132 protein-coding genes, 3 tRNA genes and 1 pseudogene (1 of these 136 only partly in view) are annotated in these 112,342 nt (G+C 51.9%); 45 read left to right on the top strand and 91 right to left on the bottom strand.

What is annotated here, in order from left to right; all coding sequences use genetic code 11:
• Positions 1-387 precede the first annotated feature (387 nt).
• From CVV30_02165 to CVV30_02145, 5 genes are all read left to right on the top strand, one after another.
• The gene (locus CVV30_02165; protein PKL70190.1) at positions 388-762 is read left to right on the top strand and encodes a hypothetical protein; all 375 of its coding nucleotides are present in this window, start codon (positions 388-390) and stop codon (positions 760-762) included.
• Positions 763-991: 229 nt separating this feature from the next.
• Positions 992-1,339: a hypothetical protein gene (locus tag CVV30_02160; GenBank protein PKL70189.1), complete on the top strand. Its 348-nt coding sequence runs from the start codon at positions 992-994 to the stop codon at positions 1,337-1,339.
• Between the two features lie 15 nt (positions 1,340-1,354).
• Positions 1,355-1,825, top strand: a complete 471-nt coding sequence (locus CVV30_02155) for a hypothetical protein (protein ID PKL70188.1) — start codon at positions 1,355-1,357, stop codon at positions 1,823-1,825.
• Positions 1,826-1,888: 63 nt separating this feature from the next.
• Entirely contained in the window at positions 1,889-2,851 is a 963-nt protein-coding gene (locus CVV30_02150) for an ABC transporter (GenBank protein ID PKL70939.1), read from the top strand.
• A gap of 4 nt (positions 2,852-2,855) precedes the next feature.
• Positions 2,856-3,641 carry an ABC transporter permease gene (locus tag CVV30_02145; GenBank protein ID PKL70187.1) on the top strand — a complete coding sequence of 262 codons (786 nt, stop codon included), beginning with the start codon at positions 2,856-2,858 and terminating at the stop codon, positions 3,639-3,641.
• A gap of 59 nt (positions 3,642-3,700) precedes the next feature.
• On the opposite strand, the gene CVV30_02140 is transcribed toward CVV30_02145, so the two are convergent.
• From CVV30_02140 to CVV30_02075, 14 genes are all read right to left on the bottom strand, one after another.
• The gene (locus CVV30_02140) at positions 3,701-4,267 is read right to left on the bottom strand and encodes a methylase (protein PKL70186.1); all 567 of its coding nucleotides are present in this window, start codon (positions 4,265-4,267) and stop codon (positions 3,701-3,703) included.
• 248 nt (positions 4,268-4,515) lie between these two features.
• On the bottom strand, positions 4,516-5,280 hold the full coding sequence (locus tag CVV30_02135; GenBank protein PKL70185.1) for a 16S rRNA (adenine(1518)-N(6)/adenine(1519)-N(6))-dimethyltransferase: 765 nt from the start codon (positions 5,278-5,280) through the stop codon (positions 4,516-4,518).
• Positions 5,277-5,840: a DUF655 domain-containing protein gene (locus CVV30_02130; GenBank protein ID PKL70184.1), complete on the bottom strand. Its 564-nt coding sequence runs from the start codon at positions 5,838-5,840 to the stop codon at positions 5,277-5,279. The genes CVV30_02135 and CVV30_02130 overlap by 4 nt, the downstream gene beginning before the upstream one ends.
• A gap of 12 nt (positions 5,841-5,852) precedes the next feature.
• Positions 5,853-6,203, bottom strand: coding sequence for a DNA-directed RNA polymerase subunit F (locus CVV30_02125; protein PKL70183.1), 351 nt, complete (start codon positions 6,201-6,203; stop codon positions 5,853-5,855).
• Between the two features lie 22 nt (positions 6,204-6,225).
• Entirely contained in the window at positions 6,226-6,516 is a 291-nt protein-coding gene (locus CVV30_02120) for a 50S ribosomal protein L21e (protein PKL70182.1), read from the bottom strand.
• A gap of 2 nt (positions 6,517-6,518) precedes the next feature.
• Complete coding sequence (locus CVV30_02115) at positions 6,519-7,751, bottom strand: tRNA pseudouridine(54/55) synthase Pus10 (GenBank protein PKL70181.1); 1,233 nt, start codon at positions 7,749-7,751, stop codon at positions 6,519-6,521.
• A complete protein-coding gene (locus CVV30_02110; GenBank protein ID PKL70938.1) occupies positions 7,742-8,320 on the bottom strand; it encodes a tRNA (pseudouridine(54)-N(1))-methyltransferase TrmY in 579 nt (192 codons plus the stop codon). The genes CVV30_02115 and CVV30_02110 overlap by 10 nt, the downstream gene beginning before the upstream one ends.
• An 8-nt stretch (positions 8,321-8,328) precedes the next feature.
• Positions 8,329-9,663 carry a signal recognition particle protein gene (locus CVV30_02105; GenBank protein PKL70180.1) on the bottom strand — a complete coding sequence of 445 codons (1,335 nt, stop codon included), beginning with the start codon at positions 9,661-9,663 and terminating at the stop codon, positions 8,329-8,331.
• Positions 9,663-10,706 (bottom strand): signal recognition particle-docking protein FtsY, encoded by a 1,044-nt coding sequence (locus tag CVV30_02100; GenBank protein ID PKL70179.1) that lies wholly within the window; start codon positions 10,704-10,706, stop codon positions 9,663-9,665. The genes CVV30_02105 and CVV30_02100 overlap by 1 nt, the downstream gene beginning before the upstream one ends.
• Before the next feature lie 14 nt (positions 10,707-10,720).
• Complete coding sequence (gene pfdA, locus CVV30_02095; GenBank protein ID PKL70178.1) at positions 10,721-11,251, bottom strand: prefoldin subunit alpha; 531 nt, start codon at positions 11,249-11,251, stop codon at positions 10,721-10,723.
• Between the two features lie 170 nt (positions 11,252-11,421).
• Positions 11,422-12,126, bottom strand: coding sequence for a hypothetical protein (locus CVV30_02090; protein PKL70177.1), 705 nt, complete (start codon positions 12,124-12,126; stop codon positions 11,422-11,424).
• Positions 12,127-12,302: 176 nt separating this feature from the next.
• Positions 12,303-13,052 carry a multidrug ABC transporter permease gene (locus tag CVV30_02085; protein PKL70176.1) on the bottom strand — a complete coding sequence of 250 codons (750 nt, stop codon included), beginning with the start codon at positions 13,050-13,052 and terminating at the stop codon, positions 12,303-12,305.
• 3 nt (positions 13,053-13,055) lie between these two features.
• Positions 13,056-14,045: an ABC transporter ATP-binding protein gene (locus tag CVV30_02080; GenBank protein ID PKL70175.1), complete on the bottom strand. Its 990-nt coding sequence runs from the start codon at positions 14,043-14,045 to the stop codon at positions 13,056-13,058.
• A 2-nt stretch (positions 14,046-14,047) separates the two neighbouring features.
• The gene (locus CVV30_02075; GenBank protein PKL70174.1) at positions 14,048-14,530 is read right to left on the bottom strand and encodes a hypothetical protein; all 483 of its coding nucleotides are present in this window, start codon (positions 14,528-14,530) and stop codon (positions 14,048-14,050) included.
• 924 nt (positions 14,531-15,454) lie between these two features.
• Here CVV30_02075 and CVV30_02070 point away from each other — a divergent pair.
• On the top strand, positions 15,455-17,545 hold the full coding sequence (locus CVV30_02070; protein PKL70173.1) for a hypothetical protein: 2,091 nt from the start codon (positions 15,455-15,457) through the stop codon (positions 17,543-17,545).
• Between the two features lie 239 nt (positions 17,546-17,784).
• Here the strand turns inward: CVV30_02070 and CVV30_02065 are convergent, their stop codons facing one another.
• From CVV30_02065 to CVV30_02000, 14 genes are all read right to left on the bottom strand, one after another.
• Positions 17,785-18,006: a hypothetical protein gene (locus tag CVV30_02065; protein PKL70172.1), complete on the bottom strand. Its 222-nt coding sequence runs from the start codon at positions 18,004-18,006 to the stop codon at positions 17,785-17,787.
• Positions 17,996-18,220, bottom strand: a complete 225-nt coding sequence (locus tag CVV30_02060) for a type II toxin-antitoxin system HicB family antitoxin (GenBank protein PKL70171.1) — start codon at positions 18,218-18,220, stop codon at positions 17,996-17,998. The genes CVV30_02065 and CVV30_02060 overlap by 11 nt, the downstream gene beginning before the upstream one ends.
• 249 nt (positions 18,221-18,469) lie before the next feature.
• On the bottom strand, positions 18,470-18,613 hold the full coding sequence (locus CVV30_02055; protein PKL70937.1) for a 50S ribosomal protein L18a: 144 nt from the start codon (positions 18,611-18,613) through the stop codon (positions 18,470-18,472).
• Between the two features lie 5 nt (positions 18,614-18,618).
• Positions 18,619-19,281 (bottom strand): translation initiation factor IF-6, encoded by a 663-nt coding sequence (locus CVV30_02050; GenBank protein PKL70170.1) that lies wholly within the window; start codon positions 19,279-19,281, stop codon positions 18,619-18,621.
• Positions 19,282-19,548, bottom strand: coding sequence for a 50S ribosomal protein L31e (locus tag CVV30_02045; GenBank protein ID PKL70169.1), 267 nt, complete (start codon positions 19,546-19,548; stop codon positions 19,282-19,284).
• A gap of 3 nt (positions 19,549-19,551) precedes the next feature.
• Positions 19,552-19,704: a 50S ribosomal protein L39e gene (locus CVV30_02040; GenBank protein PKL70168.1), complete on the bottom strand. Its 153-nt coding sequence runs from the start codon at positions 19,702-19,704 to the stop codon at positions 19,552-19,554.
• 15 nt (positions 19,705-19,719) lie between these two features.
• Positions 19,720-20,307: an alpha hydrolase gene (locus tag CVV30_02035; GenBank protein PKL70167.1), complete on the bottom strand. Its 588-nt coding sequence runs from the start codon at positions 20,305-20,307 to the stop codon at positions 19,720-19,722.
• Positions 20,304-20,633, bottom strand: coding sequence for a hypothetical protein (locus CVV30_02030; protein ID PKL70166.1), 330 nt, complete (start codon positions 20,631-20,633; stop codon positions 20,304-20,306). Before CVV30_02030 ends, CVV30_02035 begins: the two co-directional genes overlap by 4 nt.
• A gap of 9 nt (positions 20,634-20,642) precedes the next feature.
• The gene (locus tag CVV30_02025; protein PKL70165.1) at positions 20,643-21,212 is read right to left on the bottom strand and encodes a 30S ribosomal protein S19e; all 570 of its coding nucleotides are present in this window, start codon (positions 21,210-21,212) and stop codon (positions 20,643-20,645) included.
• Between the two features lie 110 nt (positions 21,213-21,322).
• A complete protein-coding gene (locus CVV30_02020; GenBank protein PKL70936.1) occupies positions 21,323-21,550 on the bottom strand; it encodes an RNA-binding protein in 228 nt (75 codons plus the stop codon).
• 4 nt (positions 21,551-21,554) lie between these two features.
• Entirely contained in the window at positions 21,555-21,884 is a 330-nt protein-coding gene (locus tag CVV30_02015) for a ribonuclease P (GenBank protein PKL70164.1), read from the bottom strand.
• A gap of 118 nt (positions 21,885-22,002) precedes the next feature.
• Entirely contained in the window at positions 22,003-22,605 is a 603-nt protein-coding gene (locus CVV30_02010) for a phosphoribosylglycinamide formyltransferase (protein ID PKL70163.1), read from the bottom strand.
• 36 nt (positions 22,606-22,641) lie between these two features.
• The gene (locus CVV30_02005) at positions 22,642-23,922 is read right to left on the bottom strand and encodes an HlyC/CorC family transporter (GenBank protein PKL70162.1); all 1,281 of its coding nucleotides are present in this window, start codon (positions 23,920-23,922) and stop codon (positions 22,642-22,644) included.
• A gap of 94 nt (positions 23,923-24,016) precedes the next feature.
• Complete coding sequence (locus CVV30_02000) at positions 24,017-24,838, bottom strand: sugar phosphate isomerase/epimerase (protein PKL70161.1); 822 nt, start codon at positions 24,836-24,838, stop codon at positions 24,017-24,019.
• 42 nt (positions 24,839-24,880) lie between these two features.
• Here CVV30_02000 and xseA point away from each other — a divergent pair, with 42 nt between their 5' ends.
• Entirely contained in the window at positions 24,881-26,131 is a 1,251-nt protein-coding gene (gene xseA / locus CVV30_01995; GenBank protein PKL70160.1) for an exodeoxyribonuclease VII large subunit, read from the top strand.
• On the top strand, positions 26,115-26,300 hold the full coding sequence (xseB, locus tag CVV30_01990) for an exodeoxyribonuclease VII small subunit (GenBank protein ID PKL70159.1): 186 nt from the start codon (positions 26,115-26,117) through the stop codon (positions 26,298-26,300). The genes xseA and xseB overlap by 17 nt, the downstream gene beginning before the upstream one ends.
• Here xseB and CVV30_01985 read toward each other — a convergent pair.
• On the bottom strand, positions 26,284-26,712 hold the full coding sequence (locus CVV30_01985) for a DUF371 domain-containing protein (GenBank protein ID PKL70158.1): 429 nt from the start codon (positions 26,710-26,712) through the stop codon (positions 26,284-26,286). The genes xseB and CVV30_01985 overlap by 17 nt on opposite strands.
• Before the next feature lie 33 nt (positions 26,713-26,745).
• Here CVV30_01985 and CVV30_01980 point away from each other — a divergent pair, with 33 nt between their 5' ends.
• Complete coding sequence (locus tag CVV30_01980; protein PKL70157.1) at positions 26,746-27,324, top strand: hypothetical protein; 579 nt, start codon at positions 26,746-26,748, stop codon at positions 27,322-27,324.
• Positions 27,325-27,339: 15 nt separating this feature from the next.
• Here CVV30_01980 and CVV30_01975 read toward each other — a convergent pair whose 3' ends face one another.
• Together CVV30_01975 and CVV30_01970 are read right to left on the bottom strand one after the other, a co-directional pair.
• Positions 27,340-27,600 carry a thioredoxin gene (locus CVV30_01975; protein PKL70156.1) on the bottom strand — a complete coding sequence of 87 codons (261 nt, stop codon included), beginning with the start codon at positions 27,598-27,600 and terminating at the stop codon, positions 27,340-27,342.
• 48 nt (positions 27,601-27,648) lie between these two features.
• Positions 27,649-28,338, bottom strand: a complete 690-nt coding sequence (locus CVV30_01970) for a hypothetical protein (protein ID PKL70155.1) — start codon at positions 28,336-28,338, stop codon at positions 27,649-27,651.
• A 186-nt stretch (positions 28,339-28,524) separates the two neighbouring features.
• Here CVV30_01970 and CVV30_01965 point away from each other — a divergent pair, with 186 nt between their 5' ends.
• Entirely contained in the window at positions 28,525-29,310 is a 786-nt protein-coding gene (locus CVV30_01965; protein ID PKL70154.1) for a hypothetical protein, read from the top strand.
• Between the two features lie 78 nt (positions 29,311-29,388).
• Here the strand turns inward: CVV30_01965 and CVV30_01960 are convergent, their stop codons facing one another.
• The gene (locus CVV30_01960) at positions 29,389-30,567 is read right to left on the bottom strand and encodes a mannose-1-phosphate guanyltransferase (GenBank protein ID PKL70153.1); all 1,179 of its coding nucleotides are present in this window, start codon (positions 30,565-30,567) and stop codon (positions 29,389-29,391) included.
• A 229-nt stretch (positions 30,568-30,796) separates the two neighbouring features.
• On the opposite strand from CVV30_01960, the gene CVV30_01955 reads away from it, so the two are divergent.
• A complete protein-coding gene (locus tag CVV30_01955) occupies positions 30,797-31,063 on the top strand; it encodes a hypothetical protein (protein ID PKL70152.1) in 267 nt (88 codons plus the stop codon).
• A gap of 78 nt (positions 31,064-31,141) precedes the next feature.
• Here CVV30_01955 and CVV30_01950 read toward each other — a convergent pair whose 3' ends face one another.
• Positions 31,142-32,584 (bottom strand): cobyric acid synthase CobQ, encoded by a 1,443-nt coding sequence (locus CVV30_01950; protein ID PKL70151.1) that lies wholly within the window; start codon positions 32,582-32,584, stop codon positions 31,142-31,144.
• 174 nt (positions 32,585-32,758) lie between these two features.
• On the opposite strand from CVV30_01950, the gene yciH reads away from it, so the two are divergent.
• A complete protein-coding gene (gene yciH / locus CVV30_01945; GenBank protein ID PKL70150.1) occupies positions 32,759-33,064 on the top strand; it encodes a stress response translation initiation inhibitor YciH in 306 nt (101 codons plus the stop codon).
• A gap of 137 nt (positions 33,065-33,201) precedes the next feature.
• On the opposite strand, the gene CVV30_01940 is transcribed toward yciH, so the two are convergent.
• From CVV30_01940 to CVV30_01920, 5 genes are all read right to left on the bottom strand, one after another.
• Entirely contained in the window at positions 33,202-34,323 is a 1,122-nt protein-coding gene (locus CVV30_01940; GenBank protein PKL70149.1) for a secretion system protein, read from the bottom strand.
• A 1-nt stretch (position 34,324) separates the two neighbouring features.
• The gene (locus CVV30_01935; GenBank protein PKL70148.1) at positions 34,325-35,248 is read right to left on the bottom strand and encodes a secretion system protein; all 924 of its coding nucleotides are present in this window, start codon (positions 35,246-35,248) and stop codon (positions 34,325-34,327) included.
• Entirely contained in the window at positions 35,241-37,604 is a 2,364-nt protein-coding gene (locus CVV30_01930; protein PKL70147.1) for a secretion system protein E, read from the bottom strand. The genes CVV30_01935 and CVV30_01930 overlap by 8 nt, the downstream gene beginning before the upstream one ends.
• 158 nt (positions 37,605-37,762) lie before the next feature.
• Positions 37,763-38,485, bottom strand: coding sequence for a dynein regulation protein LC7 (locus CVV30_01925; protein PKL70146.1), 723 nt, complete (start codon positions 38,483-38,485; stop codon positions 37,763-37,765).
• A 21-nt stretch (positions 38,486-38,506) separates the two neighbouring features.
• Entirely contained in the window at positions 38,507-38,854 is a 348-nt protein-coding gene (locus tag CVV30_01920) for a dynein regulation protein LC7 (protein PKL70145.1), read from the bottom strand.
• Positions 38,855-39,096: 242 nt separating this feature from the next.
• On the opposite strand from CVV30_01920, the gene CVV30_01915 reads away from it, so the two are divergent.
• From CVV30_01915 to CVV30_01905, 3 genes are all read left to right on the top strand, one after another.
• Entirely contained in the window at positions 39,097-39,837 is a 741-nt protein-coding gene (locus CVV30_01915; GenBank protein ID PKL70144.1) for a hypothetical protein, read from the top strand.
• Positions 39,838-39,859: 22 nt separating this feature from the next.
• Positions 39,860-40,435, top strand: a complete 576-nt coding sequence (locus CVV30_01910; GenBank protein PKL70143.1) for a hypothetical protein — start codon at positions 39,860-39,862, stop codon at positions 40,433-40,435.
• A 69-nt stretch (positions 40,436-40,504) separates the two neighbouring features.
• On the top strand, positions 40,505-41,299 hold the full coding sequence (locus CVV30_01905) for a septum site-determining protein MinD (GenBank protein PKL70142.1): 795 nt from the start codon (positions 40,505-40,507) through the stop codon (positions 41,297-41,299).
• A 45-nt stretch (positions 41,300-41,344) separates the two neighbouring features.
• On the opposite strand, the gene CVV30_01900 is transcribed toward CVV30_01905, so the two are convergent.
• The 3 genes and pseudogenes from CVV30_01900 to CVV30_01890 all read right to left on the bottom strand — a co-directional run bounded on the left by CVV30_01900 (position 41,345) and on the right by CVV30_01890 (position 43,633).
• Positions 41,345-41,662: a hypothetical protein gene (locus CVV30_01900; protein ID PKL70935.1), complete on the bottom strand. Its 318-nt coding sequence runs from the start codon at positions 41,660-41,662 to the stop codon at positions 41,345-41,347.
• A gap of 432 nt (positions 41,663-42,094) precedes the next feature.
• A pseudogene (locus CVV30_01895) lies at positions 42,095-42,910 on the bottom strand (4-vinyl reductase).
• Positions 42,911-43,021: 111 nt separating this feature from the next.
• Positions 43,022-43,633 (bottom strand): hypothetical protein, encoded by a 612-nt coding sequence (locus tag CVV30_01890; GenBank protein ID PKL70141.1) that lies wholly within the window; start codon positions 43,631-43,633, stop codon positions 43,022-43,024.
• A 168-nt stretch (positions 43,634-43,801) separates the two neighbouring features.
• Here CVV30_01890 and CVV30_01885 point away from each other — a divergent pair, with 168 nt between their 5' ends.
• Together CVV30_01885 and CVV30_01880 are read left to right on the top strand one after the other, a co-directional pair.
• Positions 43,802-44,956 (top strand): peptidase A24, encoded by a 1,155-nt coding sequence (locus tag CVV30_01885; protein PKL70140.1) that lies wholly within the window; start codon positions 43,802-43,804, stop codon positions 44,954-44,956.
• A 6-nt stretch (positions 44,957-44,962) separates the two neighbouring features.
• Positions 44,963-45,322 carry a phosphoribosyl-AMP cyclohydrolase gene (locus tag CVV30_01880; GenBank protein ID PKL70934.1) on the top strand — a complete coding sequence of 120 codons (360 nt, stop codon included), beginning with the start codon at positions 44,963-44,965 and terminating at the stop codon, positions 45,320-45,322.
• 358 nt (positions 45,323-45,680) lie between these two features.
• Here the strand turns inward: CVV30_01880 and CVV30_01875 are convergent, their stop codons facing one another.
• On the bottom strand, positions 45,681-46,334 hold the full coding sequence (locus tag CVV30_01875; protein PKL70139.1) for a hypothetical protein: 654 nt from the start codon (positions 46,332-46,334) through the stop codon (positions 45,681-45,683).
• Positions 46,335-46,509: 175 nt separating this feature from the next.
• Between CVV30_01875 and CVV30_01870 the strand changes: the two genes are divergently transcribed.
• Positions 46,510-46,848, top strand: a complete 339-nt coding sequence (locus CVV30_01870; protein PKL70138.1) for a hypothetical protein — start codon at positions 46,510-46,512, stop codon at positions 46,846-46,848.
• Positions 46,849-46,923: 75 nt separating this feature from the next.
• On the opposite strand, the gene CVV30_01865 is transcribed toward CVV30_01870, so the two are convergent.
• The 3 genes from CVV30_01865 to CVV30_01855 all read right to left on the bottom strand — a co-directional run bounded on the left by CVV30_01865 (position 46,924) and on the right by CVV30_01855 (position 48,120).
• Positions 46,924-47,118 (bottom strand): hypothetical protein, encoded by a 195-nt coding sequence (locus tag CVV30_01865; GenBank protein ID PKL70137.1) that lies wholly within the window; start codon positions 47,116-47,118, stop codon positions 46,924-46,926.
• 130 nt (positions 47,119-47,248) lie between these two features.
• The gene (locus tag CVV30_01860) at positions 47,249-47,842 is read right to left on the bottom strand and encodes a hypothetical protein (protein PKL70136.1); all 594 of its coding nucleotides are present in this window, start codon (positions 47,840-47,842) and stop codon (positions 47,249-47,251) included.
• A 71-nt stretch (positions 47,843-47,913) separates the two neighbouring features.
• Positions 47,914-48,120: a hypothetical protein gene (locus CVV30_01855; protein PKL70135.1), complete on the bottom strand. Its 207-nt coding sequence runs from the start codon at positions 48,118-48,120 to the stop codon at positions 47,914-47,916.
• A 178-nt stretch (positions 48,121-48,298) separates the two neighbouring features.
• Between CVV30_01855 and CVV30_01850 the strand changes: the two genes are divergently transcribed.
• Entirely contained in the window at positions 48,299-48,817 is a 519-nt protein-coding gene (locus CVV30_01850) for a hypothetical protein (protein ID PKL70134.1), read from the top strand.
• 197 nt (positions 48,818-49,014) lie between these two features.
• Here the strand turns inward: CVV30_01850 and CVV30_01845 are convergent, their stop codons facing one another.
• Positions 49,015-49,335: a hypothetical protein gene (locus CVV30_01845; protein ID PKL70133.1), complete on the bottom strand. Its 321-nt coding sequence runs from the start codon at positions 49,333-49,335 to the stop codon at positions 49,015-49,017.
• Between the two features lie 525 nt (positions 49,336-49,860).
• On the opposite strand from CVV30_01845, the gene CVV30_01840 reads away from it, so the two are divergent.
• The 5 genes from CVV30_01840 to CVV30_01820 all read left to right on the top strand — a co-directional run bounded on the left by CVV30_01840 (position 49,861) and on the right by CVV30_01820 (position 57,240).
• On the top strand, positions 49,861-50,055 hold the full coding sequence (locus CVV30_01840; protein ID PKL70132.1) for a hypothetical protein: 195 nt from the start codon (positions 49,861-49,863) through the stop codon (positions 50,053-50,055).
• Between the two features lie 63 nt (positions 50,056-50,118).
• Positions 50,119-50,841, top strand: a complete 723-nt coding sequence (locus CVV30_01835) for a hypothetical protein (GenBank protein ID PKL70131.1) — start codon at positions 50,119-50,121, stop codon at positions 50,839-50,841.
• A 256-nt stretch (positions 50,842-51,097) separates the two neighbouring features.
• A complete protein-coding gene (locus CVV30_01830) occupies positions 51,098-53,092 on the top strand; it encodes an ATPase (GenBank protein ID PKL70130.1) in 1,995 nt (664 codons plus the stop codon).
• Positions 53,093-53,113: 21 nt separating this feature from the next.
• Positions 53,114-55,894: a leucine--tRNA ligase gene (gene leuS, locus CVV30_01825; GenBank protein ID PKL70129.1), complete on the top strand. Its 2,781-nt coding sequence runs from the start codon at positions 53,114-53,116 to the stop codon at positions 55,892-55,894.
• A gap of 98 nt (positions 55,895-55,992) precedes the next feature.
• Positions 55,993-57,240 (top strand): hypothetical protein, encoded by a 1,248-nt coding sequence (locus CVV30_01820; GenBank protein ID PKL70128.1) that lies wholly within the window; start codon positions 55,993-55,995, stop codon positions 57,238-57,240.
• Positions 57,241-57,279: 39 nt separating this feature from the next.
• Here the strand turns inward: CVV30_01820 and CVV30_01815 are convergent, their stop codons facing one another.
• Entirely contained in the window at positions 57,280-58,641 is a 1,362-nt protein-coding gene (locus CVV30_01815) for a hypothetical protein (protein ID PKL70127.1), read from the bottom strand.
• 51 nt (positions 58,642-58,692) lie between these two features.
• Between CVV30_01815 and CVV30_01810 the strand changes: the two genes are divergently transcribed.
• The gene (locus CVV30_01810) at positions 58,693-58,983 is read left to right on the top strand and encodes a hypothetical protein (GenBank protein PKL70126.1); all 291 of its coding nucleotides are present in this window, start codon (positions 58,693-58,695) and stop codon (positions 58,981-58,983) included.
• A gap of 40 nt (positions 58,984-59,023) precedes the next feature.
• Here the strand turns inward: CVV30_01810 and CVV30_01805 are convergent, their stop codons facing one another.
• Positions 59,024-59,338, bottom strand: coding sequence for a hypothetical protein (locus CVV30_01805; GenBank protein PKL70125.1), 315 nt, complete (start codon positions 59,336-59,338; stop codon positions 59,024-59,026).
• A 34-nt stretch (positions 59,339-59,372) separates the two neighbouring features.
• On the opposite strand from CVV30_01805, the gene CVV30_01800 reads away from it, so the two are divergent.
• Both CVV30_01800 and CVV30_01795 read left to right on the top strand, forming a co-directional pair.
• Positions 59,373-60,170: a proteasome assembly chaperone family protein gene (locus tag CVV30_01800; protein PKL70124.1), complete on the top strand. Its 798-nt coding sequence runs from the start codon at positions 59,373-59,375 to the stop codon at positions 60,168-60,170.
• 5 nt (positions 60,171-60,175) lie between these two features.
• Positions 60,176-60,574, top strand: a complete 399-nt coding sequence (locus tag CVV30_01795; protein ID PKL70123.1) for a DUF473 domain-containing protein — start codon at positions 60,176-60,178, stop codon at positions 60,572-60,574.
• A 17-nt stretch (positions 60,575-60,591) separates the two neighbouring features.
• Here the strand turns inward: CVV30_01795 and CVV30_01790 are convergent, their stop codons facing one another.
• Positions 60,592-61,746 (bottom strand): hypothetical protein, encoded by a 1,155-nt coding sequence (locus tag CVV30_01790; GenBank protein ID PKL70122.1) that lies wholly within the window; start codon positions 61,744-61,746, stop codon positions 60,592-60,594.
• 1,010 nt (positions 61,747-62,756) lie between these two features.
• Between CVV30_01790 and CVV30_01785 the strand changes: the two genes are divergently transcribed.
• Positions 62,757-62,831 (top strand) — tRNA-Arg (locus CVV30_01785).
• Between the two features lie 76 nt (positions 62,832-62,907).
• Here CVV30_01785 and CVV30_01780 read toward each other — a convergent pair.
• From CVV30_01780 to CVV30_01730, 11 genes are all read right to left on the bottom strand, one after another.
• Positions 62,908-63,384, bottom strand: coding sequence for a NusA-like transcription termination signal-binding factor (locus CVV30_01780; protein ID PKL70121.1), 477 nt, complete (start codon positions 63,382-63,384; stop codon positions 62,908-62,910).
• 1 nt (position 63,385) lies between these two features.
• Positions 63,386-63,676, bottom strand: coding sequence for a 50S ribosomal protein L30e (locus CVV30_01775; protein PKL70120.1), 291 nt, complete (start codon positions 63,674-63,676; stop codon positions 63,386-63,388).
• Between the two features lie 25 nt (positions 63,677-63,701).
• A complete protein-coding gene (gene rpoA2 / locus CVV30_01770) occupies positions 63,702-64,877 on the bottom strand; it encodes a DNA-directed RNA polymerase subunit A'' (GenBank protein ID PKL70119.1) in 1,176 nt (391 codons plus the stop codon).
• Complete coding sequence (rpoA1, locus tag CVV30_01765) at positions 64,877-67,516, bottom strand: DNA-directed RNA polymerase subunit A' (protein PKL70118.1); 2,640 nt, start codon at positions 67,514-67,516, stop codon at positions 64,877-64,879. Before rpoA1 ends, rpoA2 begins: the two co-directional genes overlap by 1 nt.
• A 1-nt stretch (position 67,517) precedes the next feature.
• Entirely contained in the window at positions 67,518-69,332 is a 1,815-nt protein-coding gene (rpoB, locus tag CVV30_01760; GenBank protein PKL70117.1) for a DNA-directed RNA polymerase subunit B, read from the bottom strand.
• Positions 69,329-70,873, bottom strand: a complete 1,545-nt coding sequence (locus CVV30_01755; GenBank protein PKL70116.1) for a DNA-directed RNA polymerase subunit B'' — start codon at positions 70,871-70,873, stop codon at positions 69,329-69,331. The genes rpoB and CVV30_01755 overlap by 4 nt, the downstream gene beginning before the upstream one ends.
• A gap of 33 nt (positions 70,874-70,906) precedes the next feature.
• On the bottom strand, positions 70,907-71,158 hold the full coding sequence (locus CVV30_01750) for a DNA-directed RNA polymerase subunit H (GenBank protein ID PKL70115.1): 252 nt from the start codon (positions 71,156-71,158) through the stop codon (positions 70,907-70,909).
• A 76-nt stretch (positions 71,159-71,234) separates the two neighbouring features.
• Positions 71,235-71,308, bottom strand: a tRNA-Lys gene (locus CVV30_01745).
• A gap of 87 nt (positions 71,309-71,395) precedes the next feature.
• On the bottom strand, positions 71,396-72,025 hold the full coding sequence (locus CVV30_01740; GenBank protein PKL70114.1) for a two-component system response regulator: 630 nt from the start codon (positions 72,023-72,025) through the stop codon (positions 71,396-71,398).
• Positions 72,026-72,157: 132 nt separating this feature from the next.
• The gene (locus CVV30_01735; protein ID PKL70113.1) at positions 72,158-72,793 is read right to left on the bottom strand and encodes a two-component system response regulator; all 636 of its coding nucleotides are present in this window, start codon (positions 72,791-72,793) and stop codon (positions 72,158-72,160) included.
• Complete coding sequence (locus CVV30_01730; GenBank protein PKL70112.1) at positions 72,793-73,152, bottom strand: hypothetical protein; 360 nt, start codon at positions 73,150-73,152, stop codon at positions 72,793-72,795. Before CVV30_01730 ends, CVV30_01735 begins: the two co-directional genes overlap by 1 nt.
• A gap of 235 nt (positions 73,153-73,387) precedes the next feature.
• Here CVV30_01730 and CVV30_01725 point away from each other — a divergent pair, with 235 nt between their 5' ends.
• The 6 genes from CVV30_01725 to CVV30_01700 all read left to right on the top strand — a co-directional run bounded on the left by CVV30_01725 (position 73,388) and on the right by CVV30_01700 (position 77,200).
• Positions 73,388-74,167: a septum site-determining protein MinD gene (locus CVV30_01725; protein ID PKL70111.1), complete on the top strand. Its 780-nt coding sequence runs from the start codon at positions 73,388-73,390 to the stop codon at positions 74,165-74,167.
• A gap of 37 nt (positions 74,168-74,204) precedes the next feature.
• The gene (locus CVV30_01720) at positions 74,205-74,384 is read left to right on the top strand and encodes a hypothetical protein (protein PKL70933.1); all 180 of its coding nucleotides are present in this window, start codon (positions 74,205-74,207) and stop codon (positions 74,382-74,384) included.
• 75 nt (positions 74,385-74,459) lie between these two features.
• Positions 74,460-74,533 (top strand) — tRNA-Pro (locus CVV30_01715).
• Positions 74,534-74,559: 26 nt separating this feature from the next.
• Positions 74,560-75,423, top strand: a complete 864-nt coding sequence (locus CVV30_01710; protein ID PKL70110.1) for a hypothetical protein — start codon at positions 74,560-74,562, stop codon at positions 75,421-75,423.
• A 213-nt stretch (positions 75,424-75,636) separates the two neighbouring features.
• Complete coding sequence (locus tag CVV30_01705; protein PKL70109.1) at positions 75,637-76,098, top strand: Clp protease ClpP; 462 nt, start codon at positions 75,637-75,639, stop codon at positions 76,096-76,098.
• A 1-nt stretch (position 76,099) separates the two neighbouring features.
• Positions 76,100-77,200 (top strand): membrane protease subunit, stomatin/prohibitin, encoded by a 1,101-nt coding sequence (locus CVV30_01700; GenBank protein PKL70108.1) that lies wholly within the window; start codon positions 76,100-76,102, stop codon positions 77,198-77,200.
• 259 nt (positions 77,201-77,459) lie between these two features.
• Here the strand turns inward: CVV30_01700 and CVV30_01695 are convergent, their stop codons facing one another.
• From CVV30_01695 to CVV30_01680, 4 genes are all read right to left on the bottom strand, one after another.
• Positions 77,460-78,776, bottom strand: coding sequence for a peptidase M50 (locus CVV30_01695; protein PKL70107.1), 1,317 nt, complete (start codon positions 78,774-78,776; stop codon positions 77,460-77,462).
• 207 nt (positions 78,777-78,983) lie between these two features.
• A complete protein-coding gene (locus CVV30_01690; protein PKL70106.1) occupies positions 78,984-79,499 on the bottom strand; it encodes a hypothetical protein in 516 nt (171 codons plus the stop codon).
• Between the two features lie 61 nt (positions 79,500-79,560).
• The gene (locus CVV30_01685; GenBank protein PKL70105.1) at positions 79,561-79,935 is read right to left on the bottom strand and encodes a hypothetical protein; all 375 of its coding nucleotides are present in this window, start codon (positions 79,933-79,935) and stop codon (positions 79,561-79,563) included.
• Between the two features lie 128 nt (positions 79,936-80,063).
• Positions 80,064-80,702, bottom strand: coding sequence for a ribonuclease HII (locus CVV30_01680; protein PKL70932.1), 639 nt, complete (start codon positions 80,700-80,702; stop codon positions 80,064-80,066).
• Between the two features lie 55 nt (positions 80,703-80,757).
• Between CVV30_01680 and CVV30_01675 the strand changes: the two genes are divergently transcribed.
• Complete coding sequence (locus CVV30_01675; GenBank protein PKL70104.1) at positions 80,758-81,426, top strand: TrkA family potassium uptake protein; 669 nt, start codon at positions 80,758-80,760, stop codon at positions 81,424-81,426.
• Here the strand turns inward: CVV30_01675 and CVV30_01670 are convergent.
• The 8 genes from CVV30_01670 to CVV30_01635 form a co-directional block, all read right to left on the bottom strand.
• A complete protein-coding gene (locus CVV30_01670; protein ID PKL70103.1) occupies positions 81,415-82,611 on the bottom strand; it encodes a digeranylgeranylglycerophospholipid reductase in 1,197 nt (398 codons plus the stop codon). The two genes, CVV30_01675 and CVV30_01670, sit on opposite strands and share 12 nt — an antisense overlap.
• Positions 82,601-82,777, bottom strand: coding sequence for a ferredoxin (locus CVV30_01665; protein ID PKL70102.1), 177 nt, complete (start codon positions 82,775-82,777; stop codon positions 82,601-82,603). Before CVV30_01665 ends, CVV30_01670 begins: the two co-directional genes overlap by 11 nt.
• Before the next feature lie 117 nt (positions 82,778-82,894).
• Positions 82,895-84,079 carry a radical SAM/SPASM domain-containing protein gene (locus tag CVV30_01660; GenBank protein ID PKL70101.1) on the bottom strand — a complete coding sequence of 395 codons (1,185 nt, stop codon included), beginning with the start codon at positions 84,077-84,079 and terminating at the stop codon, positions 82,895-82,897.
• Entirely contained in the window at positions 84,076-84,564 is a 489-nt protein-coding gene (locus tag CVV30_01655; protein PKL70100.1) for an Lrp/AsnC family transcriptional regulator, read from the bottom strand. The genes CVV30_01660 and CVV30_01655 overlap by 4 nt, the downstream gene beginning before the upstream one ends.
• Before the next feature lie 2 nt (positions 84,565-84,566).
• A complete protein-coding gene (locus CVV30_01650; GenBank protein ID PKL70099.1) occupies positions 84,567-85,061 on the bottom strand; it encodes an Lrp/AsnC family transcriptional regulator in 495 nt (164 codons plus the stop codon).
• 11 nt (positions 85,062-85,072) lie between these two features.
• Positions 85,073-86,146: a radical SAM/SPASM domain-containing protein gene (locus CVV30_01645; GenBank protein PKL70098.1), complete on the bottom strand. Its 1,074-nt coding sequence runs from the start codon at positions 86,144-86,146 to the stop codon at positions 85,073-85,075.
• A gap of 74 nt (positions 86,147-86,220) precedes the next feature.
• On the bottom strand, positions 86,221-88,425 hold the full coding sequence (gene katG, locus CVV30_01640; GenBank protein ID PKL70097.1) for a catalase/peroxidase HPI: 2,205 nt from the start codon (positions 88,423-88,425) through the stop codon (positions 86,221-86,223).
• A gap of 235 nt (positions 88,426-88,660) precedes the next feature.
• Positions 88,661-89,782 (bottom strand): histidinol-phosphatase, encoded by a 1,122-nt coding sequence (locus CVV30_01635; GenBank protein ID PKL70096.1) that lies wholly within the window; start codon positions 89,780-89,782, stop codon positions 88,661-88,663.
• A 171-nt stretch (positions 89,783-89,953) separates the two neighbouring features.
• Here CVV30_01635 and CVV30_01630 point away from each other — a divergent pair, with 171 nt between their 5' ends.
• Positions 89,954-90,223 carry a hypothetical protein gene (locus CVV30_01630; GenBank protein PKL70095.1) on the top strand — a complete coding sequence of 90 codons (270 nt, stop codon included), beginning with the start codon at positions 89,954-89,956 and terminating at the stop codon, positions 90,221-90,223.
• Positions 90,224-90,259: 36 nt separating this feature from the next.
• Here CVV30_01630 and CVV30_01625 read toward each other — a convergent pair whose 3' ends face one another.
• Both CVV30_01625 and CVV30_01620 read right to left on the bottom strand, forming a co-directional pair.
• Entirely contained in the window at positions 90,260-90,952 is a 693-nt protein-coding gene (locus tag CVV30_01625) for an oxidoreductase (protein ID PKL70094.1), read from the bottom strand.
• A gap of 116 nt (positions 90,953-91,068) precedes the next feature.
• Positions 91,069-91,686, bottom strand: a complete 618-nt coding sequence (locus CVV30_01620; protein ID PKL70093.1) for a 6-phospho-3-hexuloisomerase — start codon at positions 91,684-91,686, stop codon at positions 91,069-91,071.
• A 353-nt stretch (positions 91,687-92,039) separates the two neighbouring features.
• Between CVV30_01620 and CVV30_01615 the strand changes: the two genes are divergently transcribed.
• A complete protein-coding gene (locus CVV30_01615) occupies positions 92,040-92,492 on the top strand; it encodes a peroxiredoxin (GenBank protein PKL70931.1) in 453 nt (150 codons plus the stop codon).
• Positions 92,493-92,554: 62 nt separating this feature from the next.
• On the opposite strand, the gene CVV30_01610 is transcribed toward CVV30_01615, so the two are convergent.
• The 9 genes from CVV30_01610 to CVV30_01570 are packed head-to-tail and all read right to left on the bottom strand — an operon-like array spanning position 92,555 to position 98,421.
• A complete protein-coding gene (locus tag CVV30_01610; protein ID PKL70092.1) occupies positions 92,555-93,313 on the bottom strand; it encodes a proteasome assembly chaperone family protein in 759 nt (252 codons plus the stop codon).
• Complete coding sequence (locus CVV30_01605; GenBank protein PKL70091.1) at positions 93,306-93,461, bottom strand: ribosome biogenesis protein; 156 nt, start codon at positions 93,459-93,461, stop codon at positions 93,306-93,308. Before CVV30_01605 ends, CVV30_01610 begins: the two co-directional genes overlap by 8 nt.
• Complete coding sequence (locus tag CVV30_01600) at positions 93,458-94,249, bottom strand: translation initiation factor IF-2 subunit alpha (GenBank protein ID PKL70090.1); 792 nt, start codon at positions 94,247-94,249, stop codon at positions 93,458-93,460. The genes CVV30_01605 and CVV30_01600 overlap by 4 nt, the downstream gene beginning before the upstream one ends.
• A gap of 8 nt (positions 94,250-94,257) precedes the next feature.
• Positions 94,258-94,446, bottom strand: a complete 189-nt coding sequence (locus CVV30_01595) for a 30S ribosomal protein S27e (GenBank protein PKL70089.1) — start codon at positions 94,444-94,446, stop codon at positions 94,258-94,260.
• A gap of 6 nt (positions 94,447-94,452) precedes the next feature.
• Positions 94,453-94,731: a 50S ribosomal protein L44e gene (locus tag CVV30_01590; GenBank protein PKL70930.1), complete on the bottom strand. Its 279-nt coding sequence runs from the start codon at positions 94,729-94,731 to the stop codon at positions 94,453-94,455.
• A 38-nt stretch (positions 94,732-94,769) separates the two neighbouring features.
• Entirely contained in the window at positions 94,770-95,432 is a 663-nt protein-coding gene (locus tag CVV30_01585) for a hypothetical protein (GenBank protein ID PKL70088.1), read from the bottom strand.
• Between the two features lie 9 nt (positions 95,433-95,441).
• A complete protein-coding gene (locus CVV30_01580) occupies positions 95,442-96,575 on the bottom strand; it encodes a DNA primase catalytic subunit PriS (GenBank protein ID PKL70087.1) in 1,134 nt (377 codons plus the stop codon).
• Complete coding sequence (locus CVV30_01575) at positions 96,572-98,149, bottom strand: tRNA uridine(34) 5-carboxymethylaminomethyl modification radical SAM/GNAT enzyme Elp3 (protein ID PKL70086.1); 1,578 nt, start codon at positions 98,147-98,149, stop codon at positions 96,572-96,574. Before CVV30_01575 ends, CVV30_01580 begins: the two co-directional genes overlap by 4 nt.
• Before the next feature lie 5 nt (positions 98,150-98,154).
• Entirely contained in the window at positions 98,155-98,421 is a 267-nt protein-coding gene (locus tag CVV30_01570; GenBank protein ID PKL70085.1) for a hypothetical protein, read from the bottom strand.
• A 76-nt stretch (positions 98,422-98,497) separates the two neighbouring features.
• Between CVV30_01570 and CVV30_01565 the strand changes: the two genes are divergently transcribed.
• On the top strand, positions 98,498-99,364 hold the full coding sequence (locus CVV30_01565; GenBank protein ID PKL70929.1) for an ADP-ribosylglycohydrolase family protein: 867 nt from the start codon (positions 98,498-98,500) through the stop codon (positions 99,362-99,364).
• A 911-nt stretch (positions 99,365-100,275) separates the two neighbouring features.
• Complete coding sequence (locus CVV30_01560) at positions 100,276-100,977, top strand: hypothetical protein (protein PKL70084.1); 702 nt, start codon at positions 100,276-100,278, stop codon at positions 100,975-100,977.
• A 47-nt stretch (positions 100,978-101,024) separates the two neighbouring features.
• On the opposite strand, the gene CVV30_01555 is transcribed toward CVV30_01560, so the two are convergent.
• Together CVV30_01555 and CVV30_01550 are read right to left on the bottom strand one after the other, a co-directional pair.
• Positions 101,025-101,471 carry a hypothetical protein gene (locus CVV30_01555; GenBank protein ID PKL70083.1) on the bottom strand — a complete coding sequence of 149 codons (447 nt, stop codon included), beginning with the start codon at positions 101,469-101,471 and terminating at the stop codon, positions 101,025-101,027.
• 4 nt (positions 101,472-101,475) lie between these two features.
• A complete protein-coding gene (locus CVV30_01550) occupies positions 101,476-102,555 on the bottom strand; it encodes an NAD(P)-dependent glycerol-1-phosphate dehydrogenase (GenBank protein PKL70082.1) in 1,080 nt (359 codons plus the stop codon).
• A 12-nt stretch (positions 102,556-102,567) separates the two neighbouring features.
• Between CVV30_01550 and CVV30_01545 the strand changes: the two genes are divergently transcribed.
• The 6 genes from CVV30_01545 to CVV30_01520 all read left to right on the top strand — a co-directional run bounded on the left by CVV30_01545 (position 102,568) and on the right by CVV30_01520 (position 108,329).
• Positions 102,568-103,416, top strand: a complete 849-nt coding sequence (locus tag CVV30_01545) for a hypothetical protein (GenBank protein ID PKL70081.1) — start codon at positions 102,568-102,570, stop codon at positions 103,414-103,416.
• Positions 103,409-103,975 (top strand): stage II sporulation protein M, encoded by a 567-nt coding sequence (locus CVV30_01540; protein ID PKL70080.1) that lies wholly within the window; start codon positions 103,409-103,411, stop codon positions 103,973-103,975. Before CVV30_01545 ends, CVV30_01540 begins: the two co-directional genes overlap by 8 nt.
• 15 nt (positions 103,976-103,990) lie before the next feature.
• Positions 103,991-105,427, top strand: coding sequence for a proline--tRNA ligase (locus CVV30_01535; protein PKL70079.1), 1,437 nt, complete (start codon positions 103,991-103,993; stop codon positions 105,425-105,427).
• 188 nt (positions 105,428-105,615) lie between these two features.
• A complete protein-coding gene (locus CVV30_01530; GenBank protein ID PKL70078.1) occupies positions 105,616-106,239 on the top strand; it encodes a hypothetical protein in 624 nt (207 codons plus the stop codon).
• 73 nt (positions 106,240-106,312) lie between these two features.
• Entirely contained in the window at positions 106,313-106,750 is a 438-nt protein-coding gene (locus tag CVV30_01525; GenBank protein ID PKL70077.1) for a hypothetical protein, read from the top strand.
• A gap of 268 nt (positions 106,751-107,018) precedes the next feature.
• A complete protein-coding gene (locus CVV30_01520; GenBank protein PKL70076.1) occupies positions 107,019-108,329 on the top strand; it encodes a hypothetical protein in 1,311 nt (436 codons plus the stop codon).
• A 23-nt stretch (positions 108,330-108,352) separates the two neighbouring features.
• Here CVV30_01520 and CVV30_01515 read toward each other — a convergent pair whose 3' ends face one another.
• From CVV30_01515 to CVV30_01490, 6 genes are all read right to left on the bottom strand, one after another.
• A complete protein-coding gene (locus tag CVV30_01515; protein PKL70075.1) occupies positions 108,353-108,697 on the bottom strand; it encodes a hypothetical protein in 345 nt (114 codons plus the stop codon).
• 1 nt (position 108,698) lies between these two features.
• Positions 108,699-109,619 carry a hypothetical protein gene (locus tag CVV30_01510; protein ID PKL70074.1) on the bottom strand — a complete coding sequence of 307 codons (921 nt, stop codon included), beginning with the start codon at positions 109,617-109,619 and terminating at the stop codon, positions 108,699-108,701.
• Complete coding sequence (locus CVV30_01505) at positions 109,616-110,518, bottom strand: hypothetical protein (protein PKL70073.1); 903 nt, start codon at positions 110,516-110,518, stop codon at positions 109,616-109,618. Before CVV30_01505 ends, CVV30_01510 begins: the two co-directional genes overlap by 4 nt.
• Positions 110,519-110,589: 71 nt before the next feature.
• Positions 110,590-111,045 (bottom strand): hypothetical protein, encoded by a 456-nt coding sequence (locus CVV30_01500; GenBank protein ID PKL70072.1) that lies wholly within the window; start codon positions 111,043-111,045, stop codon positions 110,590-110,592.
• 158 nt (positions 111,046-111,203) lie between these two features.
• On the bottom strand, positions 111,204-111,512 hold the full coding sequence (locus CVV30_01495) for a hypothetical protein (GenBank protein ID PKL70071.1): 309 nt from the start codon (positions 111,510-111,512) through the stop codon (positions 111,204-111,206).
• Positions 111,513-111,515: 3 nt separating this feature from the next.
• Positions 111,516-112,342, bottom strand: partial view of an ATP-binding protein gene (locus CVV30_01490; GenBank protein ID PKL70070.1) — the 3' portion only. 73 nt of this gene lie beyond the right edge of the window; 827 of the gene's 900 nt are visible here — the last part of the coding sequence; its start codon lies beyond the right edge, outside the window; its stop codon occupies positions 111,516-111,518.

Raw genomic sequence — 112,342 nt, 5'->3', positions numbered from 1 at the left:
AATTTTTAAAAAAAATCTGAAAACTGATATTACGATGGCCGCCAGCGTTTTACCACAATATCGTTTCCCTTCTTTTTGATTTCCACCTTGATTTTGCCTTCCTTATAGTCGATTTCAACGATGCCTAATTTTTTTGATTCAACAAGGCGTTCAAGCTTCTGCAGATCCGTTCTTAACATTCGCTTGAAGTCGTCCCCTTCGTATACCACCTTGACCAATGTTCACACCCCCTTACTGTTGTTCAATTGTCCGGCACACGTATCAACTTTCTGTGTTTACCGGTTAACCGCTTTTTAAACCTCCAAAAAACCAATTGTCCTGTATTTTCGACGTTTTTATGAGGAAACATTAAATATCGTATCCCAGCATATGCCTATATGAGGAGTTATGAGCAGGGAGAAGATCAGAGTCCCCGGAAAAGTATACGAGGAGTTAACCGCTCTTCAGCGCGAGATCCATTTCACTCAGAACCACGAGGATACGATCAAGAAAGCCGAAGATCGCGGGTACATGAACGCTGCAAACTGGATCCGCCAGAATGAAAGGGCCTACAAGATCGGATTTGCATGGGGCTTCGAATCGGATGGCGAAGCACCGCAGCCCACCTTACGGGATATTCCGGAACGGGAAGCACCGGCACCGCGTCGCACGATATCCCGCCCCGCAACCATGCAGCCCCGCCCGGGAAAGAAATCCTCCGGCTCGGGCAACTCCGGCGGAATTATTGCCGGTATCAAGAACTGGATTGACAAATATTTCTAATCCAGTCTTCTTTTTTTTCGGGTAATCCCCATAGCAAAGATAAAGTACGTTTTAGTAACAACGGGAGTATATGCCAGCGAGCGAAGACTGTCTCAGTTATTCGCCTGTCACCAAGGGCAGGGGAACCCGCCGGATCCATGGCGAGACCCCCGGATCGTGAGAGTGGACGGTGCCTGTCACGCACGTTTATTCCAAAGCCGGAGAAATAATTGATCAGGATAACACAACCATGCCACGGGAACTCTCTGAAAAAGACCTTGCCATCTTTAAAAAACTTGCACCGGAATGCGGCAATCTCACCTGTTCAGGATCGGATCATATGTTCCAATCGATCCTGCCCCCGATCTCCAACCACTTTGCCGAAGACAGTAATGATTTTATTGAGCGGATAAACCGGTTGACTGACGAGGAATTGACCTACCTTACCGATATGATCCAGGAAGGAAAGGAGAGCATGGGATGCCTTCCCGTTGAGGATGTCGAGGCGTTTGTGCACCTCGTGCAGGACCGGTTATCCGAAGAGGTGGCCAAAAAGGTCATTTCCGCGTACGAATCCGGATACGAGTGCGATCATTAACCGGACACTGTTTTTATGAAAGACTTTCACTCCCTTTTAGCCGATCTCCGTGCACCCACCGTTAAAAAACGCCAGGCAGCTGCGGCGGAACTGGGAAAATCCGGGAATCTTTCGGCAATTGTTCCGCTCGCCGCAGCCATTTCCGACTCTCATCCGCGGGTCCGGTGCGAGATTGTGCAGGCCCTGGGTCGTCTTGGTGATTCCGATGCGGTACCTGCCCTGGTTACTGCGCTCGGGGATGCCGAACCGGCCATCCGCTGCGCAGCGATCACGGCACTGGGAAAGATCAAAGACCCGGCTGCCGTCAGTCCACTCATCGGCTGCCTTACGGATAAGGATATGACAGTCAGGATCGGTGCCGCAGAAATCCTGGGAAAACTGGGGGATGAAAGAGCCATCCGGCCGCTCACTTCCCTGCTTAACGATCCTTTTTCCGATGTCCGCTCATCAGCGCAGGCAGCTATCCACCGGCTCACCGGAAAATAACCGGATTTATTGCATCTTTATCCCCGCCAGCTCCTTTTTTTGGCGATAATCTACTGGCACGGCATGAGGGTATTTATTCACTCCCGCACAAAACACTGGATTAAGGAGTGCAATCCATTGACAGGGATTATTGAAGCACACAATTTAAGGAAGACCTATGGCGAGCTTGTCGCTGTCGATGGCATCTCATTTTCGGTAAAAAAAGGCGAGGTCTTCGGGTTTTTAGGCCCTAACGGGGCCGGTAAGACTACGACCATGAAGATGATCGCTTGTGTCTCGCCCCGTTCATCCGGTGTGCTTTCGGTTTTTGGCATGGACCCGGACACGCAACCGGCTGAGATCAAGAAGCGGCTCGGCGTAGTCCCGCAGGAGACCAACCTTGATCCTGACTTCACCTGCTTCGGAAACCTCTTTACCTATTCCGGCTACTTTGACATTCCCGCACCGGCAGCAAAGAAGCGATCCGATGAACTGCTCGAATTTGTCCAGCTGCAGGAGAAACGCGATGTCGAGGTTGAAAAACTCTCGGGGGGGATGAAGCGGCGCCTTATCCTTGCCCGGGCGCTGGTCAACAACCCGGATCTGCTCATCCTCGATGAACCAACCATTGGTCTCGACCCGCAGGCCCGCCACTTGATCTGGGAGAAACTCAAGACCCTGCAGGCACAGGGAAATACGATTGTACTTACCACGCATTATCTCGACGAGGCAGCCCGGCTCTGCGACCGGCTCGTGATCATGGACAAGGGAACCATCCTTGTCGAGGGTGCTCCTGCGGATTTGGTGAAGAAGTACGTTGGCGATGAGATCGTGGAGGTGGAAACGAGTGCCGAAGTGCTCGCCTGCCTTGTGGTACACGGCATCCCGCACGAAGTGACCGGGGATACCATTCAGATCGCCACGGATTCGTCCCGGGAGGTCGCCAAGATCCTGCTCGATTCCTGCCAGCCAAAAAAGATGCTCACCCGGCTGGCAACGCTTGAAGACGTATTCCTGAAACTTACCGGGAGGACCCTTCGGGACTAATACCATGACGCACCTCTTCTCACTTCCACCGGTTTCAGTGCGGGCAGGGCGGGTCTGGTACCGCAACCTCGTGGTCTTTGTGCGGACCTGGAAAGTCAACTTCTTCCCGCCGTTTGTCGACGCCCTGCTCTACCTGTTTGCCATTGGCATGGGCCTTGGTACCTATATCAAAGAGGTCGATGGCATCCCGTACATCAAGTTCATCGCCCCCGCCATTCTCGCAATATCCGTGATGAACTCCGCGTTCTTCGAATGCACATACGGTTCCTATGTCCGCATGTATTACCAGAAAAGTTTCGATGCCATGATCGCCACCCCGCTCTCGATAGAAGATGTAATCGCCGGCGAACTGCTCTGGGGGGCCACCCGCAGCGTATTGTACGTGGCAGTCATGCTCCCGGTACTGGCCGCTTTCGGGGTGATTTCGCTTCCCCTGGCGCTCCTTGCCCTCCCGCTCGCGTTCCTGGGCGGGCTCCTTTTTGCCACAATCGGGATGTGTTTTACCGCAATCACGCCGGGCATCGATACCCTGAATTATCCCATGTTCCTCTTCATCACGCCCATGATGCTCTTCTCGGGCACATTCTTCCCGCTTTCCTTACTTCCCGAGGCATTCCAGTACATTGCCCTTGCCCTGCTTCCCCTGACACACATTGTTGCCATTATGCGGATGTTAACCCTGCCCGCCCTTTCGTGGACGATCTTTCTCCACCTCGCATGGATTGTGGCAGTAACCGCAATTTTCTGGGTAATCTCGATCAACCTGATGAAAAAACGCCTGATTACCTGAAGAGAGAATATGATCAATCTCATCGTCATCGCAATGCAGATGCATGATAACGAGTGCAATTACAAAAATATCTGGGGAACACGGGCGATATGCAGCACGTAGAGCTCTTCATCCTCGATCAGCTGGGCCACCATCACCCGGGTCACAAACCCGTGCTGTGAAAACAGGTCGCTCACTTCGTCGAGCCCGGTAAGCGATGAGATCAACAGGAGAATCCGCCCGTCCAGCGCAAGCACCGTATCCACCCCGGCAGCAAACCTTTCGATCACGTCCCTGCCAGTGGCACCGCCATCCAGCGCATACTCCAGCCAGTCATCAATCCGCTCCTCCGGCTGCGTGGGAAGATACGGCGGGTTGAAAATGATAAGATCGAACGTGCCCCGGATCCCGGCAAAGAGATCGCTCCGCACTACCTGGACACCGTCACCCCGTGCACACAGGGCTGCATGGGGATTGATGTCCGTTGCCACTACATCGGATACCTTTGAGAGCTCCCGGGATATGAGACCGGAACCGGTCCCGATTTCCAGCACCCTATCACCGGGCTTTACCTCATTAATTGCAGCATCGAGCAGGAGATAGGTATCATCTTCGGGCTGGTACACCTGCGACGGATCATGGGCCATGCGGTAACACTCGTACTATTGATATTTGCCCCGTTTTGTGATATAAGAACCCTGAATTGTTTGCGTTCTCTGTATATACCCACCGGTAGTTTAAAAGAAAAAAATCCTGATTTTTATCGAAAAAATGCTCACACAGGGGGGCATCAACCACGATCTGGAATCAATTCACTAAAATAAATCCCTTTGAGAGGTAGATTTACTCTTAAAATATCTACAAAACAGATTTGAGAGAGAGCAGTGATGAAAATTCACGCCATATTGCTGATCGTAGCAAAATCCTCTAAGTATAATGCCTCAGGACGGCTCTGGAGAATCTCCGGTGGCAGGGCAGCAATCACCCGCTTTACCCATTCAGGATCAAGCATCCCGCCAGATCCTTTAAGGCAGTTCCGGACGGTCTTTCTCCGGTGGGAGAAGAGTGCCCGGACCACATCGGCATACCGTTTCCGGTCCTCGATAAAGAAGATCGGGTCGCGGGGGAAGATCTTCACGACCGTTGAGTGAACCTGCGGGCGGGGAGAGAAACACTGCGGGGGAAGCTCGAAACACTTCTGGACCGCTGCATAGGTCTGGACCATGATCGAGAGCCTGCCGCAGTCCTTGGTTCCCGCCGGGGCAACCATCCGGTCCGCAAATTCGCTCTGGTACATCAGCACCGCCACTTTAAACCCGCAGTCGAGCAGCCTGAACGTGATCTTCGAACTGACCGAATATGGCAGGTTCGAGACAGACATCTCAAAGGACGGAAGTTCGCACTTTGTGGCATCGCCGTGCTGCACGGTCAACTGGCCGCTCTCAATCTCATCAAAAAAAGTGTCGGCGAGTTGCTCGCAGAGCTTCCCGTCGAGCTCAATCGCATGCACAATTGCACCGCGGTCCAGCAGGGCACGGGTGAGTGCCCCGTTGCCCGGGCCGACTTCCAGCACCCGTTTTCCCTTAACGTCCTCAAGATCTGCGATCCGTTTGACCGCGTTGGGATCAATGAGGAAGTGCTGGTCGTGATGTGCTTTCATTGAGTCGTGAACGCGTGATATTTGGTTTCCTTGACCTCGAGTTCTTCGATGATCCGTGCCTGGATCATCTTCTCGGGGTGGGGAATCGATTTGATGCGGGCAGAGATATCTGCAAAATCTGCAAACGGCTTCTTGTTGCGCTCTTCTAAAATCTCCCACATCAGCTTCTTCCCGATACCCGGGAGCAGGTGTAACATATGGAGACGGGGCGTGATCGAGATCGCCTTGTTAAAGAAAGCAACAAAATCCGCTTCCCGCTCCTTGATAACCTCTGCAATGACAAACGGGAGTTCGCCACGTGCAGTGGGAGTGAGATCCGCATACCCAATCCGGCGCTTCACCCGCTCGACCTTGTCCCGCTCGGAATCTCCGATATAGACCCGGTCATGGAGCTGGATAAGGACGGTTGGTTTTGGCACGAGTTCGAGCAGCTTGAACTGCTCGACACCCATTGCCTGCACGATAGGCTCCCGCTTAAACTGGGGGCGGGGGTCGTCAGCATGGCCCTTCATGAGCACATCCAGTACGATCGCGTTGATCTCTTTTTTCTCCGCCTTCATGCTATTCACACCTCAGAAGTGTGTCATCACCAGTTCGACGATAGCGTCGACTTCTTCCGGCAGAAGCGTGAACCGCTCCTTTGCGTAGATCGCCCTGACCTCATCGCGGGTCTTTGGCATGATATTGGCGATACGGTACGCAATCTCCGGTTTCATCTTTTCCAATTTGAGGAGGTCGGCTACAAGAGCCTGAGCTTTTTCCGGCGTGGTCTTTGTCAGCTGATTAGCATGTTCAATACAGCGCCGGAACTCGTATGACATCTCCTTCTCGGCGGCAACCCGTTCGGATTCCACCGCTAAAAGGACTCCGCGCATCTCGGGGAGCGTAACCTTTTCTTCGCTAATTATACCCTTGACTTTCATGCCAATCACCTAAACAGTGAGTTTACTTTTGTGCTTTTAGATGTTGTGGTCTGGAAATGACGGTCTTGTCGGCGTTACCATCGCGGATGGTAAGCATCCATGCACGTCCACGCCGACCGATAACGGTTCCCGTCTTTCCGTGGAACCTGCGGTGGGGCATACCCTTCTGGATACTTGGCTCACACACTATGTGCACCCTGTCACCTAATTCGAAATGCTGGATGACGGAGGTTACGGGCGGCAGCCCGCGCTTTCTCAGATCTTTCTTGTACTTATACCGTGTTCCCTTTCGTGGACCATTGTGATGTGCCATGTTTAATCTCCCTCCTTCATTCCTTCTACCTGTGTTACGTCGAGGCTGGTAACGCGGGCCGGTTTTTTCAGGATCTCGGCAAGACTCGGACGGGTTCTGCCAGAATCCCCGCTCACGAGCTCTTTGATGTAGAGGCCGGCTTCTCCCAGGACTTCGACAACAAATTTGCCGTCCTGTTCGCCTGCATGCTCGATCGCGAGGACTTTTCGCTCCCGGATCTTGTCTGCTCTCCGGTGAGCGACCCTTTCGGGCGTGCGCTGTTGTATTGTGACGCCCTCCAAGGTTTTTACAGCATTTGCGAACTCATCCGCAGATAATGCGCCGTCAACCTCGACCAGGATCCTGTATTTTTTATGCGCTTTGTTGGATTTAAGGGTTTCCACCTCAGCCCGGTCGGTCCAGCGTTTCAGTTCCACCGAAACCCGCCCGTCCGCCGTCCGGTTAATCTCGGCTTCAAGTGCCTTAAGGTCAAGGGTGCGCCGTTTGGGTTCAACCACTTCAAGGATGAACGGGCGCCCCGTGCCCACCATCCGCGCATCAATATCTTCCCTTCCGGCCCCATGCAGCACGGCATTGGTCCCGTCAAAGGCAGCAATGACCGGCCTGCCGATCAGCTCTTCCACGGAATCAAGATACTGGGCGCCGGTGAAATTGCACTTCTCGCATCCCTTGCCCCGGCACGCCCGGCAGTCCCAGTGCGTCTGCGGAATACCCCGCTCGAACTTCTGGTATCGGCCATAGAAGAAGACCGAGTTGATCAGCACCTCGGTATTGCCGGTAGCGGGATCGAGAATGACTACGATCTGGGGATTCTTGAAATCCACTACCTTGCCCGTGCGGGCGGAGACGGCCTTTCCCACCTCGCGGTTCACTTCCGACTTGAACGGTTCCGGCTCGGTGAGCGACAGGTCACTCCAGACCATCTCCTCGTTCTCGGCAATCAACGGGGGGACCCGGCAGCCAACCAGGAAATTATCATATTCCAGACCGGCAACTGCGGCAATAACGCGGTCTGCCCAGAGCGGGACACTGTCAAAGAAATTCCCGCACACCCAGCAGGTTGCGCTGAATTTCTTATAGGGAACATTTGCCACGATCGCTTTTGCGATCCTCAATGACCTTCCGCGTTCATCATTGCTCAGCCCGTGCGAGCGTTTGCCAAAGAACCGCCCGAGGCAGTGATCGCAGCAGTCGCCATATTCGAGGATCTTATCCACCTGTTCGTTTACGTCCATTGGCTCTTTCTCCTGTCCAGTTCGTTCTGCAGCACCGTGATCGTGTGATCGGCATGCAGGCAGTTCGGCCCCACGGAAAACCGCGGGCAGTCTTTTATGAGTAGTTCTTCGGCTTCGGTGAAGTTGAGATGATCGGAGAGCAGGAACGCATCGGGAAGGGGGCCTGCCTTCCGGATATCTGCCCCATGCTCATCCAGCACCGCAAACGTATGCTCGGTCAGGAGCCGTTCAAGGCCCCCTTTGCGCACATGAATGCCATCAGCCGCTTCGCGGAACTCATTGCCGCATACCGTATCGAGCGCCTTTTTTATCAATGCTCCGGCACTCCGCTCATCCGGGGAGAGCGAACGTACCGTTTCCCCGGAGAACTTCACGGTCTTCGGACCCGCCGGCGCACCGCAGAGCACAAGGTAGCATTCCACGTCCCTGCGGAGATCATGCGAGAGGAAGAACGAGGCATTCACGCACCGGCAGAGCACATCCATCCGCCCGCCGCTGCCCGGCAGGTCATTGAGGGAATAGCCCCCGTCAGTCCGGGCAATATGCCCGATAATCGCAAATACTGTCATATCGGGGCTCATTGCTGGCCGGAGAAACGTTTCATCAGGCGCTGCATATTGAACTTCCCGCCGCCGCCGCCCGTTGCTCCGCGGAGCCCTTTCAGGGTGCGCTGCATCATTTTGAAGTACTTGAGCAGTTCGCGGACTTCATCGGGTTTTGCTCCTGATCCGTGAGCGATCCGCGACATGCGGGAGCTGTTGAGGAGTGTGGGATCATCGAGTTCAAGGGGGGTCATCGAGTCCATGATGATCCGGTAGCGCACCATCTTGGTGCTCGTGACATCATACACCCCTTCGGGCAGTTCCATGTTGCCCATCGGAAGCATGCCCATGATCTGCTTTAACGGGCCCATCTTGTTGAGGGCTTCGAGCTGCTTGTACATGTCGCGGAGGGTGAACTTGCCCTTCATCATCGCGTTGATATCCACGTCTTCCGCGTTCATCGCCTCGGTGGCCTTCTCGTAGAGTGCCTTTAGGTCACCCATGCCGAGCAGGCGGGAGATGAACCCGTCGGCATCGAACCGTTCGAGATCCTCAATCGTCTCACCGGCACCGATGAACGCAATCCCGCTCTTGGTCTCGGCAACCGCAGACATTGCGCCACCGCCTTTTGCGGTACCGTCCATCTTGGTGATGATGACGCCATCGATCCCGATCGCTTCGTGGAACCGTTTTGCCTGCTCGCTTGCCTGCTGGCCGAGTGCTGCATCGATAACGAGCCAGCGGTGCGTGGCTTTCGTAAGATTGTTGAGATCGATGATCTCCTGGATAAGATCGGCTTCGAGAGCATGCCGGCCCTGGGTATCGACGATGATCAGTTCGTGGTCCTTGAGGGCTGCGAGCCCTTCCCTTGTGATCTTGATGGCATCCTTTTCCGCCGGGTTGCCAAAGCAGGGCACATGGATCTTGGTACAGAGCGTGTTGAGCTGGTCGTAAGCGCCCGGGCGGAATGTATCGGCACAGATCACCGCAACTTTCATGCCCTTCTTCTGGAAATAGCGGGCAAGTTTTGCGGTGGTTGTGGTCTTACCACTGCCCTGAAGCCCCGCCATAAGGATAGTCTGGGGTTCGAGTTTTACTTCAGTGGATGCCCAGACAAGCCGGACAAGTTCCTGGTACACGATGCGCAGGACATGCTCGCGGACATTGGTGCCCTTGGGCAGCTGCTCATCGAGAGATCGGGTGCGGATCGCCTTGCTCAGCTCCATAACGAGCTTGACGTTTACGTCCGCAGAGATGAGCGCCCGCTGGAGATCTTTTACCAGTTCATCGACTGCTGCACGATCGACGACCGTCTTTCCGGCCAGTTTTTTTAATGCATCTTTTAAGGAGTACGAGAGATTGTCGAGCATCAGGCACCATCCAGGAGTTCATCGACCATTCCCGCGGGATCGAACGGGATGATATCATCATAGGACTGGCCGACCCCAAGGAACATCAGCGGTTTTCCTATCGTATGGGCGATCGAGATCGCGGCCCCGCCTTTCGAGTCCATGTCGGCCTTGGTAAGCACAATCGCATCGGCACCCACCGTCTTGTCAAATTCGGCGGCCCGGATAACCGCATCGTTGCCGGCTACGGCTTCATCGACATAGATCACGAGATCGGGTTTCATCACGCGTTTGATCTTGTCGAGCTGGTTCATCAGGTTCGACTTGGTATGGAACCGCCCGGCAGTATCGGCGAGCACGACATCGATCTTGTGCGAGATGGCGTACTGCACGGTATCAAAGAGAACCGCAGACGGGTCTGCACCTTCCTTGTGCTGGATAACCTTGATGCCCAGCCGCTCCGCATGGACCGCGATCTGTTCGATTGCACCGGCCCGGTACGTATCCCCGGCTCCGATCACGACCGTAAAGCCCTGTTTGCGGAGATACGAGCCGATCTTGGCAACGCTCGTGGTCTTGCCGGTCCCGTTTACGCCGGTAAACAGGATCTTGACCGGATGGGGGTGGGTCCTGATGTATTCATTCAGGTCAAAGCCCTTGCCCAGCACTTCGAGAAGTGCCGACTTTAAGGCACTGACCACCATCGCATCCACCGATTCGCTGATCTTCCGGTGTCTCCCGACCAGGCTTTTCCGGACATGGAGGATGATGGCATCAGTGACGGGCAGGGCCACATCGCTTTCGAGCAGGGTCATCTCCAGTTCCGACAGGGCATCGGCGATACTCTTGTCCGATACGATCAGTTCCCGTTCAAGGACAAGGACCTTGACCTTGTCAACAAAAGTTGGGGATAACGTTTTTGCCGGTTCTCCCGGGACGGCAGCGGGAGCGGGGGTAGAAGGCGTGGCGACCGGCTCAGCCTCAGGGGGTGCAGCAGCCGCTCCGATACTGCTGCTTAACCGGTTTCTTGCGGCCTGCAACCGCTCCTTAAGCCCCCCAAACATGAGAAAAGACCTCGTTATTCCTCTTCCTGCGGTACACCCATCTGCTGGGACTGCTGGTACCCGAACTCAAGCCGTTTGGTGATCTCGTTCATCTGGGCACGGAGCTTTTCAAGCGTCTCGGATACCCGCTTCTGCGAAGCTTCCATCTCCATGATCCGCCCTTTTAAGAATTCCACGGCTTCACTGTTGGTTCGTTCAATGACGACTTCTGCACCGATGGCGACAAGGATCTTCTCAGGCTCGAGCACCTTTGCCCGCACGCTTGTCCCGCCACCGATCTGGAGGAGGACGGTATTGTCGTCTGCGGCAACCATTGCTTCGAGTGCCTCAATGGCGGCACTTGCCTCCATCCTGCCATTTTCGAGCAGGTTCAACTGCTCGACAAAGATCTCGGCCTGCTGCCCGTAATCCTTGAGGTATTGCTGGAGCATCATCAGTTCGCGCTGGTCCTGTTGTTGAGTATTTGTTGCCAAAATCTGCCTCCTCGTATTCGTGTCGGATTGAAAATAATCGTGACTCCGGATATGTTTGTCCTCCGGCATCATAAATACATCATGGTGATACCGGTGGGTCGGATGCCCGTTTCAAAAAAGACCATCGGTTTTGCTGGGGGACCGGATTGCTACCGCGATCCCCGGATCTGTCGGGCCATCGAACAGGAGCGGTGTGGCAATATACCCGGGGAGAACGTGATTCAATAAAAAAAGGGAGATGATTAATCGGTCTTTGCCCGCTCCGGGTAATACATCTGGTTGAGAGTATCCCGGCCCGGGAAAATTGCACCCTTTTCATAGTCGCTTTCGATATGTTCCGTATTGATCTTTCCTGGGTAGAGGGGATCTTCATATTCCGCCACCAGGGTATATTCCCGGGTATACGACTGGACATTCTTTCCTTCGGGAATAATCTTCACCAGGTATTTATTATCGCCCAGATTCATCCAGGTCCCGCCCATCTGTGAGGTGGGGTTGATCGTCATGACACTTGATACCTCAGAGAGGGGTCCATACTTATAGGTCACAGAGCCGTCGGGGTAGAATTTATATTCATATCCATAATCGATACCATTCACTGCTACCGGCCATTTGAAAATATAACGGTGGAGAATAGGATCCGCAGTTTTTGCCGGGATCGTTTCCGTGACTTGTGCGGTAACCGTTGTTTCCTGGTTTACGCTTGTATTCTGGACCTGGGTCGGAACCGACGTATCCGGAGCGACCTTTATCACCGTTGTTGCAGGTATCTCTGTTGTTGCCGGCGGGACTGTTGCCTTAACCTCAGTACCTGCCGGAGTACCCGCAGGTGCTGATCCTGTGCATCCGGCACAGACTATGGCAGCAATACAAACCAGAACGAGCAGAATCCCCGTTTTTTCCTGCATGCCCTCCCTTTTAAAAACACAGACTGATAAATCTTTCATAATTTCATTAATTTAAATTCCAATACCGGTGCACAAAATTCGTAAGATGTCGATACTGCACGAGGCGGGAACCAAAAAAAGAGTGCCCCTGTTGTCGGGCTCTTAAAAAAATCCCGTATGCCACACCCAAGAGATTTCACTCAGGAAAAAGAGGAAGACTGGATTTTTATCTCATTTCAGACGCTGATCTTCCGGAACAGGTAAGCCCCGATTCCGGTCATTGCAAGGGTAAAACCGGCGATGACGGCAAAGCAGATGACGGGGTTGATCTGCGAGACCCCGGTCAGGCCATAGCGGATACCCTCTACCCCGTAGGTAAGCGGGTCGAACATCGTAATCGCACCAAGCCACCCGGGCAGCGAGCTGATGGGGAAGAGTGCTCCTGACAGCCCAAAGATCGGGAAGATGACGAAGTTCATGATGAGCTGGAAGCCGTTCATGTCCTCCATTGTCGATGCAATGGCGATACCAAACGCGGTGAAGCCGATCCCGATAAGGACCATGAACCCGATCGCGACAAGGAACCCGGGTATCGACTGAATCGAGAGGCCGATCAGGAGCGACAGGATCAGGATCGTCAGGCCCTGGATGACCGCAGTTGTTGCTCCCCCGGCAGTCTGGCCGAGCATGATCTCCAGCCGGGTGACCGGCGCAACAAGGGTCTCTTTCAAAAACCCGAACTGCTTGTCCCAGATGATCTGGATGCCCGAGAAGACCGAGGTGAAGAGCACGCTCATGGCAACCATGCCCGGGATGAGGAACTGGATGTAGTTCTCGCCGAGGCCCGGGATATTGACTACCGAGTTCAACCCAAAGCCGAGGAAGAGCAGGAAGAAGAGCGGCATCGCGATGCTCCCGATGATCCTGCTCTTTGACCGGATGAACCGCTTCATGCTGCGGAGCCAGATGGTGTAAATAATATCCATGATCTAGTGCCTCCCCATCTTCTTCATCTGCTGCCGCATTATCTCCGTGGTACTTGCTTCCTGTTCCCGGATGGTCTTTCCGGTAAAGGAGAGGAATACATCCTCCAGTGTCGGTTTGTGGACGGAGATCGAACTGATCGGGATCTGCCGGCCAACAAGGAGCGTGACAATCGTGCTGAGGTGTTGCTCCGCATTCTTCAGGCTGATGACCACTTCACCGTCATGCGTATCCATGCGGTTGATCCACGGTTCTTTCAGCGTCTCTACAATCGCTGCGGTATCTGTTGACCTGATCGTCACAACATCGCCGCCGATCCCGTCCTTGAGATTTGCGGGCGTGTCGAGAGCGATGATCTTACCATGGTCGATGATGGCGACCCGGTTGCAGAGCCGGTCGGCCTCCTCCATGTAGTGCGTGGTGAGGATGATCGTAATCCCCTTCTCCTGGCTCAGGGTGGCAATATACTGCCAGAGATGGTTGCGGGTCTGGGGGTCAAGACCCAGCGTGGGTTCGTCAAGGAAGAGGACCGAGGGATGGTGGAGCAGTCCCCGGGCAATCTCAAGGCGACGGCGCATCCCACCGGAGAAGGTCTTGACTATGTCGTTTTTCCGGTCAACGAGCTCGACAAGTTTCAGGAGCTCATCGATCCGCTGGTTCCGGATATCCATGGGAATACGGTAGAGCCGGCCATGGAAGTCCATGTTCTCCCATGCCGTGAGTTCTTCGTCAAGGCTCTGATCCTGGAAGACGATACCAATCGATCTCCGGACGCCATCCTCATCGCGTTCAACATCAATGCCATTTACCGTGGCGGTTCCTTCACTCGGCTTGAGCATGGTTGCGAGCATGGAGAGGGTGGTGGTCTTGCCGGCGCCGTTTGGTCCCAGCAGGCCGAAGATCTCGCCCTGCCCGATCTCAAAGGATATGTGGTCGACAGCAACGAGTTCGCCAAATCGCCGGGTTAAGTTTTCTACGTGGATTGCGGTAGTCATGATCAGGTGATCCTTTGTAAGTTTTCACGGCATTGTTCGAGTACGGTTATGACCTGTTTCTCTGTTCCCGGGGGCATCTCCTCAACGATTGCCCGGATGTTGAAGAGGAGCCCTTTTACCGAATGCTCGCTCCCGCCCATGATGGCAAAGATGAGGTTCTTGTACTGGGTCATCTTCCGGTGGTGATCCCGGCCCATCTCCCGGATGGTGGCGAGCGTGGTAAGTCCTTTCTCCGTTACGGAAAAGAGGGTCTTTCCCCGGGTCTCTGTTGGTGCACCTTCGATGAGCTCTTCTTTTTTAAGCTGTTTGAGCAGGGGGTAGATGGTACCTTTGCTCGGCTCCCACGCCCCGCCGGTTGTCTCTGCGATCTCCTTTAAGAGATCATAACCGGATTTCGGGCGCTCCTGCAAGGTGTGGAGAATATAGAGCGCGAGCAGGCTCCTCTCTTTTCCGCTGTGTGATGAAAATCTGAACAGGCTGGCCATAACAATAGTCCGCTTTCGTACTATTGATCAGGTTGCCGGGTATTGGATATAAGGATTTGGCATGGGGCAGCACAGCGATGTTGCGCTTGCGAACTACCAGAAGGGGCAGGTAATAGATGAAGCGGGGGTGGGTACCCATCTTGTGCCCGGAGGGGTACCCACACCCTCCATCACTCTTCCGGAAGAGGGGGGTATCCTGCCCTGACCACCCCCCCTCCAAAGTACGAGAGGGGGTAGGGTACCCTGCCTACCCCCACTCAAAAAAGAGAGAGGGGGACCCCCTACCCCCCTGTCCCGCGCAAGACAGGGTACCACCCCCCCTTTTCCCTTCACGGGCAGACGGTGTGCTTCGCGTGGAACTCCGACGTGGACTTACCGGTTTGATCATCCGGAAAAGAAGAGGGGGAGGGGACCGCTCCCGGGTACGACAGGGGGGTACCCCCTCCCCCTCTCCAAAGTACGAGGGGGGGTATGGTACCCTACCCACCCCCACTCCAAAAAGTGAGGGGGGGACCCCCTACCCCCCTGTCCAGCGCAAGACAGGGTACCTCCCCCCCTTTGGGGCAGGTATGGGAGCACGGCTTTGCGTGGAGTCACGTCTGATGGGGGATTTGCCGGGCGGTAAAAAGAAGGCGGGGGTACCCCCTGTCTTTGCCAAGAGGGGGTACCACCCCCTCCCCCTCTCCAAAATATGAGGGGGGGTATGGGGGGCTAGCTACCCCCCCTCCAGGATTGGACAGGGGGGTCCCCCACTGAGATTAAAGCGGATGGGAGAGTTTTCTTGTCTTGTACTAGCTGAATGGGGGGTTGATGAAATGATGCAGAGAAGAAAACAATTCTCTATAAAAACGAACTCTTTAAATGAAAACAAAATAAGTTCACTTATTAATATCAGAATCTTTTTGTATATTCAGTGGGGCATAAATGACGGATAGTAATGCAATAAATACCACAGATTTTCACGAATGTCTTCTAAATGATAATGAGTTAATTGTTCGTTTGTCAATAATTACTCAAGGAAATTTAGTTGAACAAAGACGCGAAATTCGAAAAAGTCTCGTATTGGCGGGTTTAAACGAATTTGAAATTAACACTAAAATTACATTAAAAGATATATCACAAAAGATCGAAGCAATCACCAAATGTATTCTAAACGATGCTGATATTGTTTCGATATTAGAAGAGTTGATAAAAGAAAAAATCCTTGAGGATTTAGGAAATACTCAATATAAAATTACTATTAAAAAGACAATTCCTGACTTTTCTGAACTAACTCAACCTATATGGTTAGATTTTCAAAAATTTTTAATTGCACGATATCCTTCATATGATTTACATCTCCACAAAGAATTGAGGAATGTTTTTGATAATATTTTATTGCGAATTCTTACGAGATATGTAAGTTCAAAACCGCTAGATAATCAGATCGATACAATACCGATTGAAAATATTATTCCCGTCTTAAAAATTGAACTGGGAAATGCATTTTCTGTGAAAGAGGTCAGACACAAATTTGAAACAATATTATTAGAATATTTATCAGGGACCTCGAGAATCCTAACAGATTTTATTTTTAAATCATATATTGGACTTATTAATATCGATTTGGTCTCACGCGAACAAGAAATTCCATCGATTGATTTTAGTGAAAAAATTGAATTTTTATTATTAGATACAAGTTTTATTGTGCCATTGTTGTGTAAAACAGATCCCAAATACATGCTTTCAATGTCTTTATGCAATCAATGCAAAAAAATGAAAATTCCAATTTATTATACAGATAGGACTAAACTAGAAATTAACAAACTCATCAACTCCTCAAAACAAGAAACGGGTAATCTGCAAAAGGGTTCACGTGGCGCAAGTAACAATCAATTTATATTAGATTATTTGAATCAAAAAGAAAAAACATCCTGGAGTCAATATATTATTCTTTTAGATGCCTGGGAAAAAACAATTAGTGAGAACTGGAATATTAAACGAATTCCCGAAAAAATAATTCCGCCAACAAATCTAAATTGTTATAGTAAAATTAAAAATTTTATAAAAATCGCCGATGAATTCAGACACCATGAAAGAGCGGGTAGAGATATCGATTATCAACCTCGGAAAAGAAATGAATATCTATATGATCATGATGCCTATTGTATTTCCTTAATTTACTCCTATAAGAAAAATACTTCAAAACAGAATAAGGATAAATGGCAATGGTTTTTGACGTATGATAATTTATTATCATTTATAAATTATTCGCAACTAAAAGAATATGATGATATAGGCTTCGTCATTCAACCTAAAACATTTTTAAATTATCTTTTCGCGTATTCAAAAATAAGATTCAATGATATAGATATAGAAGATGTAAAAATTGCTCTCTTAAAATATACAGTAAGGCAACCTACTACAGAATTATCTTTGGATGATTACTCAAAACTTGTTTCATTAAAAGTCGATTTTGGTGAAGAAAATGCAGAAATACTAAAAGAAGTTTTTTTAAGATCTCCCTTATTAGACGAACTTCGAAAAGCTTTGCACAATGATCATGATGGCGATGCAGATTCTATTGCATTTCAAATTCTTTCAAAGCCGAACGTATCAGAATTAATTAAACAAATTGTCTATTCCGAAGAAGAAAAACAATTAGACAAAAAAGCAAAAGCACGATTAGTTGACGAATTGAGAGAAAAAACTCGAACAATAGAAATAAAAGAGGCACAAATTGAAGTTTTGCAAACCTCAAATAAACCACAATTAATAATTAATCAATCAATGAACAGCAGTATTTCTATCGATGTAAATATTCAACAGAATACCCAATATTTAATTCAACAACTTGAGAAACTCGATGCGTTTCAAAATACAAAAATTGAGCGACCCCCGGCAGCGCTTACAAAAGAAAATACCCAAAAATGGTTACGAAATGTAAAGGATGCTATAGATATTGGAAAAGATATTAGTAAGGAAATAAAAGATTTACTCCCATTAATAACATTAATTCTTTCCAATATCCATTAGATCCTATTGAATAGATAGATAATACGATAGCGAGAAAAGAAACTAAAAAAAATTACTCAGCCTTTACGGCCGTGGGTTGTGCTTGCTGCCAATCACCGCAAAGGTGCGTTCCGTTGCCTGCTTTGCATTGGGTGCCGCGATAATCTTCGTGTACGGGGCCCATTCCAGACCATGCAAAAAGGTTCCTTTAACCTCAAATAAACAGTAAAATAATAAAATGAAAAAAACGGAACCCGGTCTTACCTGAATCCCCGTTTGAAATCCTCAACCTCAATCCATGCCTGTTTGAGAATTCCAATCAGGGTGCCTTTCTTCAGTTCCCGGTGAAGAGGGACAGAGAAGACACGCCAGTCTTTCTGCACAACCACATGGCTCGAAGATTGTCGTTTGGCCTCGAATCCCTGCTTTGAAAGGTACTTGACGAGATCCTCTCCGGAGACAACCGGGAGTTTATGCGACATCCGCCACTTCGACCTTGGAGATCTCGCGGTGCAGTGCGGGGGATGTCTTATTCAGTTCTTCTCTCTGAACTTCAAGAACAAGTTCTATGGCTTCTTTGATATTGGCAAGCGCTTCTTCACGGGTCTCACCCTCGCTGATTGCGCCGGGGATCTCCACGCACTGGACCGTGAAACCTCCCTCTTCCTGGGGTTCAAGCACTACCGTATATTTCATAAAAAGTACATTATCCTTTGAGACTATACATTTTTTCTCTCAAAACAGGATATCACCATTTCCGGTTCAACGACTCCTGTCATATTCCAGAGTAAAACACATTACCTGATCCGAACTTCCGGCATGACACGCTGGAGAAAGTTCCGGGACAGATTTTTAAATTTCGTACAGCAAGTCGCACTTGACAAAAACGTAATTCAAAAATCCACGAGAAAAGAAATAAAAAAAATTACTCAGCGGTGACGAGCTTCACAGGTTGTGCTTGCTGCCAATCACCGCAAAGGTGCGTTCCGTTGCCTGCTTTGCATTGGGTGCCGCGATAATCTTCGTGTACGGGGCCCATTCCAGACCATTCAAAAAGGTTCCTTTAACCTCAAACTTCTGATTCTCCATCATCATCACTCCAGAAATCCAAATACGTCTTCAATCCTGCCAAGTTCAAACCCGCTCGTCGCGTTCCCCGCAAGGTAACCGGTATCATTGACCATGAGGCCAGTACCGATAAGCCCGCTGCCCATGTTGATCGACCCGGTACCGACCGGGATCTTCGCAACATCTTCGATCTTCTTGATCTGGGCAGCAGTAGCCCTTGGGTGCACGATAACGCCCTTGTTCGTAGCAACGCCCGCCATACCGACGGTCTTCACGCCACCAAGAACCAGCGTAATCACTTCTACTTCGAGGAACTCGCCGATCGCTTTTGCCACGCTCTCCGGAAGATCCGGGTGAACAGCGGCAAAGGTATCGTTGGCCATGATCACGTTGCCCGCGGCATTCATCGTATCGCTGAGCAGGAACACCTTGCGGTGCTTCTCCAGAAGATGGATCTCCTCTTCCGATGCGAGACCCGAGACGACAACGCCCCGGCTGTTACCCGCAACCAGCGAACCGATGATTGTGCTTCCCTGGATCGTGGTCTCAATGACCTCGACTTTGAGGGACTCCTTTACTGCATGCCTGAATTCCTCGGGGGATTCCGGCGGTATTATAGCGACATTTCCGACTACCCGGGCAAAAACCCCGATATTCGGATCGCATGCAAACGTGATCGTCCTTTCCATCTACGATTCCGGTGCAAGTTCAGCCTGAACCTGCCCGTCCTCCATCTTCATTGCGCGGACCCGGATCTTTGACGGTGGCTTCTCTGCGCCCCGGTACCACACTCTCTCATTGATGCCCTGATCAATCTTGACATCCTCGCTCTTCATGTGCTTGGCGAGATACTTCTTGATATCCTTCATTGCGCCATTGCATCGCTTCCAGCGCGGCATCCTCTTTGCATTCCGCAGAGGGATGATGTAGACATGTTCCTTCATTATTTCTGCCATAGCTCACACCTTCAGCTGGCTCTTGCGCCAGTTTCTTCTCTTCGGGTGCGCAACAACCCCACGCTTGGTCCTAACCATTACCCACTGGGGCACACGGCGGTTCTGGTCACATGCTTTGGCCAGCCGGATCTTCCTGCCTTTGCTTACTTTGCTCATTTTACTCACCAGATATTATGACTTTCTCCCGATGACCAGCGACTGGTCATGGTGTGCCGGAAAGAGGGGGGCAGAATCGATTCCGCGTAAGCGGAACGCCTCCCTGATCTCAGCTTCGTAATCACCGTTCCGGATGGTCCCGGTCTCCCCGTATTCCACGATGAGAAACCGGTCAACCAGACGATCGACTTCCGCCTTGACAAAGCCTAACAGGGGTCGCACATACGAACACCCGGTCCGGTTTCCAAGGCTTTGTACCTCAGCACGGGTCAGCATCGGAACCCGGTCATTGAACCGTGTTCCGTCACCGACTACTTTATACTCCCTGCTGAGGGTTTCGACCGCGATATGGTGGATGCGGTTGATCGCATCATTCGGGTACCCGCATGACACAACCTGGTCCACCAGCTCGTCTTTCAGTCCTTCACGAAACACACGTTTTATCAGGGGAAACCCCAAAGCCTGTGCCGCAGCCTCCAACGATGGGATCTGGCGGAGTGGGTCGAGCACGAACGTATTTAGTTCGACCTCATAATACGTACCCAGCATTATTGCTGCAAGGGAACTGTCCTTTCCGCCGCTGTAGAGCACACCGGCTTTCATCTTCGTGTGATCGTATAATCACGTCTCGCCGGCGCAATCTGCCGTAACAGTTCTTTGAGCTGCGCATCCGTGATTTTATTCTTGACTCTCCCGCTCTGGGCGAGAGAGATCAACTGCTGTTCCACCGAAGATGCAAACTCCGGCTTCGTCAGTTTGATGGTGTTTAAGCGTTCCCGGGCATCCGGCTCGAGAACCTGCATCAGGAGCATCTGTATCTGAGTTTTTTGCTTCTGCTGGCGTTCAAGCTCTTCCTGCTGATCGCCAGCCTGCTGCTGCATTTGCGCCATCCGGCGTTTGCGAAGTTCACTCAGTTCATCGTCTCCCATTGCAACACCTCACTTTTTAGCTTCTGCTTTCTTGCCTTTCGGCGCTTTCTTCTCGGTCTTGGCACCGTCTGCGCCTTCGACTGCAACCTTTGCCTTCTTCTTGGTATCAACCTTCTTGGGCTCTTCGGTTACAGGGACGACACGCTTCGGTACCGGTGCCGGAGGCGTAATCTTTACCTCGTGGGACAGGTTGTCCATGAAAGACATGCCTGCCGGTGACACTTTACGGCCGGTCTTGTCGTGGACAATCAGGCCTGCTGCTTCCAGCTGCTGGAGAGCTTTTCTCAGGACTGATCCACTGCCCTTGCGGAATGCATTCGGGCGTGATCCACGGTTCTTCTTACCACCGTAAAAGCTTCGCATCCTCTCGACGCCCAGGGGGCCGTCGACATAGACGCGTCTCAACACTGCTGCTGCCCGGGTGAACCACCAGTCGGGATCTTCAGGCGGCATTTCTTTGTGTACCCCGGTCTTTGCAAAGGCAGCCCATTCCGGCGGTGTTATTTCCTTCCGCTTCTTGAGCTCCTCAGCGACCCTACGGATAATATGGTCGGCGGGGACATCGTATACTGTTGTCATCTAGAGACCTCACTGTTGAATTTTTCAATAACAGTCTTTACTTATTTGCGAAGAAAGTTTTTATATATTTCCAAGTGGCGGAATGCCCATTTGACCGAAGAAAAACGGATTTACTTTTTTATGTTCATCTTTTTGTCCGCAAGCACCATGGTCCGCCCCCGTGTCTGCACGAGTTTTGCCCGGGCCTGCAGGGCAATTGCCTCCGGGTCGACTTCCACGGACTGGAGCCATTTTACCTTGATCATCTTCCGGTTCTTGAGCTGGGCAACGATCTCTTCGATCATCGTCTCGGTACAGCCCTGTTTGCCAATCCAGACGGTTGGCTTGAGATCCTGCATCAGGTTATTCGCTTCTTCCGACATGAGGTTTCACCACATGATAACGTGTATGTTGTTTGCAGGCAAGGCAGGTGACCACGACATTGCCGCAGTGCACCCGCACCCGCATATTGCTTCCCGGCACGAGGTAGGAGTTGCAGTGATGGCAGTATTTCCTGCGCAATTCCTGCGGGATCCGGATTCGCTGGCGCATGGCAATCCTGCGCGCGAGCTCCACATAACGGTTACTGAGATCCGGAAACTCTGCAAAAGCGAGCCGTGCCTGTTCGAACAGGACTTCAATACGCTCCCGTGCAATCTGTTTTGTCGCGGGTGTTTTGGATCGCTCTTTCATTGCCTCGTCACCGGCTCCCGGTTGTGCAATACTATCAGCGTGCCAGATGAAATAGTCGCGGTGAACAAAAGGATCCTGAGACAAATACGGATTATATGCATCAGTCGCCCAGGGCCCGTTAAAGAATCCGGACCTTCCGCCCCTCAATCACCAGCCGGTCTTCACAGAAAAGCCGGACCGCCTCGGGAAACACGATATGCTCCTGCTCTAATATCCGCTCCGCGAGATCGTCTTCATCATCGGTCTCCAGTACCGGCACGCTTTTCTGGAGGATGATGGGGCCCCCGTCAAGACTTTCGTCAACGAAATGCACGGTACAGCCAGCCACTTTTACCCCGTACTGCACGGCCTGCCGCTGGGCATGAAGCCCGGTAAACGCGGGCAGGAGGGCGGGATGGATATTGATCATCTTCCCGGGAAACGCCCTGACTATCGATGAGCCGAGAATTCGCATGTAACCGGCAAGAACGAAGAGGTCCGCATCCACTTCCTGCATAGAGAAAAGGAGCGCCCGCTCGTAGACTTCACGGGAGGGAAACGTGGTATAATCGATGATCCTGCACGGGATATTCGCCTTCTGCGCCCGTTCAATCGCGTAGGCTTTCGGGTTATCCGTGATCAGCGCAACGCATTCCGCAGGTACCTTGCCATCACGGATGGCATCGATGACCGCCTGGAAATTCGAACCCCTGCCCGATGCAACCACGGCAATGCGTTTCATCTGTTTTCCTCGCGGGAGATTTCGTTCACACCCGGATTATTCGTTCTGCTTCCCATTCTTCGGTTCCGGGTGGACCACGATCTTCACTTTCACGATCCTGCGGCCGTGCATCTGCATGACCACGAGCGTGACACCATTGCCGATCGCGATATCCACCTTTTCTCCGGGGTGTTTCGGAAGATGCCCGAGCCGGTCGATGATGAGTCCGCCAATGGTCTCGTAGGATTCATCGGTCGGGAGGGTAAGGTTCATCTCTTCGTTGATATCCTCAACCCATGTCTGGGCATCGATCACATAGACACCCGGTGCAAGTTCCTGCACTTCAGGTTCTTCCTTATCGAACTCATCCATGATGTCGCCGACGAGTTCTTCTAAGATATCCTCAACGGTTACAATGCCGACAAAACTGCTGTACTCGTCGATGACAACGGCCATCTGCACCCGGTGCACCTGCAGTTCCTTTAACAGGTCATCGATCTTCTGGGTCTCGGGCACGAACATCGGGTCGTACATCACTTCTTTTATTGCCGAGTCCTTGCGTCGCGAAACCATCGCGGAAAAGACATCCTTGACATTTAAGATACCGGTGATATTATCGATATGCTCATGGTAGACGGGAATACGCGAGAACCCGGTGTCATTGAAGATCCTGATCGCTTCTTCAAAGCTGACCGTATCTTCCATTAAAATGACATTGACGCGGGGCGTCATGATCTCCCGGGCAGTGGTATCTGCGAACTCAAGCACCGAGTAGAGCATGTCCTGCTCGCCCTGCTCGATTGTGCCCTCTTCCTTGCCCACATCGATCCATTCCTTGATCTCCTCTTCGGTGACTACCGGTTCTGCAAAATCTTTTCCGAGACCCAGTTTCGGGCTGACCCGTTCGACTAACCAGATAACCGGGGTTAAGAGACGCGAGAGGAAAAGTATGATGGGTGCCACCGTCAGGGCAAATGAATCCGATGCGTGTGCGGCATAGATCTTAGGAGTGATTTCGCCAAAGAGGAGCAGCACGATGACGACAAAACCGGTAGCGATCCCCACACCAATGTCCCCGAACATCTGGATCGCAATTGAGGTGGCAAGTGCTGCTGCTGCAACATTGACAATATTGTTCCCGATGAGGATCGTGATGAGCAGGTGTTCAGGGGATTCTTTTAACACAGCAACTGCTTGTGATCCCGGTCTTCCTTCATTGACAAGAGTCCGCACTTTTGCCCGGTGGATCGAGATAAGTGCAACTTCCGCACTGGAAAAAAATGCGGACAGGAGGATACAGATAATAAAGAGCAGGATCTGCAATGCGTCCTGGATCATTGTACTTCACATCGTGCTGTTGCACGCTTATTTTGACTATGCATAAATGAAATTTCACTACTATATTCGGGGGTGAATTTTATAAACCCAGCGCTTATCGCATGCATTCCCGCATAAATGCACAATCCCGGGCAAGGACTGCGATCTTTTCTTCAGCAGAGAACAGGTGATCAAAGTTCAGGTCCTCAATTTCGAGCGTAAGGTACCCGTCATACCGGTGATCCTTTAAGCATTCCATGACCTGCGCCATCGTCGCATACCGGTCGAGCGGGAAATGCGCCCTGCCATGATCGAAGCGGCTGATATGCACGTTGATGAGACGGTCATGACAGAGTTCGATATACCGGATTGGCTCTTCTTCGGACCGTGCAAGGGCATGCGCCACGTCAAGCGTGAAGAACAGCCACGGTTCATCATCCAGGAGTTCCCGCATCCGCTCCGGAGTGCAGAGCAACGAGTTGACGGTCGGTTCCATATTCTCCATGCCGATTCGGACAGGACTGCCTCGTGCCGCATCCCGAATTACCGAGAGATAATGCTCAAAGCGGACCCGGTCTGCATCACTGGGAGGGCGCTTAGCCGTGCGCCGGCCGGGATGAATGGTGAGAACCGTGGCTCCGAGTTGTTCGGCTATCCGCAGTGACCTGACGGCATACCCGATGGATACATCAACGACTTCAGGATTGATAGAACAGGGATTTAAGTCAAGGATAGGGGTGTGCACGGTCAGCGTGGCAAGTTCCGGGTGAGCCTTCCGGCATGCGATCACCTCATCGGCCGGCAGGTCGCGGAGCCAGAAATGGGGGGTTTCTAACCAGAACTCCATTGCGTTCAGGCCGGTGCGGGAGACAAACGAAAATATCTCAGGAACCGTGTACTCGTGAAAGAACATACTCGCAACGGAGAACGAAACCATGGTAGTACTAATTCATATGCGGTTTTTGCCTAATAGTTGTTGATGGACTGGTTCAACAAGCCCGATGAATCTCCCGGTGGGAAAACTGCACCCCTGCAGGTATCGGAGCTCTCGGCCATTATCGAAAATCTCCTCGACGATGCACGCCTCCAGGGGGTCTGGGTCAAAGGTGAAGTAACCAACTATACCCACCATGCACGGGGCCACCGCTATTTTTCCCTGTCAGAGAAAGGAGGGGGTGGCACTGCGGCGGTGATCAAGTGCGTGATGTGGCGCTCCGATGCCGAACGACTCGCTTTCACTCCCGCAGAGGGCATGGAGGTGTTGGTCTCCGGCACGGTCCGGCTGTATGCACCGCATGGCTCGTACCAGTTACAGGTAAAGGAGATGAAGAAGGCGGGTCTCGGCGAGAAGTACCTGCTCGTGGAACAGTGGAAAAAAGAGCTGGCGGCCGAGGGGTGCTTTGCCTCAGAGAAGAAACGGCCCTTACCGGCATTTCCGGAAAAAGTGGGTGTTGTCACCTCCGAAACGGGAGCAGTCATCCATGATATCCGGACGGTTATTACCCGTCGCTACCCAGTAGAGATCATCATCTCGCCTACTGCAGTGCAGGGAGAAGTTGCCCATCGCGAGATTGCACAGGCAATCCGTCGCCTCGGGACCTGCGTGGATGTCATCATTGTTGCCCGGGGGGGCGGCAGCTTTGAAGATTTGTTCCCCTTCAACCATCCGGATGTCGTGCGGGCCATCGCTGCCTGCCCGGTTCCCGTTGTCAGCGCAATCGGCCATGAAGTGGATGTGACGTTAGCCGATCTCGCCGCCGACCTGCGGGCACCCACCCCATCGGCAGCAGCCGAACTTGTGGTACCCGACCGGGCAGTACTTCTCCTCCAGGTTCACGAACTAAAATTGCTACTGGCCGCAACCCTGCAGGGGCGGATCGCATGGGCACGGGAGGAACTCATTGGCATGCGGGACCGGCTGCGCCCCCGCCGTTTTTTACAGAAAATCGAGGAGCGGAAAACCACTACTGCGGATCTTGCAGACCGGCTCGAACGGGCATGTATGACACGGATCGAACGCGAACGCCTGCTCCTCGCAGAGTCAAAAACGGCTCTTGAAAGCCGGAGCCCGCTTGCCGTGCTTGCCCGGGGGTATTGCGTGGCAGAAAAGGATGGCGTGATTGTAAAGAGTGCTGGCGCAATCGTGAAGGACGACCGGATGAAAATCCGGTTTTATGACGGGAATACCAACGTAATCGTGGAGCGTGTGGATCATGAAAGAAACCTATGAGACAAAAACAGAACAGCTGAGACAGATCATCGAAAAGATCGAAGACGGAACAACCGGCCTTGACGAGAGCATGCGGCTCTATGAGCAGGGTGCCGTGCTGGTCAAGCAGTGCGAGACCATGCTTGCGGAAGCAGAAGTACGGATCACCACCCTCAGCCGGGACGCGTAACAATCAGGGTTACAACCATTGTCTGTTCCCCGATCAGGTTTCTGATCAGATCGTCCGGCAGCGTGGCCGCGACAGTGTCTGACAGGATGCCGATCGTCCTCCCGCAGACAAACGAACTCTTCCGCCAGACCATGTCGGTCGGGTGCGTGAGAGTGAACTGCGACGAACCCCGGGAATGGATCTCGACTGCGGCATCCCCGCACGCGAGCCGGGTCAGCAGGCGCGCATCGTCGTGCGAGAGCACTTTTTTGAATTCTTCTGAAAGGCCGGCACAGCCTTTGTCTGCAGCAATTCCGATGATGCAGTTGCCGGTGCTCGTCAGGTGCGACTCGGCAGTTACTTCAAAGGTTGTCGGGTGACTGCCGGATACCAGCGGGTGGCCCCGGCAATGGATAATTTCCTGTGCCTCCATGCTTTATCATGTGAGGGTTTCCATTCATATTCAATGTTTATTACCGCCCATTGCCCGGAGTGCGGGGATGAGACCGAACACGAAGTAGTAGCCGAATCCCGCGATCAGCTGGTCCGGTGCACTACCTGCGGTCACCACCAGCGGATTCCCAAAGAGCGTGAGCCGCAGACCCTGCTCATCAAGACAATCGTCTCCCGTGAAGGGACATCGGTTGTCGGTGCCATTGAACTCTCTGAAGATGAAGAATGCAGCGTAGAAGAACACCTCGTCGCGGAATGCGGGGATGACGCCATCGGCGTTCAGGTAGCCTCCATCGAACTGGCCGGCGACAAGCGGGTGCAGCGGGCTAAGGCAAAGGATATCCTGACCCTCTGGACCCGGGCCATCGAGCAGGTGGTAGTTAAGATCTCCATCCACGATGGCAGGAAGACCATTCCGGTCTACATGCCCTGTGAAGGCGAACAGGAGTTTACCGTAGGTGAGAAGTATGTGGTTTCCGGAAAGCAGTTCCAGATCTCGCACCTCAAGCTCCGTGACGGACCCCTGATGCGAAAGGAAGGCTGGAAGACCGTAGCTCACCGTATCAAGCGGATCTACGGGGTCCGGTCATAATTCTTTTTTTTAAGGTCAGAGATATTTTTTCAGGGTAGCTTCGAGCTGCTCTGTCTGGACAACCCCTTCAAGCCGCTCTTTGACCACATCATTGTCCAGTATCACGATAGTCGGTGTCACTTTTAACCCGTACTGCTTGATCATCTGCGGATTTTTCACCGCATCGATCTCTTCGATCCGGACGGCAAGGTTTTTTTCAACTTCACGGTTGATCGGGGTCTGCTCCATGCATCCCATGCACCCCGGCTGGTAAAAACAGATCACACGCACTGCCATGAACAGGTGTGAACAGTCGTTATAAAAAAAAGTATGGGTATGAATTACTTATTTTCCATTAATCGATACCACGCGGATATCCATGGAGGGGTACCCGAAATCCACGACCGCACCCTCATCGGTTTTCTGGCTTATCTCGCCAATCCGTATGTACGTCAGGGCGGACTGGTTGGATGCCATCTCTTCTGGATTATCCGACACGGCCATCGTCAGGATATCCCCGACATTGATATCGCTCAGGTTCATGCCATTGCGTTTGAGCATTTCAGGTGACCAGACCTGGGTCATTGATGAGGAGGACGGTATGGTAATCCGTTTCTGTCCGTTCACCTTCATGCCAACGATACCGGAACTCATTGCATCGTATTCAGGTTTGAAAAGTGCAAACTTGTCACCCCAGCCTGAGCTGGTTGAGTACACCTCTACCGGAAAGAGCGGGTGCGCCAGCGACTGGTTGGAGGTGATGGAAATCTGCTTGGAGTACAGCATTCCTTTTCCCTGGGCTGCAGCCTGTTTAAAGAGCGTCTGGTCCGTTGTGAGAAGAGGATTTCCCGCCGCATCGTAAACCGTGTAATCGATCACTGCCACATCGCCGGGCTTGACGACGGAAAATGCACTGAGCCAGCCAAATCCCATGCCCGAGACAATCATCAGTACAACAAAAAGGACGCAGGCACCGACCACCACGAACTTTTTCCATTGTGCTATTGTTTTTTCTTTCTGTTTCTTTTCGCCCATTAGGAACAATCCTCCTTATTAAATCGTAACCCAACCGTCATAAACTATTCCGCAGTTGCCGGGAAAAAGTCGTACCTGAACTAAAAAAAAGCCGGGAAAAACTATGCCCGTAAGATCCTGGACAGACACCAATAATACTTTTTTTTTCCGATGTCTTTTAGTATTCTCTTATCAGAAGATGTAGTAATGGACAAGAAGAAGGTCAAGGATTATATGACCTATGACGTCGTCAGCATTGATCTTCATAGCACGGCAAAAGATGTCATCGAGAAGATCCAGAAAACAAACCATGACGGCTTTCCGGTAGTTGACGGGGAGGCGGTTGTGGGGTATATTTCCGCACGCGATCTCCTGTTTATTGATCCCGGGGCCGCAGTAGAGCAGGTGATGTCCGGCAACCTCATCGTTGCTGACCCCGATATGGATATCAATGATGCAGCCCGGGTGATCTTCCGGTCCGGCATCCAGAAGCTGCCCGTGGTTGATGAGAAAAACCACCTGCTGGGCATCATCTCCAATTCGGATGTCATACGCTCGCAGATCGAGCATGTCTCCCCGGAAAAAGTGTTTAATTTCATTACCACGCTCAAGAAACTCTATGGCGTGGATCCATCCCTGGATCGCGGGACCGTACCAGTCATGGAACTCCTGCCCACCCAGTCAAAGATCTATGAAGATGAACTGGAAGGGAGAATCTACGAGATAAAAAAAGGCCTGGCCGAACCAATTATCGTAGTAAGACGCCCGGGGAAAATTATTCTTGTTGACGGTCACCACCGGGCGATTGCAGCAAAGCGCCTCGGGATTACCGCCCTTGATGCCTATATTATCGAGATCCGGGAAGATATCGAGCTCGGCATGGAACGGACTGCCCAGGCAATGAATTTAAAGACCCTGGACGATGTGCAGGTACTTGATTACGCCCGGCACCCGCTGGTTGCAATCACCCACCGCCTGGTAAAGAGAGTCTGATTTTTCTCCACTGCACAGGGCGGGAAAAAACGATTGAAAAACCCTGCTCCACGGGGCAGGGTTGCCTGATTTTATCCTTTACGACCCGTCATACCGCAGGTCAAATTTCTCATTGAGTACGTGTTCTTTTACAATCATCCCGTCCGGGACAACTACTTCAGGCCAGAGGCGCGTCTTGGAATGGACAACCACATGATCCCGCAGCACCACGCGGGGTCCGATCACGGTGTCGTTTTCGATACTGCAATGATCCCCGATATGGGTATCATTGTCTATAATGCTGCCCGAAATGGAGCTGTTCGCCCCGACAATGACCCGGTTGTAGAGCGATGAGGAAAAGATCTTGGAATTATTACGGATGATACATTTGTCACCCATGCTGGTATAGGGTCCAATCAGGACGTTATCGCCAATAGTAGTTCCCGGGCCGATAGAAACCGGGCCGATAACCTTGGTATTCTTTCCCAGCGTGATCGAATCCCCAAGCTGGACCGGCCCCTGCACCTGTGCGCCATGCATGGAGAGGTTCCCGATGATGTCGGTGAACGTGAGATCCTGCAATTTCCAGCGCTCAGCCTGGCGGAGCGAGTGCGGGCTCCCCACATCCGTCCAGTTGCCGCGGGCAAGCCAGCCCTTGATACTGTGTCCGCTCTCCATCAGGCTGGGAAACAGGTCGCGGGCAAAATCATACCGGGTGCCTGACGGGATATGATCGAAAACCTCCGGGCTGCACACGTACATACCGGTACTGGCAAGGTTCGAGAAGATCTCACCGGGCGCCGGTTTTTCCTTGAACCGTTTTATCTCGTAGCTCACATCGATCTCGGCAATACCGTACTCTCCCGGATCGTCAATCGAGATGAGACCAATGGATGCCGTACACTTCTGTTTCTGGTGCGAGCGGTAAAACTCGAGCACATTTAAGTCAGTGACATGGTCACCACCCACCACAAGGAAATCCTGGCCATCGAGATGTTTCTGGGCGTTTTTCACGCTCCCGGCAGTTCCCAGCTTGGATTCCTCGTGCACGTACGTAATGTCGACGCCAAATAGTGAGCCATCCCCCAGCGCTTCTTCGATAGCTTTTCCCATATAGCCAAGGGTGAGGACAACTTCCCGGAAACCCAGGTTCGACAGGTGTGAAACGAGATGGTGAATTGACGGGCGGTTAACAATCGGAATACAGGGTTTTGGCCGTTCAAACGTGAGCGGGCGGAGCCGGGTGCCTTCGCCCCCGCACATAATACACACCTTCATAGCGCAATTTTTAGCGCTGGAGTGTTTTAAAGATAGTGATAGAGAGTGGGATTTTACCGGGTTTACGCCCATAATTCAGGTCATATTGACCTTCATCATGGATGTAAAACCGCTTAAAGGGTCAATTAACATCCGGACAAAATGGGATTCTACTAAACCCAAACAATTCCCCCATCTATTGTCTTATATTCCCGGCAGACACAATGCCTAACTAAGGAGAACTCATACCATGACCGATGACGAATACCGGATCCTGCCCGTTATGAAAGGAAAGGTGCAGTGCCTTGCCGAAAAAAAAGAGCCCGTGGAAAACTGCGGGTTCTGCATCCATTCCCGGGAGTTCAAAGTGCAGGACCGGTTCATCAAATCCCCGGCACTTCTCTACTGCACAAAATGCAGGATAACCGAAAAAGTTGATTTCACCAAGGCTGAAGCCGTGAAATGTGCTGACCGGCAGGGCGGCGGGTTTCACAGCATCACCAATCTCATCAGCTGATTTTTAAGCAGGTGAACATCTTTCCGGTTATTTTCACACGCCGGTATCCCGGGGAGATTCTGGATTTTTTTTAAGGGCCTATAATGTCAGCATCGCCTGGATCGCATCCATATCCACATGCTTTTCAAACAGGTCAGCCAGCACCTCATAGGGATCCGCAGAGCAGAGTGGTATCGGTTCAAATAGGATTCCTTTCTTTGCGGAGAGAAATGCGAGGAGGGCATTTGCTGCAGACGGGTTCTGGAACAGCCCGTGCATGTACGTGCCAAAGACCAGACCGTCCTCACTCACCCGGCCATCACCGTGCAATGCTTCCGCATCGCGACCGGGCTCGGTCACCCCCATGTGGATCTCATAACCGGTGATTTCACCCATGGCAGATAGTATTGGTGGCACGGCACATGCGGTACGGGTCACCTGGGTCGTGGTCTTGTCATAGGAAGAGAAATGCGTGATTCCGTCAAGCAGCCCGAGCCCTTCGTAGGTCCCTGCTGCGGACTCAAAACCGGCATCGATGAGCTGCCGGCCCAGCATCTGGTATCCCCCGCAGATCCCGATAACAGGAACACCCAGTTTCCGGGCATTTTTAATCTCGCGATCGGTTCCGGTCTGGAAAAGGACCGAAAGGTCTTCGATCGTATTCTTGGTGCCGGGAATAATGATACAGTCATACCCTGCAAGCGATGAACCGGGCGCCACATAGTCAACAGCGGCATGACATTCCAGCAGCTCGAAATCGGTGAAATTTGAGATCCGGGGGAGACGGATAACGGCAATCCTTACGCCATTTGGCCCGGCTTTTTTATCACCAATCGAAAGCGAATCCTCGCTGGGCAGGGGCAGGCTGAAGTACGGGACAACCCCGAGTACCGGAACCCCGGTCAACTCCTCGATCTTTTTTATGCCGGGTTCAAAGATCGTGGGGTCTCCCCTGAACTTATTGATAATAATGCCTTTTACCAGCGGTTTGAGTTCTTCGGGAAGGAGCGTGAGTGTCCCATAGACCTGGGCAAACACCCCGCCCCGCTCAATGTCCGCCACAAGAATAATCGGGACCCGGAGGTTTTTTGCCAGCAGCGTATTGGCGATATCCCGGTCATAGAGATTGAGCTCTGCTGCACCCCCCGCCCCTTCAATCACCACCTCGCCATACGTGGATTTCAATCTATGATAGGATTCAAGTGCTTTTTTGAGAAGCTCGGGGGTCTCTTTATAGTAATCCGTGATCGCAACATCTTTGTACGGGCGCCCGTTGAGCACCACCTGCGATACACAGTCGCCTTTTGGCTTGAGGAGGACCGGATTCATATCCGTATGGGGTAACAGATGCGCCGCAACTGCCTGCATCGCCTGTGCCATACCAATCTCCCCGCCATCAGGAGTCACGTACGAGTTCAGGCTCATGTTCTGCGATTTGAAAGGGGCTACGGTGATCCCCCGCCGCACGAGACAGCGGCAGATGGCTGCAACCGTTACGCTCTTTCCCACATGGGATGCAGATCCCATCACAAACAATGACATTTCCGTATGGTGTACTGTGCATACGCAGGTCATAAAAATCCATGCATTTCAGATGATTGGAGATAATAACTGGCCGAAAATGCTCAGTTTTTTGGAAAATACTACCGATTTCCTGCTCGGTATACTTCCGGCAATGCCAAGTAATAAATAACCAGAAACTTAAAAATACATGTAATGATTGGTGGGATTTGCCCGACGTGTGGACTACCTAATGAACTCTGCATCTGTGAAGAGGTAGCAAAAGAACAGCAAAGGATCAATGTCAAAGTGAACAAACGGCGCTATGGAAAAGAAGTGACTGTTGTTGAAGGACTTGATCCAACTGATATCGATATTGAGGAACTTCAAAAATTCCTGAAAGGAAAACTGGCCTGCGGTGGAACGGTCAAGGGAAGCTCCATCGAACTCCAGGGAAATCACCGTGACCGGGTCAAAGAGCTGCTCTCGTTAAAAGGGTACAAAATAGAAAATATTTCCTGATTTTTTTTATTTTTAAGCGGTATTTTACCTGTTTTTTTAATAGCGACAGCTCTTTTGATTTTTTTTACAGCGGCCTTTTTTCACCCCCTCGTTGCGAAAATGACCGGATTACCGGTCAAACGATAGTAAAAAAAAGTTCAGATAAAGAACCGGAAGGTAATCCAGGCAATCAGGAGCATGAGAGCGGAGTATTTCAGGCCGGAGATAAAACGCCCTTCACCCATCACACCGGTGACAAGCCCTGAGAAAAATCCCTGGAGCATGGCAGCGTGCGAGAAGAGCCGCTTGTACACAAAGATATCGATAATCCCCCCGAAACCTTTTGCCCCGGAAGCAACAGCGGTAGCACCAGCCGTTGCCATCGTCGAAAGGAATGAGGTGACCAGGATCGCAATAACGAACAGGAACACGGCAAACGAAACAAGGACGATAACCACGTAGATCAGCATATTGTTACTGCGTTCCTGCTGGAGATTCACCACTTCAAAGGTATCCTTTGCCGCAGCCCGCAGCACTTCGCTCACATCTCCCCCGGCCTTACTCGCTTTTGCGATCAGGTCGACACTCCGGTCGGCCAGCGGGGTTCCCAGGCTTTTACCGAACCGGTAGAGTGCTTCGACAAAACCAATACCCCAGGACATTTCATTGTCAAGTTTTCTGATATGCGGGGTGAGTGCCCCGTATTCCGCCGCAGCCACAAGATGCACTGCATTGGGCAGGGTCATACCTGAATCATTCATACCGGCAAGGTCCCGGAAAAAGTTCGGGAGAGCATTTTCAAGGTTGACAACCCGCTTCTGTTCCTTAAAATCAAGCAGGGCAAGGGGGACGATCGCAATCATCACCGCTAAAACGGCAAAATCATCCACAATTGTGGCTTTGGTGAGCACCTGCATGCCATAGGTTTGCACACTAAAAATAAACCCGCCGATGAACACGATCAATGCCAGCGGAATGCAGACGATAAGAATGTTAACCGGTTTTTCCAGGAGTACCTGGAACGGGTGTTTGAGGAACTTTCCAAAGCCTTCCCGCGTCTGGCGTTCATGCTCAAGTTTCTTTGTGATCTCCTGGAATTCTGTCTCTACCGAACTCAGTTCTTCAGGTTTTACGGCCGGGGGGGTGGAACCGCCGCTGTGAAAAAGTTTCTTAAACCGGTTCCCTATGCCCGTATCCGCACTAACTTCCTGCGGGAGACCTGCGGGAGGTGTATCACTGTCACGGTGTACGATAGTGTTGATGCGATCCTTGATTCCCATTTCAGGTCTCCGGTGTCATGGAACTGATCATAACTACAAACGCGATACTCCCGAGAGGGATCATAATGTAGACTACCGCATACAAAAACATCGGCTTGTTATCCCCGGAAAGCACCGACATAATAGACTGCAGGATAATCAAAAACAGCGTGCCGGCAACCATTGCCGTAACATACGATTCTGCGATCAATCCGAGAGTGTCCAGGAACAGTTTCTGTGTCTGCCGGTTCTCGAGAGCATACTGGTCGGCCTTTGTCCGGAAATAATCCGTCAGGTTACCCCCGCTCGAGATACTCGCCATGGCACCCTGTAAGAATTCCTTCATCCGCTTGCTGGGTGTGGTAGATGATACGAGCCGGAGCGCATCGATCAGATCACGGCCAAATATATCAATCTCACGGGCTACATACCGGGCCTCAACAGCACTCTGTCCATAAATGGGACTGTCCCCCAGCAACCGGAAAACCTCGGCTGGAGTGATCCCGGCAGTGGACATTGAGGTGACGTAATTGATTGCATAGGGTAAGGTGGCATCGATATTCCTCTGCCGGTTCCCGGCCTCAAGACTGGGATACATGATGAATGCCACGTACGTCAGCCCGCCGAATACCAGAAGGGAGAAGACCGTAATGAATATCGTTCCAAGGACAAGGCTGTGAGCGGACAGGGCAACCAGCGGGCCGGGCACGGCTCCCTTATACTTGATTAAAGTAGGGAGTTTTAAGATCCAGGTAAAGAGACCGATTACTACCGCTGCACAGAACCCGACAATAATAGAGCTGACAAAAGCAGTGGACAGGTATGCCTCGAATGAGGTCTTGAATCGGGCTGATATGAGATCGTTTCTGAGCTGGGCGTACTCCTCGCGCTTCTCCTTCATCCGTTTGCCGAGCAGGTTGAAGCAGAACCGCTCAAAGCTATTCATAGAGGTCCTTCCTCACTTTCTCAACAACCGCTTCGGGATCGCGATGATAGGAGATGAGGATCTTTGCCACGTCTTTATAGTGGCGTATTTTCTTGATCCTCATCCATTCAAGCACTTCCTGGCGGCGCTTGAGTTCCTCGCGCATCCGGGTCTCGTCCCATCCCTTTGCTTCCATAATCTCTTCAAGAAGGTAGGATTTCCCGGAATAGGAGTGCTCGTCGGTTGCTGACCGCCACTTGAACACCTCATTGGTGATCAGTTCATTGGTTCGCGGGTCGATATCGAGAATCTCAACGATCTGTTTGTTCCGCCGGATACGCTTTCCGCCGACCCGGGCCTGCACCTGGATTGCGATGAAGTCCAGTGCCGAGAGCATGTTCCGCGGCACGTCCATTGGCGGGTTTTCTATACGGTGCACGACACTGGCAACAGAATCCGCGTGCGTTGTGGAATAGGTGATATGGCCGGTACTCATCGCCTGGAAGAGTGTCTGGCATTCCTTGCCACGAACTTCACCCACGATGATATATTCAGGACGCTGTCGCATTGCAGCACGCAACAGTTCGTACATGTTGATCTCACCCCGCCCAGCCGAATCAAACGAATCCCGGGTTACGCTTGGGATCCAGTTCGGGTGGGGCAGCTTCACTTCACGGGTATCTTCCAGGGTGACGATCTTAGACATGGGTGGAATAAACAGGGAGATGGCATTGAGAGCCGTTGTCTTTCCTGATGCAGTTCCCCCGGCAAATATTGCAGATTTGCCGTTCTCGACGCACAACCAGATATACGCAATCGCAAGCGGCGAGAAAGTGCGCCATTCAATGAGATCTGTGGGGGTGATGGGTTCATCCTTGAACTTACGGATGGTGAACGTTGATCCATGGGCGGTAACTTCCTGTCCCAGGGTCATCTGGATACGGGAACCATCCTGCATGGTGGCATCGAGAATCGGCTCTGCAATCGATATGTACTTTCCAGCCCGCTGGGCAAGCTTGGTGACGAACGAATCCAGTTCACTGGCATTGGAATAGGAAAGCGTTGTCTTCATCGACTCGTAGCTGGCATGGAATGCAAACAGGGAAACATTGACGCCATCGCACGAAATATCCTCAATATATTTGTCGTGCATGATGGGATCGATCAAACCGTCGCCAAGGAAATCCTTGTACATATTATAGTGAATCTTCTCGCGTTGCTCCGGGGCGAGTTTGATCCCGAAATCGCTGATGATATCATCGGCAGATACCCGGAGTTTGCGCCGGGCTTCTTCCTTGGTGATGTCTTTGGTATTGATATCGAGCGTATCGAAGAGGCGTTCTTTCAGCTCGACTAACAAGTCTTTTTCGGCATCGGTGAGGATCGGTTCGAGCACATTGTAGGTGTACTCGTGGGTTGAGTGATCGTACGTGATACGGATGTAGGCAAAGGGCTCATTGACCGGGTACATCTCCATCTCTTCAATACCGGTTTTTGGCTGGAAAGAAAGGTCAACAAGGGGGCCGTGTATCTTGGGATCGTATGCCTCCTGCTCGGATATGATTGCCTTGAACAGGGAGGAGAAACTGAACTTCTTTGGTTCGGCCCTGATTTTTTCCCGGGCAATCTCGATCTCCCCATTTATATCGAGATCCTTGAAGCCGGCGGTAGAAAATTCCCGCTTCCAGATCTCGGCAAACTCTTGTGGCAGGGCACTGGTTCCGGTACTCTCGAATGAATTAATTCTCCCGTGGAGATTGATCTCGTCAACCCGGAACGTGGCGCCTTTGGGAAGGATAAGACCCGAGAAATCGGTGATCTGGTCAACGGAAATGATCTTTTCGTCATATTCGGTCTCTTTTGATGCAGCCGGGGAGGGTGACGGGGTCACTTTCCGGGCAGGATTTTTCCGGAGTGCCGCCTTGGGATCTTCATTAATAATCTCGACAAAGGGTTCTTCTTCCTGTTCGGCAGGGGACACGGGTTCTTTTTCAGGGGAGGAGCGGGATGATGCTGATTCCAGCACGGGAGAGGAAGGGGCCGGTGTCTCCGGAGGTTGCGGAATGTCTTCGAGCAGGTCATCAAAATCAAAAGCAGGCACTTCATCCGGTTGCTCCGGGGCTGCTGGTGCCGGGGGCTCTTGAGACGCAGAGGATGACTTATTTTTTTCCATCCCCAGTTTTTTGAGCAGTTCCGAAAAATCACCCGGTTCTGCCGCGCCTTTACCCACAGGGGCGGATGAGGGAGCGGGCTCCGTATCAGGGAGCCGGGGGGGCTCCTCCGGTTGCTCCTCCTTTTTCTTAATCCCGCCGATCATCTTTAAAAGCGAGTTGTTATCGTCCAGGATTTCGTCGGTATCTTTGTTCAATCCAGACATCACCTTGATTGATGGATTATTTTATACTATTTGCATAGAGCAGGCTAAATGATAATTTTGCCTATAAGTATATCTACTCTGTGGAATGTAAGTTGAAGAAATTCTTGACAGAATAGTTGAATAAGCAAGATCCTATGCTTTTTTTCCACCAACCAGTATCAAACGGCAATTTCGGCCTGGATGCTTTTAAGGACAACCCGGATAAGCCCGAGCTGGGCATCCGATGTGGTAAAAACACAGAGGAAGAGATCCCCACAGGGCGCGATAATAAATTTATTTTCTGCAGTCTCCAGGATCAGCTGGTCCAGGTCTCCGACCTTCATTTCCTGTGCGATCTTCGCACCAGCCCGCATGAGATCTTCTGCCAGGGCGGCAACATGCTCAAAATCGGCATCGCCCATAGACTGGACAGGAAAACCTTCAAAAAATGCTGAAACTGCAATAACGCCGGGCTGGCTGGCTATTTTCCTGAGACTATTCTCGTCCAGAAGCACCGGCATTGCGGGATCGGGATCAGGATCTGCTTCACGCCGTACTGCAGGTTTCGGAGGGGGGACCGGGAGCAACAGGTTCTCGTCGTTTGCAATGGTTAATGCCCGGTTGAACTCATCATCGCTGTATTTTCTTAAGTTAAACGTCTGATTCGACCCGGATTCCGGTGAATCCGCCATCAGGTACGAGAGGGCTTCCTTTCCGCGGGAGGTGTTCTCACCGCTTTTAAAATATGCGGCTTTGAGTTTGCCATTCTCGGTAAGGATAAATCCATGACCTTCGCTGGTCTCGATCTCTATTGCCCCGCGGAATGCCATAAGGTACGGGATCAACCCCTCTTCCTGAGGATTTGTTATCGTTCCACCGTCGGTTCCTGCAGGTAAGTTCATAAAAAGAATATTAAGGGTTGATCAGAGTGCAGCAACGATACGTTCTTTATTTTTCTTTAACTCGTACCGGATCCTTCCCACGTTGGATGTCGTATCTGCAACGATAGCAATCAATTCATCGCTGGAAAGCGGGGAGAGAATAATGGGTCCTTTTTCCAGCTCGACAAGCATCTGGAGAAGCTCTCCTTTCCCCAGCGTACTGCCCATTGCTTCGGAAGTGCCCAGCCCGGTTGAAGCCATTGCACCCAGTGCTTCGATATCGACCTTCCCGGAAACAGCACTTTCTATTACAAACCCATCCCTTCCAACCACAACTGCAGCTGAAACCCCTTCGACTTTTAAGAATTCTTCCAATAATGGTTTTAGCATACGTTCACCATCTAATAAATAAATTCTCTTGTTTTTTGTTCTATTAATAGGTTGGGCTTTTATCCCTCTTTCACTGTAAAATGGACAGTTTTGACTAAAAAATACATTTTTTTTGGTTTTTCCGGATGGCTGCAATTCCGGGTATCCGGTTCTGAGGATAATAACCGATATACTACAGTACGTAACCGGTGGTGGTGAACGAAAAGAAACTATATACACGAGTCCAATTACATTAGAATATAATGCAACTCCCGAGGGGTACTTTTCTTAAAATCAAAAAAAGTGAACTGATCAGTTCTATCCTCGATGAGCTTACGCATACAAAATTTTCCGGGATCTGCACGGTCTCATCCGGGTCGGTCGGCGGGACGATTGTCTTTAAATCCGGTACCTGCATACTTGCAAAGATCGACCAAAAACAGGGTGATCCGGCATGGGAAGAGATCCAGAAGATGAGCGGCCAGAAAGCAGATGTTGCACTTTCGAGTATGGATGAAGCACAGATCCGGCTTGCCCTCGAATTTAACAAGACAAGCCATGTCATCAAAGCCGCAAAAACAGCCCCGGCAGCAACACACCAGCCACAGCAACCTTCGGCAGTTAACCACTCCGGACCTGCAGGAAAACCCATTGCACCACCGGTAAAAGCGGACAAGACCCTGCCTGCACATCCACGCGTAGTACCGACAATACGCGTTGTGGTTCCCCCCCTGCCCACAGTAACCACAAAACCAGCTGCACACACCCCGGCACAGCCAATCACTGCCAAAAATCCTCCGACACCTGTGGCCCCGATCGCGGTTCACCTTCAGGAACAAAAAAAGCCTGCTGAAACGGATGAGACTTCCGAGGATTCAAGCAGTTTTGAAAAGGATATCGACACCTTCGAAACGCTCGACATCGACCATATGACCGATAAGATCCGCACGGACTGCAAGACCATGATCAAACAGTTGCAGCTCGAGCACCTGATGGAACGATGATGGGGAGAGGTGAAAGCATAACATGGACACCTTGACCGGTTGGCTTGTGCCGGCAGTGATCATCGGTATTGCCCTTGTTGCGGTTATCGCCATAGTGCTGTTCCGGAAACGATCCAAAACACGGATCTCTCTTATAAGGGATACAGACACGTCACCCCATGTTCGCCACCCCCTCGATTACCAGCCGAAATCAAAAACCGTTTCCGCGATCCAGCCCCCGGTGAAATCTGCGGACGGTGACGGGACGACTGAGGTGCCAAAACCAAAAAATATCGATCTCACCAGTAACCGCCAGGACTTAACCGAAAGTCTGACTGCACTTGCCCAAAAATATTCCCTGAACAATTTTACCATCGCAACGGGTGATGGCCTTCTCTTTGGGTCATCCGGCGGAGATACCGCTTTAGTGGATGCTGCAACCTACAGTGGGATATTCAAAAGCGATCCGCTTGCCAGGACACCGGGCGTGAGCCTGTTTGGCATAACGCATAAAGGATCGGACCTGGTCGGCATTGTCAGGGCAAAAACTCCGCTCAAAAACGAGGTCATACAGCAGATCGCCGCAGATACGCAAGTTGTTTTAAACTGGTGGATATAAAACAAAGGTAGAGTAATTGGGTAATCTTATATAAATGCAATAGAAATACCTATCACCATAGGGTGTTCGATGGTCAAGGTTTACACGATCGCTTCTGGGAAAGGAGGAACAGGAAAGACCACTGTTTCTGTCAATCTCGGTACCATGCTTGCCCAGCTCGGTAAAGAAACCTACCTGATGGACGCTGATATCGGCATGGCAAATGTAGGCCTTATCATTGGCCTGCAGGATGCCCCGGTCACCCTGCATGAAGTTCTTGCAGGCAAATGCAATGTCAACGATGCAATCTACGAGGGTCCGGCCGGGCTCAAGGTAATCCCGAGCGGTATCTCACTCCAAGGATTCCAGGAAGCCGACCCGAACAAGATCCGCGACGTGATGGGCGAGATTGTAAAACGCTGCGAGTTCCTGTTGATCGATGCACCTGCCGGCATCAGCAAGGATGGTGTTGTCCCGCTTGCCGTTGCCGACGAAGTAATTCTCGTGGTAAACCCTGAACTTTCCTCTATTGTTGATGCACTCAAGACCAAAATCCTGACTGAAGTAGTGGGCGGACACGTGCTCGGTTCGATCATCAACCGTGTCGATCAGGACAAGTCAGATATCGTCATAAAAAAGATGGAAAAAGTGCTCGGGGTTAAAGTGCTCGGGGTTATACCCGAAGACCCCAACGTGCGCCGGGCTTCCTCGGCAAAAGTCCCGATCGTCCTCAAGTTCCCTGATTCTCCGGCATCAAAGGCAATCAGGCGCATAGCATCCGACCTGGTTGGGGTTGCCTATGAAGAAGAGGTCGTTGTTGTCAAGAAAGAAGGGTTCATTGACCGGTTCTCAAAAGCTCTTTTTAAGAAAAAACCGGAAGCGTAATTTTACGGTTATCGTTTTTTTGGATAATTTGGCTGAAGAAAAAAGTTATTCTGGTTTGTTGGTGATGGTAAAGACGCAGTGCTCATCACCTTTTGACCGGCACTTGATCTCGCGTCCCTGTACCCGGATACCAAACGATCCCTCGATGATACCAGCAAGCAGGCCGGCCGTGCAGTAACAGACGTTCTTACCGGTGTTTCCGAAGGATTCGGATTCGACCGTGTGGGAGAGCGTAATGGTCTTCGTCTTGGTCTTCTCATCCCACTCTTCCTTGACGATATTGAACCAGCCCATCTGGGAGTAGAAGGCAAACGCCATGTCGCAGATGGTCTTGGGATTGATCTTTTTAAGTTTCTCTTCCATTAACGGGCCGTAGACCGTGTCTTCAGGAATTCCGACAAAAAGGATACCGATGATCTCACCTGCAGGATTCCTGATTGGCTCATACGCCACGACATACTTTTTACCAACCACATCTGCAGTGCCGTAATAGGTTTGCCCTTTGTTGATCACGGCATCGTAGACTACACTTGAAATCTCGGTCCCGACAGCCCTCTTGCCGTCAGCGCCAACAACGTTGGTAGATACACGGATTGCCTTATCACCAACTTTCTGGAAGACGGTGGCCTTGCTGCCCATCTCCTTTTCAATGGAATCAACAACCTCGAAGTTATTGTTGACGATATGGCCGCCATAAGCAATCTGGCCTCCGGAAACCAAAGGAGTCCCGTATGCTGCGAAACGTTTGTGCAGCTCGTTGAGATCCTTGTCAAGTTTAGTCCTGGAGAGGTCATACGAGATACTCATCTTCCTGTAGTGCTCGACATTCTCCTTGCCCATATCCATGTAGGCACGGTAGTTGACACCGCTTGCCGGCGCTTCTCCCATCGTCTTTTTCAGCGACTGGGTCATGGACGTGAAGATGAAACGGGGCATCATGACGACCGGTTCATCCATGAGAGATATCTTGCCTTCGAGCGGCTTGTGCTCGATAAATTCCGTGATCGCAGATTCGCCCTTGACAACCGCTTCTGCTTTGTACTTCCAGCTCGGAGAGACCTGGTCAGCAACGAACTCACAGTACGGGTCACCTTTCGCGTGGCAGCTCTTCTCAAGGCAGAACCACGACTTGCCGGTTACCGCCATGAGGACCCCCTCGATCCATCCCTGATGGAGCCCGCATACCGGCATGTTCCAGTCCTTGAGCACCTCGGACTCAAAGGTCTGTTTGCACCGGAGCACGATCCTCTTCTCGCTCGCCTCGATCAGCTCAAACGGGGCACCCCAGCCCTGCTGGTGCTGCAGCTTAAAAACCAGCATAAGAAACTCTGCCGGTTTTAATTCCATACCCTGCTTTTTTAACATATTATTGAGCCCGACAGACCCGGCACCAACCGAACGGAAGAGCTTGCGAACAGCCTTAACCGCGAGTTTCTTGTTGAGGTTCGCTTCGTACATCTCGTAGATGGCTTTTATGAGATAATTCGGGTTGCTTGCAGTTTTTACGCCAAAAACCGAGTACGAACCGGCAAGGGGATCGAGCTCAATATACGGGGCGATCGTTTTGTCCCCCTTCATGAGCGCCTCGAAATCTTCACGTCCGATCTTCATAATGAAGTGTTCTGTTATCCTTCAATTAAAGCGTTTCGTCTTGCATTTCGGCCCGTATTTCCCGATATGGGCTAGATTTGGGAAAAAATAAAAAAAGCAAGGTTTTTATTATTACAGTTGCAGGACTTTCTGCGAACTGGACTCTTCGAACTGTACATGAAACGTGGTGAGCTGCTGGTTGCGGTCCTGGACAATCACATCGTACTTCCCGTGCACCAGCTTAAAGCCGACGCTGCCATCCCCGGTGGTTACATCGCTGCCAACAACCTTGCCGTCTTTCCGCAGGGAGACCCGGACCCCGTTCTGGGGTTCATTTTCCCTCCGGATAGTCAGGGTGAACACGCCCAGCCCGGCATTTTTTTTGCCGAACTCCGGAAGTTCATAGCTGTCCCTCTTTTTCATGTGGGACTTTTCAAAGATACGGCACCCGGCAACCACCGCATCTACCAGGTCGGGATTGACATCATACAGGGTAAACGATTCATTATCCGTAAACAGCATCACTGCCTTATCGCCATAGAGGGTCCCCTTTTCATCGATGAAAATGGCACCTTCAGGTTCTCCGGCAAGGATTGCAAGATACTGCAGTTTCTCGTTCTCTTTTGCAGCAGCTATGCCGTTGATGCCACCCTTTTCTGCAAACCCGATCAGTTCAGGGAGCGGGAATGACCCCAAGGGAGAAGATCCCTTGAGGAGTGTATCTATCATATCCTGGATTTTCATAAAAAAACCATCCCGGGGAATGCAGATGTACAGTAACCGGCTGTTCCAGATCTGCCGCTGCTTTCGTCAGGGAGATATTTTCAACCCGGCTATTATATAGTTGCGCAATTGCCCTTTTTTACCAGCGCCATACATAAGTGCTCTGAAAAAAAAGCATGTAATGAATTTATGGAACTCTTGTACCCGATGGTGATCTCGGCGGTTGCGGTTCTGGCCACCCTGATCTATGCCTCGTATCTCGACATCAAGGACCGACGGGTGCCATTCAAGACATGGTATCCCATGCTCATTATCGGAATTCCCGCATCGGTCTGGCTCCTGTATATAAAAACAGGGAATTACAGTCTCATTGCAGGATACCTGACGCTGATCGTGAGTTTCTTTTACACCAATTATCTCGACAGCCATGAGCCCGGTGAACGATTTCGGTTCGAATACCTTGCCGTCACCCTTGCCCTGCCGGCACTGGCATGGCTGGTACTGCCTTCACCGTTCAACCTGTCCCTGGTACCCTGGTACGCGATGTTTGCCGGGATTTTTGGGTACATTTCCTACGCTACCTGGAAACAGAAACCGGAAGGAAAGATCCGGCCGAAACGGAAAGTGCGGGAAGCCAATGTTGAGGAGGCATTCCACCGGTGGTATTTCATCCTGATCGTTGTTATCCTGGCAATAACCTCAGTCCAGCTCCTCTTTTCCGGAGCCTGGGGAACACCGGCATTCTTTATCCTGCTCCCGGCCGTCTTCTGCGGGGTGTTCTATCTCTTTGGCAGGATGCATCTCTTCGGGGGAGCGGATGCCTGGGCGCTTATCTTTATCGCGTTCTGCGTCCCGACCTTCCCGTTCACACCGCTGCTGGGAAATACCCCGCTGGGGTTCCTTGCATTTACGGTCCTGATCAACGCCCTGCTGCTCAACCTCGTAGCACCGCTGGGGATCTTTTTGATCAATATCATCCGGGGAAACCGTGCCCCGCTGATGTACATGTTCTTCGGCTTTCCCGTACAGGGCGAGACCATCCAGCATGAATGGGGATTTGTCATGGAAGATTTCGAGGAGAAGAAAGGTGTTGTCAGCCGGAAATTTATCGGCTTTTTTGACTCTATCCGGAGGATGTATGCAGCCGAGGGCCGTATTTACACCAAGGATCTCCGGGAACATCCCGAAGAGTTTACCACAGAACTGGCAATCTATAAAAAAGCCGGCACGGTCTGGATCTCCTATGCAGTGCCCTTCATCATCCCGATCACCGCCGGGCTCATCACCGGCATTGTCTTTGGCGATTTCCTGCTTGCAATCATGAATGTAGTTATTGGAGGGTGAACCATGCTGAACCTGAAATTTGTTGACGGGTTGATCCCGGTCATTGTACAGGACACAAAGAACCGGGACGTACTGATGATGGCATATGCCAACGAAGAGGCAGTCCGGCTCACGCAGGAGACCGGCTTTGCCCACTATTACAGCAGGAGCCGGAAAAAACTCTGGAAGAAAGGCGAGGAGAGCGGGCACTTCCAGAAGGTGGAGCGGATCTTCACCGACTGCGATGAAGACTGCCTGATCTATGAAGTTGTGCAGACCGGTGCAGCATGCCACACCGGTTACGCATCCTGTTTTTACCGGACCCTGGACGGAACCGTTGTCGGGACAAAAGTCTTTGACCCGGAAACCGTGTACGGGAAGAAATAAGATCTCTTTTTTTAAAGATTTTTTACGTAAGACAATGACGGGATGTCATTGTACCAGGATTTTTGAAATCGTAAGCATTTCTCTCGCAGGTAGTGAATTCTGTTCCGTTATCGCTCATTTCTGGAATGATGTGATACAAAGACACGGTTGTTTACCGCATCCTGTACATCCGGAGAAATACCACGGGGTACCGTGCTGAAAACGCCGGCATTTATCATACACAGGGACTGGGTTTTTCCCCACACATAGGGGGCTATAATAACCGGACATCCCGGTCGGGACATAGTCTGTTAAAATCGTATCTTACCCCGGATACCAGGTAATCCGGAATTTGTTTAAAAAAAAGAAATGAAGGGAATTATGCGCCGACAGAGTCGTAGACCTGGCAGAGGTAGCGTGCCTCAAAGAGCGTAACTGGTGCCATGAGGACGATAGTGATGATAAATCCAAGAACGGGGATCATGCCAATGACTGAAAGGATGATCTCGATCACAATCGTAACAACAATCAGGACGACCAGTGCGATGATATACGGGACCCATCCGATCTTTGCAATCGTTGCAGAGATTTCCTTGAAATTGAACGCCTCACCCATGCTGCCGGTACGGGCAAACCGTATGATACCGATGTTTGAGAAGATCATCGTGAGGATACCGACAATCGCTAAGACAATGAAACCGAAGAGCATGCCTCCGATAGCACCAATCATCGATGCCGGGTCGCCGGCCATTGCCACAATTCCTGCACCAATCGTTACAAAGAAGATAACCAGGAACGGAATTGCCCAGATAAGTGCAACAATCGCGTACTTGATCCCGTCAATGAAGAGAGTCGCCCAGTCGTTGACTTCCGGTGCGGGTTTCTCGCCACGTAAGACTTTCAATGAATATCCAAGCAGCGGAAGGCAGAGGAGAATCGTTGCAATAACGAGTAATAACCACTGCATCCACTTTCCAACAACTGCATCCTTTGCATATGCAAAAGAATCACCAAGCATGTTTCCAAAATCCATTGTAATCTCCATTAATTAAAGAATTAAAAAATTTCAATTCACTTTTGGAAGTACAGATATTAAAAATAATAGGTCTTTTTCCCGTTTTATTCAGGTTTAATGCCCGTTTAAATGATATGCAGAGCTATTAATCATCGGTCATACAATCTTTGTCACAGAAAGGAGTGTTTTTTTGGTGGATGATGTCTGGGTAATCACGATGCCTCCCCTGAGGCCGTACGAACTGCCGGCATTTCCCGCAACCGCGCTGGAGGGTGAACCGGAACCCGATGAATTCCCCCTCACCGGTGAAAAGATGACCCGCGATGAGATCGGGTTTGAGGCACTGCCGGTTGATCTGCCTCCCCTGCGACCGGATGAATTTCCGGATGCGGCCGTTTTTACGCTTGATGCCGTGGCTGATCCGTCCCTGGATGAACCATCATGGGGAATAGGATCAAATACACCGGATATCGTGATCCGTACGGGAAAACTGTTACACCCGTGGGATGAAGAACCTGCGAAGAAGAAGTGAAAACCCGGGGATCATGCCGGTTTTTTCCTCAACGCTCTTTTTATAAGAAACGATAGTGCCGGCAGGATATCCGGTTTATTCATCGTCCTCTTCAGAGGCCTCTTCGTCGTCATCCTTTTTTGTTTCCGGCAGCATCTCTTCTGCCAGGATTCCATAGATGAAAATAATTACCGGAATAACCAGCCAGTAGAAAAATACCGGTTTACTGACTGCCTGTGCAATGATAAAAAGCGCCATTGCAATCGAAAGACCAACATAGGCAAGTCGCATGATCTCAGCTCAGGGTTTCTTGGAGGTTATGCTATTTCTTTCTTTTTTGAACAACAGGGGAATTCCCATGCAGAAGGAACCGGAAAACGAGGTGGAGCGGTCCACGAATGGAGGAGTTTTAAAAAAAGGGTTACTTGATCACGCCAGGATCGATCGTCCAGGCAACATGATAATCCGGTACCATGCTGGTCTGATTGGATGTCCTGTCCATAAAGTACACGTCAAGTACTGCACCTTTGGACAAGGTGGCAAATGATTCGTCCGAATGAATAACGACATAATCCCGCGCTGCATCACCCCAACCCGATGAGATCTTGCCGCTCCGGGCTCCGCTGCCCAGATGGGATATCCCGATTCCCCCAAAGGAGTTCCCGTAGATGTTGGTAAGTTTACTGAACCAGACGAACTGGCGGAGGCCGGTCCCGTTGTTTCTTGCCAGTACATAGATGTTTATGGTACGGTTATCAGCGTTAACGGGAGGATCAATTTCAATGCTGTAGAGCGATACCTGCATTGAATTATTGCCGGTTCCCAGCGTAGCCATTCCATCCATAGGTAAAATGGTATCCGGCAAAGCCTTCCCGGGAAACGTCGGGACGGGGGAGACCGTACCAGGAGGAGTTGTCATTGACGGGCTTGTTGTACAACCGGCCACAAGCAGTACACACACCATAATAGCAAGGATTGCAATGGTTTTCATTATCTCACCCTTTTTCTGGAACATAAGTTTGTGCTATAAAGGTAAAACATCCCGGTAAAAAATCCTTGTGATTATCCGGGTTTACATTATCGACATTATTTCAGGTTTTTTGTTTTCATCACTTCAACCAGGCAGAAAAAGGCTGCGGCTTCGACCGGGTCTTTGAAGTGAACCAGTTCCGCATCGGTCCGCATCTCCAGGCAGTCCGTGAGCGCTTTTCCGTATTCCTGTTCATAGATCTTTAATGCCCGCGTGGTCTTTTTCCACCGCAGGATCACTTCATCCAGCTGCATCTTTCGCATAGTTCACCGGGATCTTAAAGGCTGGCAGAGTAAGATGAGAAGAGGGGTTGGCGGAGGGTGAAAGTGATGGGGGCATTCCTGCAGGGCAGGGAAGGTACGGATAATTTTTACACGTTACCGGCTGCAATGCGGACGGCATTTAGAACTTTTATTATAGTTTTAATGAGTTTATTCCGGTATGCAGGAACCGGGCTGCCATGAGAATTATCCAGCCAAAATCGTATTCGGATCAAATCTTTTGTCATTCCTGATTTACGTGATTGGTGCAGTGATCCTGTATCAATTCGGCCTCATCTGGGTCATCGGTTATGTACTATTCATCCTTTTTCTTGAATTCCGGCTGCTGAGCGGGCATTGTATTGACTGTTATTATTACGGTAAAACCTGTGCCTTTGGTAAGGGCCGGCTGAGCGCCCGGTTTTTTTCGAAGGGCAGCCCGGATAAGTTCAACCGGATGAAGATCACGTGGAAAGATATTGTCCCGGGTTTTCTTGTGTTCATCATCCCCGTTCTCGCAGGAATCCTGCTCCTGTTACAGGGGTTTTCCTGGACCATCCTCATTCTCATCATTGCCCTCTTCCTCCTCGGATTTATGGGAAATGCTCTTGTGCGGGGACAACTGGCGTGCAGGTATTGTAAGCAGAAGGAGATCGGGTGTCCGGCTGCGCAATTATTCGATAAAACAAAGAATACGTAACGGTTCACCCATTTCCCAGAGACACCCATGATCCCCTCGGGGATTTGGTGCCGGGGGCAACTCCCTGAATTGAAATGAGCCGGACGCTGGCTGAAAAAAAGGGGGGGTACCACTCTTGCGTAAAGACCGGGGGAGTGAGTGGTCCCCCCTCGGAACACATGTGGGGGGCCACCCCTACGGAATAGTGCTCTGTTATTTTACAGAACCGGCAGGAACCACCCGACAATGGAAGTTACGATCCAGATGACAACTGCAATGACCAGCGCCCTGAGCCAGCCTATCGTGTACAGTTTCTGCAATGCCAGCAGCCACACGATTCCGGCGATGAATGCCGGCAGCAGGCCCTGGCCCAGCACGTAATAAAAGATCGTGTAAACGGCAGTGCCGATAAGGGCTGCAAGAACTGCCGTGGTTAAACTGTCTTTTGCACCAAAAAACTTCGCAATATAGTAAATTATTACCGTTGAAATGATCAGTGCGACGATGAAACTTAACAGGGTCGAGACATTCGATACCATAGTGAATTGCTTGTTCTTTTTCCACTTAATCCTGTCGTGAGGGCATACGCATCGGAGCAAAGCGGGGGGCCGGCACAATTGGGGGTACCCCACTTTTCCGCATGAGTGGGGGGTGGGGTACCCCCTCTCTTAAGTTGGAGGGGGGGTAGGCAGGGCAGGTATCCCCCCCTCTTTTTTTAGACAGGGGGGTGGTATACCCCCACTCATTTTTTGGAGAGGGGGAGGGGGTGGTACCCTGTCTTGGCAAAGAGAGGGGGGGTCCCCCCCTTCCGCACCGCGACCAAAAACCGCCCTCTACCGTCTGAACCTCCACGCGAACCACCGCACCGGTCCATGCACAAAAGGGGGGGTGGTACCCTGTCTTTCGTACGACAGGGGGGGAGGGGGTCCCCCCCTCTTATTTTGGAGAGGGGGGTGGTATACCCCCCCTCATTTTTTTGACAAGGGGGTGGGTATCCCCCTCTCTTTTTTTGGACAGGGTACCACCCCCCCTCCGGGTTCTGGTGCCGGGCGGGCCGTTCAGTCGTGGCTCCACACGAAACCGTGGGTGCGGAGGTGCAGCCGGAGGGGGGTGGGGGCCTGTCTTGCGCAAGACAGGGGGGGAGGGGGTCCCTCCCTCTTGGTTTGGAGAGGGGGGTAGTCGAAACTTTGGAGAAGGTCATTAGCCGGTGTGACAATGCGGAAAAGATGCTGGTGGGGCGGAAAGATAGGACAAATTAATTTTTATCAATATATCATATTTATTATTCAAAAGAATTAGAAAGAAAGTAACAAGGATGAATAATGTGTTCTGGAATTTATCAAACTGAAAACGATAAAAATGAAAATACAAAATTAGTGTTACAAATTTCTTACGAACGGTGCAATCAACTTGTTAATATCAATAATCAATCGGTTGGAATTGTTTCAGCAATAATCATCGGATTAATTTCATTCCTAGGAACGGCATATTTTGCCTCAACCGATCCGGCGAGATTTTGGGTGATAATCCTTGCAATTCACATATTGATTATAACTCTAATTTTTTGGAGATTTTATGCTCATATCATAGATGATGATATTACAAAATCTTACAAAAAAATTTTAATATGCGAGAGTAAGTTGAATATTCAACCAGAGTTATCACTATTTTCGTCGTTAGAAAAATCTGTTAAATTAAAAGAAAATTCCATTTATCGTAATCAAAATTTGGAAACCAAAGTAGCTATTATTCAAAATCTAATTGATCGACATAGAATTGGATATAGATATAATGATTTTTTAGATTACATAGCATCGGGAATTATTCTGTCTGCATACACAATACTTGTATCATTTGTTATTGTGAATCATATCCCTTTATCGTTTGATCAATATGTCGGCTTTTTAGTTGTGCTTCCCATTTTTTATGATATATTTCTTATTGGACTTGCTAGGGATATTTTCCCAAGAATTCCCATTCAGAGAAACCCAACCTGTGAAGATTTCAATTCTGTATTTTCCGAAATTGAAATTGATGTAAAATAATGTATTTTTTTACAATAAATCAACAGAACCTACAAACACCACCCCGCTTCGAACCCCTTATAAACCTGTCCGTAATATATCTATCGTATCAACGATCTTTTGGTCGCTGATCCAGAATAACCGGAGCGTGCGGCTTGCAAGGCGCACGAGCAGGTGGCGGGAAACGGCGAGCGCTCGCAGGAAATCCCGTATACAAATCCAAGAGAATAGCATAGCATACAAGAACATACCATAGACGATACGAGGAATACATTTTATGATACTGGTACCAGATACTAGCGTCCTCATCGACGGGCGCATAACTTCAATGATAAAAGCCGGTGAATACAAGGGAGCAACAATAATCGTCCCGGAAGCAGTGATTGCAGAACTCGAAGCCCAGGCAAATAACGGACGCGAAATAGGATTCTCGGGCCTCAACGAGCTGCAGTCGCTGTGCAAAATGGCCGAAGAAAAAATTATAGAACTCAAATTCTCCGGTATCCGCCCGACACTCGAACAGGTCAAGCTTGCCAGCGGCGGCGAGATCGACTCGATGATCCGGGGTATCGCAATTGAGAACAAGGCACGGTTCATCACCAGCGATTTCGTGCAGGCGGAAGTGGCCCGGGCAAAGGGCCTCGATGTCATTTACTTAAAACCGCAGGTCGGTGACTACGGCCCGCTCGGCATCGACCAGTTCTTTGACGAGCACACCATTGCCGTGTACCTCAAGGAGCGGATCGCTCCCACCGCAAAGAAGGGCACGATCAGCGACATGAAACTGGTCAAGATCCGCGACCAGCCCACTTCCGAGTACGAACTCCGGGCCATGGCCCAGGAGATCTTGGAGCGGGCCAAGCGTGACCCTGACGGCTTTATCGAAGTCGAGAAACGCGGCATCACCGTAGTGCAGATCGGGTCCATGCGGATCGCGATCGCCCGCCGGCCATTCTCAGACGGCATGGAGATCACCGCAGTCCGGCCCATCGTGGACGTAACCTTAAAGGACTACACCAAGGCCGACATGATCATGAAGCGGATCACCGGCGAGAAACGCGGGCTCATCATCGCAGGCTCGCCCGGCTCGGGAAAGACCACGCTCGCCCAGAGCGTTGCCACGTTCCTGTCCGACTCCGGCTACGTGGTCAAGACCATGGAAGCTCCCCGTGAACTCCAGGTCCCGGACCAGATCACCCAGTACGCAGCACTCGAAGGCAGCATGGCCAACACCGCTGACGTGCTCCTGCTCGTCCGCCCCGACTATGTGATCTTCGATGAACTGCGAAAGAACGAGGACTTCAATGTCTTTGGCGACATGCGGCTCGCCGGTCTCGGCATGGTCGGCGTCATCCACGCAAACGGCGTCCGGGATGCGATCCAGCGGTTCTCCAACCGCGTAGACTTCTCGGTGCTCTCACAGGTTGTCAACACGATCGTCTTTGTCAAACAGGGCATCATCAGCAAAGTCTACGATGTCGATTTCACCATCAAGGTGCCAAACGGGATGGCAGGCGAAGTGCACATGCGCCCGGTCACAACCGTAACCGACAACGAAACTGGCCAGCTCATACTCGATGTCTTCCGGTACGATGGCGAGACCATCGTCATGCCGGTCATCGCAGGTGCAGCAACACCCGCACCATCACCAGTCCAGGCACAATTAGGAAAAACCCCGCAGGTGCAGCACGTAGGCCAGCCGGTCATGCCGGCACCGCAGCTCACCCGTACTCCTGCACCGGTTGCACCGCAATCGGAGTCGGCCAGAAAAGAGAATGAAGAACACCCCGGCTGGATACTCACAGAAAAAGACATCCAGCGCGAGATCGGGCGTTACACCGAAGGCTTCATCGACGTCCAGATGGTCAGCGACACCAAGGCCATCGTCTATATTGATGACAAGGATGTCCCCGCAGCCATAGGAAAAGGCGGCAAGAACATCTCGGCGATTGTCAACAAGATCGGCATCGGCATCGACATCAAGCCCCGCTCCGAGTTCGACCGGCAGCAGATACAGGGCCAGGCACAGAAAGCCGATGAGGAGATGAACCTCGGCGGCGGTGTGAAGATCCAGACCGACAAGAAACAACTGACGATCATTGCGCCCGAACAGAGCGGCAAGATCGTCGACGTGTTTGCCGGCAAGGAATACCTCTTTACCGCAACCGTAAACGAACAGGGCGAGATCCACCTTGCCAAGAACTCGAGCATTGCCCAGGAGATGATCCGTCGTTACCAGAACAGCGAGATCATCAAGCTGCGGCCGGTATAACTTTTTTACACAGGTGATGAAGTGAGCGAATTTGATCTGGGCAGATTTGAAGAAGAAGCACACGAGCGGTGGATCCATGCATTTGAATCCAATCCCTCGAAACTGGAAAAATTCTACTTAAACGTAGCCTACCCGTACCCGAGCGGTGCGATGCACGTAGGTCACGGCAGGACATACATCGTGCCGGACGTGATCGCACGCTACTGGCGTATGAAAGGCCGGCAGGTACTCTACCCGATGGCCTTCCACGTTACGGGTGCACCGGTTATCGGTATCTCAAAGCGGATCGCCAACAAGGATGAAAAGACCATCCGGCTCTACCGCGATCTCTACAAGGTTCCGCAGAACGTGCTCGATGAGTTCGTCGACCCGTTAACGATCGTCCGGCACTTTGCCGGCGAATACCAGCGGGTCATGACAGCCTGCGGGCTCTCGATCGACTGGCGAAGACGCTTCACCACGGTCGACCCGACCTACAGCAAGTTCATCGAGTGGCAGTGGAAGCATCTCTATGAAGCAGGCCACGTCATCAAGGGCGTGCACCCGGTCCGGTACTGTACCGTGGATGACAACCCGGTCGGCGACCATGACCTGCTCGAAGGAGACAAGGCAGAAGTTGTCAAGTTCACGCTGGTCATGTTCCGGTTCGGCGATGCGTTCATCCCCACCGCCACCCTCCGGCCCGAGACCATCCACGGGGTCACCAACCTCTGGGCCAACCCGACGGTCACCTACGTCAAGGCGCTCGTTGACGGCAAGGCTTGGATCGTATCGAAAGAGGCAGCCGAGAAACTCGCGTTGCAGGACCACACGGTCGAGATAAAAGAAGAGATTCCCGGTAAGGATCTCATCGACAAGAAAGTCTCCCACCCGCTCTGCGGCGAGATCATCATCCTCCCCGCTGAGTTTGTGGACCCCGACATGGCAAGCGGTCTCGTCATGAGCGTTCCCGCCCATGCACCGTTTGACTACATTGCGCTCCGCGACCTCCAGCAGGCAGGAAAGTACACGCAGATCAAGCCGGTCCCGCTCATCAAGGTCGAAGGCTACGGCGAGTGCCCAGCCCAGTTTGCGGTAGAAAAAGCCGGCATAGCAAACCAGATGGACAGCCGGATGGATGCCCTCACGCAGGAGATCTACTCCGCAGAGTTCTCGAAAGGCAAGCTCTTCGAGAAGTACGGCGGAAAGCCGGTCCGGGTTGCCCGGGACGAAGTCGGCCTCCTGATGATCGAGAAGTACGACTCGGCCATCATGCACGAGTTCGACCAGCGACCCGTCATCTGCCGGTGCGGCAACAAGGTCATGGTCAAGATCCTGCACGACCAGTGGTTCTTAAAATACAGCGACCCCGCCTGGAAGCAGCAGGTCAGCGATCACCTCGGCGACATGTCCCTCGTGCCCCCCGAAGTCCGGGCAGAGTTCGACCGCACGGTCGACTGGCTCAAAGACTGGGCCTGCACCCGCCGTGTCGGACTCGGCACCCGCTTCCCGTGGGACACCACGCAGTTGATCGAGCCGCTCTCGGATTCAACGATCTACATGGCGTATTACACGATCGCCCACAAGATCCGCGAGATCGATTCCAAGTTACTCACGCCCGAAGTCTTCGACTACATCTTCTTAGGCAAAAAATCCGATGACCTGCCCGAGAAGAAGAAACTCGATGCCATGCGGGCTGAGTTCCTCTACTGGTACCCGTACAATTACCGGTTCTCGGCAAAGGACCTCATCTCCAACCACCTCACGTTCCAGCTCTTCCACCACGTCTCGATCTTCCCGAAGGACAAACTCCCGGCGGGCATGGTCGTATTCGGCATGGGCCTGCTGAACGGGGCCAAGATGTCCTCCTCGAAAGGCAACGTCTTCCTGCTCGAAGATGCGGTCAGCGAATTTGGTGCCGATACCGTCAGGATGTTCCTGATGGGCAGCGCCGAGCCGTGGCAGGACTTTGACTGGCGAAACGAGCTCGTCATCTCCACCAAAAAGCAGATCGAGCGGTTCTACTCAACGATCATGGAACTGAAGAATGCCGTCGGCGAACCCCACGATATCGACAAGTGGCTCATCAGCCGTCTCCAGTCGCATATCGAGCGGACCACCGAAGCGCTCAACAACTTCCAGACCCGTCAGGCCCTCCAGGAAGCCTACTTTGGCATTGAGACTGATCTGAAGTGGTACCGCAGAAGGTTACCGGAGAACTGCGATGGCAGCCGGGAACTCCACGCACTCTCTTCCGTCTGGGTGCGGCTCCTTTCGCCGTTCATCCCGTTCACGGGCGAGCACCTGTGGAAGGAACTGGCAGGAGAAGGACTCGTCTCGTTCGCCCAGTGGCCGGTTGCAGACAAGAACCTCGTCAGCCCCCGGGTCGAACTCTCGGAAGAACTCCTCTCCCGCACCGTCGAGGATATCGAATCGATCATGAAACTGATCCAGATCACGCCCAAGTCGATCACGATTGCCCTTGCCCCTGAATGGAAGCACGACATCTTCCGGACGATCGCAAAGTCATCGGATCGCACCACCGTGATCAAGGAGATCATGAAGGACGATTCCATGAAGAAGCGGGGCAAGGATGCCACCGATGCAGCCCGGCAGTGCACCACGCTCATCCACCGCCTGCCCCCGCAGGTTGTTGCCCCGCTGGCTCAGGACCCGATCAATGAACGGGACGTATTCGAATCGGCACAGGCATTCCTCGAACACGAGTTCGGGGTACCGGTCCATATCACGGATGCCGAAGACGGCGTGCACCTGAAGGCAGCAACCGCATTGCCATTCAAGCCGGCGATTATTATTGAATAATCCGGGCAAAACCGGCAAACCCGGTACCTCTTTTTTCATCCACAAGCCAGATAACCTTGTACAATCATCCTTTTGTAGGATACTTCATGTCACCGGGAATGCGTATTGTTCTTGCAACAGCGGTAATTCTCATCTTCTGTTTAGCAAACACGGCCATGGCGGCCGCAGGTATCAGCCCCGACTGGAAAGAGCGCAATTCTGTAGAGGGTTCGCCATTCTCGGGACTGATGTTCTCTTCAGATAGTTCAACAGTCTTTGCCGGTGGCAACCAGATGTATGTCCGGAGCTGGGACGGGGAGCAGCACTGGGGAGGACGCTATGGGGGTGTCGCTGCAATGAGCGCAGACGGCAACTATACAGTCTATGGTTTGGGAACCAGGCTTGTGATGCTCAATAAGGACGGGACGGAACGATGGGCCCGTTCCATGGGCGGCGCGGTGCGGGCGCTGGCAATCTCCCCGGACGGTGCGCTTGTCGTCTCTGCCGATGACAACGGGTATATCAATTCATGGTACAGGAACGGCGAGTTTTATGCACGGAACGTGACTTCGCTCGTTAAACAACTTGCCATCTCGCCGAAAGGAACACTCGTGGTCGCAACAACGGAAACCGGCCTGCAGTTCATGACACCGGCCCTTGATCCCGTCTGGTCGGATACCAAAAATGGCACTATTGATACCGATATTCTCTTCTCATACGATGGTTCAACTATCATCACTTCCGGCGGAAAACGAGTCTCTTCGCACACGAACACCGGCGTTCTCAACTGGATGAACGATATCACCGGTGATGCGATCACCGGCATTGGCTGCTCGTATGACTGTTCCGTTATTGTAATCGGCAACCAGGACGGCAGCGTCCAGGCCATGGATCGGTACGGAACGGTCCACTGGTCGTATCCTGCCGGACAATGGGTCAATACCGTGGCAGTCTCGCAGGATGCCAGTGTGATTGTTGCAGCAGGAATTGACCAGAACCTGTACGTGCTGGACCACGGGGGAAGACTCCTGGCAAAAAAGCAGATGGATACCATCATTCATTCCCGTTCGCTCGCCGTGAGCCCGGACGGGAAGCGCATCGTGGTTGCCGATGAATATGCACTCAACGGGTACACGCTTTCACCCGAACCGGAGAACATTGAACTAATAACGGTGATTCCGACTTCAGCGCGATACACGTATTCTCCATCCGTACCCACACCAGAAACAACCGTTATCGTAACACAGGTCACTTCGGTGCCGGTGACAACACTGCCCGCCCCCACGAAATCTCCGTTAACTCCGGCGGTTGCAATGATCGCAACCATGGGCGGATTATTATTGACACTGGTGAAGAGAAGACCCTGATTTTTAAACAGATTTCAGGGATTAAAAAGAGTGTTTGAATCAGAACAGTTTGATCCGTGCTCCGCCGACATTGTAGTATCCAAACGGCATGTGCAGCCGGTCACTATAGGCGGCCTTGAGAATATTGACATACCGTTCGTTCTCAGCGATCACGTATTCGTATTTCCCGTCCATGGACTCAATAATAATCCTGAATTCGCGGGCACTGTTATCATCGGAATCCCCGCCCTGTAACTTGAGGTGGATGGCCGTTATCCGGGCATTTTCCAGGGCAAAATTACCCGGGGTCTCTGCAAGGGCCTGTTCGGGGGGCATTGTCTCATATCGCAGGGGGAACTGGAAAGAGGCCGCCATCTGGTCTTTGGCAATGGCAAAAAATCCCTTGCCTTCGGCTTTTGCCTGCTGCTGGGCTTCCATGATAGCTGCATTTACCATCGCAGTGGTCATCTGGGCCAGGATCATCCGACGACTGGTGACAATAATATTATAGGTATCCCACGAAGCCCCAAACAACTTCATCTTCCGGGTGTTGCCGATCACCCCGATCATCTCCTCAGTACCGGGCATACCGGGCGCAGGAGCGGTCGGAGCTGCTGGAACCGGGAAGGGCGGGACTACTTCAGCGGGGCGAAAGGAAACGCCAACAGGGGCTCCACACACCCCGCAGAATTTTGTGGTGTCACTGACAGGAGCTCCGCAGGCACTACAGGTTTTCTGGACGGGTTGTGGGGGCACAGCTGCAGGAACACGGGCAGCTACCACAAGTGCACCACAGATGCCACAGAATTTTTCAGTGCCGGTGACAGGACTGCCGCAGGAGGCACAGATGTAGGAGCCAGAAGCCGCTTCGGGAGAAGGTTGTACGGGGGAGGGGGGAGGGGCAGTGACCTGTGGAGGGTTGTCCCGCACAATGACAAGGCATTTGCTGCAGTACTTATCGCCAGGTTTGATTATGTTCCCGCAGGCTTTGCAGGTCCGGACCCCGGATGGTTGTCCTATAACCGGGGACACCGGGGCTGCCGGTGCCGGAGGAGAAGGAGCCATATATACCGGGGTTGATGGGGAGGGTGCGGGCGGAACGATCTGCCCGGCGCTTGCCCCACAGATCCCGCAGAACTTCTCTGATGGGGATAGGGGAGAACCGCACGAACTGCACACCAGCGGGGCAACCGGCCGAACCGGAACCGGGGGCGGAATAAAGGTATCCGGAGGATGAGAAATGTTTTCAGGTACCGGGGGCAGTGGGGGGACGGCGACCAGGGGAGCTATGGGTGCTGCCACGGGTGCGGGGACGGAAGCGGAGAGGGCATCATCCAGCTGGGATGCCCCGCAGTTCCGGCAGAATTTTGCCTTCGGGGCTACGGGTTTTCCACATTCAGGACAGAATGGCATACTGATCACTACAGAAGTTGAACGTTGTACATAAAGAGCATTCCATTTTGTCAGATATGAATGCCGGTCGGGCGATTACAGGGCAATAAAAAGAGACAGATCATGACGATGAAACAGGATGACATGGACCATCTCTCCGCGCAAAACAAGCGGGGGGATACAGCCGGTCACTATCGCCGTGGCGGGGGGATGGAGATGCACTGCACGAAAAGGAAAATTGGTAATCAACGGAAGCATGCGGTTCCGCGTCACAAATCCCCGGGGTTTACGGGTCCATTCAGTTACTGCGGTGCCGGAACAACGGGTGAAGACAACACCGCAGGATGGCAGAACCGGTTACCTTTTAGGTAAATCCTCCCGAAAGGCTTCACCAGTAACCATGGGAATACTATTACTCTACGGAACTCTTTGCCCGCTTTATCCGTTCCTTGGATGAGAACCCGGTGATCGTATCAAGGTATTTCCGGAAACGCTTGTTCGTATCGATGATAATCTCATCGCTCACACTCATCTCCGATTCGGTATCGATAATAACCGACTTTCCATCCGCACCCAGAGTTACATCGAGTCGCTTGAGCGCACCGAATTTTATCCGGTACCCCTTGGCAGATTTTTCCGGTTCTACACCGAAACAGGTCTTGAGTTCAGCAACGATCCGGGTCTCGAGATCTTTTGTCAGCCCGCGTTTGATTGGATACTCCTGCATACTATTTTTTAGGTAGTGCGTGTATGTTAATCTAATGACGGCAGACGCCCCTGAGTCCAAAACTGAGATCGTTTCACGTCTCGATACTATTCGGAATGACCTGATTGAGATTAAACCGAAAAAAGACATCAATGTCATCTCAAAACCGCTTCCCCTGAATGGTGCTTCGGTACTGATCGGCTTTCCCGGGAGCGGGCTTGTCGGGACCATCGCGCTGCAGTACATGGTCGATCAGCTGGAGTTTGAGCAGATCGGAACCATGACTTCAAAGTATTTCCCACCGCTTGCGATGATGAACAATGGCGTGATCAATGACCCGGTCAGGATCTACCTGAAAAACGATATCGCTGCTATTGTTGCAGATATCCCCATCCATCCCATGATCTGTTACGAGACCTCCCGCGACATTATCGAATGGCTCGAACCGTTCAAACCCAAAGAGGTGCTCACGATCGCCGGTATTATAACAAACGAACCGGAGAAACGGGTTTTTGGGGTTGCCACAACCAAGGACGCACTCAAGCGGATCGAGGAGCATACCCTGTTACTGCCGATCGGGAGTATTTCGGGCGTTGCATCCAGCCTCCTGACGGAATGTAAAGCCCGTGGCATTCCGGGGTACGGTCTTTTGGGAGAGACCGTAAATGCCCCTGATCCACGTGCAGCAGCGGCAACCATTGAGGTGCTCAATAAGATGTACAATCTCAGCCTCGATATGAAACCGCTCATCGACCAGGCCGTGGAGATCGAGCAGAGCATGCAGAAGATCTCTGACGAAGTGCAGCAGTCCGCTGAACAGTCGCCGAAAAAAGATCTCATCATGTACGGGTGACTGCAATGAGATGTGCTGCGTTAACCGGAATTTCACCGGATGTTATCAGGGATCTCAAAGCAGGAAAGCCCCGCACCATCGAGCTGCAGAGCGCCCATAATATCGCGACCATTGCCACCGTAGAACCGGGTCCGGAAACTCATATTTTTATGACCTCGATCGATCTCGTAGACTTAGGCCCAAGCGATACCGGGATCTGTGTGTACGTGCTCTCGACTGCGATCTCGATGAAGCGGATCGTTGAGTTCAACCATGGCCTGTATTACGAGGAGCGTGAACGCATGTCTGCCCGTGTGCAGGTGAAGTACTGTGCCTCCTCGGTCATCAAGGAAGTCTTCCACGAAGGGGTCATGTCACCGACAGAAGTGGAAGTGCTCAAATCTGGCTGCTATCACGCGGGATAAAAAAAATATTTTTTTAATTAGTATTTTCTCAGTACAACAAACCCAACGCCGACTGCACCAAGAATCGCGAGGATACTGACGGGCGATGCCGGTGTCGGTGTGTCACTCGGCCAGGGTGTGGGGATTTTTGCCGTGGATTTTGCGGTAGTTCTTACGGTTGTGATGGTTGTTGTGGGAACGGTTGTCGTGACCGTGGTCACCTCAGGGGAAAGAACGAGCGATGCGGTTACATAAGAGGTGTTCCCGGCGGTTACCTTGACGCTCTCTGAATAAATATTGTAGCCGGCTCTCTGCACCTGAACGGTGTAGGTACCCGGCGTGATGTTATCGAGTGTCAGGGGAGTATCCCCCCAATAGTTAGAACTCAGGAATACCTTTGAGCTGGTGGGGGAGGATTTTACGTCAATGGTGCCGTTAGTGGTTGAATTTATTGCTGGAGTGGGTGTGACAGTAGTAGTGGTTGTAGTTGTATTTGTTATTGCCACAAGAGTTGCTGAAAGGGATGTTGAATTGCCGAGAACTGCCACAGTCTGTGTCCAATCCTGATAACCGGTGAGTCTAACCAAGACAATATGATTTCCATTGGCTACATTATTCATATTGAGAGTTGTCAATCCTTTGTACTCATTATCAAGGTAGATATTAGCACTAGAGGGAGTTGAGGATACACCAATGCTTCCATATGTGGGAGTGGGGGTAGGTGTAGGAGTTACAGGCATCGAAAGCGTATATACACTACTTGAAATAACATTACCAGAGTAATCTAATTCTTGAATCAACATTAAATTCTGACTAGGTGAGGGATTTACGGGAACATTTCCAGTTAATACTATTCTTACGCTCACTTCATCACCTGATTTATAGGAGAGTTCAAAACCGGTTATTGAAGAGATGCTTCCAGTCTGTACTGGGCGCACATTTTCTACCCCATTTACAATAAGAGTTGGAGCCCACTGAGGATTGTCGAGATCTGTACTCATTCGCAATTCATCACCAGAAGGGAAACCAGAGCAATCAACACGATACATTACGCTCACTGAAGTGCCGGAAGTGAGATAGCCAGTAGGATTTACAGTGACCCCTGTTACTGTAAAAGCAGATACAACACACGGGAGTAACAAAAATAACAATGCGATACACATCAAGAAATAGATTTTTTTCATATCAGGCATTCCTTTCGTGAAAACGAATGAAATAAATTTCAACCCTGCATTTGATAAATTTTATTAAATCACTTTTGTGAGCCAATAACGAATGTTCAAGAGTTTTACTACAAACGACTTCGTGTTTCTGCCAGCATTTCTGCCTTCTCTATCCATAGCGGACAAAAGGCAAAACCCTGTGATCCTCTAACCGGTATAAGAAAGGCCGCAATCCATTGTTCCGATATGCTGCTGCCGGAGAAGGTATCATCTCCCTTTCTCCGGGTTCAAGGGCTCCTCCCGGAATTACCGCCCGTGAGAAGGTAAATTCCCCCTCAACCGGAAAAAATGCTAGGGTAGTACGGGAAGTGAGAGATGGAGTTCCGGTGCTTTTCAATATCCCCCTTGACACTCTGGGAAATGATACCATACCGTTCCGGAGGCACGAGCCAGTATCACATTTCAGCGCTCGTTTTCAATGCACAGGTTCCCTTTTTCCGTATTTTTTTAGTCAGACCCTGCCTGAAAAATTTCAATCGTGTACATGAGGTGTCAGTTGATGAGGCGATTATCGGATAATTATCCGACAAAATGCATGTACAAGCGACAAAAAATTTCGTTCTCCGACGTGAGAGTCCGGAAAATACAATCAAGGTCTGATTAAAAAATTTCAGGCAGGGGCTGAGGGGTCGATTGAAAAAAAATTTCCGGAGATCGATTGAAAATTTTTTTGCGCAAATCGGATCCGGGTTTTTGCATCGCGCACGTACCAGCATTGAGATCCAAATGGGTTCTTACGCAAATCACAAGAACCATTGAAATGGTGAATAGGAAAGGGTTCTTACTTCTGGGCCGCTTGTCCGGGTTCCCGATCACAGTGACGGATGATGGACAGTGACGATTCCCCCCAAAAGGTGCTCAGGGCATCCGGACAAGAACATTGGAAAAAGGAAGACAAAATATTCTCTTTTATTGCGCAAACCAGTGCCCGCATGAATCAGATTAATTATCCCAGAGAACGTAGTTATCAGGCACCAAGGGGGCTTGTGGCTTAGCTTGGACATAGCGCCGGGCTTCTAACCCGGATGTCGAGGGTTCAAATCCCTCCAAGCCCGTTTTTATTTTCCTTAATGAAGACCGACAGGTAGAGGATGGAATAACCGTTTTTTAAAAAATGCAAAAAAAGAAAATTTACAGTTGTGACTGTTCGTCTGCGGGCTGATCGTCCATCTCTTTCTGGAGAATCTGCACATCGGCGATATCGTACTGGCGCTGGGCAAGCTTCTTAGCCTTGAAGATGTTCTTCCCGTCCTTGCCGATTGCAATACCCCGGTCTTCGTCCCGGACCTCAACCTGAACGGTCTGCTCGCTGCCTTCACCCTCGAATATGAGGGAGGTGACCTGTGCGGGCAGGAAACAGTTCTTGATGAACTGCTCCACATTGTTGTTGTACTCAACAACTTCGATCTTCTTACCCATAACTTCGGAAGCCTTCTTGATCGAGGCTCCCTTCTTGCCAATCGCAAGTCCCATATCACCGGGGTTGATCACAAAGATGAGGCGGGCATTGCGCTCATCCATCACACAGTCGCGGCTTCCCGCGCCGGTCAGGCTCTCGAACTGAGAGATCAGACGCATACAGTCTTCAGTAAGTTTGACTTCGACCATATCATGCCCTCTTCAGGGACAGGATATCTGATTCGCCAGGGCTGACGATCGCAAGCGTGCTGACCATGAACGGCTTTCCGCAGGCTTTTCCGAGCGCAACGCTCGAACCTTCAAAGGTGTGGATGAAGAGGTTCTCTGTAGCGGTAATCTTTGACTTGAAGTCTGCCGGGCAGTTACCTGCAATAACAATCATCTGGGCTTTGCCTTCGTTAACACATTTTTCGGTGTTGTTCTGGCCAAGAATTACATTACCGGTCTTGATGGCTCTTCTGAGTGAAGCATTAAAATCCATGTAAAATTCCTCGTGTTTTTAAATATTAATTGTCGTGTTGTCTGACTGCGATGAGTTTTACATCGCCGGTTCCGAGCTGGATCGGCTGACCGACAATGACATTTTCGGTAACGCCGCTCAGTTCATCTACTTCATTTGCAACGGCTGCATCCAGCAGGTGATTGACCGTCACTTCAAATGCTGCACGGGAAAGAACGCTCTCTTTCTCGCCAGCAATGCCGTGACGTCCGATCTGCTTGACTTCGCCTTCCATGCACATCATGTCCGCAACAATCATGAGATGGCGGACATCCACAAGGATACCCTGCTCATTGAGCGTGGATACCGCTTCATGGATGACTGCTTCCCGGGCTGCTTCGATACCGAGCACGGATGCACATTCACTGATGTTATTGGTACGGGTACGGGTAGTGTCCACACCAGCCACATCAAATACGTCTTTAAGGTTGGAGCCTTCAGTATAAAGTATATACTCTCCTCCCTCCTTCCTGACGACGACCCGGAGGATATCGTCAATGCCCTGCACAATCACATTCCTGACGTGTTCTGCGAGCTGGAAGAGATTCTGGTAACTTTCCTTGTCTTTTGGAGAGAAGGTGATGGTAGCTTTATCCACGTCGATATCGTGCTCGAAGTCACGGTAGTGCCTGCGGTCACGGATCTTCTTGGGCCCGACTTCCATGATCTCGTCGGGGGAGATCTTACGCTTTTCACAGACCTTGGTGTTCAGGTGCACGACCACGTGCATGTTCTCCATGTCCGTGGTGATATCCCCGAACTCATGGAGGGGAGCAGCTTCGATCTGCCAGCTGACTTCACGGGCCCGGTCACGGTCGTTGCGGTAATCCTCTTCGAGATATACCGTCATGGTCGGCGTGCTGGGCTCTTTTCTTGCATCCATGATCTCGATAAGGCGCGGGAGACCTAAGGTAACGTTGATTTCAGCGACACCCGCATAGTGGAATGTACGCATCGTCATCTGGGTACCGGGCTCACCAATGGACTGGGCGGCAATGACCCCGACTGCTTCGCAGGGCTCGATCCTTGTCGAGAGGTACTCCTTGATGACCCGTTCAATGATCTGCTTGAACTGGGTATCGGTGATCTCTTTTTCTGCAAGGAACTTGCGGAGCTGGTCTTTTGTCTTGACCGGGAGGTTTGCGGCCTCGATTTTTTTGTCGTATTTATCTGCGAGCACCATCAGACTTCCTCCTTTAAGATACTCTCAACGATACCCTTGACATCGACCGGGTCGCCAAAGGCGCTCTTGGTCGGATCGGTACCATCTTCACCGTACTCGAACTGGATGATCCTGCCACCGGTTGTCCTGACCGTGCCGTCATACGCCACCTTGAGGTCCTGCAGCGCATTGATTAACCTGCGCTGGAGATACCCGCTCTGGGACGTACGAACGGCCGTGTCGACGAGACCTTCACGGCCACCGATTGCGTGGAAGAAGAACTCGGTCGGGTTTAACCCGCCCTTGTAGCTGTGCTGGATGAACCCGTGTGCATCCGAGCCCTGCTCTCCTTTCCTGAAGTGAGGGAGCGTCCGGTCATCATAACCACGGACGATACGTTCTCCACGAACGGACTGCTGGCCGATACAACCGGCCATCTGGGTCAGGTTGAGCATCGAACCACGGGCACCGGACACGGCCATCAGCACGGCGCTGTTACCGAGACCAAGGTGCTGGCCTGCAATCTGACCAGTCAGGTCACGGGCTTTTCCGAGCACCTGCATGATCTGCATCTCGAGCGTCTCTTCGACAGTACGCCCGGGCATGGGTTCGAGTTGTCCGTCTTCGTAAATCTTGATACGGCGGTCAACATCGAGCGCTGCATTCTTGAGAATCTCATCGATCTGGCCGTACTCGGTCTTGGACAGGTCTTCGTCATCAATACCGAACGAGAACCCATCGAACATGATCGCACGGATCGAGAGCTTGGTCATGTCATCGATGAAATCAGTTGCCCGGCTCATGCCCTGCTGGCGGATGATACGGTTGACGATCTGACCGTCGAATGCACCGACTGCCTTCTTATCAATCGTGCCTGATTCAAGGATGCCGTCAAAGATCCTGACATATGCATCACGTTCACAGAGTTCCTTTTTGCAGGTATCGCAGTTCTGGCAGGAGCTTGCCTGGAAGACCATGTTGAGGCTGTCGGGGAGAATACTGGAGAATACCTGTTTGTTGCTCCAGTATTCTACCCCGTCCTCTACTTTACCCGGTGCCGGCATGCGTTCAATGCGGGAATACCGGAGGAGATAGAGTGCTTCTTCCTTGGTGAACCAGCGCATATCATGCGTGAGCATGAAGATACCCGAGACGTGGTCATGGATACCGCCGATGATGGGACCGCCGAAACGGGGTGACAGGATGTTCTCCTGCACGGAGATGAGGATGGTGGCTTCCGCACGCGCCTCTTCTGTCTGGGGCACGTGCATGTTCATTTCATCACCATCAAAGTCGGCGTTATACGGAGGACAGACAGCCGGGTTGAGACGGAACGTCTTGCCTTCCATGACCTTGACGCGGTGGGCCATGATACTCATGCGGTGCAGTGAGGGCTGACGGTTGAAGAGCACAACATCGCCATCCCTGAGCTGCCGTTCGACCGTCCAGCCGGGCTCGATCATGTCAGCAACCGTATCGAGGTTGCCTTCAGCAAGCCGGAGACGACGGGCATCCGGGCGGATGACATAGTTTGCACCACAGGGTGAATTGACATCCGGGCGGACGGGGCCGGTCCGTGCTACCTGCTTGAGTTCCTCGATATTATGGATGGTGACACGCACGGGAATGGTCATCTCGTTTGCTACTGCCCGGGGGACACCGACCTGACGTACTGACAGGTTCGGGTCGGGGGAGATAACGGTACGGGATGAGAAGTTCACACGCTTACCGGAGAGTGAACCACGGAACCGGCCGTCTTTACCCTTGAGACGCTGCGAGAGGGTCTTTAACGGGCGGCCGCTGCGGTGGCGTGCCGGAGGGCAGCCTGCCACTTCATTGTCCATATACGTGGTAACGTGATACTGGAGCAGTTCCCAGAGATCCTCGATGATCAGCTGGGGGGCTCCTGCATCCTGGTTCTCCTTGAACCGCTGGTTGATACGGATGATATCCACCAGCTTATGGGTCAGGTCATCTTCTGAACGCTGTCCGTTCTCCAAGATGATCGACGGGCGCATCGTAACCGGAGGTACCGGAAGCACGGTGAGGATCGTCCATTCAGGACGGGCTACATCAGGGTTGATACCCAGCGGGATCAGGTCCTCGTTGGGGATCTTTTCCATGCGGGAGCGAATGTCGGCAGGGGTGAGCTTGTGCTCCACCTTTTTGCCGTCCTCAACAACCACTTCGGAAAATGTTGTCGGTTTCTCGAAGTTGATCTTGAGCTGCTGGTCGCCGCAGTGGGGGCAGATGCGTTCCTTTTTCACATCTTTTTCTGAGAGCAGGTCGCCGGTCTGGTCGTCTTCTGTTCCGACCACCTTCTCGATCTCTTCGGGGCTTAACAGCACACGACCACAGGAGCGGCAGGTGACACGGAGAAGTTTCCGTATCAACCGGGTATACCCGACATGGATGACCGGCTTTGCAAGCTCGATGTGCCCGAAATGCCCGGGACATTCGCTGGCCTTCTGGTCGCAGGTCTTGCACCGGAGACCGGGGTCTATGACCCCTAAGTTCAGGTCCATCAGACCCTGGGGATAGGGGAACCCGTCGTCATCATAGGTGTCTGCCCAGATGATCTTCCGCACGCTCATCTCGCGGATCTCTTTGGGGGATAACAGACCAAACTCAATCTGTCCGATTCGTTTTGGGGATGGCATCTTACACCACGTCCTGTAATTTCAACCTGGGTGCAATTCCCATACTCTTCATCTCATCTAACAGGAGCTTGAACGCGTAACTCATCTCGACCGAGTAGATATCGGTCTCGTTGCCGCATGCAAGGCACCGGGTCATGTTGCGCTTGCGGTCGAGCATTGCAACCATACCGCAGTGGGCACAGACATATTCCTGCACCTTGTCAGACTCGTCCAGCAGGCGTTCTTTCAACGCCATTGCCGCGCCGTGTCCGATCATGACATCACGTTCCATCTCACCGAACCGGAGACCACCCTCACGGGCACGTCCTTCAGTCGGCTGCCGGGTGAGCACCTGCACCGGTCCACGGGACCGGGCATGCATCTTCGACGATACCATGTGGTAAAGTTTCTGGTAGTAGATCACACCGATGTACACATCGGCCTTGAACATCTTGCCGGTGATACCGTCATACATGACCTCGCGGCCATTGTGGGAGAATCCGAGCGCCTTTAAGGATGCCCGGATATTTGCCTCGCTCTCTCCACCGAATGCGGTACCATTGATACGTCGTCCTTCCAGTGACCCGACTTTCCCCCCGATCATCTCGAGCATGTGACCGACAGTCATACGACTCGGGATGGCGTGGGGGTTGATCACAAGGTCAGGGCAGAGTCCGCTCTCGGTGAACGGCATGTCTTCCTGAGGGGTGATAAGCCCGATAACTCCTTTCTGACCGTGCCGGGATGCGAATTTGTCGCCAACTTCCGGTACACGGAGATCCCGGGTGCGCACCTTGACCAGCCGTGAACTGTTCTCGCCCTCGGTGATGATCACAGTGTCAACAATACCATGTTCGTTGCTGCGCATCGTAACTGAAGTGTCGCGGCGCTTTTCAACGGCGATCAATTCACCGGTTGGTTCTTCAAGGAACCGGGGCGGGGAGGTCTTGCCTATCAGCACGTCCTTCTCGGCTACAACGGTCTCGGGGTTGATGACTCCGTCTTCGTCAAGGTTCTTGTAGGACTCGGCACCATGGGCACCGGCAACTTCCTCTTCAGGAACTTCAATGCGGTCAATCTGTCCGCCGGGATACCTGCGTTCTTCTCCTTCGTAGGTACGGTAGAAGTGGGAACGCCCAAGCCCACGCTCGATGGAGGCCTTGTTGAAGATGAGCGCATCTTCAATATTGTAGCCTTCGTAAGAGAGGATCGCAACCACAAAGTTCTGTCCTGCAGGGCGGTCATCTGAACCAATCAATTCTGATGTCTGGGTGTGGGTGAGCGGTTTTTGCACATAGTGCAGCTGGTGCCCACGGGTATCGGGGCGGAGCTTCATATTGGCGCACCCGAAACCGAGAGCCTGCTTGACCATTCCTGCGCCCATCGTTACACGCGGACTTGCATTGTGCTCGGGGAATGGAACATGTGCTGCACCAATACCGAGGATCAGGGAGGGGTCGATCTCAAGGTGGGTGTGAGCGGGCGTGATCTTGTCAAAGTTCATTGCGATGAGGAGATCTTCTTCCTCCTCTGCATCGAGGAACTCTATCATCCCGCGCTGGACAAACCAGGAGATATCAATTTCTTTTTTGGCCAGTTTCTGGAGGTCCGCGTCGGTGATGAGAGGTTCGCCGTTCTTCAAGACAATGAGCGGGCGACGGGCACGGCCACGGTCAGTGAGAATGACAACGTCCCCATTGTATTCCTTGTGGGAGACGTTTACTTCCGCAGCGATAGCGCCCTGGCGGCGCATGGCCCGGATACTGGCAACCAGTGCTTTCGGGTCATCTACGAGTCCGACGAGGGCACCATCAACAAATACGCGTGATTTCTTCATCGTGACTCACCCTTGATCTGTTCCACGCCAAGGTTGTGGAGAATCTGCATGATCTCTTCTTCGTTATCCACACCTTTGCTGATCTCGACCATCTGGGCGAAGTTCTTGACAAGCCCACAATTCGGACCTTCAGGGGTTTCGCTCGGGCAGATCCGACCCCACTGGGTCGGGTGCAGGTCACGGGCCTCGAAGTGAGGCTGTGAACGGGAGAGCGGTGAGATCACACGGCGCAGGTGCGAGAGCACGGCCATGTGGTCGATACGGTCGAGAAGCTGGGAGACACCGGTCCTTCCGCCAACCCAGTTACCAGTGGCAAGCGGGTGGAGCAGGCGCTCGGTCAGCACATCGGCACGCACGGCAGTCCCTATCGAGAGATCGCGGTGCCGCATGCTGGCGCGTTCGAGCTGATACTTGATATCACGGGTCAGCCTGTTCAAGGAAATACGGAAGAGATCTTCCATTAAGTCTCCGGCAAGTTTGAGCCGTTTGTTGGAGTAGTGGTCCTTGTCATCGATCCTGCGCTTGTTCAGCACGAGATCGAAACAGGCCTCTGCCATGCGCCCGAGGAAATGGGCCTTTGCAAGCCGGACCGAGAGAACCGCTTCCTGGTATCCCTCGTCGCCTTCCTTTAAAGTGGCTGGCATGGAGTAGTTGAGATGGGGCAGGAGATAGTTGTCCAGCACGAATTCAGCCCGCTTGCGCTGGTAATCCCTTGTCTGGTTGGGTGCCAGTTTCTTACCTACGTACATGACACCTCCGTCAACGGAGTCACACTCGCTCTCTTCGAGGTTCTGCATCATGAACGTCAGGATGTCTTCATCGGTCGAGACCGCATTGACAACTTCCTGGTCATTGATCATGCCCAGTGCACGCATCAGGTCGACAAATTTCAGGTGACCGGCAACGGACGGGAATGAAACTTCGAGCAGGTTCTTCTTGTTGCGTTCAACAACCACCAGTGCGCGGTATCCGCGGAACTGCGAGAAAACCTTTGCTACATAGATGCGTTCACTGTAGCGCTCAGTAAACTCGGTCATGATCTTGTTGGACGCAAGGTCTTCTAAGGTCATGAGCACGCGCTCGGTACCGTTTACAATGAAATATCCGCCGGGATCGAAAGCATCCTCTCCATGGGCAACGCGCTGGGCATCGTCCATGCCATAGAGATTGCAGGATGTTGAACCGATCATGACAGGAAGCTGTCCGATTGTAGTGACGATCGCTTCCTGCCGTTCCTCACCATGCACGAGAGTCAGGCCTAACTGGATAGGGGCGGCATACGTCAGGTTGCGCAGCCGTGCCTCACAGGGGTATAATTCGCTCTGCGAACCATCCGCTTCCCTGACGAGCGGCTTTTTTACCGTTATCTCACCGAGTTCAACCCAGACAGCCTCGTTGTTCTTGCCGCGGTTCTCGATATCCGTCTCGATGATCCGCTGTTCGTTTACCACTTTCTGAAGATTGTGCTTTAGAAAATAATTATAAGAGTCAAGCTGGTGGCGCGCAACATGCTCCCGTGAAAAATATGCCCTCGATAAAATACTTCTGTCAATCAGACTTAATCCCCCCCGGAATTATTTCTTGGGTCTCTTTACCACGAGACGATACGATTCAGCCCTGCCGGCTGTATGGCTCACACGGATAATTCTTATCACATCATCGGCTTGTGCGCCGATAGTTTTGACCGCAGGATCGTCATGGAATACTTTTGGTAATTGTTCAGTAGTGATGTTGTAAGTGGTGAGGAGTGCAGATACCTCCTCCTCACTCATGATTTCATGGTCTGGCACCATAGCGTGCTTCAACACATTCAGTTTGGTGCTCAATGAAAAACCCCCTCCCGGATAAACAGATTTCCTCTCAGATGCATCACCGCAAAAAACCCACGATTGCTCGTGGCAACGGGCCCGAAGGGATTTGAACCCTTGACCACCTGGTTAAAAGCCAGGCGCTCTACCGAACTGAGCTACGAACCCACGTTGGAATATGATGTACAGCGTTATAACAATGCAAGAAAACTATATAAATATTATCCATATACCATTTTATCCACAAAGTAGGCCTCACCCCCCTTGGGGAAGGCTCTTGTTTATCTCTTTAAAGCGGATCTCATCGGCCCTGATTTTCTCATCGAGTTTGTTGATGGCCTGTAATTCTTCTTCGGGCACAGCGCGCCCGGGAATGTTCATGCCGCTTGAATTTTTCAAAACCGCAAGCAGATTCCGGTCAACTTCAATACTCTTCCGGAGCGCAGTGTATTCAGCAATAATTGCAGCATCCAGCCCGGCGTCCTTTGCTCTCACAGCCCCCAGTTTCACACTGCTGCGGCGTTCAAAAACCCGTTTAATCGAGTCGAGAAGCTGAGCCGGATTAACCGGTTTTGAGACAAAATCCTCGATGTTGAGGCAATGTTCCTGCGCTTCTGCAGGGCTGATCTTTTTTGCCGAGAACATGAGTACAGGAATATCCCTGGTTTCCGGATTGGCCTTTACCTTCTCCAAAGTCTCCCAGCCATCCATCGGCTCCATCATAATATCGAGCAGGATAAGATCCGGTTTATTGGATACCAGAAGGGATATGGCTTCGTCTCCGCCATGGGCTGCGATCGGTTTGAGACCTTTCCTTTTTAAAAGTGCAACAAGACCATCAACAATATAGGGGCTGTCATCGACAATCAGAATTGTATCTTCCACGATAAAAGTCCCTCATACAGTCTTACGTACCGGCAGGCTGATGGCCGAAAGCAAGCACCACATGCGATCCGGATGCCTGATTATGTTCATCCCATTAGTATTCATAATTTTATGAAAATGTGGGAAAACTGGTTATGATTCTGCAGACGTTCCCGAGAGTTCGCCTTTGATCTGTTGGAGCCGGTTCTCCTGGAATTTTATATTCATTTCCATGCTCTTGATCGCACGCGATATCTCATCGCTGACACGGACTTTTGAATCATTGAAATTATACGTGGTTTCCAGGATCTTCATCAAACGCTTGTTCACATCGATGCTTTTGCTCAGGCGGGCATATTCGGTAATGGTCTCTGCATCGAAACCGGACTCTTTTGCCATATCCATATCGGATTTTATGGACTGCCTCCGGGAGAGAACATGCTCGATGGCATCATACAGTTCACGGTGGGTGATGGGTTTTAGCACGTAATCTTCAATATAAATGCCATATTCCTGGGCTTCAACAGGGGTCAGCTGTTTTGCCGTCAGCATAAGAATGGGGATCTCCTTGGTCGAAGGATTTTCCTTGATCTTCTCTAACGTTTCCCACCCGTCCATTGGTTCCATCATGATATCGAGCAGGATGAGATCGGGAGTGACCGTCTTTAAAATCTCTAAACACTCCTCACCCCCGTATGCAGCAACTGTGCGGTACCCGCCGCGTTCGAGCATGGTGACGAAGACATCGACAATAAACGGGCTGTCATCGACTACAAGTATAGTAAACATTACATAACCTCCCCAATCTGTTTGGCAACTGTATGCAATTCTGTATGCACTATGTCAGCATTATTTTTATCTCTGACTATTGCAGCGATAATAAAATTTTCCCCGGCCCCCATAACAATCACAGAAGTATCCTGTCCCCGTATCGTCACTGACTCCATTCCATTCATTTTGATAATACTCCCTACTGACTCAGCAGATGCGAGAATGGTAGCCGACAGTGCACCAAACCATGGTTCATTCATTTCCGTGTCAAAAAATTTTCCTGCGATAATCCCGTCGCGGGATACAAGGGCACATGCTGAAACCCCATTAATCGCCTGAATCTTATCGATAAATGCAGAGATCTTCTCTTTCAACATGGGCCGGCTCCTGTTGCACTACCCCATTATAATTGATAATACCTGATAGAAGCATATATACATATTGCTTTACGTTATGCATTAACGCACCAATTTGAAGTAAAGTTATCGATATTCCCTTGAGCGGACGTGATTTTTTCAGATATTTTCCCCGTATGAACCGTCAGAGCCTCCAGAGAAGGAATCAACAATATATAAATACGATTTCTTCCAACTTGTGGAAATAAGAATTCCGATGATCCGTGCATACACCATCACTTCAGGAAAAGGCGGTGTGGGAAAGACCACCATCACGGTGAATCTTGGGATATCTCTCGCTCTTCTTGGCCGTGAGACTTACATTCTCGATGCCGATATCGGTATGGCAAACATGGCACTGATCCTGGGCATGGACGATGTACCGGTCACCCTGCATGAAGTGCTTGCCGGAAAAGCGGATATTGAAGATGCAATTTATGAAGGTCCGGGCGGGGTGAAAATCGTGCCCAGCGGTATATCCCTCCAGGGATTCCAGCAGGCAGATCCCGATAAACTCCGCGACGTGATGCACCAGCTGGTCGACAAGTGCGAATATCTCCTGATTGATGCCCCGAGCGGCATATCCAAAGAAGGCGTGGTGCCGCTCTCAGTAGCAGATGAAGTCATTCTCATAGTCAACCCGGAACTGGCCTCAATGGCAGATGCCTTGAAAACCAAGATTCTCTGCGAGGTGATGGGGGGTCGTGTTTACGGCGCGATCCTGAACCGGGCAGGACTTGAGCATACGGAACTCCGTTCGCAGAGTGTCGAGGACGTACTGGGTGTCCGCGTGATCGATGTTATCCCCGAAGATGCAAGTGTCAGGCGGGCATCTGCCTACAAAAATCCCTGTGTGCTGAAATATCCCAACTCGGAGGCTTCACGGGCGTTCAAGAGGATCGCCGCACAGATCTCGGGTGCTGAATACAAGGATACCGGTGGCGAGAAAAAAGCAGAGAGCTTTGTTGACCGGCTCGCCCGGTCGGTATTCCGGTGAATACATTTATGGAGAGAAAATGACTTACGAAGGATATCTGCTGGTGTTGTTAGGGATTGTTATTGTTATCCAGCTGTTCATCATTTATCTCATGAACGTGCGCATCCGCCAGTTGTTACGCGAAATCGACACGATGCATGGAAAGATCAAGATTACGGATGCGGAACTTGAAAACCTTATAACAAGAGTCGAGGAGTTCAAGCGGGGCAAAATATAAAAAAAATAAAATACCGCAGTTCTCCATTACCGTACAACAAGCTACATAAGGAATCTCATCCTACACTATGAGAACGGGGCCATAGGGTAGCCTGGCCATCCTAGGAGACTGGGGGTCTTCTGACCTGAGTTCAAATCTCAGTGGCCCCATTTATTATTGTTTTTCAGGCGTTGTCATGAAAATTACCGGCACCTGTACAGATTGTCTCATATCCCGCGTGCGGCTTGAATGCGCATTATGCGATGCCACGGAAGCAAAAACCGCAGAAGCGGTCTCGCAATGCACGGCTCTTTTGGAAGAAATCCGCGATGCACCATTAAGTCATCCGCAGATCGCCAGTCAGATTCACCGCAGGGCCTATGAAATCCTGGGCACAAACGATCCGTTTGCCAAGCTCAAAAGGCTGGGGAATAACCAGGCGATAGATGTCTGTAAGAATGTGCAGGGCAACCTCGTGACATTCCGGGACCATGTGCTTGCCGCAGTGATTGGCAACACGTTTGATTATGGGGTGAAAGGCCATACGGTTGCAGAAGATTTTTCCGTCTTTTTCGAGCGTGAGTTTGAAAAAGGCTTAACCATTGATGACACCGACGCAATCCTTCCACTCTGCACCCGGGTGGTGTACTTAAGCGATAACTGTGGCGAGATTGTTCTCGACCGTCTGCTCATCAAGTACCTGAAAGCCCACGGCGCCCATGTGACACTCGCGGTCAAGGATGCACCGGCCCTCAACGACGCCACCTTACAGGATGCGTGGGACCTGCATCTCGATTTCATTGTTGACTGCCTCACGACAACCGGGGGAGGAGCAGAGATCGGCATCGATATGAAGAAGATTCCCGAGGATCTGCGGAGCGCGATTAAGCGCTGCACCATTATCATTGCAAAAGGCATGGCCAACTTCGAGTCTCTCTCGGAAATGGACAATCTGCCACCGGTTGCCTACCTGATGGCAGCCAAGTGCGGGCCGGTTGCAAAAGAAGCCGGCGGTGTGCCGGTTGGCTCAAAGATCGCAATGCTGCGGATATCAAAATAGAATAAAATGGGGAAAAATCACTCCCCATTCTCTGTTCACAACGGTTTTTTTCATCAGGTAAGCGGTATTCAGCTGCGTGCACCCCATCTCCTTGCTAAAATGAACAGAAATCTGCACTTTGTCAAAAAACTTTTATCGGGTTGAAACATTTTCCGTTTGCGGGAACTAAAAAGCGCCCATACAATTTTATCTTGCACACTCCGATCACTGATCATGGTACTTCCTGATCTGGGTTTATCCTTTGGATGGCTGCTCATTGTCGCCGGAGCCCTGTTGCTCCTTGTCGAAGTGTCAAGCCCGGGTTTTTTCGCAACGGTACCTGCTACCGTGCTGATTTTTTTGGGAATCCTGCAACTCATGGGAGTCGATATATCCAACCCCTGGGCGGGAGGTCTCATTGGAATAGTGACTGCTCTTTGTGCAGCCGGATTCACCGTTTGGATGTACTCGCGGATAACGCCAAATGAAAGCCCCACGACAATCAGCCGGGACTCGTTAGTCGGCATGGAAGGTCAGGTGCAGAAATCCATTGATGCTACCACCATCTCCGGCAAAGTCGTGATCGGCAGTACGGAATGGAGCGCACGCTCCACCGGAGCCATAATCCCAGCGGGAAAGCGGGTCAAAGTAGTGAGTTCCCAAGGCGTACATATTGTAGTAGAAGAGGTTGTATAAGATGGATTTTATTGGAACGCTTGTCGTTGTATTTCTGATTTTTGTTATCGTCTACATTTTTGCAAAAGGTGTAGTCATTGTCCAGCCATACGAACAGGGACTCCAGATCCGGCTCGGCCAGTACGTAGGCCGGATGAATCCGGGTTTCCGCTGGATTGTGCCCTTTGTCAGCGAAGTGATCAAACTCGATCTCCGTACCCAGGTGATGGATGTCCCCAGCCAGGAAGTGATCACTAAGGATAACTCCCCGACCAATGTGGATGCAATCGTCTACGTAAGAGTGATCGACCCGGAGAAAGCCTTCTTCGAAGTCACGAATTACCGCCTGGCAACAGTTATGCTCGCCCAGACGAGCCTGCGAGGCATCATCGGCGATATGGAGCTCGATGAAGTACTCTATAACCGCGATGTAATCAACATGAAACTCCGCGACATTCTTGACCGTGAGACCGACCAGTGGGGTGTCAAGGTTGAAAGAGTGGAGATAAAAGAAGTCGATCCGGTTGCTGCGGTGAAGAATGCCATGACCGAGCAGACGGCAGCAGAACGGGCCCGGCGTGCAGCAATCCTGCGGGCTGATGGTGAGAAACGTTCAGCAATCCTTAAGGCAGAAGGTCTCCGTCAGTCCATGATCCTCGAAGCAGAGGGAGAACGCCAGAGCAAAGTGCTGCGGGCTGAAGGAGAGCGGCTCTCGCGGATCCTCCAGGCACAGGGAGAGGCGCAGGGGCTGCGGATCCTTTCCGTTGGTGCCGCACCGCTCGACAACCGGGCAATGACCGTACTTACGTTGAACGCGCTCAAGAACATGGCAGACGGCCAGGCAACCAAGATCATCTTCCCGTTCGAGCTCTCGCAGTTGATCCGCCAAGGGGCAAAATTCCTCGGGGCAGTTGATGAGACTGCGGACCTCGTTGCCGGACGGCCGGTGATGGACGAGACTATCCTTGGCGATATGCCCCAGCGCGAAGAAGTGAATGCAATCTTAAAAGAGATCAAGGATGCGGTCCCGAAAGTTTCAGTCGACGAACTCAAGGATACCAGCAAACGTAAACTTGCAGTAGAGGCAGACATCGAAGACTCTGCGAACCTGCCGAAAGCATAATCCCATCTTTTTTGTTTCATTTCTAACAGCCATTATGAAAATTGCACAGTTACGATAGTCCTCCCATTAACCTCAAATACATAGGGTATCCACGGCGATCAACGAGTAGGTCCTTTCCCTTTCCTGAGCATATGGTTACCAGTCAAAGGTACTTAGGGGATCGCTGATAACAATAATAAAAAATATCCGGGAAATAGACCATAAGACTGCTGGCTTTACAATTTCTCATATTGTCTTCAGCTTTACAATCCAAAAATGTCTATGCATATCCCAGTGCTTTCTTGATTAACGGTATTGAGAAGGCCAGGACGAGGACTAACAGCATTAAATAACTGACAATAATCACAAGATGACCTGAATATTTTAAAAGTCCGCGTGGTTCAAGTAATCGTTCAACACCTTCTTTGAAGATATACCCCCCATCAAACGGTACCATCGGGATGGCATTACATAACCCGACCGTGAGGTTTAGCCATGCACACCAGAACAGGATCTGAATAATAAACCAGAAGTACGGGAACGGGACCGACCACGCGATACTATCAACGGAATCATTCAACAGGATTATAAAATTTCCATATTCTGCCGGGTTGAGGAATACCCAGATTGGCAATCCAAGTATACCGATGACACCGATTGGGCTCGCAATCTGGTTAAAGGATTTTTTCATCGAAGGTGCATCATAATACGCAACTCCCATGAAACCGCTTTCACTGGGAATACCAAATGTTTCTGGCCAACTGCTGAGGGTTAACGTATATGAAGCCCTTTTTGCGTCCTTCTCTACATCCAGTATCACTCGGTCTCCAGGACGCGTATTGTTTAAGATATTTGCCACATCCGTTGCTGTGGATATTTCAATACCATTGATACTGCGGATAACAGAATCCGGAGGCACACCCGCGATAGCAGCAGGATAATCCTGATAGACTGCTTTTACCAAAGGCGCCTGACTGGGAACTACCATAGAAAGCAGGAGAATAAGAAGGCCAAAACAGATCAGGCCAACAACGATATTATTCATTATCCCTGCACCCAGCATCCGTATTTTTGGAAGACCCTTTGATTTCTCGAAATCCTCCTCATCGGGTTCGACAAACGCGCCAATGGGGATCACACAGTACAGTATACCAAAAAATTTTACCCTGATTCCTTCAACCCGTGCAAGGAACGCATGACCAAACTCGTGGACAACAAGCGTTAAGACAAAGGCAAACCAGACGGCAAAGGTAGATGGGATAAACTGGTTTATCCCTGGAATAGCGAGAATATTCCGTACATCATTTACCGCAGACACTTGAATCGAATGGACAATACTCAGGTAAAGTGAGAGCAAGAGCAGGGCAACGGTCGCAATGGATACGACGATGACCATAACCGCCCCGAGCGTTCCATAGATGCGCAGGAATGAATGATAGCGTGTTAACCTGTCGAAAATGCCAACACGATTGCTCCTTATCGCTATTATCGGGCCATAGAAAACAATGTGCTCCTCCCAGAGTTTGTTCCGGTGGATGACAAAGGCTATCGCTGCATAAACGGCAACCAGGAGAATGAGAATGAGGAGCCAGTCCATTCCAGTACTATAGCCATGCAGGGCTGATAAAGCATTCACCCGGGCAAAATAGATCCAGTCAGGTTTATCTTAAAATTTTTACTGATCGCATCTTATCCGGCCAATTTGTCCTTCTATCTTCATCAATGCCCTTATAGTCATCTCATTGTGATTAATGAGACACCTCCTGTAAAATCAGCCCTCCATTTCAGGCTCGATACCCCAGATCTATTCCACTATATCTCCGAATTTTTCATCGCCACTTTTCCAGTTTTCATAGATCTGGGAAAAAATGGTGGAACCTAAAAATAATAATACAAGGTAGAGAATGTTGATTATACACACATACGTAGGAAAATTAAAAATTCCACCTAGTTCTTTGGAAATTCGTGTTAGCGAGTAAATTATTACTGGAATAATCAAGATCCACTGGATTATATAAAGAATAATCAGGCTTTTAATGAGCGGGGATTCATTTTTATTGCATAGTATATTCTCCCATTCAGGAGGTATAATACACCACACATCGTAGAGGATTCTCATCATATAGAGAAATGACCCTACCGAAATCGCTACCCCGATTCCAAATGAAAGTAATGAGATCGCAATTATTCTGTTATCGTCTGGAACTTGAGAAATTGAGCTCATGCTTTGTAGTTGTGATGCAATAATTGCAACTCCGAGCAAAATTCCCAAGAAGCAGTTACGGGACTTGAAAGTTTCATTCCATTTGGGTGACGTCATATTTTAATCAACAATAATTTTGATTATTCTGGAGACCTTTTTAGAGTAAAAGTCAACCATTTTAACCTCTTTGGATATTCTCCGTTTTCCTCTTTTCATAGGTGCGGGAAAAAAACGTCAAACCGCACTGTGCCAAAATAATCCAGATAATAAAAAGGGCAAACGCACGAAGGGGGATACCATATGTGTTCCTGACGTTAATAACTTCAGTTAAAATGTATATCACTACGGGAATAGACAAGAGACACTGGATTATGAAGAGAATAATAAGACATTTTGTTGAAAGGTATTCGTTTTTATTACGCAGGGAATCATCCCATTCCGGGGGTATGATACACCACATATCGTATCGGGTCCTCATCATGTAGAGAAATGATCCCACTGCAATAGCTATTCCAGCACATAATAACATAAACGGGCGAACAAATAGTGCCATATTTTCCGGACTATTATAAACAGACCATAAGCTCATTAGCTGCGAATAGGAAATGATCACTCCGATAAAAATCCCAAGGTAATAGTAACCAGAGTTATTATTGTTATAAGGTGATGATGTCATTCCGTTTAAAAATCTCCGAGTGAACTCTGGGCCTTTTTTGCAAGGATTGCACTGACGGTCTTCCAGCTCTTCCGGGCGATAAGGGGCGGGATGCGATGCTCATCAATATATGCATGCAAAAAGCGGATGGTGACCGGATCCGAAGGATACCCGCTGCCGATCTCCCCGTATTTTTTCGCAAGCAGGGTTATTGCCCGGTCACGGGTCACCTTTGCAATGATACTGGCAGCTGATACTACGGGGAATTTCACATCGGCATGGTGTTCGGATACGATCTCGCAGGGTTTGTCAAGGTGGTTTTTTACCATCTCTGCATACCGGAACGTATTCACATCGCAGGCATCCACATAGGCGCAGTCCGGAGACAGTTTGGTGATCACGTGGGCATGAGCCCGGGCAACTACGGCATTGAGGGTCATTTCCCGCCGCACCGTGTCAATTTCCTGCGCGTCAAGCGAAACAACTGCAACCCGGCATTTTTTCCTGATTATCTTATACAGGCGCTCGCGCTCTTTTGGCACCAGCAGTTTCGAGTCCTTCATCCCAAGGTCAACGAGGATCTCTTCTGAGGATATCCCCACTGCAGCAATCACCATCGGGCCCAGCACCGAACCTTTTCCTGCCTCGTCGACCCCGCATATCACGCTCAGAGGGTTGATGCGCAAATTATTTCAATGCCGATGATGGTAACCGGTACTCATGTATATCATCATCGTTGGGCTCGGTGGAATCGGGAAAAATCTTGCAAAACAGGCGATCGAGCACGCCCATAATGTAGTCGTGATCGACCAGGATGAATCCCGGTGCAGCGAGATCCTTGAGCACTACGATGTACTGGCAGTCACCGGAAATGCAACCGACAAGACCATCTTAGAAGAAGCAGGTATTGACCGGGCCGAAGCCCTGATCGCCACAACGAGCGATGATTCAGTCAACCTGATGACCTGCTGGCTGGCAAAAAAATTCCGGGTACCCAATGTAGTTGCCATCGTCAACCAGCCCTCGCACTCGGACTTTTTTAAGGAAGTCGGGGTGCGAATCAGCGAGAACCCGGACGAACTCGTTGCCTCGCGCCTGTATTACTGGACACAGAACCCCCAGTTGCAGCAACTCGCCTCCATCCCGGGCGGCACCATCTTTGAGATTGTGGCAGAACCGGGTGCGCCTATCGTGGATCACGAGATCCGCGAACTCAAGGTCAAGGACTTTGTCTTTATTGCGATCCGCAGGGCCGGCGGTGTGCTCATCATCCCGAGCGGGAACGTGAAGATCCAGCCCGGCGATATCTTTACGGTATTTACCAAAAAAGAGGCAGAGGACGATTGCCTGCGCCTGCTGAACAAACAACTGAAAAAATCAACGGAGTGATGCTGCGAGCGCGCCCAGCTCGAGCACCAGTTTCGGGTTTACCCGGATAATTTCTTTTATTAAACTGATGGTGGAGAACTCTTTTAGGTTCATTTTCGAGACCGAGTGGATGATCTCGTTGAGTTTCTCATCGGGTTGTTTGATCAAATATTCCTTGATGTGGTAATTGCGCTCGATGGCTTTTCCCATCTTCGACGCACGCCAGGTGACATCATAGGTCATGAGCGCCTTTTTCGACGTGTCTCCTTTACTGATGCAGTCTGCGGCAACTTCTGCGGCCAGTTTACCGGTATACATGGCATTGTAGATACCGCCACCGGTCAGGGGGTCAACAACCCGGGCTGCATCGCCGGCAATAAGGAGATTATCAGCCACGGTGCACTCAAGCGGGCGGCAGACGGACACACCACCGGGAATATATTCGATGGTCTTTCCGTTCGGGAACGTCTTTTTCACGAACTTGTCAAGGTAATCCTTTGCCCGGTGCCCTTCGCCACTCTTCTTGCCCGAGATCCCGATACCAACGTTTGCCGTGCGGTGACCTTTCGGGAAGATCCAGAGATACCCTTCCGGTGCAACATCATTACCAAGATAAAAGATCGTGGCGTGTTCATCGATGTCAACATCAGCCATCACGTACTGGACCGAACTCATGATCTCCCGGACGGGGACCGTGGTATCGATACCGCACCACTTCGAGAACTTGGATTCAACGCCATCGGCTGCGATCACCACATCGGCTCGCACATCGGTAACTTTCCCGCAGTACTCGATCTTTGCCCCTTTGAGAACACCGTTTTCCATAATCGGGGCGGCGGCCCTTGACTTTACAGCCACGTCTGCGCCCGCTTCTGCCGCTTTCCAGACCAGCTCACGGTCAAAGAACTTGCGGTCAAGGACATAGCCGACCTTGCTGCCCGCCATGTCAGATTCGAGTTTCATGAAAAACCCGTCAGGAGCAACAATACCGGCGCCGTGCATCTCGGCAGAGATCCAGCGCGGATCGGCTTCGATAAACTCCAGGAGAGCTTCCCGGCCTATCCCTTCAGCACAGCGTACCGGGGCACCGATTGCCGGGCGCTTCTCCACGATACAGGCAGACAGGCCTTTTTCGGCAGCAGTCTTACCGGCAAGAGCGCCGGCCGGGCCGCCACCGATGATAAGTACGTCATACTTATTTTTCATTGACTACCTCCAGGGCACCCAGGGGGCAGACTTTGGCACAGATTCCACAACTCGTGCAGTTATTCTCCACGGAAAGGTATGCGTCGATCAGTTCGAGGGCGCCTTCGGGGCAGACTGATACACAGCATCCGCAGTATCCACAAATATCCCGATGTACTTTGAGCATTGAGAGATCATGTTGGCTTTTTCCTTCATTAATAGTTACGATTAAAAAAACAGTTGAACATCAACGCATCCGGCGAAGCGGGGAAAACCGGGGGGTCATCCATCAACCCGCAACGCATCAGGGATTCTGAACGAAACAGAAGGGATCTTCTGCTAAAAAATCCCCATTCACCGCATGCGCACGAACCCGGCACCCGCCACCGCAGAGCTCGCGATAGTTGCACGCTCTGCACCGGCCCTTAAATTGCATCTCCTTTTGCCGGAACATGGCTAGAGCGGGATTTTCTGTATCCGCCCAGAGATCGCTGAAGGAGCGGTCCCTGACATTGCCGATCAGAAATTCCGGTGAACGGGCAAACTGGCAGGGGTAAACATTTCCCTGTGCATCGATATTTGCCACGCGGGTGCCCGCACTGCATCCGCCCTTTAAGGAAGCGAGCAGCTCGCGGGCATCAGCAAGATCCTCAGAACCATCCTTTTCCATGGACGCGAGCAGGTGGATACAGTCCTGGGGCGCATCCACGGTCAGGAACTCCATCAACCCGGGGTCGGTCTGTTTTGCTTTCCGGTAGAGAAGGGATAAGGCTTCGTCCACCTCATCCGGGTCCAGCTGCAACCGGGCATAGGAATCAATCCCCCGCCCGGCGGGTACGAGCCAGTACAGGCAGAAACGGGAGGCGCCAAGCGACAGGGCAAGGTCAACAAGCGCACCAAGTTCGCACCGGTTCTCCTTTGTGAGCGTGACCCGGACCCCGCACCGGAGCCCGGCTTTTTTACACGCCGCGAATGCAGCGAGTGTCCGATCAAATGCACCGGGTGAATTCCGGAAACGGTCGTGGGTCTCTGCCCGGGCACCATCGAGCGAGATTCCCGCATACTCTATCCCGCATCCCTTGATCCTGACTGCGACTTCGGGAGTGATCAACGTCCCGTTGGTACTGAGCGCCATCTTAAGTCCACGCGATCGGGCGTGACGGGCAAGCTCCCAGATATCCTCACGCATGAGCGGTTCCCCACCAGTGAACAGGATGAGCGGAACGCCCATATCTGCGAGGTCGTCGATGACCCACATTGCTTCTTCGGTCGTGAGTTCCCCCACGGTCGAACTTCCTGGCCCGGACTTGTTATAGCAGTGAGTGCAGCTCAGGTTGCAGCGATCCGTAATGTTCCAGAAGACCACCGGACGGTACATGACGGAGAAGGCAAGAAAGGTACTGGGCACATCAGTCTGCGGCTTATGCTGGTGCCGCATGACCCCGCTGACCGTCCCCCGCCCGTGCATGCACTGGGTAATCCGGTTCATGGGAATTCACCCCCGGTCACACTGATGCGCACCGCTGGAATCCTCTTGAACTCTTCCGTGCTGAAGAGCACGACAAAGTTACTGATCCCTGTTTTGCCGGCAAGCAGTATGACCTCGGTAAGAACCCTTGTCCGGCTGCGGCCATGATGGACGGTATAGAGCGTGTAGTCCCACCGGCCCGGAACGGGCTGGCGCAGGTAACAGTGGGAGACTCCGGGAAAGGATGCAAATTGTGAGTGCAGCTCCGGGCTGGATGCGTCAGGGATCTGCCATGCAACAACCGCATTTGCCGTAATCCCGATCTGCCGCTGGTTGATCCGCGCCCGGAATTTCCTGATAATCCCGTTCTCTTTGAGCCGCCGGAGCCGTTCCATGACTTCTGTACCGCTGATCTGGAGCCGCTCTCCTAATTCCCCGAACGGTTCGCTGACAAGCGGGAGGCCGTTTTCCAGTTCTTTGAGCAGGGTGCGATCAGTCTGATCCATGGTTACACCTCCCCGTAATCCGGGCAGCAGGAGAATCTCACATCGATCTTGTATTGTGCACGGGTGGGCAGGTTGAGCATGTCAGCCTCTGAAATACCCGTCTTGTTAAGAATTTCATCCAGCACCTCACCGATCCGCTCCTCTGTTGCTGCGGCAAGAGTAAACCAGATTGAATAATCATGGTCCCGCCGGTAATTATGCGATACTTCCGGATACAAATTGATGATACGGGCTACTTCAGGGATACGCGATTCCGGTACGCGGAGGGCAATGAGGGTTGCAGTGGTAATCCCCAGGCGCCGGGATTCCAGCACCGGGGTTACTCCCCGCAGGATACCGGCTGCCTGCAGGCGTTCCATCCGATTGAGCAGTTCAGGCTCAGAAATGCCCAGCCGGTCGGCGATCACTATCCATGGGTGGGAGACGAAGGGGATGTCATCCTGGAGTGCATCGAGAAGTTCGAGGTCGGTCCGGTCGTAGTGTGCCGTCAGGGAAATAGTCTGGGGAATTATACCACCTCATCGGGTTGATAGGGACACCACGGGTCTTCCCCGCAGCACTCCCCGTTGAGCGTCTCCGGGGTTGCAAGACCATCGCACCAGAGCGGAGATGTGGCGTCCTTCCCCCGGTATGCCCGGGCCCTGCACCCCCCACAGGTTGTCTTGTAGCTGCATTGCCCGCACTTTCCCGTGAGGAGGCCGGGATCGCGGAGTGCATTGAAGAGATCGGCATGATACCAGATATCAGAAAATGAAGTTGTCCGCATGTTACCGACACTTACCGGCAGGTACGGGCAGGGAGTCACATCTCCGTTGGCAAAGATCCGGCAATAGGTGATACCGGCCAGGCAACCACGCCCCCATGCAGGGTTGATGATCCCCAGCTCATCAGCGATCCTCCGGAACTGCGGGGCGCAGGTAGGGCGGATATTGAGATCGGAATTACGGTAATGAATGAGAATCTGCCGGATCAGGTCCTCGTATTCCTCAGGGCTGCGGGACTCAATCAGCCGGGCCCTTCCGGTAGGAATGGGAAAGAAGAGCTGGTAATCACGGACGCCAAGCGAAGTCCCGAGTGTTATTACCTCTTCCACATCACTGATGGCAGACCGCATGACGGACATATTGATCTGGACGGAAATCCCCGCATCCCGACAGTGCCCGATGGCCTGCACGGCCTTTTTCCATACGCCATCAACACCCCGGAACGCATCATGGATGGCAGGGTCATCGGAATCCAGGCTGATGGCCACAGCCCGGATACCCGCACCGTTCAATTTTACCGCCGTGTCATGGTCGATGAGGTACCCACTCGTGCCCATGACCATCCGGAGTCCCTGCTCCGTGCCGTAGCGGGCAATAGCATAGATATCCTCTCTCATGAGAGGTTCCCCGCCACTCAGCACAACAACCGGCTGCCCGGTTGCCCGGATCTGGTCAATGACACCGAATGCCTCCTGCGTGGAGAGCACTCCCGCTGCCTCCTCTTCTCCAGCATCCACGTAACAATGGGGACACTTCAGCGGACACTGAAGCGTGATGTTCCACGAGATGATACGCGGTGCACTCACCGTACCGTTCAAAGTATCTGTCCTTTAAAACCCTCTGCCCGGGTTCCTTATACACTTTCGTTTGGGTTCTCCACTACTGAAGACATTTATGCTTGCGATCTGGCGAGATCGAAGCGATCAAGGTTCATCACTTTGGTCCAGGCCGCAACAAAGTCCTCTACAAACTTCTTCTGCCCGTCCGCACTTCCATAGACCTCGGAGAGAGCCCGGAGCTGGGCGTTCGAACCGAAGATGAGATCGACACGCGTGCCGGTCCACTTAACTTCGCCGGTTCTGCGGTCGCGCCCTTCAAATATGTCCTTTTCGTCCGATACCGGCTTCCACTCAGTGCCCATATCGAGCAGGTTGGTGAAGAAGTCGTTGGTGAGCACCTCCGGGCGTTTGGTGAAGACGCCGTGCGGTGATCCGCCGAAGTTGGTCTTCAGGACACGCATGCCGCCCAGGAGCACCGTCATCTCGGGCGCGGTCAGGGTCAGCAATTGCGCCTTGTCGACCAGCAACTCCTCGGCCGGTACGGCATAGCGGGTCTTTGAGTAGTTGCGGAAGCCGTCCGCTTTCGGCTCGAGCACGGCAAAGGATACCACATCGGTCTGCTCCTGCGAAGCGTCCATGCGTCCCGGCGTGAAGGGGACCGCCACCTCGTGACCGGCGTTCTTCGCAGCCTGCTCGACACCAGCGCAACCGGCCATGACGATCAGGTCAGCCAGCGAGACCTGCTTTCCGGCAGAGGCGGTGTTATTGAAGGCGCTCTGGATTCCCTCCAGCGTCTTGAGCACCCGGGTCAGCCGAGCCGGCTGGTTGACTTCCCAGTCCTTCTGCGGCGCGAGGCGAATGCGGGCACCGTTGGCACCGCCGCGCTTGTCGGAACCACGGAAGGTGGACGCCGATGCCCATGCGGTCGAGACCAGCTCCGAAATCGACAGGCCGGAATCCAGGATTTTTTTCTTGAGATATGCGATGTCCTGTGCATCAATCAGTGGGTGATTGACGGCAGGGATGGGATCCTGCCAGATGAGATCTTCGGCCGGAACCTCCGGGCCGAGATAGCGTGAGCGTGGGCCCATATCGCGGTGCGTCAGTTTGAACCATGCCCGGGCAAATGCATCAGCGAACTGGTCCGGGTTCTCGTAGAAGCGCCTAGAGATCTTCTCGTAGACCGGGTCGAATCGCAGAGAGAGATCTGTGGTAAGCATGGTTGGCGGGTGACGCTTCTTCGGATCGTGGGCATCCGGCACCGTGCCGGCACCTGCGCCCCCCTTCGGTGTCCACTGGTGCGCCCCGGCCGGGCTCTTCGTCAGTTCCCATTCGGAACCGAACAGGATACGGAAGAAGTTGTTGCTCCACTTCGTTGGGGTGTTGGTCCAGGTGACTTCGAGGCCGCTGCTGATCGTGTCACCGCCTTTGCCGGTGCCAAAGCTGCTCTTCCAGCCGAGGCCCTGTTCCTCGATGCCCGCCGCTTCGGGCTCAGGCCCCACATGGGACGCAGGCCCGGCGCCGTGGGTTTTGCCAAAGGAGTGACCGCCGGCGATGAGCGCAACGGTCTCTTCATCGTTCATGGCCATGCGGGCGAATGTCTCGCGGATATCCTTTGCCGCCGCGACCGGATCCGGGTTGCCGTTCGGGCCTTCCGGATTGACGTAGATCAGCCCCATCTGCACGGCGGCGAGCGGGTTTTCGAGATTACGATCGCCGGAGTAGCGTTTATCCTCCAGCCATAGGTTCTCAGAACCCCAGTAGACCTCATCGGGTTCCCAGGCATCCACACGACCGCCAGCAAAGCCGAATGTTTTGAATCCCATTGATTCCAAAGCAACGTTGCCGGCAAGGATCATGAGATCGGCCCATGAGATTTTCCTGCCATACTTTTGCTTGATCGGCCAGAGTAGCCGGCGCGCCTTGTCGAGATTCACGTTGTCGGGCCAGCTGTTGAGGGGCGGGAAGCGCTGCTGGGCGGCACCGGCGCCGCCGCGACCGTCACCGGTACGGTACGTGCCGGCGCTGTGCCATGCCATGCGGATGAAAAAGGGGCCGTAGTGGCCGAAGTCCGCCGGCCACCAGTCCTGCGAGCGGGTCATCAGCGCCTGCAGATCCTTCTTTACGGCTGCGAGGTCAAGGCTCCTGAACTCTTCGGCATAGTCAAAACCCTTACCCATGGGGTTGGACAAGGGCGAGTGCTGGTGCAGGACGTTAAGGTTCAGCTGTTTGGGCCACCAGTCCCGGTTCGATGTGCCCCTGCCGGGAGCGTGTTTGTCTGCTCCGCCGGTTACCGGACACTTACTGTCGTCAGTCATACCATCATCTCCTATTTTTCGATCAGGTGGACGCCCTGAAAAAGTACCGGGCCTCGCGGTCCTGCGATCAGGGAGTTCTGGTTATCAGCTACCGGAACGCCCTGGTTAGTTGTGAGGGTTTTCATGGCCATGGTTTATCACAAGGCAGAAATAGCAATGTCGGGGCAATAAACATTTGGTTCGGGGAAAAACCTGCCAACTTAACGTCAAAAGAGAAGAACAAAGAAAGGATATTTCACCCGAGCGAGAACGTCCCGTACTTCCCGCCACCGCCCGGGTGCAGGGTGACCGTCCCGGTGCGGAGAGCGGCAATGGCATCGGCAACCTTCGGGTGGATCGCCCGTATCTCGGCAACCGGCACATCGAGGAGAACTGCGATCTCGTTGCCAAACGTTGTGATGAACGAGGCATAGATCGCTTTGCATTTCTTGGTGTTCGGTGACGACGCCTTTTCCATTGTCTGGATTATCTGGGCAAGTGGGATGACACGGAGATAGGGTGGACGGGGTCTTGCCTTGTTGCCGTGGGCGAGTTCCTTTGCCCGGTCGGATACGCCTTTTTTTATGATACCGCCATCTTTCGGGCAGCGCCACTGGTGCCGGATGGAATCCTCGAGGGAATACTGCTCGTAGCACCGGGTACATGCCGTGCGGTTGTACTTCCCTTCCTCCGGAAAGAACCCGGCATTCATCTCTATGGCCCCGTCCCGGATCGCAGCCAGCACGTCCTTTGCCGTGGGACTCCCTATGCGGATCCGGTTGAACTCGCGTCCCAGCTTGTCCGGGTATGGGCTGTGGGCATCGGAGTTGGTGAGGAACGGAATATTGTACAGGTCAGGGATTGACGCGCCGTAGGAACTGTCAGCGGAGAGACCGAGCTCAAGGAAATCGATCTTCGCATTGCCATAACAGGCCGGGACGGAATCGAAGTACGCGTACATTGCTGTCCACGGGGTGAAGGCATGGGCCGGGCCTACGAGCGCCCCCACATCGTGGGCGGCATTGGCGATCTCTTCGCCAGTCAGGTACACGTGCGGCCTGCCGCTCGTGACAAAACTCTTGCAGGTGCCCTCAAGAAGGTCGCGGAGCTGGTCGAACTGGGCAAGGTCTTCTGCAAGAATGAGATGGTGAACGCGTTTTATATCCTCGATCTCTCCTTGCGGGACGATGACAATACCGGCATCGTTTTCCAGGAACGGTTTCCACCCGGACGTCCAGTCCGGCTGGAGTGCATCGCCCGTGCCAAGCACCTGTATGCCTTTTGTTACGCACCCCGCAAGCAGCTGCTCCGGTTGCATGAAGCGTGAAACGGCTATCGAGTACGGGGAGTGGATGTGAAGGTCGGCGTTGACAGGCATGAGTACGTGTATTGTTGCTTTTTTCTGGATATAATATTCATGAAAGATTCCACGTTATCCTAACTATGCGATGCATTACAATCTTTCAACATATCCCGGAACACGAGTACTTCCTGATTCGCAATCTCCTTAACCTTCACAGACAAATCGCATGCAGGGAGAGAGACATCTATGAATATGCAGGTTGTGAAATGGTGCGTTGATCTTGCAATGGGAGTTCTGTTCCTGACCAGTTTTATCACCGGGTTCTTCAAGTTCACCTTACTTTTGCGGACATTCGGTCTTACCGATGTCGTGCTGCCATTGGCCCAGATGAGCGACATCCATGACTGGTCAGGAATTACGCTCTGTTTTTTTGTCGCCGTCCACCTGTTCCTGAACCGTGCGTGGATATTATCAATGACACAAAAAATGGTTGCCGGCACCGTGAATTTGAAATAAAAAAGTTAAACTCGAATATTTTTGCAGATGCAATTATCACGAATAGTAACTCTTGTCCAGATCCCCGGTATTGGAATATCCCCGCTGTTCCCAGTATCCCTTGTAGCTGGGATCATTGGTCAGTTCGATCTTCTCGATCCACTTCACCCACTTGTATCCCCATTTGTCTTCTGCTACGAGCTCAAAGGGAAATCCCCGTTCGGCAGGAAGGGTGACGTTGTTCATTTTATAGGCCATGATGATATCCCGGTTCATTACGTAGTCGAGCGGAAATGATGTGGTATAGCCGTCATGCGCCGTGAATATCACCGTATTTGCACGCGGGTCCGGCCCGGCATTCCTGATGAGATCCCGCACCTGCACACCTTCCCAGAGAATTGTAGCATCCCAGCCTTCCACACAAAAGAGAGTGACGAGCTTGGTATAGTGGGGGTAACGTCCCAGCACTTCACTGTACGTGTAAATATCCGTTTTATTTGTCAGCCCGGTGACAGTAAGACGATAATCGGATTCACTGATATGCTGGGGACCCTTGATGGAATTTTCATGGAATGCATTGATCGATGATAGATCCTTTCCTTCGTAGGACCGGACTTCAACTGCGGGAAGAGCCGTTGATCCTCCCGGTTGCGGGGAGGCATGGATTTGCGGGCTGCCGAGAAGAACAATCGCACCTGCAGCTGCTATGACAAGGACCAAGGCAATGACAAGAACCAGCTTTGCATTCATCAGCAGTGAACTGATCGTGGGATCTTATCAATATTGGCACCATGACATGAACGCAGAAAAAATAAAAATAAAAAGATTATTGAGCAGAATGACACTCCAGACAAATCCAGATCGGATCATTCCATATTGGTGAGCCTTCCTTTCAGCTCCCCGATGTCCTCTTTTTTTGCTTCCATCAGCGCAGAGATGACCGCATCGGAAAAGATCAGGGCGAGCGTCTCAAAGAGCGTGCCAAGAGGAGCAAATGCGGATGCGATCGACCGGTATTTCCCAGTCATCTGCCGGATCTCGTACGAGGACTGGTCGCCATGGTAATACCCGGTGATGTCCCCGAGGTTGACAACGCAGTCTGCGATCCTGCTGATCTTCGATTCCGGTGAGGCCGTGATAAGGCAGATAGTGCCCCCGAGTCCCTTGACCGTTGCACAGAATGTTGCCATTGACACGGTTTCACCGGAACCGGAGAAGACCACCATCGTATCACCCTGCTCAAGTGCGGGTGTGACCGTCTCGCCGACAACGTACACCTCGTAGCCAAGGTGGAGTAAACGCATGGCAAACGCCCGGGCGATCAGACCCGAGCGTCCGGCTCCGGCCACGTAGATCCGCTTTGCCCTGAGGATATGGAGAAAGAATGCTGATGTCTCAGCGCTATCGAGCAGGACAGCGGTTTTTTTGATCGATTCTGCCATCTGCTCCATGAATACCGGTATATCTGAAAATTCGTCCGTCATGTTCCTACAGGGATATTTCATACCGGCCGATATGAGGGTATCGGAAAGCTACGCTATCGGAGAGCAATAATTATTTTCCGCATTCCCATTTTCTGGATAATGATGCGGATAACGGCAATAGCACGCGAAGTGTTTGCAGGCTTTTGGGGGAAGAGATAAACATAAGTATGGGAGCGGAGTTATTGACGTGATGAGGGGGTCGGTGGGGGCATTTTGGATGAGGGGGGGTTGGGAGGTGGGGGGAGACCCGGAAGGTGACTCAATACAGGGAAAAAATCTGCAACCATGCAAAACCTCATGCCCTCCAAACACAAGAACACCAGCATAAGGTGATCCATTTGACACAGGCAGGCTTGGCGCAGGTCGGGGATGCTGCGCGGAATTTCTCATTGAAAGACCAGAACGACAAGACGTTCGATCTCTATGAACAGGCAGGAAAACGCGTACTTCTCTCGTTCCACCCGCTCGCGTGGACGGAGTACTGCGCAGCCCAGATGAAGTCGCTGGAAGATAACCGGGAGGTGCTCCTTGCCGCAAACTGCGTACCGGTCGGCATCAGTGTCGATTCCGTGCCCTGCAAAAAGGCATGGGCAGAGAACCTTGCGATACAAAAAACACCACTTCTCTGCGATTTCTGGCCCCACGGCACCGTTGCCCAGAAATACGGGCTCTTCCGGGACGAGAACGGGTTTTCCGAGCGGGCGAATGTGATCGTTGATGACAAGCAGAAGGTGATCTTCGTAAAGATTTACCCGGTGCATTCGGTGCCGGACATTAAGGAGATCCTCGCGTTCCTGCAAACGTGATCCGGATTTTTAATGCGGAAAAAAGGTTTACTTTTTTTAATGAGAGATGATAATCCGGCCAATTACCCGATATAACTGAGCTCTTCATCTTTCTGCAGCTTCTCGCCTTCGACAAGCCCCTCGATAACCTTCTCCATCTCGGAAGCCCGGTCATTGAGTTTCGTGGAATCAACCGGCACATCGATCAGTTTCGAGAGCACGCGAAGCACATTCGATGCACTCATCGGGTCAACAAGATACCCGCTCGTCTCGCCCATCAGGCAGACGGCATCCATGCCCCGCTGGGAGGAAAGTCCCAGCATGAGACCGGCAGCACCGATGATTCCGCCACCGGGTTCATCCCGGTTGAACGTGACACCGGCTTCTTCCAGTTCCGGGCGCAGTTCCGCACGGTTCACGGCACCCAGCACCCGGGGCTCATTCACGAGATGGCCGACACCAAAACCGCCGAGCGTGTAGATGCGTTTTACCTTGAGCTCTTCGGCAATCTCGCAGTAATGGTCGGCAAGGATATAGTGCCCCTCGTTTGAGGTGCTCTGGTGATCGCCTACAAGAAAAACGATATCGTGTCCTTCTGACTGGTATAAGAAGAGCTCATTTCGTGCCAGCCGGGCAAGGCCGGTTTCATCGAGTAGCACCTGCGGGGGAAAATAGATCGAGTGGATCTCGCCGATCTTCTCGGCCTTGAGCATGTGGATCATGTACTCGGCCACTAACTTTCCCACCTGGCCGATGCCAGGCAGGCCTTCGATCAGGATCGGATCTACCGGGCGCTTATCCTTGAAACTCTCAAGGTAGCTGACTGCGATATCCTCAATCATGCTGTGCCAGTCTCCGGTACTTGCCGTACTTGTCTTCAGGTGAATAACGGGCAGGATGTGCCACAACTGTCGGCTTGCCACAGGCAGGACAGGTTAAAGAAAGGGTATAGATTTGATCTACCGGGCAACGACGGATTCGACCACTCATTGGCTCTTCCCGGATTTCGGTTTCTTGATGAGCTTACCTTCGCCGCAGCCGGATTTCTCGACAACAGCAATCGCAGCATGTGCTGCTTTCTCAATTGCTTTTTCCGCCTTCTTGTAGTCCGGAGCAGTCACTTTGATCCGGTACAGCGGTGCACCGAGATAGAGCAACTCGATATTGACACCGGCAATCTTCGGCTCGGCACTTTTTAAGGCCTTCTTGATTACCGAGATGCCATCCGGTGCAGAACAGGTGAGCTGCAGGTGGCCGGTAACTTCGACACTCGGGACCTTGACATTTTCCTGAGCCACATGCAGGAGAGCATCGGAAACCTTCTTGGAAAAACCGAGTTTCTTGACGGTTGTCTCCGGGTCGATAACAAGATCTTCAAAGACCGGGTAGAATGCCCCATATTTACCGAAGATCTCATCCTCGATTGCCTTGGCTTCTTCACCAGACTGTTCCGCGGCAAACCCGAGCCACTTCTGCGCTTTGGACTCGTTCTTCCACTCGCGGATCTTCTCGCGCCGCTGGTGTTCGTTGACGTCCTTTAAGGAAAGATCAATGTGACCACGGCTCCGGTCAACATTGAGGACCTTGCAGACAATCTTCTGGCCCTCGCGGATGTGGTCACGGATGTACTTGATCCAGCCTGTTGCAATTTCAGAGATGGGGATGAGCCCCTGGCGGCCACCATACTCATCCAGTGATACGAATGCTACGAAATCCTTGACGTTTTCTACTGTGCAAACGACAAGTTCCGCTTCCTGTGGCCACTCTCTGTCCTGCATGGGTAGTATCACTTAAGCTCTGAGACGATCTCAGCCTTGATGCTTGCCTTGCCCCCGGCGGGGGTAGCAAGATCATGTCCGCAGACTACGCACTTTACGGTTGTGCTTGCCTTCTCAAAGACGGTCTGCTCGTTCTCACAGTCTGGACACTTTACTTTGTAGAATTTACTCCGGTTATCCCGAATAACACTTACCATTATCGCTCACTCCGTCAGTTCAAACTTCGCGACACGGTAACCCTTGCGCAGGTGTGCCTTTCCACAGGTGACACAGCGGTACCGGACGTTGATCTTCTTCGTCGGCTTGTCGCCGCCGGGCACCTTTGAGAATTTACCCATGTTGCCTACTTTTCCCCTGCGTGCTTTCTGGCGGTCGATCCAGTGGAGGCCGGTTGTTTTGCCTTTCTTTACCTTCTCAACCTCATGAATCTCGTGAGTTCGGCAGAAGGGGCAATAGGTGTTGAATTTCGCTGGCATTTTCATAAAATTTTCACCGATAAGTTGGATATAGAATACCAATATTATTTGCAAAGATTGATATTTAAGACTATGTTGCGTTCACTTAAGACCGCAGCATTCCGCTCTGGAAGCGTCACTATATCTCCTTTTGAAAGAGTATAAATCCTCCCATCCACTCCCATGAACGATTCCATATTTTCGAGTGCGCGGACAAGGACGCAGGGATGCGTGTGGGGCAGGTGGGCCTTGTGCTGCGCAGGAACGGGAACCAAAGGAGTACCCGAATCGTCAGATATGGGTTCCGCCTCACCGAAATCATCAATCTCGGTTTCTTTAGTCACCGGGACATGCGGGGCATTATACAGGAGGATGCCCTGGCATTGTTCGATTGCGGCAGTGATCTGGTCAAACATCTCCCGCTCGGCAGGAATAGTGCGTTTTACTTCCTCGCGATCATAATAATTGCCCTCGGCATGCATGATGGTGAGAGCAAGGATCTTGCGGGAGCGGATCGCAAAGAGATCGTGAAGGGTCTCTTTGATAGCCAGCGTCTCTTCAATCAGGGATCGGGCTTCTTCTGACAGGGGATCATCGAGTTCATACACCTTTGCCATCAGCGATGCCAGTTCTTCATGCCCGCGCTCAAAAATATCCGGGGCGGCGGCTATCAGCCTCCCCGTTTCCCGCTCAGAGAGCAGGATACTGCGCAGATCGTCAAGCGTCATCGTGTCCCCTCAGGCAATCTCTGCCATGCCGCGGCAGCAGAGAAATACGGCTACTGCTTCCGGTACTGTAATGATGCCTTTTTGGAGCTCATAAGTACTTCCGAGCATCGGCATCTTCAGCGCAAACCTGCAGTCCACCCGGACATCCCGGGTCCCGAAGACCACGGCATCCGTGAGTGGGTCGAACTCGTGCAGGTCACGGAGTTCAAGCGGCTGCACCCGCATACCGCTCCCGCCATGCAGGGACGTGGGCAGGCGGATGAGACGCTTCGTATCCGTTGTCACCGGTTCGTCGGCAAGAGCAGCACGGGCGAGCACGCGTTTCTTGAACTCGCCTTCCTGCTGGGCAACGGCTACAGACAGGACACGACTGGTCTTTATGATACTGGGCGAGGGGTGGCGTTCGATACCGGCAAGAATCTCCTCCCGGTTTTTCAAGAACGTGATCGCCGATTCTTTGCCGATCCCTTCCATGCCGGTGAGGTGCGTCATTGCTTCTGTTTCGGGAAGGGATCCGACCCAGCGGATATACTCGGCAAGTGCCGCCCGGTACCGGTTCGGCCAGCCGGGTGTTTTTGTATTCTTGCCGGTCAGCATTACAGCCGGATCGATCCCAATCCCGCAGATATAATCGATCAGTTCCCGGCGCTCTGCACTCCCCCAGTTGCGAAACGCGAGATCCCGGACATGGACATGGTATCCCCGGCCACCTGAAAAGGCCAGTTCAATGGATTTGGGATCCATGCCAAACTCATCGAGAAGGATTGCGATGAGTTTCTCGGTCTCTTCTTTCACCCGGGCCAGCATCATGTCGTAAGCTCCCCGCACGATATGGTCCGCATCGAGATCAAAGATCAGGTCAGCCCCGCACCACCCTTTGTCCGCCATGGTGCCGGCATCAGGTGTTTCGTAATAGGCCGTGGAGTAATAGGTATGCTGCGGCACGAGATTTTTGAGATACTCGAACAGTTCATCCCTGCTTAAAAATCCCACATGCCGTCGCATCCGCATCTCGGATGCACCGGGATTGAAGAGCACAAAACCCCATTCGCGCTGCTCAAGTGCCGGTGGTGCAACGAGCACGGTTTTCTTGTAATATTCAGTAAACCGCTGCCGTACAAATGCAGTTGTGGCCGGGTTCATGGCAGCTCCTTAACCATATAAGGCCCTGCACGCTCATAGCCCTGTCGCCGGTAATACGGGCGCACCCCTATGCCGCTCATGATGGCAAGCCGTGAGAAACCGCCCGCTGTTGCTGTTTCTTCAGCAAGAGCCAGCAGGGCCCGCCCGTAATTCCGGTGCTGCCACTCTTCCGAATCAGCATCACTGCCTACCGGCACAAGACTGCCGTACACGTGCAGTTCCCGCATCAGGGCAGCATTCTCGAGTTCGGGACGGTAGACCATCGAGGGAAAGCGAAGCCGGGTAAACCCGATCAGGGAATCACCGGAAACGGCGGATATGAAATGCTCGGTCCCGCCGCAGCACTCGTACTTCATCACCCGCATATCGGACTCAACAACCGAGGGAAGCCTGCCGATCTCGCGGCAGCGGATACAGCGGCATTTCCTGCCGGTAGCGGTCAGACGGTTCTGGGCCAGCTGCCGGAAATTGGAGTGCCGGGAACCGGCAACGATCAGCTTGGCCGGGATGTCCCGCTGGATCCGCTGGAGCCGGATGAACTCGGGGATGAGGGTTTTTGCATACGCAATAAGCTCGATCAACTCATCTTCCTGGTACGGCGAATAGATCCCCCGCTCCCAGTGCTCCTCGATCTCGGAACCCGGGGTCACGAGCGTGGGGTAGATCTTAAGGAAGTCCGGCATGAACCGGGGATCGGAAAAGATCGTCTCGAACATCTGCTTGTCGGATTCCAGCGTGGAGCCGGGCAGGTTGGGCATCATGTGGAACCCGACTTTGAGCCCGGCATCGCGGAGCAGGGTATTGGCTTCAACGGTATCGGCGACCGTGCACCCGCGACGGTTGTACGTGAGGATCGCATCGTCCACGTGCTGAACGCCCAGTTCAACTTTCGTAACGCCCAGCGCAAGCATCCGGTCAATGTGTTCACGTTTGCACCAGTCAGGCCGGGTCTCGAACGTGATCGCAACGCAGCGAATCGCCGAAAGCTCGTTGGCATCCTCTACGGATGCAACCTCCGGGGGAACCGGTGCAGGAATCCCCCCGGGGTACGTGTTCATCGATTCGATGCAGCGGGCAACGAACTGCTCCTGGTATTCGGCAGGACGGGCAGTCATGGTTCCGCCCATTACGATCAGTTCCACCTTGTCCACCCGGTGCCCGAGCGCCTCGAACTGTTCGAGACGGGCATGGACCTGGGCAAACGGGTCATAGTTATGTTCCCGACCCCTGAGGGCTGCCGGTTCTTCCCCGGTATAACTCTGGGGGGACTGGAAGGGATGCTCGGGCCCTCCGGGGCAGGGGAGACATTTGCCATGCGGGCAGGGTGCCGGCGAAGTCATAACGGCAACGGGTGCAACACCCGAAAGAGTGCGGGTGGGTTTGACGAGCAGGATCTTCCGCAGGATCTTTTTTTCCTCCGGTAAGGCTGCGGCCAGGATCGCAGAATTTTTCGGCACCGCGTGGAGCCGGTACTTCTTGCAGACGTCGATCTTTACCGCAACAATCGCATCATCACCGGGCGGTAAGGTAAGGATGCGGGAGATCATCTCCCGGAACGCCAGCGCCTCATCCATAAAAATTAATGTTCTGCCGCAACTTTTGGCGATGCAGCTTCAGAAGAATAGTTCACCACGTGCAGGGGTTTGTGGTGGATATGGGTAACAATCTCATCCCCAAGCGTGAGGAGAGCGTCTTTATGGGCTTTTTTGTCTTTGTGAATATGAACAGGAGAGATTTCCAGCGATGCATAACGGTTGGTCTGGATTTCTTCGTTGGTGATGCCTTCGTAATACTTCTTGATGTGAATCATCAGCATATGTAGATGTAGCAACTCTTCTTTTTGCACACTGTCACCTTTTCCAAGGAAATACTATTTTTTGATCAACACATATAGCTTTTTGATGACATTTATATCAGGAAACCTGCGGCACGTGGGATCCCTTGTTGGGCTTGCAATTGGGGATGCAATGGGCGCGCCTTTGGAAGGATCTCTGCAATCTGAAGCGTGGGTGACAGATATGCGTCCCGGTGGGCGCCATTCCCGGAAAAAGGGTGCGATCACCGACGACACTTTGCAGGCCATGGCAATTGCAGAATCGCTCGCAGTATGCAAGGGCTTCAACCAAAAAGACATTATATCAAGGTTATTTTTGGGGTACGAAAAACGCCCGGAATGGTACGGTCCTACATCATCATTATTCTTTAATCTGGTCAAATCCGGGACCCTGCCGCACCATGCCACATGGCTGGTGCACCACCGGCGTGGCAACAGCCGGACGAACGGCAGCGTGATGCGGGGCTTCCCGCTCGGGATCTTCTGGCCCGCCCCGGAAGTCTATGCCATAAGCAGGGCCTGTTCACGGATCACCCATTTTGATCCGGTTGCGGGCCACTGCTCGGCGTTCCTGAACGTGATGGTCAGCGATATGGTGCGGGGATCTTCCCGTTCCCGGGCATTCCGGCATGCACTATCACTCTGCCCTGACCCGGAAGTGCATGCCATGCTTGGCTCTTATGATGAGCATAAGCCGGACCCATCCTTAGATAGCGTGTTGTGCTCGCATGCGGCCCTGCACTGTTTCATGCACGCCCGGACATTTGAGGGGGCTATCCTGTCTGCTATCAATCTTGGCGGGGATGCCGATACGGTTGGTGCATGCTGTGGTGCACTGGCGGGGGCATACTGGGGGATTGAAGCGGTGCCTGATCGGTGGAGCCGGGATCTGGAGGGGTATGATGGGCTGGTGCAGCTGGCGGAGCGGGTGTGGCTGAGTGCTGGGGGCAAGTGAATTGTTCTGGCAGATTGGAGTCCGGTTTTTTTAATTGAAGTCTGCTTTCCATTTTTCAATCAGGGTTTGATGAAATAAAAAAAAATCAAAGTCTGGTTTTAATTTTTTGAGCAGGGTCTGGTTGAAAATTAAAAATCAAAGTCTGGTTAAAATTTTTAAATCAAGGTCCGATTGAAATTTTTTGAGCAGAGTCTGGTTGAAAATTGAAAATCAAAGTCTGGTTGATTTTTTTCAAGCAGGATCCGGTTGCTCCGGAAAAAATTTTTAAACGCGATCGCGTACGTGATTGAAATTTTTCAAGCAAGGTCTGGTTGATCCGGCTGAGTATCCTGATGAGCTGTTTGGGTGAGATGCCGGAGCGGGTTCACGTCGGATGTGCGCGAGATTTTTGCTCCATATTGGTTAAATGAGCATCAAACAGATCGCGTTTGGAAATTTTCAAGCAGTGTTTGATTGATCTCTGAACGGTTTTCAAGCAGGGGCTGGGGGGTCGATTGAAATTTTTCAAGCAAGCTTTGATTTATTTTTTTCAAGCAAAGTCTGGTTAAAAAATTAAAATCAAAGTCTGATTGAAAATTAAAAATCAAAGTCTGCCAGAAAATTTCAAATCAAGCTCTGTTAATCTGAACCCAATTTTCCAATAGCATTTTTTATTAAACTGGCATGGACTCTTCAAATTCATATCAGACCCGTGAATGTAATCCGATTGCGATGGCTCCCCGCCTCAGGGCCTCTCCGAGGCACGGCGGGGCAATGAGGAGTTTCAGAATTTTTCGTCATTGATCCGCCGCGGGGGCGCCCCATCGGGGGCGGCGGCGTTCATCGCTATGGTAAAAAATATCTATCAGTCATCGTACCAGAAAAATTCCAATTAACAAAAAATATGATAGACTAAACGACATTAATAAATAATGACTGATATTGAATCGATTATATCAGCTGAAAAAATCTGTGAAGCAAAAACAAAAGAATCGTTCAAAATCCCAATCGAGATTTATGAAGAGTTATTTACACTTTATTTAAATGTTAGTGAAAAATATTGTAAGAACACCCCAAAAGCGGGCATCGAAAGACCACTTGCCGTATTACTCCTTAACGATAGGATTGCAAAATCTTTGTACTGTTCTATCGATTTATTAAAAAGGGGGCATTATAATGAATGTTTTTCAATACAGCGAGATATTTTCGAAGCAATCTGTTTATCAGAATATATTTTAAAGAATCCAAAGATGTCAGAAGTGTGGTTTACTGGGAAACCCATAACGTTTTCCAAAATTAGTAAAGAAATTTCATTACTTCCTTTTGATCAAGAAATTTACGGACACCTGTGTGATTTTACCCACCCAAATGTTCACAGCACTATTAGAGAATATGAACCTGATACGGTTCGAATTGGCGTATATTTTACTTTTAAACCGTATTTCCAAAAAGAAATGGCTCATTCATCATTAGTACATTTTTTCTTACTTGTATATCGGGCGATGGATAATTATTTGAAATATATGAAACAATTCCACGAAGATATTGAACCCGAAGATTCTGATAAAATTGAGATAATGTTCAAAAAAATATACAAATTTTCAGATTCATTAATTATAAAATTTGACCATTAACCAAAAATTACTAAAATAATTATTTTTTGTTCGCCGTCAACCGTTAATCACGCCGGCCTAAGCTCAACCAGCTTCAGCGCCCGGCCCTTGTCGCAGATATCGGAAGCATTCCCCAGCACATCGACAACGATATACTTCTCACCCTCCGTAACACCTTCCGGCCGGCAGAGCGGAAAACTCCGGCAATCGGACTTGTTGCAGGAGAGTTCGGGTTTTATCTTGGAGTTGATGATTGCCATATCCGCATTGATGAGAGCCGTGATCGGCGCCTCCATCACTTCGACTGCGGTTGCGCCGTTTAAGTGAACCGCACAATCGTGGTGCGTGGACCTTACGGTGACAATACGATACTTCCTTCCTTTCTGGAGATTGTGGCACGCCTTTTTCACCTTGCAGGTATCGCATTCCGCCACTTCGCCCTCGTAGATGAACTCGAGATTCGGCTTAGCGAGCACGGTTCCCACCAGCGTTACCTTTGTTTTTGTTTCCGCCACAGTCTCACTCCTTGTAGAGCATCTGCACGAGTTTTTCTGCCGATTCGCGCGTGAGGCCCATATCGAATATTGTAAAGCGCTCGGGACGGATAGTCTTTGCCATTAACAGTGCCTCGACGGCAACCGAATCCTCGATCCCGAGATCCGCCGGGGTGGTTGGTGCCCCGATGGTCTTTAACGATGCCCGGATCGCCCGCCAGTCACCGCCATGCAGGTACATGGAGATGATGGTGCCAATCCCGCAGCTCTCGCCATGCAGGGCCTTGCCCGGGGCAAGTATGTCCAGTGCATGGGAGAACTTATGCTCCCCGCCGCTGGCCGGGCGCGATGACCCGGCAATGCTCATCGCAACCCCGCTCGACACGAGCGCTTTAATCACAAGCCATGCGGACTGCTCCTGGTGCGGTTTGATCAGGTGAGCGTCCTTTACAAGAATCTCAGCGGTCATCTTCGAGAGCGTGATCGCATACTCGCTCATCGGCTCGCCTTTTACCCGGTGGGCGAGTTCCCAGTCAAGAATCGCGGTATAATTCGAGATCACATCCGCACAGCCAGCGGCAAGCAGCCGGTGCGGGGCGGATGCAATGATTCCCGTATCTGCAACGATAGCCATGGGGGGTTGCGCTTCCAGCGAGGCATGCCCCTCGACCGTTGGAACGGATGCGCGTGCAGAGGCGATACCGTCATGGGATGCTGCGGTCGGGATGCTGATGAACGGGCGGTCGAGATTGTAAGAAACAATCTTTGCGGTATCGATCACCCGCCCGCCACCGACCCCGATCAGGAAATCAACATCCGCAGCAGCCTCCTCGGCAGCCTTGATTACGGGGATGTTGATCTGTTCAGCCAGAAAGGTGCTGACATCGTAGTCACCGGAAAGGATCTGCTGAACCCGGCCGCCGGCCAGGTCCATGGTGCCTTTCCCCGAGATGAGGAGCGCGGATGACCCCAGCTTGAGATCCTCGCAGACCGCGGGGAGCTGCCCGAGCACATCGTGGCCGATCACCACGTCCCGGGGGAGCTGCATCCACTTGGACTTGTCAAAGATTTTGGGTTTAAGTAATTTTATTGCATCTGCGCTCATTCTAGATCATGGATGATTAGTGATTTCTTCTACAAATATTACATCGATCCTGTGCGGTACGAACAACCCTATAATGCCGTAGAGACGATTACCTACGCCCTTATTCTCATCGCAGCCCTCTATCTCATCTATCACTGGTTCAAAAAATCCAATATCTCCATCGACGGCCCGTTCGTCATTGCCACCCTGCCCTACGTGATCCTCGGCGGGGTGCTCCGGGTAGTCCAGGACACCCATATGATCACCTCCGATCTCCAGTTCCTCCTCGTCACTCCCCCCATATACGTGCTGCTCTTTTTTTATGCAGTGATCATCCTCTTCGTTTCAAAATACCTGCAGGAACAGGGACTCTGCAAAAACTACCTGAAACTCTATGGCGGTGCCGGTCTTTTTACCTCATTCTGCGTTGTATTGCTCCTGACCTCGTGGGGACTCACTCATACCCGCATCGATCTCTTCGTGCTCGCCATCATCCCGCTCATGGCAATTGTCGCAACTGCACTGGTCTTTGCCTGCATGCGCTATGTGCTGAAATGGGAGTACGTTACCGATCCACTCTATATGACGCTCCTCTTTGGCCAGCTGCTCGATGCCAGTGCCACCAGTTACGGCATCGACCTCCACCCGTCCATCAAATACATCGAGCAGCACGTGGTCGGATCCTTCCTGATCGACTGGACAGGAACGGCGTTTGTGATGTTCCCCTTAAAACTGCTCGTCCTTTTCCCGGCGATCTATATCATGGAGCAGTACCGCAAAGAGGCAAATCCCGCGTTCTGGCACCTGGTCCTGCTCGCCATGATCACGGTGGGTCTTGCCCCGGGGATCCGGGACATGACACGGATGGTCCTGTATGTCTAACGCCCCGTTCATCAATGCGATCATCATCACCCTCCTCCTCTTTTGTGCTACACTCACCGTCGGCTGGGTAGGCACCATGCAGAATCCTGAAATTGGCGAGAACCTGATGAAACTTTTTGAAAAAGAGGTGGCCGGCCAGATCCTGGGAAACAACTCTTTTGAGATCTGTGTCAAGCTCTTCATCAACAATTTCGAGACCTGCATCCTGCTCTTTTTAGGCGGGGCCTCGTTTGGCATTCTCACGATATTCATCATGAGCTTAAACGGGATCGTGATAGGCGCGATCATGGAGATCATCCACCAGGATCATTCATGGGCATTCATTGCCGCAGCCCTCATCCCGCACGGCATCTTTGAGATCCCTGCCTTCATCATTGCCGGCGCTCTCGGCATCCTGCTTGCCCAGTCGCTCATTGCAGAATGGTATGGCGGGGCGGATACTGCGGGGGAAGCACGGAGACTTGCCCGTATCTTCCTGTTGTATGTCCTGCCTCTCGTGGTTATCGCTGCATGTGTCGAGGCTTTTATTACGCCGGTAATCATACAATTAGTAGCGTAAAGTAGGATCAGCATCATGGACGACGACACCGGCACCCTGCCGCAAAAAGGGGACTTTTCTGCATGGTATAATGATATTTTGTGGCGGGCGGAGATCATGGATGTCCGCTACCCGGTCAAAGGATTATATGTCTGGTACCCGTACGGGTTTGCAATCCGCAAGCACGTGTACACCCGGCTGCGCACCCTGCTCGACCGGGATCATGAAGAGACCCTCTTTCCCCTGCTCATCCCGGAACAGGAGTTCATGAAAGAGGCCGAGCACATCAAGGGCTTCGAAGACGAGGTCTACTGGGTCACCCACGGCGGCACGACCCCGCTCGATGTCAAGCTGGCACTCCGGCCCACCAGCGAGACCGCCATTTACCCGATGTATGCCCTCTGGCTCCGCTCGCATGCCGATCTCCCGATGAAGTATTACCAGATCGTCAACACATTCCGGTACGAGACCAAGCAGACCCGCCCACTGATCCGGCTCCGCGAGATTACCTCGTTCATGGAGTCGCACACCGTGCATGCTACCTGGGATGAGGCAGAAGCACAGGTGGAATACGAGCTCGCACTCACCCGCGAGTTCTACGATGCGCTCTGCATTCCCATCATCATCTCCAAGCGCCCCGACTGGGACAAGTTCCCCGGCGCTGACTACACAATGGCAGTCGATGCGATCATGCCCAATGGCAAGACTCTCCAGATCGGCACCGTGCATCACCTCGGCGAACACTTCTCAAAGACATTCTCTATCACCTTTGAAGACAAGAACGGGGAACAGAAATTTGCCAGCCAGACCTGCTACGGCATCTCGGAGCGGTGCATCGCCGCCCTCATCAGCATGCATGGCGATGACAAGGGGCTCATCTTACCCCCTGTCACCGCACCCGTGCAGGCAGTCATCGTCCCCATCACCATCGGAAAACGCCACGAGGACGTACTCGCGGCAGCAGAGAAACTGAAAAACGACCTGACCGCGGCCGGCTTCCGGGTGAAGATCGATACCCGCGACATGCGCCCCGGTGCAAAGTATTACTGGTGGGAGCTCCGCGGCGTCCCGCTGCGGCTTGAGCTCGGGCCGAGAGACTTAGATGCCGGCAAGGTCATGGCAGTCAAACGGACCGGCGAGAAGAGCCAGATTGACCTCGCAACGGTGACTGATGAAGTCACCCGTGTGCTCGGCGAAATCACCGATGCAATCCGCACAAAGGCCGAGGAACACACGAAGTCCCACCTCTGCACCGTTGCCTCAATGGATGCACTGGATGCAGCGCTCAACGAAGGAAAAGTAGCCGTTGTTTCCTGGTGCCAGCACAAGGGATGCGGCGACATCATTGAGGAGAAGACCAATGCAAGTATCCTCGGCACCAATGCCCGGTCCCAATATGTCTCTGCAACGGAAGGCCCCTGTATTGTCTGCGGCAAGCCGGGCAAGGCAACACTGGTTGGCAGGACGTATTGATCTCTTCCTTTTTTCCCATAACTCCCGTGCACCGGGGGTCTTACGAATTTTTCTTTGAACGTTCCATGAGGGCAACCTGTTCACGGACAAGCTACGGATCGGAAAAGTCATCCGGAACAGAGAACAGACGAACCAAAACGAAAGAGATAATGCCCGTCCCCGTCACATCTCGTTAAGGAACGAACATCATGGCAATAAACGAGCCGATCAGCAAGGTCAATCTCGAGCGTATCACCAACGGCATCTTTGCTTTTACGATGACCCTGCTGGCACGCAATATCCTGATGCCTGACTCAGGAACGATCACCAACATGGGGACCTTTGTAACTTTTTTTGGTAAATCGGTTTCAACGGTCATCGACTTTGTGGGAATATTCATCCTTCTCGCCATGTTCTGGATGCTCTTCTTCCAGATGTTCCACCGGATGAAGACCTATGATTACCATTTTCTCCATGTCCACATGCTCGCACTGATGGCCATCGTCATGCTCCCGTTCACCTCCGCATTCACCGCATTAAGCGAGAATTTTCCCTTTGCCGATCTCTTCTTCCAGTGCAATTACCTGATGCTCAGCGTGATTCTCGCGTATTTATGGCATTATGCCCGGTCAAGACCCGAACTGCTGGATCCCGGGCTTACGGCAACGGATTCACAGTTTCTTTTCCACAAGTGTTTAGTCCCTCCGGCAGTGGCGATTATCGGGATCATTATGGTACTATTGGGGGACCAGTACCTGGATCTCCTCTATTTCCTTCCGTTCATTATCATCGGTGTTTTTTTCAGGAATCCGCCCGCAGAACCTGCGAAATGAAGAAATACCCCTTTTTACGCAAAATCCGCGCAACCACAAACATCTTCTGCTTTTCCTCCGGAACAGATCCTGAGTGAGGTTTGTGTACATGAAAGAAGGGAAACGCTATGCTGCAATCCTTATCGCAATGCTGGCAACAGTCGGGATCTTATGCATGCCCGCAGTCCCTGCAGCGGAAATTCAGGGACAAATGATGGATGAGAATTCCCCGTCACTGGATTATTCGCTGCATAACGGAACACTGCCCAACGCGTCCATGCAGGAGAGGTACGGAGCGAACCCGACCCCTGTTACAATCTATCACTTTGAACTCGAAGATACCTCCATGCCCGGCCCGCGGGAGATGGCGTTTGGGCCGAGACTGATTGCTCTTGCCATGGATCCCATGCTCATCGCGGTGTTGATCGCAGGTTGTGCAATCATTGCCGGTGCATGGTACCTGTTGCCGCGAAGGAAAGAGGATAAGGAACAGGAGAAAGAGGAAGAACCACCCGGGAAAGATTCCCTTTAAAACATCCAAAAACCCGCGGCAGAAAATACCGTATGGCGAAATCGGATTCGATACGGGTTCACGCGTATCGTGAGCCGTTTGCCTTTGCTGCAATGATTCAACCCGTAAATTATCATTACCGGGCGGGTTTGCTTCATACCAGAAACAGCAGAACAGTCCGGGTCTTAAGAGGCGGTTCTTAATGCAGGGATCCTGCGATCGTCAACCGGCTGTCTTTTTTTACCCTTGCAGATTATATACTAACAGATAATCATACGAGGCAGCAGCAGTGACCACCCGTCCCGATGACTCCAATGCACCGTACCTTCCCCAAAGGTACCGGCAGCAGGTACTGGCAAAGAAGCAGCGCCGGGTTTACAAAAAACTGGTGATGGTCAGTATCGTGATCGTGGTTTTTATTGTCGCCTGTTTCCTGCTCATCAGCATGCTTTCGGGCACTGCTCCCTCCGCTCCTTCCAGTCCTCCGGAAACCACCGTAACCCCCATCCCGACTACAGGAGAGCAAACCCCTGCTCCCGAAGTGAAAGTCACGGTCGCAGCCACCCCAAGTTTTGTTACGAGAACCGGTATTTCCGTCCTGCACACCTCTTCTGTTCTCCCGCTGGACAATGCGGTATCATTCCTCCGGGAAGACTATCCTGAGAAAACCTACCGGCTTATCAGTGCTAATCTCACGGACCGGTATACCGGTCACCTGCTCTACGAGTTTGTGATCCAGCCTGCTGAAGATCCGCAGGGAGAAGCGGTCACGGTGTTTGAAGATGCGGTGAGTGGCGATCCCTATACCCCGGGGCAGGAACAGGCACGCATCACGGCAGGTGAGGCACAGGATCGGGCACGGGGAGCATTTTCCTCAGTCCAGCCGGACCGGGTGAGAGTGCGGTACAGCGCCGGTACTGATGCGGACGGGACATGGAATTTTGTGCTGGTAAAAGGTTCAAGCCCGATGGTTACCGGTACGATGGATGCCGGCACAGGACTGATCACATCGTTTACCCGCACACTCCAGAAACCGGGAAGACCGGCAGAACCAGTGCTCGACCTGCCGGCTGCCCAGAAAATTGCAGACCGGTATATCTCCGACAGGAACGGCCCGGTTGCGGTCAACATGAGCAATGGCAGGTATTTCCCTCTGGGTTCCCCTTCAGATCCCGTTGCCGGCCAGTACATTCTTGTTTTCAACCGGATGGTGAGCGGGATCCCCTGCGATACGGAAGGTTTTGTCGTTGGTGTCGATGCGGCTAATGGTGAGATTACCGCATACGAACGGAACTGGAACACACCGGAGATTGCCTTTTCCGTGATCTCTGAACAACGGGTACTCAAGCGTGAAGCAACCTATACCGTACTCAAAAAGGCACAGGAAACCTTCCCTGAATCGGTGAGCGGGCTTCGTATCATATCTGCAGAAATGCGGTGGAAAGACCAGCCTCCATCAGACCGGCCAAGCAGCATCCCGCTCACGTGGAAAGTGGTTTTCGACGATGATATTATCCGGGCAAACCGTTCTGCACAACCGGCTGTCGCATGGGTGGATGTGCAGTCAGGCAGTATCCTGGATTTTGATTACCGGCATTAAAAACGTGCCGGTCCGTCCTTTTTTTACAGAAGATACAACCCCAGCAGGAAAGATGCTGCGTTCATGAAAAATGAGCACGTGATTGCCACTCTGCCGCTGAGCCCCAGCAACCGGTAGAGTATGAGGGCTTCCATAAGAAACACCAGCATCTCACCGATAAGGGGATAGTACGCCGCATCCACGTACGGCGGCAGGACGAACCAGAGATACGGGAGGGTGAGGGCGGTGCAGAGCGCTCCGATGCCGATGATTCTTGCCAGTGGCAGGGTCTTGTTCCGGAAGACGAACCGGATGAGCACTATCAGTACCGGGATCTCAATTACCCATGTCGTGATAAGTGCAAGGAGGAACCGGGTTTCATAGAGCATGCTAACAGGAGACTCCGATTAAGTTCAGGATGCCGCAGTACAGGGATTCAACGGGGGATCGGTCAGGTAATGGCAGTCCCCTGTCACCGTCAATGAAAACCGAAGGCTGGGTATCCTCCGCGGGAGCAAAACCAAGAGAATTGTTACCCGGCGCTGTTGACGGCAGGGCGATCCTGATTGAGCAGAAATTGCCGATCAGGTTCCCCTGTGGATCCTTTTTTAGTATCGAGGGATCTACGGGCTGGAGTGGATGATCTGTCCCACAATCCCTGCCCTCCTTCTCCATCTGCGAGATACAGGTAAAATACGCATTTGTCCGAATCCAGTACGTCCCATTATTGGCAAACCACGATTGGCCCGTAGAATTTTCGATCTCCGCCCAGGTAACTGGAGTAATATACTTTCCACAGACTTCTTTTTTCATCTGCTCTTTTACTTTCAGGCAGCTATGGTATTCAGCGGGATACCTGTAGTAGGTGTCATTCACTATCGCATCAAACTGCAAATCGTAGGTACAATCCGGCAGGGGGTTTGCCGAGAAATTCGGGAGAGCAAAAGGTGTTCCATTCACCGTACCAGCCATGTCGCACCACGTGATGTGACGATGGTTTAGGTAAAACGGCTGGTAGATCACGCAGCCGTACTGAGGGCACGAGGCAAAATAAGAAAAAACCATTGCAGCATTAGGGAAGTCGCGTTCCCCATATGCAGGATCGGGCCTGCAGGCATAATCTTTGCACATATAACCGTAACAGCTGACATTCCACGAAAATGGACCGGTAACGGGTTTGCCATCCTGTTCGAGGTATACCGTAGTTTTTGTAGGAATATAACCATCCGCATTTACCGTGGGGATAACAAGTATCACGATGAATACGAGAATGATTGCGATCACGGAGTTCCTGAAAAAAATACTCTTCATTCGCACCTGATGCCAAAGAGCTGCAGGATGCCGCAGTACAGGGATTCGACGGGGCTGATTTCGTGGGCGGTTGCAGTTGCGGGTATACCGTACGTAATATTCGGGATCTGATGGTCCTGAGGCGGAGCTAAAGTGGCTGAAGGAATCGCAAACCGCAGTTCACATGCCCGCTGTGCAGGATACTCCTTACCGGAATCAGTATCCTTCCACATGAGCATTGTTGAGGGATCGATTTTTTTCAGAAACTGATCGCAATCCATTCTTTCACGTTCAACAGTATCCGTGCATGCGCTATAAGCGGGTGTTTTTTTAACGTTCTTTCCATCAACAATCCAGATTTTGCATTCGTCATCGTTTCCCGGTTCACAAGACACAAGGTACTGATCGCAACGATCCCGGTGACTCCGTGTTTCGGTAACACAGTCATCAAATTCGGGGGTGCCATTGTAATAGCCTCCATTTCTTCCGCCACCCTGCATAAACTGGTGAAGGTCGGTGCAGTTGGGAACCGGGGAAAGCGAGAAATTCCGGATTGAGAAATCGAACCCGGCAGTCTGACCCTTAACATCGCAATGATCCACATAGAGCCGTCCCGCATGGTAGTAGGGCTCGTAGATGGTGCATCCATATGACGGGCAGGAAGCTGAGTATGAATAGACAAGTTCCGAGGAATGGTTTACTTTTGCAATACGATCTTCCGGGGCAGATCCATCCCACATTTTCCACGCATAACCATAACAATCGACCGTGAAGTGTACACTTTCATTAAACGGCATGCCATCTTTCTCAAAAAATACATGAGTGATTGTCGGTTGGATCTCATCGGCAAGGACAAAACCTGAACAAAAAAGCAGCACCAGAATACTGATACAGCAAATCCGGCATCCGGATAATTTCATAGAGAGGATAAAATTTATGTTAATTTATGAGTTTGTATTTGAATTAAAAAAGTAAAAAAACAGGAGCAAATTCAGCACTTATCGCAGACGTACTCGACTGCAATTGCTGCCTTGCGCATGTCGCCTTTGATCTGCTTCTTCCCGCCCTTAAAGAAGAGTTTTTTACAGTTCGCACAATATTTGGGGCGGAACGAGTCCCACCGGCTCATGGGAATCTCAAGAGTGAAACCGGTCTTGTTCCAGTCTTCAGGAGGTTTCTCTGCGTTCTGCTCGTAGACTGCGACAAACTCCATGATCTGATGGGGGGGCACTCCCAGGTCAACGAATTTTTTGAAGACAAAGTAGTTGAAGATCAGCCACGAGAGATCCGAGCGATCGAGGAGGCCTTCATACTCCCCGAATGCCTCATCGAATTCCTCTAACGAGCAGCCGCAGAGCGGGCATTTGCCCCCCACGAGCTCATCGAGAAAAACCTCTTCCTGGCACCCCGGACAGGTCGTGTGCGGGGATTGCATGCGTGATGTCATTGTATTCTCCCAAGGTGTAATGTATTGATAATCATAGGTGCTGGGACCAAACCCAATGCAACGGGTTTGAAGTAGTACTAGTGTTTCGCGGGAGTGCACATATAGGTATCACCAGTGCATGTACACCCCGATAAGAGCATTGTGGTCGGGGTAAAAAATTACTCGGATGGGATCTCTTCCCGCTCCATGATCAGCGTGCCGTACACCACTTTTTCGAGCACCTGCGCGACATACTTGATATGCATGCCCTTCTCCAGGTCCTCGTTCCGGTGAATATCCGCATAGATCTGGAGTCGTATGAGGGAGAACCGGAACCGGTCGAGAGTATCGTCATCCATGATCATTGCTTCGCGGTAGATCGGTTCGATCAGATCGGGAAATACCAGCGGGTTCTCAAGGCAGGCAATAATTCCCGTGTAGATCGGGAGCGGCTTTTCCTTTCCGGTGAGAACCCGCAGGTAGTCCATTTCTTATCCCTCGACAACGCTGATGAGCGATTCCATGACCTTGTCCACAGCCGTCCATGTCGGGCTGTCACCGGTGCCCCGCTTGATGATGAACGGGCGGCCTTCGTCGCCGGCCTTGCGCATCTCGATATCGATCGGGATTGCCCCGAGGAATGGCACCTTGAGTTCTTCGGCAATCTTTTTACCGCCGCCCTTGCCGAAGATATCGATCTCCCCGCCACAGTGGGGGCAGAGCATCCCGCTCATGTTCTCGATAATACCGATGACCGGAAGCCCCAGTTTCTCGATAAACTTAGCCGATTTCCTTGCATCCATGGTTGCTACATCCTGCGGCGTAGTCACGATGACTGCGCCCCGCACGTTCGGTGCAAGCTGGGCAAGGGTGAGCGCCTCATCCCCGGTTCCCGGGGGGAGATCGACGACAAGATAGTCAAGCGGACCCCAGTTCACTTCACCAAGGAACTGCTGGATTGCAGCCATCTTCATCGGGCCTCGCCAGATGATGGGTGTGCTCGTATCGGGCAGCAGGAACGCCATTGAGAGAACCGATAACATACCGGTGACATGAACCGGCTCGATCCGGTTTCCGGCCATCGCCAGCTTGTGATCCTCGATGCCCAGCATCTTGGGGACATTGGGGCCGTGCATATCGAGGTCGAGCAGACCTACTTTTTTACCGTGGTTCGAGAGGGCGTATGCGAGATTCACTGAAACTGTTGATTTTCCTACGCCACCCTTCCCACTCAGCACCATGATGACGTGCTTGACGTCCATGGTTGCTTTTGGCGGGAGGCCGGCCTGTTTCTTATTTGCCGATGAACAGGAAGATG

The organism is Methanomicrobiales archaeon HGW-Methanomicrobiales-1 (assembly GCA_002839675.1).
Lineage (GTDB): Archaea > Halobacteriota > Methanomicrobia > Methanomicrobiales > Methanospirillaceae > Methanoregula.
Note: the sequence above shows the minus strand (reverse complement) of the source record. Positions and strands in the feature narration are given on the sequence as shown.

Bases quoted from the DNA above. Each gene is read 5' to 3' on its own strand.
- CVV30_01625 (PKL70094.1), bottom strand. From the start codon at position 90,952: ATGAATGCAAAGCTGGTTCTTGTCATTGCCTTGGTCCTTGTCATAGCA.
- CVV30_01925 (PKL70146.1), bottom strand. From the start codon at position 38,485: ATGAACTTACCTGCAGGAACCGACGGTGGAACGATAACAAATCCTCAG.
- CVV30_01890 (PKL70141.1), bottom strand. From the start codon at position 43,633: ATGAAAATCCAGGATATGATAGATACACTCCTCAAGGGATCTTCTCCC.
- CVV30_01790 (PKL70122.1), bottom strand. From the start codon at position 61,746: ATGCCTGATATGAAAAAAATCTATTTCTTGATGTGTATCGCATTGTTA.
- CVV30_02065 (PKL70172.1), bottom strand. From the start codon at position 18,006: ATGTCGCATAAACTCCCGGTTGTCTCCGGAGAGGATCTCGTCAAGTAC.
- CVV30_01805 (PKL70125.1), bottom strand. From the start codon at position 59,338: ATGCAGGAGTATCCAATCAAACGCGGGCTGACAAAAGATCTCGAGACC.
- CVV30_01820 (PKL70128.1), top strand. From the start codon at position 55,993: ATGCGTATTGTTCTTGCAACAGCGGTAATTCTCATCTTCTGTTTAGCA.
- CVV30_02155 (PKL70188.1), top strand. From the start codon at position 1,355: ATGAAAGACTTTCACTCCCTTTTAGCCGATCTCCGTGCACCCACCGTT.
- CVV30_02020 (PKL70936.1), bottom strand. From the start codon at position 21,550: ATGCAGGATCTCAAGCCAACCGTCTGGATTGGCAAACAGGGCTGTACC.
- CVV30_01545 (PKL70081.1), top strand. From the start codon at position 102,568: ATGATTAGTGATTTCTTCTACAAATATTACATCGATCCTGTGCGGTAC.
- CVV30_02025 (PKL70165.1), bottom strand. From the start codon at position 21,212: ATGACAACAGTATACGATGTCCCCGCCGACCATATTATCCGTAGGGTC.
- CVV30_01690 (PKL70106.1), bottom strand. From the start codon at position 79,499: ATGACGTCACCCAAATGGAATGAAACTTTCAAGTCCCGTAACTGCTTC.
- CVV30_02130 (PKL70184.1), bottom strand. From the start codon at position 5,840: ATGAAGGCGGAGAAAAAAGAGATCAACGCGATCGTACTGGATGTGCTC.
- CVV30_01910 (PKL70143.1), top strand. From the start codon at position 39,860: ATGGACACCTTGACCGGTTGGCTTGTGCCGGCAGTGATCATCGGTATT.
- CVV30_02085 (PKL70176.1), bottom strand. From the start codon at position 13,052: ATGGATATTATTTACACCATCTGGCTCCGCAGCATGAAGCGGTTCATC.
- CVV30_02005 (PKL70162.1), bottom strand. From the start codon at position 23,922: ATGATCCAGGACGCATTGCAGATCCTGCTCTTTATTATCTGTATCCTC.
- CVV30_01830 (PKL70130.1), top strand. From the start codon at position 51,098: ATGATACTGGTACCAGATACTAGCGTCCTCATCGACGGGCGCATAACT.
- rpoA1 (PKL70118.1), bottom strand. From the start codon at position 67,516: ATGCCATCCCCAAAACGAATCGGACAGATTGAGTTTGGTCTGTTATCC.
- CVV30_02140 (PKL70186.1), bottom strand. From the start codon at position 4,267: ATGGCCCATGATCCGTCGCAGGTGTACCAGCCCGAAGATGATACCTAT.
- CVV30_01635 (PKL70096.1), bottom strand. From the start codon at position 89,782: ATGCCTGTCAACGCCGACCTTCACATCCACTCCCCGTACTCGATAGCC.
- CVV30_01560 (PKL70084.1), top strand. From the start codon at position 100,276: ATGACTGATATTGAATCGATTATATCAGCTGAAAAAATCTGTGAAGCA.
- CVV30_01600 (PKL70090.1), bottom strand. From the start codon at position 94,249: ATGCAGGACAGAGAGTGGCCACAGGAAGCGGAACTTGTCGTTTGCACA.
- CVV30_01865 (PKL70137.1), bottom strand. From the start codon at position 47,118: ATGCGACTTGCCTATGTTGGTCTTTCGATTGCAATGGCGCTTTTTATC.
- CVV30_02035 (PKL70167.1), bottom strand. From the start codon at position 20,307: ATGAAAGCCGGTGTGCTCTACAGCGGCGGAAAGGACAGTTCCCTTGCA.
- CVV30_02050 (PKL70170.1), bottom strand. From the start codon at position 19,281: ATGGAAAGGACGATCACGTTTGCATGCGATCCGAATATCGGGGTTTTT.
- CVV30_01610 (PKL70092.1), bottom strand. From the start codon at position 93,313: ATGATTGAGGATATCGCAGTCAGCTACCTTGAGAGTTTCAAGGATAAG.
- CVV30_02115 (PKL70181.1), bottom strand. From the start codon at position 7,751: ATGGACGTAAACGAACAGGTGGATAAGATCCTCGAATATGGCGACTGC.
- CVV30_01535 (PKL70079.1), top strand. From the start codon at position 103,991: ATGGACGACGACACCGGCACCCTGCCGCAAAAAGGGGACTTTTCTGCA.
- CVV30_01620 (PKL70093.1), bottom strand. From the start codon at position 91,686: ATGACGGACGAATTTTCAGATATACCGGTATTCATGGAGCAGATGGCA.
- rpoB (PKL70117.1), bottom strand. From the start codon at position 69,332: ATGAAGAAATCACGCGTATTTGTTGATGGTGCCCTCGTCGGACTCGTA.
- CVV30_01920 (PKL70145.1), bottom strand. From the start codon at position 38,854: ATGCTAAAACCATTATTGGAAGAATTCTTAAAAGTCGAAGGGGTTTCA.
- pfdA (PKL70178.1), bottom strand. From the start codon at position 11,251: ATGATGCCGGAGGACAAACATATCCGGAGTCACGATTATTTTCAATCC.
- CVV30_02110 (PKL70938.1), bottom strand. From the start codon at position 8,320: ATGACAGTATTTGCGATTATCGGGCATATTGCCCGGACTGACGGGGGC.
- CVV30_02120 (PKL70182.1), bottom strand. From the start codon at position 6,516: ATGGCACATCACAATGGTCCACGAAAGGGAACACGGTATAAGTACAAG.
- CVV30_01660 (PKL70101.1), bottom strand. From the start codon at position 84,079: ATGAACCGGATTACCCAGTGCATGCACGGGCGGGGGACGGTCAGCGGG.
- CVV30_01905 (PKL70142.1), top strand. From the start codon at position 40,505: ATGGTCAAGGTTTACACGATCGCTTCTGGGAAAGGAGGAACAGGAAAG.
- CVV30_01575 (PKL70086.1), bottom strand. From the start codon at position 98,149: ATGGATGAGGCGCTGGCGTTCCGGGAGATGATCTCCCGCATCCTTACC.
- CVV30_01665 (PKL70102.1), bottom strand. From the start codon at position 82,777: ATGCTCAAAGTACATCGGGATATTTGTGGATACTGCGGATGCTGTGTA.
- CVV30_02060 (PKL70171.1), bottom strand. From the start codon at position 18,220: ATGAAATATACGGTAGTGCTTGAACCCCAGGAAGAGGGAGGTTTCACG.
- CVV30_01955 (PKL70152.1), top strand. From the start codon at position 30,797: ATGACCGATGACGAATACCGGATCCTGCCCGTTATGAAAGGAAAGGTG.
- CVV30_02000 (PKL70161.1), bottom strand. From the start codon at position 24,838: ATGGTTTCGTTCTCCGTTGCGAGTATGTTCTTTCACGAGTACACGGTT.
- CVV30_01850 (PKL70134.1), top strand. From the start codon at position 48,299: ATGCAGGAACCGGGCTGCCATGAGAATTATCCAGCCAAAATCGTATTC.
- CVV30_02075 (PKL70174.1), bottom strand. From the start codon at position 14,530: ATGGCCAGCCTGTTCAGATTTTCATCACACAGCGGAAAAGAGAGGAGC.
- CVV30_02040 (PKL70168.1), bottom strand. From the start codon at position 19,704: ATGAGCAAAGTAAGCAAAGGCAGGAAGATCCGGCTGGCCAAAGCATGT.
- CVV30_01515 (PKL70075.1), bottom strand. From the start codon at position 108,697: ATGCTCTATGAAACCCGGTTCCTCCTTGCACTTATCACGACATGGGTA.
- CVV30_02045 (PKL70169.1), bottom strand. From the start codon at position 19,548: ATGGCAGAAATAATGAAGGAACATGTCTACATCATCCCTCTGCGGAAT.
- CVV30_02010 (PKL70163.1), bottom strand. From the start codon at position 22,605: ATGAAACGCATTGCCGTGGTTGCATCGGGCAGGGGTTCGAATTTCCAG.
- CVV30_01960 (PKL70153.1), bottom strand. From the start codon at position 30,567: ATGAAGGTGTGTATTATGTGCGGGGGCGAAGGCACCCGGCTCCGCCCG.
- CVV30_01930 (PKL70147.1), bottom strand. From the start codon at position 37,604: ATGTCTGGATTGAACAAAGATACCGACGAAATCCTGGACGATAACAAC.
- katG (PKL70097.1), bottom strand. From the start codon at position 88,425: ATGACTGACGACAGTAAGTGTCCGGTAACCGGCGGAGCAGACAAACAC.
- CVV30_01595 (PKL70089.1), bottom strand. From the start codon at position 94,446: ATGGTAAGTGTTATTCGGGATAACCGGAGTAAATTCTACAAAGTAAAG.
- CVV30_02030 (PKL70166.1), bottom strand. From the start codon at position 20,633: ATGGGAGACGATGAACTGAGTGAACTTCGCAAACGCCGGATGGCGCAA.
- CVV30_02080 (PKL70175.1), bottom strand. From the start codon at position 14,045: ATGACTACCGCAATCCACGTAGAAAACTTAACCCGGCGATTTGGCGAA.
- CVV30_01540 (PKL70080.1), top strand. From the start codon at position 103,409: ATGTCTAACGCCCCGTTCATCAATGCGATCATCATCACCCTCCTCCTC.
- CVV30_02100 (PKL70179.1), bottom strand. From the start codon at position 10,706: ATGTTTGGGGGGCTTAAGGAGCGGTTGCAGGCCGCAAGAAACCGGTTA.
- CVV30_01780 (PKL70121.1), bottom strand. From the start codon at position 63,384: ATGGTCGAAGTCAAACTTACTGAAGACTGTATGCGTCTGATCTCTCAG.
- CVV30_02135 (PKL70185.1), bottom strand. From the start codon at position 5,280: ATGAAAGCACATCACGACCAGCACTTCCTCATTGATCCCAACGCGGTC.
- CVV30_01775 (PKL70120.1), bottom strand. From the start codon at position 63,676: ATGGATTTTAATGCTTCACTCAGAAGAGCCATCAAGACCGGTAATGTA.
- CVV30_02070 (PKL70173.1), top strand. From the start codon at position 15,455: ATGACGGATAGTAATGCAATAAATACCACAGATTTTCACGAATGTCTT.
- CVV30_01700 (PKL70108.1), top strand. From the start codon at position 76,100: ATGGATTTTATTGGAACGCTTGTCGTTGTATTTCTGATTTTTGTTATC.
- CVV30_01695 (PKL70107.1), bottom strand. From the start codon at position 78,776: ATGGACTGGCTCCTCATTCTCATTCTCCTGGTTGCCGTTTATGCAGCG.
- CVV30_01810 (PKL70126.1), top strand. From the start codon at position 58,693: ATGCCGGTCGGGCGATTACAGGGCAATAAAAAGAGACAGATCATGACG.
- CVV30_01580 (PKL70087.1), bottom strand. From the start codon at position 96,575: ATGAACCCGGCCACAACTGCATTTGTACGGCAGCGGTTTACTGAATAT.
- CVV30_02165 (PKL70190.1), top strand. From the start codon at position 388: ATGAGCAGGGAGAAGATCAGAGTCCCCGGAAAAGTATACGAGGAGTTA.
- CVV30_01495 (PKL70071.1), bottom strand. From the start codon at position 111,512: ATGGACTACCTGCGGGTTCTCACCGGAAAGGAAAAGCCGCTCCCGATC.
- CVV30_02160 (PKL70189.1), top strand. From the start codon at position 992: ATGCCACGGGAACTCTCTGAAAAAGACCTTGCCATCTTTAAAAAACTT.
- CVV30_01735 (PKL70113.1), bottom strand. From the start codon at position 72,793: ATGTTTACTATACTTGTAGTCGATGACAGCCCGTTTATTGTCGATGTC.
- CVV30_01670 (PKL70103.1), bottom strand. From the start codon at position 82,611: ATGAAAAATAAGTATGACGTACTTATCATCGGTGGCGGCCCGGCCGGC.
- CVV30_01975 (PKL70156.1), bottom strand. From the start codon at position 27,600: ATGGCAGTGCGTGTGATCTGTTTTTACCAGCCGGGGTGCATGGGATGC.
- CVV30_01860 (PKL70136.1), bottom strand. From the start codon at position 47,842: ATGTTCCAGAAAAAGGGTGAGATAATGAAAACCATTGCAATCCTTGCT.
- CVV30_01935 (PKL70148.1), bottom strand. From the start codon at position 35,248: ATGAATAGCTTTGAGCGGTTCTGCTTCAACCTGCTCGGCAAACGGATG.
- CVV30_01800 (PKL70124.1), top strand. From the start codon at position 59,373: ATGACGGCAGACGCCCCTGAGTCCAAAACTGAGATCGTTTCACGTCTC.
- CVV30_02055 (PKL70937.1), bottom strand. From the start codon at position 18,613: ATGGAGAATCAGAAGTTTGAGGTTAAAGGAACCTTTTTGAATGGTCTG.
- xseB (PKL70159.1), top strand. From the start codon at position 26,115: ATGAAAGAAACCTATGAGACAAAAACAGAACAGCTGAGACAGATCATC.
- CVV30_02090 (PKL70177.1), bottom strand. From the start codon at position 12,126: ATGAAAGATTTATCAGTCTGTGTTTTTAAAAGGGAGGGCATGCAGGAA.
- CVV30_01885 (PKL70140.1), top strand. From the start codon at position 43,802: ATGGAACTCTTGTACCCGATGGTGATCTCGGCGGTTGCGGTTCTGGCC.
- CVV30_01855 (PKL70135.1), bottom strand. From the start codon at position 48,120: ATGCGAAAGATGCAGCTGGATGAAGTGATCCTGCGGTGGAAAAAGACC.
- CVV30_01705 (PKL70109.1), top strand. From the start codon at position 75,637: ATGGTACTTCCTGATCTGGGTTTATCCTTTGGATGGCTGCTCATTGTC.
- CVV30_01940 (PKL70149.1), bottom strand. From the start codon at position 34,323: ATGGGAATCAAGGATCGCATCAACACTATCGTACACCGTGACAGTGAT.
- CVV30_01900 (PKL70935.1), bottom strand. From the start codon at position 41,662: ATGGAAGAGAAACTTAAAAAGATCAATCCCAAGACCATCTGCGACATG.
- yciH (PKL70150.1), top strand. From the start codon at position 32,759: ATGATTGGTGGGATTTGCCCGACGTGTGGACTACCTAATGAACTCTGC.
- CVV30_01505 (PKL70073.1), bottom strand. From the start codon at position 110,518: ATGAAATTATCCGGATGCCGGATTTGCTGTATCAGTATTCTGGTGCTG.
- CVV30_01510 (PKL70074.1), bottom strand. From the start codon at position 109,619: ATGAAGAGTATTTTTTTCAGGAACTCCGTGATCGCAATCATTCTCGTA.
- CVV30_01985 (PKL70158.1), bottom strand. From the start codon at position 26,712: ATGGAGGCACAGGAAATTATCCATTGCCGGGGCCACCCGCTGGTATCC.
- CVV30_02125 (PKL70183.1), bottom strand. From the start codon at position 6,203: ATGAAAGTCAAGGGTATAATTAGCGAAGAAAAGGTTACGCTCCCCGAG.
- CVV30_01965 (PKL70154.1), top strand. From the start codon at position 28,525: ATGGACAAGAAGAAGGTCAAGGATTATATGACCTATGACGTCGTCAGC.
- CVV30_01630 (PKL70095.1), top strand. From the start codon at position 89,954: ATGAATATGCAGGTTGTGAAATGGTGCGTTGATCTTGCAATGGGAGTT.
- rpoA2 (PKL70119.1), bottom strand. From the start codon at position 64,877: ATGGTGCTCGCAGATAAATACGACAAAAAAATCGAGGCCGCAAACCTC.
- CVV30_01500 (PKL70072.1), bottom strand. From the start codon at position 111,045: ATGACATCACGCATGCAATCCCCGCACACGACCTGTCCGGGGTGCCAG.
- CVV30_01685 (PKL70105.1), bottom strand. From the start codon at position 79,935: ATGGCACTATTTGTTCGCCCGTTTATGTTATTATGTGCTGGAATAGCT.
- CVV30_01675 (PKL70104.1), top strand. From the start codon at position 80,758: ATGTATATCATCATCGTTGGGCTCGGTGGAATCGGGAAAAATCTTGCA.
- CVV30_01875 (PKL70139.1), bottom strand. From the start codon at position 46,334: ATGGATTTTGGAAACATGCTTGGTGATTCTTTTGCATATGCAAAGGAT.
- CVV30_02105 (PKL70180.1), bottom strand. From the start codon at position 9,663: ATGCTCGACAATCTCTCGTACTCCTTAAAAGATGCATTAAAAAAACTG.
- CVV30_02145 (PKL70187.1), top strand. From the start codon at position 2,856: ATGACGCACCTCTTCTCACTTCCACCGGTTTCAGTGCGGGCAGGGCGG.
- CVV30_02015 (PKL70164.1), bottom strand. From the start codon at position 21,884: ATGAAAGAGCGATCCAAAACACCCGCGACAAAACAGATTGCACGGGAG.
- CVV30_01585 (PKL70088.1), bottom strand. From the start codon at position 95,432: ATGACGCTTGACGATCTGCGCAGTATCCTGCTCTCTGAGCGGGAAACG.
- xseA (PKL70160.1), top strand. From the start codon at position 24,881: ATGGACTGGTTCAACAAGCCCGATGAATCTCCCGGTGGGAAAACTGCA.
- CVV30_01950 (PKL70151.1), bottom strand. From the start codon at position 32,584: ATGTCATTGTTTGTGATGGGATCTGCATCCCATGTGGGAAAGAGCGTA.
- CVV30_01725 (PKL70111.1), top strand. From the start codon at position 73,388: ATGATCCGTGCATACACCATCACTTCAGGAAAAGGCGGTGTGGGAAAG.
- CVV30_01845 (PKL70133.1), bottom strand. From the start codon at position 49,335: ATGGTATCGAATGTCTCGACCCTGTTAAGTTTCATCGTCGCACTGATC.
- CVV30_01590 (PKL70930.1), bottom strand. From the start codon at position 94,731: ATGAAAATGCCAGCGAAATTCAACACCTATTGCCCCTTCTGCCGAACT.
- CVV30_02150 (PKL70939.1), top strand. From the start codon at position 1,889: ATGAGGGTATTTATTCACTCCCGCACAAAACACTGGATTAAGGAGTGC.
- CVV30_01795 (PKL70123.1), top strand. From the start codon at position 60,176: ATGAGATGTGCTGCGTTAACCGGAATTTCACCGGATGTTATCAGGGAT.
- CVV30_01970 (PKL70155.1), bottom strand. From the start codon at position 28,338: ATGGGCGAAAAGAAACAGAAAGAAAAAACAATAGCACAATGGAAAAAG.
- CVV30_01550 (PKL70082.1), bottom strand. From the start codon at position 102,555: ATGAGCGCAGATGCAATAAAATTACTTAAACCCAAAATCTTTGACAAG.
- CVV30_01835 (PKL70131.1), top strand. From the start codon at position 50,119: ATGTGTTCTGGAATTTATCAAACTGAAAACGATAAAAATGAAAATACA.
- CVV30_01655 (PKL70100.1), bottom strand. From the start codon at position 84,564: ATGGATCAGACTGATCGCACCCTGCTCAAAGAACTGGAAAACGGCCTC.
- CVV30_01530 (PKL70078.1), top strand. From the start codon at position 105,616: ATGGCAATAAACGAGCCGATCAGCAAGGTCAATCTCGAGCGTATCACC.
- CVV30_01730 (PKL70112.1), bottom strand. From the start codon at position 73,152: ATGTTGAAAGAGAAGATCTCTGCATTTATCGATAAGATTCAGGCGATT.
- CVV30_01915 (PKL70144.1), top strand. From the start codon at position 39,097: ATGCAACTCCCGAGGGGTACTTTTCTTAAAATCAAAAAAAGTGAACTG.
- CVV30_01710 (PKL70110.1), top strand. From the start codon at position 74,560: ATGAAAATTACCGGCACCTGTACAGATTGTCTCATATCCCGCGTGCGG.
- CVV30_01980 (PKL70157.1), top strand. From the start codon at position 26,746: ATGTTTATTACCGCCCATTGCCCGGAGTGCGGGGATGAGACCGAACAC.
- CVV30_01605 (PKL70091.1), bottom strand. From the start codon at position 93,461: ATGAGTGGTCGAATCCGTCGTTGCCCGGTAGATCAAATCTATACCCTT.